This is a genomic window from Exiguobacterium oxidotolerans JCM 12280 (genome assembly GCF_000702625.1).
Taxonomy (GTDB): domain Bacteria; phylum Bacillota; class Bacilli; order Exiguobacteriales; family Exiguobacteriaceae; genus Exiguobacterium_A; species Exiguobacterium_A oxidotolerans.
On sequence record NZ_JNIS01000001.1, the window covers coordinates 1,034,037 to 1,149,379 of the forward strand.

Here is a 115,343-nt window from a genome sequence, read left to right on the forward strand (position 1 = left end):
TGACGCCGACACCGAGTGGGATGTAATCGTAACGGTTGTATTCACCCGGACGACTCTCGACTTTTTTGCCGTCTTTTAAGACGAGCATCTGACGTGCATAATATTCAAGGAAATCGATTGCTTCTGCTGTATCCGCATCTGCTTCGTTCCATGGTTTCCCAGCTTCTTTGACGAGGTACGCCGAGAATTCATGTTTGCGTTTCCGGATGATGTTCGCTGCTTTGAACAGGACGTCCGCACGAACACTCGGATTGACGAATTTCCACGTTTCGAATGCTGTGACAGCTGCCTGCATCGCATCCTCTGCGTGTGCTTGTGTCGCTTTTGAGACACGTCCGACGATCTCTTCTTTGTTTGCCGGATTGACCGAAACGATTTTGTCTTCCGTCGTCACATGTTTGCCCCCGATGACGAGCGGATAATCTTTTCCTAGCTCTTGCGATACGAGTGCAAGTGCCTCCTCGAACGCTTTCTTGTTCGCTTCTTGTGAGAAGTCCGTGAATGGTTCGTGTTTGTACGGAATCATCTCTATTCCCCCTTTATACATACTTTTAATCGCTTACATTCTCCATTGTACAGAAGCATGACGCCGCTTACAATTATTCTAGTCAAAAAAAATGAGCAGGCTACGTTCTCCCGCTCACGTTTTGCTCGAATTATTCAGTTGCTTGGGAAAAGACGATCTCTTCGTTTTGGATTGAGACCTTGACGTCTTGCCCTTGGAACAACCAATCATCTTGATCGGAGACGACGAAATGAATCCCGTCAACGACTTCTTCGACAGCTACCCGTTCGACTTCTTCCATGTGGACGCCGACCGAAAAGCCTTGTGTCAAATCCGTCGATCCGCCGTATTTCGCGAAAAAGCGAATCGTGTCGCCTTCCTTCGCTTCCATCTCATCTTTAAAATATTGTAATGCTTCATCCGTTACGTGAATTTTCATGTTTTATCCACTCTCCTTTAGACTAGTGTACCTATTCCCTACTCAAAAAAGCGAATATCCTGTATGGTGAAGACAGTAAACACTTCACTCCATCATTTCTATTGATTCTGATTTAGGAGGTCCTATATGAAACGATTAATCACAGTTCTACTATCAACGAGCATGCTGTTAGTCGGATGTGGGAACGACTCCACTTCCTCTACAGATACTGAATCCCCGAAGACGACAGAAACGAAACAAGTCGCGCAAGCCGACCAAGCCGTTCTTGATGTCTATCAAACCTATCAAGATACGTTAGGGAAAACGGGATCAGCTGATGCGAAAGCACTCGCTAAGATTGAGTACACGGGTGAAGATGAACCGTTACGCGCAGCAGCGATTGGTGCTAAAAACCTGAACGTTACGCCTGGTAAGGTCGTTAAAAGCTTCCAACAAGGCGACGTCGCCTACATCATCCATGAGTTCAATGATGCGGACGGGTCCCCGCTCCCAAACCGTGCGTCGAAGTTATTCCTGAAAAAAGATGGGGAATGGAAAGCTGTCATCGCACCAACGACCTTTGAACCAACAGTCTTCACGACGCTCGCTGAGATGTTTGATTCATTTAATGCAGACGAATATGGCGTCAATGCCAAAGCAGCAGAAGCCGTCGGGAACACACCGGAAGATGAACAGGATAAAGTCTTCACACGCGTCAACGCCCAGACGGACTATATGGCACTCGAAATGAACAGTAACATCTTAATGATTTACGGTATGGCACTCGGCAACGAAGGCAATCCCGAAGTGTTGGTCGATTACTACTCCGATTATGCGGACTGGTACACCGATGAACAGGATTTGTTACGCAAAACGGCGAAGGCCGGAACAGACTACGAAAAATATTTGATCGCACTTGACCCATTAAAGGAAAGCTTACAAAAGAAACTCGGAAAATACGCTGATCAACTGAATATGGAATTAGGTTAAAGGGGGACTCTTAATGAACGCACCGACATTTACGTTACCGAACGCCCATGGCGAAAACATTTCACTCGCCGATTATCGTGGTAAGAAAGTCATTCTCTACTTCTATCCGAAAGACTCGACACCGGGTTGTACGACGGAAGCCTGTGACTTCCGTGACGCGACGGACGCCTTCGCGGCTGAAAATACCGTCATCCTCGGCATCTCCGCTGACAGTCAAAAACGGCATCAAAACTTTATCTCAAAATATGAACTTCCGTTTCAACTTCTCTCCGATGTCGATCATACGGTCTGCGAACAATATGGGGTCTGGCAACTCAAAAAGAACTACGGCAAGGAATATTATGGGATCGTCCGTTCAACGTTTTTAGTTGATGAGGCGGGTGAATTAATCCAAGAATGGCGGAGCGTTAAAGTTAAAGATCATGTTTCTGAAGCCTTAAACTACGTAAAATCACTTGATTAAAAAGAAAAACACGTTACTGATGTAGCCTGTTTCAATGTAGACAAACTCTTATGAAGAGTGAATATGCTATAACGAGAGGCAAAGTTCGCGCTTCCCTGTCTCGCCTCGTCTTCAAAGCGGCAATCGGTCGCGGTTCTAAACGATTCGAGACGGATTGCGCTCTAAAACGTCTCCATGCCCGGCTTTCCGTCACGGTATTAGCTAAAAAGCGTCATGTTTCGTTGACTCCTACGGGAAAAATTGCGTTTTTAACGCACGTTCTGATATGCTCCCCAAAAAGTAGACAGTTGAAATAAGAAAAACTGTTTACTTTTGAAAGGAGCTTTTTTCTATGTCCAAATTCAAGCGTTCCGCTAGTGAAAAACTATATGCCATCCAAACTTATGAAGAAGGAGTGTCCACGTTGTGGGAAGTCGCAAGACTCTTCGGGGTCACACAATCGACCCTACTCAGATGGAGACAGATGTATCGTCAAGGCGGTATCTCAGCTTTGGAGAAACGGTCGGTATGCACGAAGTATTCCAATGAGTTTAAAGAGCGAGCCGTACGCGACGTGCTAGAAAAAGGTGAGCCCGTCATGGACGTCATCATAAAATTAAACATCTCCAGTGCAAGCGTACTCAGACGTTGGATTTCAAACTATAATGGTCGTAGTGAAGACACACTACTAAAGGAGCGATTCGCTATGACCAGAGGAAGAATCACGACATTCGAAGAACGCGTTAGTATAGTCAGCGACTGTCTTAAAAATGGAAAGAAGTATAAAGAAACTGCGAAGACCCACCGGGTCTCCTACCAACAAATCTACAAGTGGGTTCAAAAGTATGAAAAGAATGGGATTGACGGACTGATGGATAGCCGTGGACGTACGAAACCGTTTGAGGAACTGACGGACGTGGAACGCCTCTCCATCGAGATGAAAAAGATTGAGCAAGAGAACGAGCTTCTTCGAATGGAAAATGAGTTCTTAAAAAAGCTAGAGGAGTTCGAAAGGGGGAGAGGTTAGACCAAGTCCGAAATTTGGATAAGTACAAGGCTATACAATCGTTGGCGGACCAGTTCGGCTATTCGATTGTCGCCCTCTGTCGTTTTGCGGACGTATCCCGTGCTGCCTATTATAAATGGTTAAATCGTGTACCGACGGTACGCGAAGAAGAGAACATCATGATCATTGAAGAGCTGACATCTATTCATGAGTCGGTAGATGGAGTCTATGGATGTGAACGAATGGTCTTGAATCTAGATCGCCAATTTAACAGAACGGTTAATCATAAACGGGTTCGTCGCTTGATGCGAATCGCCGGCATTCGTTGCGTCATTCGTCGAACACGACCGAAATATATGAGAACCATACCCGGACAAACGGCAGAAAATCTTCTGAATCGTGAATTCCATGCGGAAAAACCGAATCAGAAATGGTTAACAGATATCACGGAATTCAAATACGGCACCTCAAAAAAGGCTTATTTAAGTGCAATTCTCGATTTGTATGATGGATCAATTCGTTCATTTGTGCTAAGTCGTTCGAATAACAGTCAGCTCGTCTTCGATACGCTAAAACTCGCCTTGGATGATGATCCTGGTAGCTTCCCTCTTCTTCATAGTGACCGTGGGTTTCAATATACGTCAAATGCCTTTCATCATATGACTCAACAAGCTGGGATCACACAAAGCATGTCCCGTGCCGGTAAATGCATCGATAATGGTCCAATCGAATCTTTTTGGGGAGCGCTAAAGTGTGAAAGCTACTATCTTCATACATTCGAGGAGTTCGATGAACTCCACGATGCAATCCGACGCTACATTCGATTTTATAATGAGCTGCGGTATCAAAAACGATTAAACGGCTTAAGTCCGCTGGAATTCAGGGCTCAAGCCGTTTAAAAAATTTATATTATTTGACCTGTCTACTTGACGGGGAGCAGTTCATTCAGAGGCAGGCAAGACCCTGCTCCTTGTCCGTTAGGATCAAGGAGCAACGGCTTGCGCCTCGCCCGAGGAAAGCAACGAAAAAAGACGCTTTCATCTTCCGATATCACTTTGTCTACACGCTGACCACGTTACGGATGTAGCGTGTTTTTTAATTTTACAATCATTTTATCGCTACCAATTTTATCCTTTCATAAATTTTTTTCACACAAAAAACCTTGGTATTGCTCATATTTTTAATAATTTTGAAATAATCTGAAAATATTCTATTGATTTTTCTGAATATTGTATTTATTATTAGAAACAAGTTGATCCGGTGCTTTCCTTCAACAAAAGTAAAAGGCGATGACCCCTCTTATTTTTTTCATAGGACACCGGATCGCTCTAACTATCGGGTACTCATTTTATCATCATATATATTTATTCTTGGGAGGGAACTTATTATTATGAAAAAGAAAAAAACACTTGCACTCGTTGGTGCGCTAACAATCGCAGGATCGAGTTTGGCAGCTTGTTCATCAACAGATGACTCGAAAGACACATCAGGCTCGAAAGACACTGCAAAATCAGATGACAAGCAAGTCCTGAATTTAACAAGCGGATCAGACATCCCGGCACTTAGCCCGACAGTCGCGACAGACTCTGTTTCTTTCACAGTTTTAAACAACGTTCAAGAAGGTCTTTTCCGTCTTGATGAAAACCAAGAGCCGACACCAGGTGTTGCAGAAAGTGTTGACGTCTCGGAAGATGGACTTACATACACATTCAAATTACGCGATTCAAAATGGTCTGACGGCAGCGATGTCACAGCAAAAGACTTCGAATATGCTTGGAAACGTGTCCTCGACCCTGATAGCGGTTCGCAATATGCTTATATCATGTATGTCATCGATGGAGCGGAAGGCTACAACACTGGTAAAGGGAAAGCGGAAGATGTCGGTGTCAAAGCAGTCGATGACAAGACACTCGAAGTTAAGTTGACACAACCTGCAGACTACTTCAAAGCCTTGACTGGATTCGGTTCATTCATGCCGCTTAAGCAGGAATTCGTTGAAGAAAAAGGTAAAGATTTCGCGAAAGATCCTGAGAACTTCCTTTACAACGGTCCATTCCAACTAACAGACTGGAAAACAGAAGTCGGTTGGTCGTACAAAAAGAACGACCAGTATTGGGATGCTGACTCAGTTAAACTTGAAGAAGTTAACTACAAAGTCGTTAAAGAAGTTTCAACGGCTGTCAATTTGTATGAAAAAGGTGACATCGATACAGTTGGTTTGACAAGCGAATTCGTCGATCAATATAAAGATGATGAAGATTTCCAAACACGTCTCGATGCATCGATGTACTATATCCAAATGAACTTCAAAAACGAATTGCTCAAAAATAAAGATATCCGTAAAGCGATCGACTCAGGATATGACAAAGAACAGATGGCGAAAGTCCTCTTAAACAACGGCTCAATCCCGGCATACTACTATGTCCCGCAAGAATTCGCAAAAGGACCGGACGGAAAAGACTTCCGCGACGGCAACGAAGGCTTCGGTTCATTCGATGCTTCATCTGCAAAAGCATCATTCGAAAAAGGTCTAAAAGCAGAAGGCAAAGACAAAGTTAAACTCGAGCTTCTCTCATATGATGATGATAACTCGAAAAAAATCTCTGAATACCTCAAAGGGGAATGGGAGAAAAACCTTCCTGGTCTTGAAGTAACAATCAAGCAGCAGCCGTTCAAAAACAAATTAGATCTTGAATCGAAAGGTGAATTCGAACTTTCATTCGCTGGTTGGGGACCTGACTACCAGGATCCAATGACGTTCCTCGACATGTGGATGACTGGTGGACCGTATAACCGTGGTAAGTACTCAAGCGACAAGTACGATTCACTTATCAAATCTGCAATGAAAGACGCCAATGCCGAAACACGTTGGCAGTCATTGAAAGATGCTGAAAAAGTCTTACTCGAAGACGATCAAGCCATCTCTGTTATGTACCAACGTGGAGCTTCCCTCTTACGTAAACCTTACGTTAAAGGAATCGTCAACCACAAAGTCGGAGCGGATACTTCGTTCAAATGGACATACATCGAAGGAAGATAAGGATACACGATCTTTAAAGGCCAGCCTCGCTTTACGCGGGTCTGGTCTTTTTTTCCATATGGGGCGAATGTACTGTTTTTTAGATATTGATTAAAAAGTGGTAACATTCTGTTTTCATTTGTATTACTTCCATTTATACTTATCCAGAAGAAACTAAATTCACTTTTTTTTACAATAATTCGCGGTAATTCTTCAGATTTAATGAAAAAGTGCCGATACATTCTATATAGAGGACTTTTGCCTCAACACTACAGTCATTTAGGAAGGAGGACTCATCTTTGAAACAACGTGTACTGACGAGTCAACAAACATTCACAGAAGAACAAATCGAGATGATTGAAGCCATCCGTGCAGTCGGCGAACTGATTCAAGACCGGCCACGCCGGACGATCTACCGCCGCTACGCCGTTGTCCATGGTTGGCCATTGCCTGAAAACATCATCCGTCAATTTGGTTCGTGGCCGGAAGCTTTATCTGCCGCAGGTTTTGAATGGCACATCGATCAGCAACCGGAAGAGCTGGAGCGGGCACCGAAATATACGAAAGATGAAATTCTAAAATCTTTCCACCGCTATGCAAAAGATGTCGGTTCGACGATTACCTTGAAGAAGTACCAAATTTGGCGGAAATCGGTCCACCATGCACCGAGCCACTATCATATCGTGAAGATGTTTGGTTCTTGGCATGATGCCTGCACAGCAGCAGGACTCGAAGCAAGCGTCACGTATTCAAAAGCAGAGCTTGCTGCATCACTTCGACAAGCAATTGAAGAAGTCGGCTTCTCATTGTCTTTCGAAGCTTATCGTGAGTGGGCGAAGCGAAACAACAAACCGTCTACAAAAGCTTTACTTCATCGTTACGGCTCATGGTCGGCAGCCATCCATGCCATTGAAAGTGAAATTCGTTCGAGCAAACAACAAGCCCAGTAATTAAGATTATGCATTCATTCACTTCTATTTCTTTTACAATCAGGCACGCCGGTCGGTCTTCGACTTGTGTGTTTTTTTGTTTCGTTCATCGAAAATCATCTCAAAAAAATACTTTTTCTAAGAAGTGAATGTCAGACTGTAGACAACATCCTATCGGGAGATCAAGCGTCTTTTTTCGTTGCTTTCCTCGGGCGAGGCGCAAGCCATTGCTCCTTGATCCTCACGGACAACGAACAGGGTCTTGCCCGCCTCTGAAAGTGTGTTAAAAGCGCACTTTTCCCCGTAGGAGTCAACGAAACGTGACGCTTTTTAGGGAATACCGTGACTAAAAAGTCGGGCATGCAGACGGTTTAGAGCGCAAGTCGTCTCGAATCGCCTTACAACCGCGAAAAGCAATCGATCGCACCCCTGTAGCCTTGCTGTAGCGGCGCGGAAGATTGCTGCTTTGAAAACGAGGAACAGAAAGACACTTCTCTTGCCGAACACTCGGTTGTCTGCCCACTAAAAAACCGCCACCTGAACAGGTAGCGGTTTTACTTCAAATGACTTTTTCTTTCCATTCTTGATAAGACGCAACACGATCACGCCCCTGGAATTTAGCCCCTACGTACATCGCACGGTCCGCATTTCGAATCAGGCTCGCCAGATCGCCTAACTCTTTCAACGTATCGACTCCGATACTAGCCGTGATCTCTAACGAATGGCCGGATACTTCGATTGGATTGGTGTGTAGCGTCTCCCGGATGCGCTCCGCAACGATTCGTGCCGATTCGATGTCCGTATTCGGTAATAACACGACGAACTCTTCCCCACCGTACCGCGCGACAAGGTCTGTGATGCGTGTCGCCTGCATCAAGAGTTTAGCGACCTCGAACAATACAACATCTCCGATTTCGTGACCATGGGTATCATTGATTTGCTTAAAGTGATCCAAGTCGATCATCAATGCTGAGAATGGATATAAATCCTTTTGCTTGATTCGTCGATCGCCCCACTCTTGCAAGGCACGGTAGTTCGGTAATTTTGTCATGGCATCCGTTCGACTATCGGTTAAGAGATGTTGCCGTTCTTGAGCCCGTTCAACGGCCCAGGACAACACACGTAATGCACGATACAGCTCATAACCAAGGTCTTTTGTGAATTCGCCACTTGCTTCAGATGCTAGGAATAATGAACAATTGATGGTTTCTGTTGCCTCCGGCTTGATGAACAGGATTGATTGTGTATCTTCAGGAAGGCAATCATAAAGACGAATGTCCCATTCCTGTTGCATGCCATAAAGAAGGACTTCCTCTTTTTCAATCAATTCTTCGATGATAATGCCTTCGACGTCATCCGCTTTTAATTTCCGACCATCTTTCAATGAATAATAGACCGTCTTTCCTTCTCCAAAATCAAACTTTATCCAGGCGATATCCGGTTTAACGAATTGATTGAGTTGTTTTAAGTAGCGTTCGATGATGAACTGGGCATCCCCGTCTTGCCATGCTGCTTCTTTTAGACGCTCAATCTGTTCCCAGTGTTCAATCCGGTCACTCGCATGAACGGAACTGCCGAGCGCACGTTTGATGATGAATAATGCAAATGCCGTCATGACCAACGCACTGATTCCATTGTTTTGGGCCATCAAGGTACTAAAGACTCCAAATAACAGTTCTGCCGTAATGACGACTGCTTCAAAACGTAACAACGGTATCATGACGCTGCTCGGGATATTCTCTCCGAGTAAGAAATTCGACAATGTGTATTGGAACAAGAGGACGACCCACATGATGCCGACCATCGTCACGAGCGGTACGATATTCCCGATGAGTGAAAATTCTGGACCGTGTGTTCCACCGAGCGCATTGTAGGCTAAACCTGCCGGCAAAATCAATAAAAGTTCAAGCGTGACGTTGAACGGATAGTTGTGCAACATACGCCGCCGTCCGATTGCTGTATGAAAAGATCGGAGTTGGTAAATCAGCATCGTCAATTGTCCGACACAAATCGCTGATAACAATCCGTAAGTTAAAAAGGTATACAGGACAAAACCAAAGTGGAACGTAAAACTCATATGTCTTCGACGAACTGGGTCGACGACAAAAATCGTCGATAACGCTACTACCAAAAAGAATGTAAAGTAATCGATGCTGAGGCTGTATCCGTCTGCTCTCGCGATAACATCAAGAACAATCACGACGATAAAGAATACGACCCAACTTCGAAGGAGATATTGTTGAAAACGACGCACGTTGAGTTCCCCTTCCTAAAAAATTTTTATTTTTTAAGTTTACTGCATTGCACCTAAGAAAATCTTCAAACGCTCTTTTTCCTAGACGGGTTTGTTACAATGTAAACAGAGGTGATGAATACATGAGTACTCAATTTACAAAGGAAGCCTTCGAAGCGTTTGAAATCGAAGGGTTAGAAAACCGGATGGAAGCGATCCGGGAACGGATACAACCTGTTTTCCGGCAAATCGGCGCTGAAGTCTCACCCGATTTGACAGTCAATCTCGCAGAGGATATGTATGTGCACATTGCACAACATGCAAGACGCAAGGTAAACCCGCCTAATGATACGTGGATGGCGTTTTCTCCAAACAAACGTGGTTATAAAAAACATCCGCATTTCCAAGTCGGACTCTTCGATGATCATTTGTTCATTTGGCTCGCTTATATTTACGAGCTCCCAAATAAACAACAATACGCGACGCAACTTCTTGAGCAACAAAATTTGTTACAGGACTTACCGGAGGACTTCGTCATTTCCTACGATCATATGAAAAAAGAAGCCGTTCGTGTGACTGATGCAAACCTTGAACAAGGATTAGTTCGTTTTCGTGATGTAAAAAAAGCTGAATTTTTAATCGGACGGCATGTTTCCGCCCAAAAAGTCAGCACAATGTCCCATGATGCATTACTTGAATTGATTCGAAATACCTATGACCATCTCGTGCCGGTCTATAAAAAGGTTAAATAAAAAGGATGGCCTATAAGGTCATCCTTTTTCTCATTAGTTATATTTTACTAGAATTGACATGACTTGTGTACGGTCAGAATTTAAATTTAGATAAATGTTGACCTTTTTCGCTGAAACGGTCATCGTGTTGAACATTGGATCAAGTTTAGCGGTTGGATACGCTTTTTTTACTTCCTTGACAGAAATCGTACGTTTGACCATTTTCGGATCATAAACGATGGCTGAAACTTTTGCTTTACTATCTTTTACGCCGTACGTCGAACAATAATGAACGGAACGATCGGGTGTCATAAGCCCGTTACCACTTTGGCACCAGTTCGAATTTTTTTCACCTTTATATGCACTATGTACCTGTGCGAGTGTCGTTCGGTTAAGTTTAACGTTTTTGTCGAGTGACTTAGCATAACCAGCATTTTTCTTAATATGTTGAAGCCAATTGACATCCGTTGGTTTCGTTGCTTCTGCTGATTGATTATATGAAGTGCCTGACACGACGCTGACGGCAAGAGCTGCTGTTAAGATAAGTCCTAAGATTCGTTTCATGGTGTTACCTCCTAAAAATCCTTTGTTAAATAACTCATTCCCCCATTTCTCAAAAAATACTCATCTTCCATACATTTTTTAGAAAAATATTTTAAAAAAGGCTGGTATCCGTGGGATACCAGTCCTTTGTTATTTTTTATGCATTTTAAACTCTAGGAATAATTCATTGTAATGGGCAAGCATCTTTTTCCCCAAGTTTTTGTAGACTTCAAGTGTATCCGTCACAGCTTTATCCGGATAGAACCGTTCGTCTTCCCGTACCTCTGCGTCGAGGAGCTTTAAAGCATCTTTGTTCGGTGTCGAGTAGCCGACATAATCCGTATTCTTCGCAGCGATGTCCGGGCGCAACATGAAGTTGATGAACGCATGTGCCCCTTCGACGTTTTCCGCCGTTTTTGGAATGACGACATTATCAAACCAAACGTTCGACCCTTCTGACGGAATGACGTAGTTCAAGTCTTCATTTTCACTCATGATTTCATTCGCATCACCGGACCAGACGACGCCAATCCCGGCTTCTTCGTTTGCGAGCAGTAGCTTGATTTCATCTCCGACAATCGCTTTGACGTTCGGCGTCAAGTCCATCAAGTTCGCTTTCGCTTCCTGCAGCTTATCTTCGTCCGTTTCGTTCAAGGAATAGCCGAGACTGTTTAGACTCATCCCCATCACTTCACGGGCTCCGTCCGCTAATAAGATTTGATTTTTAAAGGCTGGGTCCCATAAATCTTCCCAACTCGTCGGTTCTTTTCCGTTAAGCAGTTTTTGATTGTAGACAATGCCGACCGTTCCCCAAAAATACGGAATCGAATACTGATTGCCCGGGTCGAACGGCAAATCAAGGAAACGATCATCGATATGCTTGAGATTCGGAATTTTCGACTTGTCGATTGGGATGACGAGATCTTCTTCAATCATCTTCGCAATCGCATAATCTGAAGGAACGGCAATATCATATGTCGTCCCTCCCTGCTCAACTTTCGTCAACATCGCTTCGTTCGAGTCGAATGTCTGATAGACGACTTTGATACCGGTCTCTTGTTCAAATTGATCAATCAAATCAGGATCGATGTAATCCCCCCAGTTATAAATGTTCAAAACATTTTCGCCGGAATAGCCTTGTGTCGCATTTAGGCGGTTCAAAGCAAACAGGATGACACCCGAGATTAGAAAAATCGTTACGAACAATTGGATTAATTTTTTCAACGGTCATTTCACCTCCGGTCGTGACAACTTCGCTACAGAACGTTGGTTCAAGAAATAGTAGCCGATGACAAGTAAGAACGTAAACAAGAAGATGACGGTCGACAAGGCATTGATTTTCATCGAAATCCCTTGGCGTGCCAATGAATAGATTTCGACGGATAAGGTCGTAAACCCATTCCCCGTCACGAAAAATGTCACGGCAAAATCATCGAGTGAGTACGTCAGTGCCGTAAAGAATCCGGCAAAGATTCCCGGTGTGATGTACGGCAAGATGACTTTCGTCAGGACGTCCAAGCGACTCGCCCCTAAATCACGTGCCGCATCGACGAGCGTCGGACTCATCTCTTGCAGTTTCGGCAAGACAAGGATGACGACGATCGGGACAGAAAAGGCGATGTGCGACAGTAAGACGGACGTAAAGCCAAGTTGAGTCCCAAGCATCGTAAAGAAAATTAAGAACGATGCCCCGATGATGACGTCCGGACTGACGATCAAAATACTGTTAAGTGTCAGGAGCGACGTTTCAATCCGCTTTTTGCGGACTGCTTGAATCCCGATTGCACCGAACACGCCGACAATCGTCGAGATTGCGGCTGACAGCAAGGCGATGACGAGTGTATTCAAGACGATGATCAAAAGGCGTGAATCTTGGAAAACTTCCTTATACCAATCCCACGTGAAGGAATCAAAGTTCGTCATGTTATCTGCACTGTTGAACGAATAGAATGCGAGATAGAAGATTGGAGCATACAAGACGATGAAGACACCAATCAAATAGATATTTGCTAGTTTAAACCGTTTCCGTTTCATCATGTCGTCGCTCCTTTCTTCCGTTTTGTACTCGTCAAGGCGAGAATGATGGCCATCGCGATGATCAAGAAGACGGCGATCGTCGCCCCCATCCCCCAGTTTTGGGTGACAAGAAATTGTTGTTCAATCGCTGTACCGAGCGTGATGACCCGGTTTCCGGCGATCAGTCGCGTGATCATGAAGAGCGATAACGCCGGAATGAAGACGAGCTGACAGCCTGACTTCACACCATCAATCGTCAATGGGAATACGACACGGCGAAACGTCGTAACATTCGATGCCCCTAAGTCACGTGCCGCAAAGACGAGCGACGGACTTAACTTTTCGATGGCATTAAAAATCGGTAAAATCATGAACGGGATGAAGATATAGACCGACACGAAGACGAAGCTGAAATCCGTGAACAGGATTTGCTTCCGTCCGATGCCGATTGCTTCGAGTGTTTGGTTCGCAAGCCCATACGTGCTGAACAGTCCGATGAAGGCATAGGCTTTCAGCAATAAATTGATCCAGGTCGGCAAGATGATCAAGAGCAACCAAAGTTGTTTATGTTTTGTTTTCGTCAATAAATAGGCTGTCGGATAACCAATTGCAAGCGAAAACAACGTGATTAAAAAAGCATACCAAAATGAACTGAGCGTCATCGTCAAATACGTCGAGGTAAAGAAATTCTGATAGTTGACGAATGAGAAATTCCCATCCAAATCAAGGAACGAATAGTAGACGACAAGTACGATTGGGGCGATGACGAATAAGGCAATCCAAAATGTATAGGGAATGAGATACCAGTTACGTGTTTTTTGCATCATAACACCCCATCGTACGATTCAAGCCGTTTATCAAAGTCTTCTTCCGTCTCATTCAGACGCATGACGTGAATCGCTTCCGGATCAAATGTCAGACCGATATGCTCACCGACCGTTGCTTTTTTCGTACTGTGGACGAGCCACTCATTTCCGACTTCATCGATACAGGCGATTTCATAATGAACACCGCGGAAGAGTTGTGAATCGACCGTTACCCGTAGCTTCCCTTGGACGACATTCGTGATTTCTAAGTCTTCCGGACGGATGACGATTTCGACCGGTTCATTCACTTCAAGTCCACGGTCGACACATTCGAATTCTTTTTCGGCGAACGAGACGAGGTAGTCGTTTAACATCCGTCCCGGAATGATGTTCGATTCACCGATGAAGTCGGCGACGAAACGGTTGATCGGTTCATCATAAATGTCAGTCGGTGTCCCCGATTGTTGGATTGAACCATGATTTAAGACAAAGATTTCATCCGACATCGCCAGTGCTTCTTCTTGATCATGCGTGACGAAGATGAAGGTAATACCAAGACGACGCTGTAAGTCGCGTAACTCGTATTGCATCTCTGTCCGTAACTTCAAGTCGAGCGCTGACAAGGGTTCATCGAGCAAAATTACTTCCGGTTCATTAACGATTGCCCGGGCAATCGCGACCCGCTGCCGTTGTCCCCCCGACATCTCAGTGATTTCACGTTTTTCGTAGCCTGATAAGTTAACGAACTTCAACGCATCCAGGACACGTTGCTTAATGTCTGCCTCTTTGACTTTCTTGATCCGCAGACCAAAGGCGATGTTCTCGAAGACGTTTAAGTGCGGGAACAAGGCATAATCCTGGAAAACCGTATTGACTTGACGTTTGTTCGCCGGAACATCGTTAATCCGTTTTCCGTTGAAGATGATTTCACCCGCTGTCGCTTCCGTAAAACCGGCAATTAAGCGCAGGACTGTCGTTTTACCGCAACCGGATGGGCCGAGCAATGTGTAGAACTTCCCCCGCTCGATTTCGAAGCTGACACCGTCGAGGACGGTTTGGTCGTCAAACTGTTTTGATACTTCTTTGAATTGAATGATCGTATTCGTTGTCACTTTAGTTCCTCCTTAAAGATACGAGTCGGTTGCTGTGACGAGAAGTTTCGCCTCCGTCGCTGACTCGTTTCGTAGTTGATGGATTTCTGACGCTTTATAGTAGAACGTCTCACCTTGTTTCGCCCGGAATAGTTGTCGACCGAGTGCGAGTGTGACGTTACCTTGGAGGACATAAACGAAGGTTTCCGATCCGGACGGTTCATAAGCTTTAAATGAACTGTTCGCAGCAAGCGTCAACAGGACCGGCTCCATCTCTTTTTCATTTGATTCCGGAATCAACCAAGTGACGTGATACCCTCGTTCCTCATCGGCATAACTCGTGACATCGTCTCGTGTATAAACGACTTTCTGATTCAGCGCCTCCTCATCGAAAAAGTCTCTTGCTGAGATGCCTAACACTTCAAGGAGGCTAAATAGTGTCTCAATCGAGGGGGAACTGATCTCTCGCTCGATTTGCGAGATGTACCCTTTGCTTAAATCGGTTCTTTCCCCGAGCTCTTCTTGTGTCAATCCTTTTTGAAGACGCAAGTTTTTAATTTTATTGCCAATCGTACGCACTTTACGCCCTCCTCTCCCATACTGCCCTTGAGTTTAGTATAAGACGACTGAAAGTTTACTAATCACGTACCGATTATAGCGTACTGACTTTTTTTAGCAAGGGAAATTACTCACTTTTTTCAGGAAGGTTTGACACCGATAACGCTTACACCTACAATTAATATCAGGTACTAAAACAAGGAGGAATTCACGATGCGCATTGCTTGGATTACAGACAGTACGACGATTGTCCCGAACTCAATCGTCGACCATCAAGACTTAACAATCGTCCCGTTACTTGTCATGAAGGATGGTGAAAGTTTTATCGACGGTGTCGATGTCAATGCCGAGACTGTCTATAGCTGGATCGATGCCGGTCATAAGGTCACGACGAGTCAACCCTCAATCGGGACGTTTACGGAACACTACGAAAAACTAAAAGCAGACTATGACTTCGGATTTGCCGTTCATTTATCGAGCGAACTGAGCGGTACGTATAATGCTTCCATCCAAGGAGCAGAAATTGCCGGTTTTCGTCTGATTGCGATTGATTCCCGTTGCGGCATCTATCCAGCAGGACAATTACTTGCGGAAGCAATCCAGTTAGCAGAACAAGGGGTTGCGATTGAACAAATCGAACAGACGATTCTAAAGCGACGGTTCGACCATCACATCGAATTTACCGTCGAAAACTTAAAGCAGTTGCAAGCTGGCGGTCGCATTTCATCGACGAAAGCTTTCGTCGGTAATTTACTTCAATTACGCCCGCTCTTCCACTTCGAGGAGGGCAAAATCGTTCCTTACCAGACAGTTCGGACTTTCAAGAAAGCCCACTCCAAAATTTACGATCATCTCGTCGAAATCCTTGAACGTGGTGATGTAACGGATATTTCACTATTTCATGCCACGGCGTACGACTTAGCACAGGAATGGAAAGTAAAACTCGAGGCGCGCTTCGATGTCTCGATTCGAATCGATGACCTGACGCCTGTCCTCGGTTCACACACGGGTAATCCGGCGATTGGCATGTCATTCTTGAATCCGACGAGCCGACACTAATGTCTAAAACTGAAAGATTCAGGGTAAACCTTCTTTAGAGATTAAAGGAGGTTTTTCTATTGAAAAATAAATGGATTTGGTTGAACTGGCTTGGCTTCATCTTTGCTGTAACGATTAACGCTCTCGACGGTGGGAAAACGGGCCGCATTTCAGACTCGATTCCGACGCTGTTCAAACCTGCCGGGTATGCGTTCTCGATTTGGGGACTCATTTATGGTATTTTACTTGTTTGGTTGATTTTACAAACCATCCCGAAATTCAAAGAACATGAAATCGCAAAAAAAATCGGTCCTTGGTTTTTGATTAGTTGTATTTTTAATGCAGCTTGGATCATCACGTTCTCTTATGAACTTTTCCCATTGACGCTCGTCGTCATGATTGGTCTACTCGCTTCTTTGATGGTCATCTACTCGAAGGTCGATCGCGAAACAAAAGCCCTTCGCTTTAAAGTCCCGTTCTCCCTTTACATCGGCTGGGTCTCGGTTGCGACCATCGTGAACGTCTTCATCGTCATGCAGACGCAAGGCATCACGAAGTTGCTCGGCATCGGTGACGCCGGTTGGACGATGATCATGCTTCCGGTAGGTGTCCTTGTCGCACTCGTCTTTATGTTTGCGAACCGCGATCCGATTTATCCGCTCGTCTTCGTTTGGGCCTATATCGCAATCAACTTTAAATCAGATGACGGGCTTGTTGATACGGTCGTCCTCGGTAGCGTCGTCGTCCTCCTTGCAGGATACGTCTTCTTGCTCGTCCGGATGCGTCGGCAAATCCATGTGAGCAAGTAACGTTATTTCTGTTTGAAACACGCGTATACTGAAGACAAAGGAGTGATTGTCATGAACATCACATTTACACGTCCCGCACTTGATCGAATTGAACAATTGCGTGGTGACATCAAAGGACAGCTTCATCTTTATTACGACACAGAAGGATGCGGTTGTGGAAACTCCGGTATCTTCAGTATCCGTTTCGTCGAATCGGCGACTGACGGAGATATGACGATCGATTCAAACGTCGGTCCCGTCCTCGTCAAACGGTGGTCGAGTCATTTTCTCGATCAAGAGATGACACTTGATTACAAAGAAGAATCAAAATCACTGATTTTAAAAAGCGACGGACAATACTTCAATACGAATGTTCTTGTGACCGATCATACCGGCTGTCAGTTGACACCGAATCGGTAAGTACAAAAAAGGCAGCCTCCCTTGTGGAAGCTGCCTTTTGTAATAGTTGGACAGACAGAGGCTGCGTTGATTACAGAGTCACGGTCATCTATAAAATGTACTAGAGTTCTGTCTGCATCGTACACGAGTCGAGTAGGTTTTTCCGCCCGATCAACCTACTACCAATACGTTTTGCGTCCCCCATATCTTCGCACGCATCGTTCTGGCGTGCTTATCTAGCTTACGTAACCAATTCGCGATTGGATTTAAAAAACAGCATTTTTTTAGCCGACATCACGTACTGTTCGCTCAATCGTCTGCTGATCCAAGTCCTTGACGTTCATCGGACGGCTATAATAATACCCTTGTCCATAATCACAGCCGAGGCGTTTTAAAAATTCGTGCTGTTCGAGTGTTTCAACACCTTCCGCGACGACCGCTATCCCGAGACTTTTCGCTAATTGAATGATCATTTCTGTGATGGCCGTGCCCCGCTCGTCATGCGGAACCTCATCGATAAACGATTTATCGATTTTTAGGATATCGATTGGCAAGTGCTTCAAGTGAGTCAATGAAGACAACCCTGTCCCGAAGTCATCCAAAGCAATCGTCAGACTCAATTGTTTCAGTTCACCAAGCATCATCAACGCCCGTTCCAAGTTCTCCATGACGGAAGTTTCCGTAATTTCAAGTTGAAGATGAAGCTCTCCCCCGCGTTCGAGTGAGTGATGAACAATCTCTTTAATCATTGAATTATGAGACTCGGACCGGAAGTGCATCGCTGATAAGTTGACCGACACTTGACGAATGAAATGATCCTCCTTTTTCCACAACTCCATCTGGTGGACCGTCTCTTTCAAGACCCATTCCGTCAGTCGATGAATCAGACTGTACTTTTCAGCAATCGGTATGAACTCGGCCGGTGAGATGAAGCCGAGTTTCGGATGGTTCCACCGAATCAGGACCTCTGCTTGTTCGACCTTCCCTGTCGCTAGTGCAATCTTCGGTTGATAGACGAGATTAAATTCTTTGTAATCGGTCATCGCCTTTCGGAGTGAACCGACAATCAACTGTTCCCGTCGATCCGAGTGAATCAATTCATCATATAAAACAAACCGATCGCGCCCTTCATTTTTTCCAGCCCGTAAGGCACTCTCCATCTGACCAATCCGCATCTCTAACGTTTCTTCCGGATTCGGCAAGATGACACCAATCGTCGCAGTTAAATGAATCTCTTGATTTTCAAGGAGCATCGGTTGACGGATTTGCTCGAGCACTTGGTTAAATGCCGTTTCGAGGTGTTCCGTATCGACTTGTTTAATCAAGAAAAATTGTGTTCCGTTGTAGCGGATACAGGCTTCCTCTTCACCGAGGATTTCTTTAATCCGATCTGCGAACTGACGAATGATTGTATCCCCTTGATCAAAACCGAATGTGTCGTTGATCCACTTATAGCCGTCTAAATCAATCAACGCCATCGCCATCGTTTGTTTTGAGCGGTTGTATTGTCCATCCACCTTCATCATATGATGGTCAAGCCAGCGTCGATTGTGCAACCCCGTCAGATGGTCCGTATAGGCCATCATTTGAAGTGCGCGTCGCTCCAAGTGGATATAGAGTCCCGTAATCAAGATGATTAAAATAAAGATTGGAATCGCCACTTCACTCAAGATGTTCGACGTGATTGGATCGTTTGATAAAACGGTAGTAGCGTCAGCCGGGATACAAAATGTCGTTCCGAGCATGCCTACGTAATGCATCGCTGATACAGCTAATCCCATCAATGTCGCGACCGGGATTAAAATACGTTTTCTATCGACATGGCGTGTTTTATAAAGTAATAACAGTGCCACATAGGCAACCGTCACAGCAATCAACACTGAAAGAATGAAGATGCCGGTGTCATAACGGATATCTCCCCCAAACTGCATCGCGGCCATCCCCAGATAATGCATCATCGTGATTCCAATCCCGATGAGTGTACCTGCAAGCACGACCTTTTTACGCGTGATTGTAGAATAATATAATAAATAAAAGGCAATCCATGCAGCCGTGATTGCGGGTACGACCGAGAGCAACATCAGGACCCAGTCATAATTGACCGCGACCGATAATTCGAATGCACCCATTCCAATAAAGTGCATGCCCCAAATCGATAACCCCATCGTCAATGATGAAAGAAGTAGTGTTCGTTTTCTTAAAGATGTCGCTTTAGCTAAGCGTCGATTGAGTTCAAGCGAGGCGTAGGATCCGACAATGGCGACAATAATCGATAGGATGACCAGTGCCTCTTCATAGTGTTTCGGTAGTATGATCCATTCATTCATTGTGTAAGTGCCTCTCTTTTTGACTGACATTCCTATTAGTATCGTCTTAATTCATCGTTTCTTTCAGTATTGTTTCGAGTTTTTATACATTTTGATGTGTTTCCCGACTATTTTGTACGAAATATACAAAAAGAGACCCACATTTGTGGATCCTAGACTATAGATAAACGCACACGAAGATTTTTTTACGCGTATCATCTTATCGCGCTTCTCCGTTTTGACTCGTCTTCCAGGCGGCAACCTTCCGCGCCGCTTCGCTTCGCTGCAGGGTCGCAAAAGGTTGCTTTTCGCTTGGAAGCGATTCAAGACGGAACGCTCTTTGAAACACCTGCATGACTTTTCTTTCCTAGCGATACTGCCTAAAAAGCTTCTCTTTTCGTTGACTCCTACGAAAAAAAAGCACTTGACCGCGTGCAGGCAAGACGCTGCTTGTTGTCCTCAAAGATTAAGGAACAGCGGCTTGCACCTCACACAAGGAATACAACAACAAAGAAAGAAACTTTTATTGTCTAAGGCGGCTTTTTCTGCAAACTAAAAAAGAGACCCACATTTGTGGATCCCTCGACATTTCTTCTCTTATAGTGTAGCGGATGCAATGACTGCTCCGATTGGTTGTTCTAAATCTGGTTCAGGTTCGACCGTAATTGCGACGGCATCAATCTTGCCACTTCCTTTCAGTGCAAAGACTGCTGCTGCTTGACCATCTTGTTCGATGACTCCGTTCGCCTGCACTTGATCGCCTTGAATCGTCCACATCTGATACAACTCGCCTTCTTTAAGCGGTGGCAAGTCTTTCAATTGAACGAGCATGTATTCTTTATCGTCTTTCGTAAAGATCATGCTCGACCCTTGAATTGAAGCCGTACTCTCGAAGTTTCCCATGCCGTTCACTTCATCCAGCGCTAACGCTTCAGTTTGTTCTGGTTCATCTTGCGCTAAGAAATAGGCGTTCGCTCCAAGCGATAACAAGAGAACCGCTGCAATGCTCATTAACCAACCGAGTGGGACTTTTCGTCTCGTTTGCTTTTTCGCACGTTTTGTCTCGAGTTCCGAGGCCTGTTCCGGTGTCGGCTGTTCTGTTTTTGCCATGTTAGGAGCTTCTTGATCCGTCTCGTTTGACGAAGCAAGGACTTCTCCTAAGATTCTTGATTTCATCCCAGCCGGTACCGGTCGTTCTGGAAGTGATTCCGCGATGGGAAGCATCAATTCTTCCATCTCTTGTAACGCCTGCTTGCAGTCGTCACAAGTCGCAAGATGTGCTTCGAACGCGTCTCGATCGGCTGCAGATAACGTTCCATTAAAGTAATCAATTAAATCATGACAACGTTCTTCCATCAACGTTCCCTCCCTTCCAATAATTTTCGTAACGCTTGAATCGCACTCCTTATCCTCGTCTTCACCGTTCCGAGGGGCAATTCGAGCTGATCTGAGATTTGTTGTTGCGTTAACCCTTTAAAATAGACGAGTTCAATTAATTCTTGTTGTTCCGGCTTCAATGCTTGGACGGCTTCACGTACTTCAGAAGCCGTCTCTCGTTGAACGACCGTTCGTTCGACCGGTTCATCAAATCCACCGTCTCGTTCTTCAATTTCAATAGTCGGTTGTCGCTTCTCACGCCGTAAACAATCAAGCGCAGCATTTCGGGTAATCGTCAACACCCACGAAGAGAACTTTCCTTTCTCCGTATTGAAGTCCACACGTCCATTCCATATCTTCATCCAAACTTCTTGAATAACTTCTTCAGATAATCGATCGTTGTTCGTAAAGCGATGTGCGAATGAAAACAACAGCCTCTCATATTTATCATATAACGTTTCAAGAGCCTGTTCATCTCCTCCACGCATCTGATGATAAAGCGATTCATCGGATTGAGTATGCATCCTTCTCCCCCTTGTGATTAGTCAGCCTTATCATATAGTATACGCAAGCTGACGCAAAATCGTTTTAGTTTTCTTTCGTTATTTTGATTATTTTTCTCCACCACATCCATATTCCCTGTTCTATCAAAAAATATAGCTGAAAAATCGATTGAATTGACAGAAATACCTTGATGGGCATAGCATGAAGGTATCGAGAATGCGTGTTGCACCTTAGAATGGAGGAAAACGAATGGATTACGATCAAAAGATGAAAAATCGGGTCAGTCGGATTGAAGGACAACTCCGCGGTATCTTACGGATGATGGAAGAAGGTCAAGATTGTCGTGACGTCATCACTCAATTATCCGCTGCACGGTCAGCAATGGACCGGACGATTGGTGTCGTCGTTAGCTCAAACTTGATTGAATGTGTTAAAGAAGCTGAAGCAAGTGGTGATGGACAAACAGAAGACTTAGTTAAGGAAGCTGTCAGTCTTCTTGTCAAAAGCCGTTAATTTAAAGAATGGTCTTCATTTCGGTAAACTTCCGAGCTGAAGACCTTTTTTTATAGATTCGATTGAATTTTCGAACGGACGTTTTAGATTAAAGTAAAACAGGTACATTTACTGTGGATACTATGATTCATTTTAGATCGCGACACAAACGACTCATATTGCGCTCTTCATGAGATAGCAATGGTAATTTATCTTTACTTGATCGATTCAAGCAAGACCATACGTAGGAGGAACAGATATGACAGTCTCACTTTTTATTGATGTAGCATGTAAAACAGGCGAATCGCCTGTCTATGACGCCAAAACGAAACGCTTTTATTTCGTTGACATTCCAAACAAGCTGTTCTTTTCATATGATTTGACGACCGAGGCTTTAAAGCCGTTCCAGGTGCCGAGCGCGATCACTTCGATCGCTTTAACTGATGCCCCTGATTTTCTCCGGGTGACTTCAGAACATGGTTTTGGAACATTCGACCTGAAAGAAGGTCATCTCTCACTCGAAACAAAGTTGACGATGCCCGAATCGGACCGGATGAACGACGGTAAACTCGATCCATCTGGGCAGTATGTAGCCGGTAGCATCAATGAAGAGGACGGAGAAACGGCCAGTCTCTATCGACTGCGTCACGATGGCTCGATCGATGTCCTGCATGATGGACTCACGAATTCAAATGGTCTCGTCTGGTCAGAGGACGGAACGACGCTGTACCATATCGACACACCGACTAAAAAAGTCTACGCCTTTGACTACGCACCCGATCAACCCTTGACGAATCGTCGCGTAGCAATCGATTTAGAAGAAGAAGATGGTTTTCCGGACGGCATGACGAAAGACCGGGATGGACATGTTTTCATCGCGCATTACGCCGGTTCTTGCATTACTCGTTGGAATCTTGAAACGGGCGAGAAGCTCGCACACATCGATTTCCCGGTTGCAAACCCGACGTGCCCAATCGCTTATGAAGATCGTCTACTCGTCACGACAGCGGCAGATGGAGACGATTCTGCGCATGCTGGTGCCGTCTTCGAAGTCACATATTAATTTTTGTTTACTCCTCGGTCCATTCGAGGAGTTTTTTTGTAGACGCCTGTACTAAAACAGGTGATACTAAAGTATCGACGATTATTTTAACGAGGGAGTGAAACGCTATGCGGATCTCAACGATTGAACGACTCCATCAATTACAGACGACACCATCTTTTTTCCCGGTCAACTGCTATCTTTTTGAAGAAGCCGATAGCCTGACCTTGATCGATACCGGAATTTCACTGAACGCCAAAGCAATCTATCACGCTATCAAGTCCCATCATAAACCGTTACGTTCCATCATCTTGACGCATGCCCACGCTGACCATGTCGGTTCACTCGACTTCTTGGCGAATGCATTCCCACTCGCCGAAGTGGCGATTAGTTACCGCGACGCAGCGCTTCTTAGCGGTGATGAATCGCTTCGTGAAGGAGAGACGACACCTTTAAAAGGGGGCATCCCGAAAAACATCAAGACACGACCAGACCGTTTGCTTGAAAGCGGCCAACAAGTCGGAAGCCTAAGCGTCATTACGTCTCCCGGACACACTCCTGGCTCGATTTCCTTATGGCATGAAGGCAGTCGGACGTTGATTGCCGGAGATGCCTTCCAAACACAAGGCGGAATCGCTGTTTCCGGCGATACGCGCTGGCAGTTCCCGTTCCCTGCTCTCGCGACTTGGGATAAAGACGTCGCCTTGAAGTCCGCCCATCAATTGACGGAACTGACGCCCGACATCCTTGCGACTGGACATGGTCCTCTCGTTCTCGCACCGAGCTATGAAATGCGTGAAGCTGTCGATCGGTTTGAACAATTGTTAAAACGCTGATCCCACAACAATCTACCGAACCCTTTGCCCTGCTTAAAAAGCAGGAAGTGCGGGAGATCAAAGCGTCTTTTTTCGTTGCTTTCCTCGGGCGACCTCTGAAAGTGCGTTAAAAACGCACTTTTCCCCGTAGGAGTCAACGAAACGTGCCGCTTATTAGGCCGTAGCGTAAGTATAGACAAGTCATGTAGCCGATTTAGAGGGCAATCCGTCTTGAATCGCATTAAACCAAAAAAGCAATCGGTCGTGCCCCTGTCGCTTTGAAGACGAGACGAGGAACTGATCGCATCTAGACATAGCGTATTCACTTCTCGCACAAGTTTTTCTACACGCCCAAAGGGTCTGATTCAAAAGCGGGAACCACTCTCGATTAAAGGAATCAGGACTTTTCCATACGTATCTCAGTCAAATACTCAACTATCTTGAACAAAAAAAATTGTATAGATATGGCCGATGATCCCGTCAAAAGTGGGGTCATCGGCCATTTACTTAATCGAGGACGGGAATGTTCATCCTCGACTCGTTTGGTACAGACGTGCCTCATAGGGCTGTAAGATCTCACTTGCACTCTCTTCATAGTTCGAGAGAAGTAACTGTTCATTCGGTAAGGCGAATGTCGTTTCGACCTGTTCATCGTGGACGTTCAAGACGATTCGCCACGTCACTCCTTCGAATTCCCGTTCATATACGTAAAGATAAGGATCCTGAATCGCCAAATCACGATACACGCCATACACCATGACAGGATGTTCTTTTCGTAATTGAATCAACTCCCGGTAGAACGCTAGAACCGATTGCGGATCCTGTTCAGCTGCCTGCACGTTGATTGTTTTATAGTTCGGATTGACCGTCATCCACGGTGTCCCTGTCGTAAATCCGCTTGCCTGGCTATCATCCCATTGCATCGGTGTCCGCGAATTGTCCCGTGCCCGTAGCTGCATCGATGACAAGACAGTGCCACTTGGCTCTCCTGCTGCGATGCGTTCCTCGTAACGATTACGAAAGGCAACGTCTTGGTACAAAGAAGCATCCGAGAAGCGAATACCCGTCATCCCGATTTCTTCCCCTTGATAGACATACGGGATACCAGGAAGCGTATGTAACATCAAGCCGAGTAACTTGGCGCTCTCGACACGATAGTGCTCGCTACCGAATCGTGTGACTTGTCTTGTGTGATCATGATTATTTAAAAATTGTGAAGCAATGCCTTTCGGATAGAGCGCATCGTACCACCGTTTTTGAATTTGCTTAAATCGTGGTAAGTCCATATCTTCCATGTCATCAGCGACTTCGAAATGAAACAACGTCTGTAACTCCTGACGTTCTTCGCTGACATATAACAGCCCGTCTTCGGGACCGACAAACGGAATCTCCCCGACCGTAAACAACTTTTTTCCCGCAAGAACTTCTTGATGCATCTCCTGTAAAAATTCATGGACTCCCGGTTGATTGCCTAAGTAGGACAAGTCAAACGGATCCTCCACATCGTCAAACGTCGCTCGTTTTTTAATCAAATTGATGACGTCCATCCGGAAACCGTCGATGCCTCGGTCGATCCACCATCGCATCATCGCGTAGATAGCTTGACGGACGCCAGGCTGTTCCCAGTTCAAATCAGGTTGTTCTGACGCAAACGAATGAAAATAGTACTGTTGCCGTCCTTCATCCCACGTCCAGGGACTCGGCGCGAAATACGACCGCCAATTGTTTGGTGGTGTTCCTTTTTCCCCGTCATGCCAAATGTACCAATCTGACTTACCATTCGTTTGATCACGGCGCGACTCCTCAAACCAGTGATGTTGATTACTTGTATGATTGACGACAAGATCGAAGATGACTTTCAGACCACGTGCGTGAGAAGCTCGAATTAAATCATCCACGTCCTCCATCGTTCCGGCCTTTTCCATGATGCCGTAATAGTCAGCGATGTCGTAGCCATTGTCGACATCAGGTGATGTATAACAGGGGTTGAGCCAAATGACATCGACGCCAAGAGAAGCAATGTAGTCGAGCTTTTCGATCACGCCCCGCAAGTCCCCCATTCCGTCTCCATTCGAGTCGTTAAAACTCCGCCAGTACACTTGATAAACGACGGCTTCTTTCCACCAGGTCCGATTCATCTTTTCCATCTCCCGTCTAGTAGTCGATTGATTACTTGTCTAGTGTATCAAGAACGTCGTCTGAAATTGGCACGTTCTTCTAATTTTTAAGGAATTTAAAAAAACCTCTTTCATTTTGACTGAAAATTCGCTATTCTTGACGACAATACCTGAAGGAGGAACAGAGATGAAACATTTCGCCCCATCGATCGCCATCGATCGCTTGCCCGATCCCGTCTTCGCAGAACTGGCCCAGCGGATCGGTTCCGTCAAAGCCGCAGGACACGACGTCATCACGCTCGGTCAAGGAACGCCGGACCAGACGACACCCGTACATATTCTCGATGCTTTAAGACAAGCCATCGATGATGCAAGTAATCTCCAGTACCCTCCGTTTCGCGGACACGATTTCTTAAAGCAGGCCGTCGCTAATTTTTATGAATCAGAATTTGGCGTGTCGATTGATCCGGCGACAGAAGTCGCGATTTTGCTCGGAAGTAAGGCCGGCATCGTCGCCCTTCCGCAGACGATCGTCAATCCCGGTGAAGGGGTCATCGTCCCGGATCCCGGTTACCCGGATTACTTATCGGGCGCAGCACTTGCCGGTGCGTATCCGATCACGCTGCCACTTCTCGCTGAAAATAGCTTTTTGCCTGACTATAACTTACTCGATTCGCTTGACGTCGAACGAGCCCGGATGTTGTTCCTCAACTACCCAAGCAATCCGACCGGTGCGACAGCGACAGCGGAAGCCTTTGAACAGACGGTCGCGTTCGCTGATGCACATGACATTTGCGTCGTCCATGACTTAGCGTACGGCGGGATCAGTTTCGATGGTCCGACGCGGAGTTTCCTCCAAACGGAAGGCGCTAAGAATGTCGGGATTGAGTTATTTTCACTCTCTAAACGGTTCAACATGTCCGGCTTCCGGATTGCCTTTGCAATCGGTAATCCGTCCGTCATCGCGAGCATCGAAACATACCAGGAACACCTTTACGTCAGTGCCTTCACACCGATCCAGCATGCAGCGACGGTCGCACTTTCAAGCGATCAGACATGTGTCCGTGAACTGAGCGCCTTGTATGAGACGCGACGTGATGCGTTGTTCGGTGCATTAAACGAAATCGGCTGGGCAGGACCGGTTCCGGGTGGTTCGTTTTTCGTCTGGCTGCCGGTCCCGTCCGGCTTCACGTCCCAAAGCTTCACCGATCACCTGCTCGACGAAGCGCACGTCGCCGTGACACCGGGTCACTTCTTCGGTACGTATGGTGAAGGTTACGTCCGGATCAGTTTGATTGCCGATGTCGACCGGCTCGTCGAGGCTGTCAAACGAATCGGGACCCTACAGCTCTTCCAAACCGCCGTTGCCGAATAATTCTGAAAAAACGTTTGACAGATGGGAATCATTTCCGTTAAAGTAAATCCCAACAGCATAGCTACTTATCGAGAGCGACCGAGGGATTAGGCCCAACGACGTCCGGCAACCACCAGTAATGGAACGGTGCCACATCCTACAGAACTTCTTTTGTTCTGAGAGATAAGTTACGAAACTCTACACTTCGTCGCTTTTTTCTGGTTGCTCTCTAACTGGAAAAAAGCGATTTTTTTGTATAGGGAGGGAAACATCATGATTGAGTTCGCGCAGATCACAAAACAATTTGTCCGTGACCGCACACCGATTTTTGCGTTAAACGATGTCAACTTAACGATCGAACAAGGTGAAATCTTCGGCATCATCGGTGAATCCGGGGCTGGAAAAAGTACACTCTTACGGTTGATTAACGGACTTGAGACACCGACGAGCGGTACGGTCATCGTAGACGGAACGAACCTATCACGTGTCTCGAAAACATCTCTCCGGAAGCTCCGCCTCCGGGTCGGCATGATCTTTCAACATTTCCAACTGATCCAGTCCCGCACCGTTGCTGATAATATCGCGTTCGCCTTAAAGGCAGCCGGTGTCAAGAGAGCGGAGTTCCCGAAACGGATCCAGGAATTGACGGCACTCGTCGGACTCGAAGGATTCGAGACGAACTATCCGAGCCAACTCAGTGGTGGACAAAAACAACGCGTCGGCATCGCACGAGCGCTCGCCAACAATCCGAGCGTCTTACTCTGTGACGAAGCGACATCAGCGCTCGATCCCGTGACGACACTCCAGATTCTCGATTTACTGAAAGATTTAAACGCCCGACTCGGTTTGACGATCATCCTCATCACCCACGAAATCGACGTCGTTAAACAAATTTGTCACCGCGTTGCCGTCATGGCGCACGGGGAAGTCGTCGAAGTTGCTTCGACTTACGCTATATTTAGTCAAGCCGAGCATCCGGTCACAAAACATTACGTCGATACGGCACTTCAAATCGAGTTACCGGAACGGATTTTACGGGCGGCCCCCGGCAAAATCATTCGACTTCAGTTCACGGGTGAAAAAACAGGTGAGAGTACCTTATCTGAAGCCATCAAACAATTCGATATCGCAGTCAGCATCCTGCATGGGAAGGTCGACTACATCCAGGACGTTGCGTTTGGCGTCTTAATCGTCAGTTTGACGGGACCGACGCTGCACGTGAATCGTGCCTTAACCTGGCTCGAGGGACAGTTACATGCAATCGAGGTGATTCAAGATGTCGCTTGACCGGTTTACGACAATGCTCCCTGACTTAACGAAAGCGCTCGGAGAGACGGCCTTCATGGTCGGTATTTCACTCACATTCGCCATTATCATCGGGATTCCGCTCGGGATCTTATTATTCATTACCGACCGCGGTCTCTTTTTCCAAAACATCATCATTCGCAGCACATTAGATTTTGCCATCAATATCGTCCGCTCGTTACCATTCATCATCTTACTCGTTGCCTTGATTCCATTGACGCAACTCATCACGAAGACGACGATTGGCCCTGCCGCCGCCTCGGTCAGTTTGAGCGTCGCCGCGATTCCGTTTCTCGCCCGACTCGTCGAAACCTCACTCCGTGAGATTCCACCCGGCTTGATTGAAGCAGCAGAAGCGTGCGGGGCGAAACCGCTTCGTATCATCATCAGTGTCCTCTTACCGGAAGCCTTGCCCGGAATCATTCAAGGCTTAACGTTGACATTGATCAGCCTGATCGGATTCTCAGCGATGGCCGGGATCGTCGGTGGTGGCGGAATTGGTGACCTCGCGATCCGGTTCGGTTATTACCGCTACGATAACGTCGTCATGATCATGACGATCGTCGTGCTCGTCGTCATCATTCAAGTCATTCAAGCACTCGGCAACCGGTTCGCCCGCGTCGCCGATAAACGATAACTAACAAATAGAGAACGCAAGGGAGAGAGTACGATGAAAAAACGCTATGCCTTTCTAGCAACAGGATTATTAGGAGCAAGCATCTTAGCCGGATGCGGTGACAGCAGTGCAAATGAAGAAACGAAGTCCATCAAAATCGGAGCGACGAGTGGTCCCTATAGCGATATGGTCAAAGAAGCGATTCAACCGGGACTCGAAAAGAAAGGCTACAACGTCGAAATCGTCGAATTCAGTGATTACATTCAACCGAACCTCGCCCTCGCAAGCGGCGACCTCGATGCCAACCTGTTCCAGCACTCGATTTATTTAAAAACCTTTGCAAAGGAAAAAAATCTCGATCTCACAGGGCTGATCACCGTTCCGACAGCACCGATGGGTTTATACAGCAAGTCCTATAAAACGCTAGACGATGTCAAAGAAGGCGCTGAAGTCGCGACACCGAACGATCCGACGAACCAGGCGCGTGCTTTAAACCTGTTAGCGGATCAAGGTTGGATTGAACTAAAAGCAGATACCGATCCACTGACCGTCTCAGAAAAGGACATCATCAAAAATCCAAAGAAACTCGTCATCAAACCGCTTGAAGCCGCTCAGCTCCCACGCGCTGTCGAAAGTGTCGATATCTCAGCCGTTCCCGGAAATTTCGCACTTGCTGCGAAATTTGACTTACTGGATGCACTCGCACTCGAGACGATGGACGAACAGTACCGGAATCTGGTCGCTGTCAAAACAAGTGATCAAGATAAACAACTCGCAAAAAACTTGACGGCCGTCGTCCAATCGGATGCTTTTAATGATGTGATTGAAAAATCATTCAAAGGATTCAGTAAACCGGACTGGGCGAATTGAGCGGCAGCGTCTGTCTGACTTTTACTCGTCGCTCCCACTTTTCAAATCGTCCGTTCCACGTCGCTCCTTCCCTTCCCGAATCGTCTCCGAGCGGCAAGCTTTCGCGCCGCTTCGTTTCACTGCAGGGTCGCGCTTGCTTGCTCTTTCGCTCGAAAGCGATTCGTGTCAGGAAACGCGACGAATTACAGCATTTCTCAGGTCCTCTTCTATTAGAAAGCCTAAAAAGATTCGCTTCCACGTGACTCCTACGGGAAAAAGCGCAAGGCTCGCTTGCGCTGTCAGAGGCAGGCGAGACCCTGGACCTTGACCTGTAAGGGAAAGGGGCAACGGCTTGCGCCTCGCCCGAGGAAAGCACGGGAAGCAGGAATCTTTTCGCCTCCTAACATTCATTTCCACCGACTGACACCACATATCTTCTGATTCGTAGAATGCGTCGCCCTCCCTTCCCAAATCGTCTCCGAGCGGCAAGCCTTCGCGCCGCTTCGTTTCACTGCAGGGTCGCGCTTGCTTGCTCTTTCGCTCGAAAGCGATTCGTGTCAGGAAACGCGACGAATTACAGCCTTTCTCAGGTCCTCTTCTATTAGAAAGCCTAAAAAGATTCGCTTCCACGTGACTCCTACGGGAAAAAGCGCAAGGCTCGCTTGCGCTGTCAGAGGCAGGCGAGACCCTGCCCCTTGACCTGTAAGGGAAGGGGCAACGGCTTGCGCCTCGCCCGAGGAAAGCACGGGAAGCAGGAATCTTTTCGACTCTTAACATTCATTTCCACCGACTGACACCACATATCTTCTGATTCGTAGAATGCGTCGCCCTCCCTTCCCAAATCGTCTCCGAGCGGCAAGCCTTCGCGCCGCTTCGTTTCACTGCAGGGTCGCGCTTGCTTGCTCTTTCGCTCGAAAACGATTCGTGTCAGGAAACGCGACGAATTACAGCCTTTCTCAGGTCCTCTTCTATTAGAAAGCCTAAAAAGATTCGCTTCCACGTGACTCCTACGGGAAAAAGCGCAAGGTTCGCTTGCGCTGTCAGAGGCAGGCGAGACCCTGGACCTTGACCTGTAAGGGAAAGGGGCAACGGCTTGCGCCTCGCCCGAGGAAAGCACGAGAAGCAGGAATCTTTTCGACTCTTAAACTCCTTCCAAGACAAACAAAAAGCCCAGATTCTCATTAACGAGAACCTAGGCTTTACTTTAGTTTGTGCTATTTTCACGGTGTTCTAAAGTTAATCGTAAAGTACGGTGCATCTTTTCTAAACGCCACTCCGACATCCGCTTGTTTGAAACCACTTTGCATGATATTCTCACGATGCCCTTTTGAGTTCATCAATCCACAGTGGGCAGCGAAGACATTCGGATACCCCATCGATAAGTTTTCACCCGCCATCGAGAAGCGAATGCCTTCTGCCTTCATCCGGTCGAACGGGTCGCGGCCTTCAGGATCCGTATGCGAAAAGAAATTGTTTTTCGCCATGTTTTCACTGTGTCCGCGCGTGACCGGTTTTAATGCTGTATACGGTGACAATGCTGGTTTCTTGTACTCGGCACGTTCCCAGTTCATCAGACGTAACATCAACTTCTCATCCGTCGTCCGCAACGCTTTTGAAGCAGCACCGTAGAACCCTTCTTTTTTCGCTTCGACGTCCTTCGGAATCGCCAGTGTTGCTTTGACGCGATTTTTATCATATTGATCAAAGAAATACGTCACGTAGTTATCATTCTTTTCATAGACGGCTGCGTGATCAAGGTTCAACATATAGTTCGTATTTCCCTTTCGATAGGACTTAACGACCTTCCAGCCTTTTTTCGCAAGCGTCGCTTCCGTATCTTTATTTAACGTCGCGCCTTGCGTTGTCACGCCGTCTCGGAAACGATACTTCCCGTAATCCTTCCCGTCTTTCGTCAGTGCGACAAACTCCTCTGTCGCTGTCCGTCTGACTTCCCACGTGTATCCCGGGTACTCACTTGTATATTCGTCAATCAGCTTTCCCCCACTTTTCGGGTACTCCGCCTCCGCTTGTTCGATTGGAACGCTTTCGCAACCAAAGAAAGCAAATGCCATTACCCCGAGGACTAATACTTTTTTCATCCTGCTGGTCCGCCTCCTTCTTTCTTGCATTACCCTTATTTTAAAAGAAATTGAACCGTTCGAACAGTCAGAGTGTCCATTCTAAGAAAATCACACGATTCATTCGACCTGTTCACAATACAGACACATTTTAGCAACATCGCCTCTAAAGGTCTGACAACTTAGTTTGAAGCCATTCTCATTTCATTATCATACAGAAAATGAACTATTTTCCCCTCTTGTTGAAATGTGTGAACATTCTTTTATTTTCATTCTTTGCAAATCTTATTGCCGTTCTTTCATCAGCTAGCTAATATTAGGAATCGTAAGGAAAAAAATACGTGTTTGTCCATATAATATCCATCAAAAGGAGTATGCCATGATTCTTCTCTATTTTATCTATGAATCGATTACGTTTCTCGCGATTCAGCAGTACTTGTTTTCAGGTTGGATGATTCTCGTTGTGTTGACGGTCTCCTTTAGTCTCGCGAACGCACATGAAGAAGTTCACTATAGCCAACGTTTCGGATTCGAACTGCTCGTCCCCGGTGTCGGAAACTTATTACGTAAAAATTTTATTGTCGGTCTCGCCACGATTATTATCTTAATCATCATTCACTTCATGTATATGTTCCGGATCCTTCCTCTTGAAACTGCCCTGCTCCTCACCTTTTCAATCAGTACCCTTTCTTTCCTATCTCTTTTTATCCGAACACAGAAAAAAGCGGACCGCTAAGTCCGCTTTTAAGCCTCTTTACTTAATACTTATCTGTTTCTTTCAATTTATACCCATTCGATAATTCTAACCAAACCGTATTTCCTTTTTTCGTTTTCACCTTGATGTAAGGACGGTCTTTAGAAACACGTAGCTCAAGAAGTTCACCTTGCTGATCAGCGTGTGTCTCACTTGCTTTATCCCAGTTTCCTGCAAGTTTACGCTCGATGAAGATATGTTTTCCTTTTTGAACAGCACGCCATTTCCCGATTTCTGCTTTACCATTAACTGCTTTTGCGCTTTCCATCCCCTGAATCGAAATGATTGCCGGATCGTGGTCGCTCGCGCTTCCGTCTGCTTCCATGTAATCCGAGTTGATGTTGACGATGTCAGAAGACGTATACGATTTTAAGTTCTTCGAGATTAAGATGTGATCGAGTACTTGTGCGTTACCATTATAGACGTACGAGTAACGTTCTGATTTCGGAAGATCATCGACCGTGTTCCAAAGATTTTTCCCTTTGAGAATATCGAGTGTTTTCGAGAACTGGAAGTCATTCAAGTCACCAAGAACAACGACATTCGAGTCTTTGACTTCTGTTTCGAGTTCATTGACGAAATCTTGGACGATTGTCGCAATCGCATGACGCTGTACTTCGCTCTTACGGACGACCGGTTGATTTTTACCGAAGTCTGCTCCGTCGCCACCTTTAGAGTTAAAGTGGTTGACGATGACATGGTACGACTCGCCTTTAAAGAGGAATTCCCCGACGAGTGGCTTCCGTGAACTTGCGAAGTTCGGGTCTAGCGGTTGAATCCGTCCTGGGTTACTCGTCAACTTGCCGTTTTCGACCGAGACCGCTTCCGTTGCCGTACCTTTTTTACCTGGTGCAAGTGAGACGCGCTCCGGGTTATACAAGAAACCGACACGGATGTTTCCGCCTGGCTGCCCGCCATCTTTTTTATCTTCTGGTGCGATGTCTGTATACGCATATTTGACGCCGGTTTTCGCTTCGATTGCTGCAATCAATGTTTCAAATGATTTGGATGCATCGACTGTTCCGCTATCCACTGCACCATCGTTATCTTGCATTTCTGTCAAACCGACGATGTCCGGTGTTTTGAGGAACGTCGCGATCCCTTCCGAGACACGATCGACTTTTCCGGCATCTGCTGTCGAAGCAAAGTTTTCGACGTTATACGATGCGACCGTCAAACGTGACTCTCCTGTTTCGATGTTCGTCGGTTGACGATCAATTTCACTCGTGACGAGTTTCGGAAGATCAGCTGCTTTTGACAAGACTTTATAAGCAGAGTAGTTGTAGCTCATGACCCCTTCAATCGTTCCTTCAAAACGGTCACCTGATTTCGCACGGTATGACGAACTGCCCATCTCGACGAAGAGACGTTCCGGGTTGACGTTGTCTGCTGTCAAGATTGGTGTACCGCGTTTCGTGTAGACTTTGTCTGCTGTTTGCGTCCGGACAGGGATCGTCCGGTTTGCTTGCGGTCCTGTGACGATGGCGTTCGGAAGTGCGACACGCATCCCTTCGACACTTTCATACAGGTCAATTGCATCTTCTTCCGGATCAAAGTTCGCGAACGCATCGTTATCGACGACATCCGTCGGAATCAAGACCCCGTCTCCGCCGAGGACGATGCTTGCAGGCAATCCTTCGTTAAGTGCTCCTTTGACGAGGTTGACAGCACTGATTTCTGTTACCGGGAGATCGGTATCGAATTTATCGCTGTATCCGCCTAAAATCCATTCCTTGACGTAACCCGTCGTCGCGACCTTTTGTCCGACTGCTGCTCCGTGGTTTTTCGAATAGACTAAGATCCCCTCAGATGTCTTACTGTTATTATCCGGATTCGGATCCTGCATGTAGAAGTTGTTTGCATCGACGACATACGTGACGACACCTGTCGTCCGGACGAGATCATCTGCATAAGGAGATGTATGTGAAATCCCTTGGATACTACTGATTTTCGTGACGGGTGGTGCGATGTAATATTTGAACGTCGAAACGGCTGACGTTTTACCATTCTTGACGACGACTGCTTGAATCGTCATTTCCTCATTAATTGTGATCGGCTCTGAGTAAACCGGACTTTCAACTGTCGGTGTTGATCCATCGACTGTATAGTGAATCGTCCCTTCCCCTGTAAGCGTTACTTTATCACCACGTTCGACTTCACCGACCGGGTCAGCCGTTGGTGCAACGAGAATGTCGCCTGCTTCTGCTTTATGTGATCCTAAATCTGTTAATGTATCAACCGGGAAGCTTGTCCATTGTGACGGTTCATATGTTTTTGAACCAGTCGTCACGTTCGTGTTACGGACGAGCGTCGTATCTTTCGCGAAATCTGTACTTGAACCGACTGGTCCGATGATGTCGAGGACGACATCTCCTTTTTTCAGGGCAACGGGATCATTACCATTGAAGTTCAGTGAGCCTGTCGTTTGTTGTGCTTTTGCTTTAATGTCAGCATTTGCACTTGAGTTTGCAATGACAAATGTTTTCCCCGGGTCAATCGTTCCGGAAAGTGTGATTTTTGATTCAGACGGTCCACCATTCGTATACTGGACGAGTGTATAGTCAGCGAGATTGATGATTTGTCCTGAGCCGTTGTAGATTTCAATCGCTTTGTTATTGCTCGATCCTTCTATGTACTCTGACAGGATGACGCCTTCGCCCTCTGCCCCTACGATGATGCCTGCCTGCGGAAGAATACCTGCTGTTAATGCTCCGACCAATGCCCACTTACCAAACGTACTTCCGTATTTCATGATGTTGACCCCCTATTGAATTTTCTGACACTTCTTTATAATATCAGAAACAATTTGGAAAAGTGTATATTTTTCGTAAAAAAAGATGCTATCCTTCGTAAATGATAATAATGGTATCGCTTACAAATTTTTATCGTTCGCTTTTTTAGAATTATCTTTTGGAGTCACTCTCGTCAACGGATGTCTTCCCACCGTGAGCAGGTTAAAAAAGGGCATAAAAAAAACGCCTTCTCAGCGTGTTCGTTTTTTTACATTAGTTGTCAGTGGAATCGAGGACACAGGTGATCAAAACACCTGAAACGACGAAAGCCCTACCTCTCTTTCGTTGTTACGGCTCCTTGGCCGCGCCAGCTGAATCAAGCGTTTTAGCAAGAATCAAGTTGCGTATTAGGTTACGCATTTACTGGGATTTTTAGAGTTTCGCTCGGATGAGCTGAAAAGTATCGAATGGAAGGTTTATCTTGCTGGGTCAACTCCTTCCCTAAAGAAGAAGGACAAAATAAAAGCGATGACTTATGTCTGACTCGATTGTCAGTTAAGGTCTAAAAATCCTGACCTGATTATTAAATTGTGTATTGTGGGTTAAAGATTCTCACATGAGTGATCATCCCCGATTCATGACATTTCTTAATATAACACAAAATATTTTACAAAGTCAATCTTTTTTTATCTCTAGATTTCTTTGACTAAATCAAGTTGATACGAATCTTAGAAATCGCTATCGTAAAGGTACAAATAATATAGAAGAAACGAGGTACACATTATGCCGACAAACCGGTTGATTCACGAAACAAGCCCTTACCTGCAACAACACGCTTCCAATCCGGTTGATTGGTATCCGTGGGGGGAAGAAGCCTTCACTGCCGCCCGGATAGCAAATAAACCGATTTTTTTATCGATTGGGTATTCGACCTGTCACTGGTGCCACGTCCTTGCCCACGAAAGTTTCGAGGATGACGAAACAGCGACGATGCTCAACGATCGTTTCATCTCGATTAAAGTCGACCGGGAGGAACGGCCGGATATCGACCAAATCTACATGACGGCAGCCCAAATCATGACCGGTCAAGGAGGGTGGCCGCTCAGCGTCTTCATGTCGCCGGAACAAGTTCCGTTTTATATCGGGACGTATTTTCCGAAGACACCCCAGTTCAACCGTCCGAGTTTCCGACAAGTCCTGCTTCAGCTGAGCGAACACTATCAAACGGATCCACAAAAAATTAAGCGGGTCGGTACACAGATCGAACAGGCGTTGCTCGATGTCAGCACGGTCAAGCAGCACGGCACGCTGGATGAGGAACTGTTACACACAACATTTGATCAAGCGATGCGTCAATTCGATGTCACGCATGGCGGATTTGGCGGTGCACCGAAATTTCCGTCTCCGTCCCTGTTGACGTTCCTGCTCGATTATTACCAGTACGCGGAAGACGAGACGGCACTCCAGATGGTCATGCGGACGCTGACTGCGATGCGTGACGGCGGCATCACCGATCAAGTCGGCTTCGGCCTCTATCGTTATACCGTGGATGCCGGCTGGATGATTCCCCATTTTGAAAAGATGCTCTACGATAATGCCTTGTTCGCGACCCTTTGCCTCGAGACGTATCAAGCTTCCGGAAATGACCGCTTCAAACAGTATGCGGAAGAAATCTTCACGTATGTCGAACGTGACCTGTTATCGAACGAAGGTGCTTTCTACTCAGCAGAAGATGCGGATAGTGACGGTCACGAAGGACTTTTTTATAGTTTCTCCCATGATGAGCTGATACAACTGCTAGGTGAAGAAGCCTTCTTTCCGCGGTATTACGGTGCAGCACCAAACGGGAACTTCGAAGGACGGAATGTGTTACATCGTTCAAATCAAGATCTCCACGCATTCGCTGCTGAAGTAGCACGCCCCGTCGCAGATGTCGTGCGTCAACTTGAACACGAACGGCAACAACTCTTTGCACACCGCGCGCATCGAACCCGACCGTTTCGGGATGATAAGATTTTGACGTCATGGAACGCGTTAATGATTTCCGCTTTTGCAAAAGCAGGACGGATTTTAGGAAACGTGCATTATACGACCGTTGCCAAACGCGCGCTCACCTTCATCGAGCACCACTTATTCGATGGTAGTGGCTTACGCGTCAGCTATCGAGAAGGACGCGCTCAAGGCAGAGGATTTCTCGACGACTACAGTTTCCTCACGGAAGCTTATCTCGAGCTTCATCTTACGACGCAAGAAGTACCGTACCTTAAACAGGCTCGTCACCTGACGGATGTCATGCTTTCAGCGTTCGGTGATCCGTCCGGCAGCTTCTTCTTCACGGCGTCAGGAGCAGAACGCCTGTTGATTCGACCAAAGGAAGTCTATGACGGTGTGACACCGGCTGGTAATAGTACGGCGACCTCGAACTTATTCCGCCTCTCCCAATTGACGGGAGACTCACGTTACCTCGAGACGGCACACCGTGTCCTTCAATCGGTCGCAGAAGAGATCAAGCAACAACCGACCGGTTATGCTTCATTGATGAGCGTCTATTGTCGAATCATGATGAAACCTCAAGAATTGATTGTGTTAGCAGACGATATGACGAAGGTCGAACCATATCTCCGGCGCCTCTTCAAACACCGTCACCCGGAGTTATCCCTTCTCGTCGGCCAAAAAGCAGAACTACTGGAAATCGCTCCATTTATCGAAGGCTATCAGTTAATCGCGGGTCAGCCGACAGCCTATCTGTGCCACGACTTTACGTGTGATCAACCGACGACAAACCTCGACGAACTCTTCGCTCAATTGGACCTCTAACAATCATTCCCTTCTGTTTTCTACAAACAGAAGGGTTTTTCAAAAATCTAAACCCCTATTTTCAAAAAAATTCTAAATTTACTTTAGATAAATGTTTTATTGTCGATAGTAGAGATAGGAACACTTATCTTACACCTTAGAATCGACACCCTAGAGACTGAAACGTCTTCGGACGAATTTTAATATAGGAGGAATTATTCTTTGAACACGACACTATTCACGAAAACCTTGAAGATGATTGTTAGCTTCATTATGGTCCTCGGCGTATTATTTACGTACATACCTGCGCCTGAAGCTGCCACAACGAAAGTAACAACTTATCGTCTGTCTACCGATAGTTATCTGTATGACAAGACGACATCTTCCCGGAAACGCTTGTTGACGATCAAGACCGGAACAATCGTTTCATCTACGTATGTTTCTACTTCTGGTGATTTCAGAAGAATATCATATAGTGGAAAAACGGGATATGTTGCGGCAAGCTCTCTAACCCCCTACTATCAAAAACAATCAATTAGCGGGCAACGCTTTATCACTTCTAAAGAAATGACCATTTACCAATCTGCTGTGACTACATCAAAAAAAATCGCATCGCTGGACGCGAACGATGTTTACTATACTTCTCAAAAAGTCACTAATCCCTATGGTGAAGTGTGGTATCGTGTCGTCTATGACGGAAAAACTGGTTACATCCAAGCCTTGAATGTAAATCCAATTAGTTACAAAAGCGTGACTGGGACGACGTATAAAACAACCGATGCTTATAGCCTCCGCCATTATGCTGGAACGGGCTATCCACGACATTCTGTTATCCCAGCCGGAACTTCTCTGAAACCAACAGGACGCATTGGCGATTGGTATCGAATTTCTTACGCTGGAAAAACAGGCTATATGTATAAAGAAGCTTTTGCCGGTGCTTCAAAGCAAAATGTTGTTACGATTCCGGAAACGACTTTCAAGACAAGGTTAACAACGTCTCTTTATGACTCAACAGGCCTCTCTAAAAGATCACTTTTAATAATTCCGAGTAACACTATCCTTAAATCATCTGCTGAATCTGGACTATATCACCGCGTGACTTACAAAGAGAAAACCGGATATATTTTAACAACAGCACTAATTAAACAGACGAATACTTTTAAAAAACAATCAATTAGCGGGCAACGCTTTATCACTTCTAAAGAAATGACCATTTACCAATCTGCTGTGACTACATCAAAAAAAATCGCATCGCTGGACGCGAACGATATTTACTATACTTCTCAAAAAGTCACTAATCCCTACGGTGAAGTGTGGTATCGTGTCGTCTATGATGGAAAAACTGGTTACATCCAAGCCTTGAATGTAAATCCAATTAGTTACAAAAGCGTGACTGGGACGACGTATAAAACAACAGTTCCTTCTAGTCTCTATCACTATGCTGGAACGGGCTATCCACGACATTCTGTTATCCCAGCCGGAACTTCTCTGAAACCAACAGGACGCATTGGCGATTGGTATCGAATTTCTTATGCTGGAAAAACAGGATATATGTATATTGCTACAGCAGAAAATATAAAAGGTTCGAGATACAAATTATCCACTTCAGTTGACATAAAAGAAACACCTGAGGAATCTTCAAGAACTCTCGATACTTTAGATAAAGAAAATGTCTTTTACACGTCGCAACGCGTGAAAATTGATTCTTCATCATGGTACAGAGTTACAAAAGATGGTAAAACAGGTTATATTTTATTTAAAGAAGGAACATCAGCATCGTACCTATCTAAAAAAGTATCAATGAGAACTACAAACACAACCTTATTACGATCCTACGCCGGATCATCTTACTCAATTAAGAAAACCATTCCTAGCGGAGTAAATATCCAAGTCACAGGAACAATCAATGAGTGGTATAGAATCACTTATGGCGGTGTTACAGGTTATGCTCATTCATCAACTATATCAAACACAATAAAAAGTCAAGATTTATCCCCAAAAAGGTATATTTTATCCAAATCAGTAAACATTAAAGAACAACCATATTCTACGGCTAAGACATTAAAAGTATTATCGCCTGGCAATGTTTATTACACTAAAACATTGTTTACTGATGGGTATAATGAAAATTGGCATAGAGTCTCTATTGATGGTCAATTAGGATATTTACCTATTAATCAAGGATCACCGATTTCTTATAAATCTTTACCTTCACATCAATATATTACTAAATCTACAACTTTATTACGATCATATGCCGGAATATCTTATTCTGCTATTAAAACAATTCCAAATGACACAGTTCTCTCAGTCAGTGGTCAAATTGGTGATTGGTTGAGAATTAGTTTTGATGGAAAAACTGGATATGCTTCTATCGAAACTCTTGAAGCATACACTAAAACCCAAACAATCAATGGGTCACGCTTCTTACTAAATAATTCACTTGCAGTTAAAGTGTCACCCGATGACACAGCAGCTACAATAACAGCTTTAGGTTCAGGAAACGTATATTATACTTCAAAACTCGTCACGACATTCACGAACAGCCAGTGGCATAAAATCACGGTCGATGGGAAGACGGGGTACGTCAAACTCGGTCAAGCGACGTCACCAATCAGCTATAAGGGAAAAGACAAGCTTTATGTAAGAGCAACTTCCCCTACTGCGCTTCGCTCGTACGTCGGTGATTCTTACAACATCTTAACGACGATCCCAGCAAACGTCGTCCTGACCGTCACTGGTCAAATCGGGAACTGGTATAAAGTCAGCTACGATGGAAAAACAGGCTATGCGTATAATGGCACACTCGTCACGACATCATCGAAATTGAATGTCTACAACTCGGTTTCGACACCGTACTCGTTCGACAGTTTCATCAGTGCACAAATGAAATTGTACCCATCACCGCAAACTGATCTGTACAAAAATAAGATCATGTATGTCAGTGCTGGTTACGTCCGACTCGGCGGTAGACTCGACCCCGTTTACGGAACGCTTGCAAGCGTCACAGCGACGACCCCACTCAACATTCGTTCAGGCGCGACGACAGCGAGTCACATCTATGGTCAGTTCAAGCCAAACAACTTGATTAAAGTCTACCAAAACGTCAGCGGTTTCTATACGACGTATCCGCGTGTCTACAGTCCATCTTCGAACTACTCGACAATCCAGTGGTTAAATGCACTCGAGTCAGACGTCCGTGATATCGCTGATCCCTTGAAGGTCGATCGTAACTCACAATCATTCTATCAATTCCTTGATTTATCGAAGTCGACGGGCGCCTCTGCCGCGACGCTCGATAAAGTCATCGGTTCAAAAGGCATCTTCGCAAAATGTACGACAGGAAGTTGCGGACAAGCTTTCATCGACGCAGGTGCAAAATATGCAGTCAATGAAGCATACCTCATCTCGCATGCGATGCTTGAGACAGGCAACGGCACGTCGACACTCGCGATGGGTGTGACATGGAACGGACGTAAAGTCTACAACATGTACGGAATCGGTGCATATGACTATGATGCGATCAATACTGGCGCAGCTTACGCATACAGCCAAGGCTGGTTCACACCAGAATCGGCCATCATTGGTGGTGCAGAGTTCATTAGCACAAAGTACATCCATAATGCCTACGACCAAAACACGCTTTACAAAATGCGCTGGAGTCCGACACGCCCTGGTTCCCATCAATATGCAACAGACATGGGCTGGGCTGTAAAACAGACGTACCAACTCTATAACCTCTATCAACAGATGGACAGTTATACGGCCGTCTTCGATATTCCCGTCTTTGCCCGATGATCCAGTTTACTAGCGAAAAGCCCCGAATCGAGTCGACCGACTTGATTCGGGGCTTTTTTATCAAAATCATGCGAGAATACGCCCACTTCTAAACGACCCGGGTGAAGCCCTAGTGAAAGTGGGCGATGAATCGCCACCCTCTCTTTCGGGTATATCCTCTAAAAAGGTGAACATCATATTGACACACATAGCCTACAAATTCAGAATATACCCGACAAAAGAGCAGGAAGTCCTGATTGCGAAGACCATTGGTTGTTCGCGCTTCGTCTTCAACCGGATGTTCTTCTTCATTTTTTAATAGAAGACGTACCCTGCATTTACGCGGAAGATATGTCCTGATCACTTAGTTTCATCCGAAACGATTTGAATATCGACGCCGCTCACCTGTCGCATAATTTCGTTGACGATCGATCCCCGGCGGATTTCCTGCCAACGCGTACGCGCCGATTGTCCTAACACGATTTGTGTAATCCGGTAGTGCTTCGACACTGCTGTAATCGCTTGACTAATCGAACGTTCCCCTTTGATACGGATTAAGACTTCAGCATCGAATAAGGACCCACTCTCCCGAAGCATCGCCAAGACATCTTTTTGATGCGAATACAACTGGTTTTCCGGAGCAGGTAAAATCGTTAAGATATAAAGATCCGCCTTCATCCGACTCGCCATCCGAAAGCCACGATAAATGAGCTTCTGTGCATTTTCATTTAATTGAATACAGACGAGAATCCGCTCTTGGAGCAATGTCGGGTCTTTTTCAATCAATAGTCGTGCTTGATAAACTTGATCGTCGACTTCGTCCGCGACTTGCCGGAGCGACAGTTCACGGAGACTCGACAGATTCTGTAAGGAGAAAAACGAATTTAAGCTCTGTTCAATCTTCTCTTTTTTGTAGATTTTTCCGTGTTCCAACCGTTCACGTAGCGTTTGCGGCGTGACGTCGACGAGCAAGATTTCATCTGCTTGACCAAGAAATGGGTCTGGAATCCGCTCCCTGACTTCGACTCCTGTCATTTCCTTCACCTTAAACAGCAGACTCTCAAAGTGTTGAATATTGACGGCCGAGTAGACATGGATGCCGGCGTCAAGCAGCGCCGAAACATCTTGATACCGTTTTTTACGGACGGATCCCGGCGCATTCGTATGCGCCAGTTCATCAATTAGGACGATATCCGGTTGCCGGGCAATGATTGCATCCACATCCACTTCGAGAAATACTCTTTCCTTATAATGAACATCGAGTAACGGAACCTGCTCCAACCGACCAATCATCTCTGCCGTGTCACGTCGACCGTGCGTCTCAATCAAACCGATGACGACATCCTTGCCTTCCCGAACTAAGGCATGGGCATCGGCAAGCATCTTATACGTCTTTCCGACACCGGGTGCTGAGCCGATATAAAGCTTCAGCTTACCGCGTGTCATGACTCGCTCCGATCAAGCGCCAAATTCAGCAACAGCACATTTACATACGCATCATTTCCTGCTTCCCGGTCAATCAACTGTCGGACTTCATCAGACGGGAGATCGCGTTCGGTTGCAATACGCTTCACTTGTGCCCGTGCATAATCGAGCGAGATGTGCGGATCGAAGCCAGAACCGGATGTCACGCGGGCATCGTCCGGAAGCGAAGCGCCGTCCACTTGACGCTGTTTCTCGAACTCCGCCATCTGCGTGCCAAGCTCCGGGTTCGATGCTGCCAGGTTATCCCCAGCAGATGCGCCCGCTAATTGGTCGACTGCCGATGGACGTCCATGGAAATATTGCTTCGACGTGAACGGTTGGGCAATCAATTCCGATCCAATGAATTTTCCGTTTTCCTGTATCAACGAACCTTCTGCTTTATCCGGTACGAGCAACTGACCAAACAGGGTCAGTAACGCGGGAAAGACGATCCCGCATAACGCTGTGATGAAGACCGTCACACGTATGGCTTGTTTCATTGTCCTTTTTCTCCTTATAGGATGCTTGCAAGCAAGACATCGATGATTTTAATACCGATGAACGGCACGATGACCCCACCAAGACCGTACATCAATATGTTTCGTCCGAGCAGCTGGTCCGCCGTCATCGGCTTGTAGGAAACGCCTTTCATCGCAAGCGGAATCAGCAGCGGGATGATGATGGCGTTAAAGATTAGCGCCGACAGGATCGCGGTCGTCGGTGAATCGAGTCGCATGACATTGAGCAGTTCCATCTCCGGAATCGCGACCATGAACATCGCCGGAATGATCGCAAAATATTTGGCGACATCATTAGCAATCGAAAACGTCGTCAAGGCGCCACGTGTCATCAATAGCTGTTTCCCGATTTCGACGACCTCGATGATTTTGGTCGGATTCGAATCGAGATCAATCATGTTCGCTGCTTCTTTCGCCGCTTGGGTCCCACTGTTCATCGCAAGACCGACGTCTGCTTGGGCCAGAGCCGGTGCGTCATTCGTACCGTCACCGGTCATCGCGACGAGGTGCCCTGCCGCCTGCTCCTGTTTGATGACACGGATTTTATCTTCCGGTGTACATTCGGCGACGAAGTCATCGACTCCGGCTTCCCGGGCAATCGTCGCTGCCGTCAACGGATTGTCGCCGGTACACATGACCGTCTTGATTCCCATCTCACGCAGACGGTCGAACCGTTCCCGCATCCCCGGTTTGACCGTATCTTTCAAATAGATGACACCTAAAATCGTTGAATCGATCGCGACGACGAGCGGTGTACCGCCGAGACGGGCAATCTGGTCGACCGTCGTTTGAAGGTCATCCGGAATCACACCACCTTGTTTCGTAACCCATTGTTGAATCGCTTGCCCCGCGCCTTTACGGACGTGACGACCATCTGTTAAATCAAGTCCCGACATCCGGGTTTCAGCCCGGAACGGAATGATGTCCGCTCCTTGTAACTTATCCTGATCAACCGGCATGTTCCGCAGTCCTGCCAGTTCAAGGACCGAACGTCCTTCCGGTGTCTCATCCGCGAGCGAGGAGAGGATCGCACCTTCAAAAGCCGCTTCCGTCGTCGCGTCGCCGACCGGCGTGATATCGGATGCCATCCGGTTTCCGAACGTGATCGTCCCGGTCTTATCAAGGATGATCGTTTGAATGTCCCCTGCTGCTTCAACGGCTTTCCCACTCATCGCGATGACGTTGAATCGGGTCACCCGGTCCATCCCGGCAATCCCGATCGCGGATAACAATCCGCCAATCGTCGTCGGAATCAAACAGACGAGCAAGGCAATCAAAATCGGACCGGACAATTCAAATCCGAGATAGTTCGTAAAGACGGGTAAGGTCATGACGACCAGTAAAAAAATCAGCGTCAAGCTCGTCAGCAATGTCGACAACGCCAACTCGTTCGGTGTTTTTTGACGACTCGCGCCTTCAACCAAGGCAATCATCTGATCGAGGAACGACTCGCCGGGATTGCTTGTGATCCGGACTTCGATTTCGTCACTGACGACGAGCGTTCCACCGATGACGGACGAGAAATCGCCACCCGCTTCTTTAATGACCGGTGCGGACTCGCCGGTAATGGCTGATTCATCAATCGATGCCAGCCCTTTGATGATTTCCCCGTCCCCCGGCACATATTCACCGGTCCGGACGAAGACGATGTCCCCTTTGCGCAATGTCGCGGACGAGACGTTCTCAATCATCTGACCAACCCGTTTGCGCGCCATGACATCGGCTTTTGATGCCTTCAACGAATCCGCCTGCGCTTTTCCGCGCCCTTCCGCAATCGACTCTGCGAAATTCGCGAACAGCACCGTCAAGAAAAGGATGATGCTGACGGCTAGATTAAAGCCACGCATCTCATCGATGAAAATCGTATACCCGATCGCCAGCAGGCAACCGATCCAGACGACGAACATGATCGGTTGCTTCACCATATGCACCGGATTTAACTTTTTAAAAGCATCGCGTGTCGCCTGTTTTACAATCGATGGATTGACGGCAGATTTAGATTCTCTTTCCGGAATGTTTGACTCCTGCTCAGTTGGTTGATAGTTTGCTTGTTCCATCATGTCTCATTCGCTCCTGTTCACATCGTCAGCCAATCCGCGACCGGTCCAAGTACGAGCACTGGCAAGAATGTCAGCGCACCGATGAGTACGACCGTCCCGAGGAAAACTGTGCCGAAAAGTGGGGTATCTGTTTTAAACGAAAATTCATCTTGCGGAACGGCCGGTTTCGCCTTGAGTGATCCGGCAATCGCCAGCATCAAAATCAGCGGAATGTAGCGGCCGAAGAATAAGGCGAACGACGTCGCGACATTCCAGTAGACGTTCGCATCGCCGAGCCCTTCAAAACCGGAGCCGTTGTTGGCCGTCGCGGATGTAAATTCGTACAAGACTTGCGACAAGCCGTGATACCCCGGATTCGAAATCCCGGCGACTCCCGGTGCGACGTACATCGAGACCGCTGTCCCGACAAGAATGAGGAATGGTGGGACGAGCAAGGTGATCGCCATCAGTTTGACTTCAAATGTTTCCAGTTTCTTGCCGAGGAAAGTCGGTGTCCGACCAATCAACAGCCCCGTTAAGAAGACGGCAATGAACGCATACAACAGGACATTCAAGAAACCGGCACCCGTTCCGCCGTAAACGACGTTCAGCATCATGTTCCCGAGCTGGATCAGTCCGGCGAGCGGATGGAGCGAATCCTGCATCGCATTGACGGCACCGGTTTCAGCGGCCGTCGTAATCGAACTGTACAAGGCCGTTCCAATCTGTCCGAACCGGAGCTCCTGACCGTGTGCGGTCGGGTTTGCGAAGAGACTGCCGGCCATGCCGACCGTCATCATGACGAACAAGATCGTCATCACGCCGAGGAACAGGCGGCCCTGCTTAGCCGAACCGATGATTTTTCCGTAAGCGATCGGCAGCGACATCGGAATCAGCAACATCAAGAACATCTGGATGAAGTTGACGTATTGGTTCGGGTTCTCAAACGGATGCGATCCGTTGACACCGAAGAAACCGCCACCGTTATTCCCGAGCTGTTTGATGACTTCAAACGCAGCGACCGGTCCCCGGTAAATCAGTTGCTTTGCTCCTTCGAGCGTCGTGACGTTGACAGCGCCGCCGAACGTCTGTGGAACACCGAGTACGATCATCGCCATTCCGAACAATAGAGAAATCGGCAACAGGATCCGGACGATGAAACGGACGAAGTCGGCATAGAAATTACCGAGCGGTTGATTCGCAAGCCCACGGATGACCGCGATACAGACGGTAAACCCCATCGTTGGGGCGACAAACAACATCGTTCCGAGGACGAACGTTTGTGACAGATACGAAAGTGCCTCTCCTGAGTAGTGTTGCTGATCGGTGTTCGTCATGAAACTGATCGTCGTATGCAGGGCCGTCGACCAGTCGAGATTAACCGCACCGTTCGGATTTAAGGGTAGACTGCCTTGGAAACGAAGTAACAAATAACCGCCGATGAAGAAGAAGACATTTACGAGCAACAAACTTTTCGAATAGCCGACCCACGATTGATCGTGTTTCTTTTCATCGACACCGAGTAACAACAAGAGTCGTCGTTCGACTTTACCGATTTTATCAATCTGACGATCAGCGATCGGTGCGAAGTGCGTACCGATATAGCGACCGAGCAAGACCGCCGCACAGAGTGCGATGACGAGTAGGATCCAAAATTGGATCATGAATTGAGTCCACATGTTTTTCTTTTCTCCCTATGCGATTAGAATTTTTCTGGATAGAGCAGACAATAGCCGAGATATAAAAAGACAAGACAACCGGTCACAAGTAAAAACCATGTCATCTCCGGTCACCTGCTTGCCACTGGACCTGTTCAATCAATCGAATCATCAAAAACGAACTTCCAAAAAACAGTCCGAGTAATCCAATAACACAAAGTTCTCCCATGTTGAAATAACCTCCATATTATTCAATATTTTTACAATTAAACACGACAAAAAGACGATGTGAGGCAGTAACGGCCCCAGCATCGCCTTTAAAAATTGGCATCACTGAATAAGAGTCGTTCCCTCCTAAAACGCCTGCGAGGTTAGCTGTCGGATTCGGGCATACCTAGGATTTCGCCCTACTTCTCTAATCGAGAAGATTCACCCCGTGTCACGTGTCGTGACGGTTGGGTCCCCCGCTTCAATCATGAACTCGGCGTACTTTGAGATCGAAGCATTAACATGTTAGTGTTCGTTGATGAGATGGATATTACTCCGATTATTTGAGGTTGTAAAGCGAATTTCCTAAAAAAATATAGTCAGACTTTTTGATGACTTCTTTTACAAAAATAGTGTTTTCGACATATGGTTATAGAAGAAAAAAAACCGTAGAAATCGGTTCCTTCATCTGAATGAGAACATCCCTTCAGTGAGAAAACAATCTACGGTTTTTTTGAAAAAAGCACTTCTTATGATTGCTCATTCAATTTAGCTTGGACCGTCAAAGGAGCTAGCATTGTCACCCACAGGGCAACCACTCCAGAAACAAGAATCACAATATCGCGTTCGAATCCGAGGGTCAACAACGTAATACAACTTGCGACCAGTACGAGACAGAGCGTCGCGATCATGACATGACGCGATTGTTTCAACATTTTTCTCATGTGGCATCTCTCCTTTCCTTCCAGACTCGCTTACTATTTTAACAAAGATCGGGTCGCTTGTGGGGCGGTGACACGGGATTGACGATGCTTTGTGACGGAACTGTCATCTGAAAGTTTACGTTTTCGGCGCTTCAGACATTCATTTGGTACACTGTTAGGTAAGACAGGTTAAGGGGGAATTTTTTTGTTACACGAACACTCATTCACACGCGTCGACGGTACGACAGCGACGTTAGACGACTACAAAGGACAAGCTTGGCTGATCGTCAACACCGCCAGTAAATGCGGCTTGACGCCACAATTCGAGGGACTCGAACACCTGCATCAAACGTATCGCGATCAGGGTCTCGTCGTTCTCGGTTTCCCGTGTAATCAATTTGCTGAACAGGATCCGGGCACGGATGAAGAAATCCAAGAATTTTGCCAAATCAACTACGGTGTCACGTTTCCCGTCTTCTCAAAAGTCGAAGTCAATGGTGAACAGGCCCATCCCTTATTCGCTGAATTAAAAGCAGCCGCACCAAACGCAGACGGTGCGGACGACGTCGAATGGAACTTCACGAAGTTCCTCGTCACGCGAGATGGTGAAGTGACACGTTTTTCACCGAAGACGAACCCAACGGATTTGACCGCTGCAATCGAACGCTTACTCGTACGTGTTTGATAAAAAAACGAGGCTCAGGCCTAACGGAACAGCCAGCAAAAAGCTTCAGTCAGTTTACACATACGAAGAAAAATAGCGACTTCGTCGAACTTACGCAAAGAAGGGATTGCACATCTTATCGAGATGGCAATCCCTTCTGTTTAATCATTGCTTTCAAAAGTAACTCATTATGCCCCAGCCTGATTTTTTCTTTTTAAGGAGTCCCCGGTTCGAGGTGTCCTTTAATCATCTCTTCCGCGAGACGTGTCACGTCCTCGATATCACGCATTTCTGTAAACGAATGTCCCCAGACGTCAAGCTGCTCGATTTCTTCAATCGGTTGTGTGCTGAAGCGTTCGCCCGTCGGTTCAAATGAACTGGCGATCGTCGACTCAAACGCGGCATACTTTAATAACCACGGTTTGTCCGTCAACAACTTCACGACTTGCTTCGGTTGTTTGAACGCGACGTCGCCGACCAGTACGACGGGGTCAAATCGCTCATGAAGTGGGTGTGTATATTGGACAGACACGACGAGCGCATGCTGGACATGCTTGTCATTTTGTCGGATATACGACCGCGTCAAAAAATGCGGGACAAGTGACTCGGCACTATCTTTTGTCTGATGGATGCTTAAGCCATGCTCGGTCTGTACAAGATCAGGAAGAATCGGTTCGTACCCTCGATTCGCCAACTGCTGGTCCAGCTCTTTAAATAATAATAGTGTATGTTCGACGAGTGCCCGCACTTGACGAAATGACAGTTGAATCGATTGATTGATCATGAATGTGACCTGCCTTCCAAATGATATGGTAATATATAGTCTTTTACCCAGCTTAGACTGGCTTCATTCCTATTCTTTGAAAATCGTGCTAAGATTTCGAATTCACGTAGTTAATCGACGGGTGATTTGTTCAGCACGACGGGCGAGACGCAAACGGGATAATTCGCTGTCTAACGTGACGCATTCATCAGCATCATGAATCGATTCACAAATTAAAGCTAGCGCGTATCGACGTTCGACATGACCAGCAAGTATCACGCATGGTACTAAAGCTTCATTCGCCCGCTCGGCGACGATTGCGGGTAACTTCCCTAGTGCCGTTTGTGCATCCACTTTCCCTTCCCCTGTCCAAACGTAATCTGCCGCTTCAAGGCGTTGATCAAACTTAATCTGATTCAACAAAAAGAGTGCTCCGGAAAAGATATCCGCCCCTAATGCCGCAGCAGCTCCACCTAACCCGCCTGCAGCACCAGCACCTGCGACTTCGTTGACACCGAGTATGTTACCGATTCGTTCGAGATGAACATCGAGCACATCAATCTCTCGCGCCGTCAACCCCTTTTGTGGTCCGAATACTTTCGCTGCCCCATGCTTTCCGGCATAAGCAGCTGTTACATCTGCCAATACGTGAAGTTTGACGGCAAGCTTTGGCAAGATGATGTGTTCCGTCTCGAGTAAAGGGTTGTCCGTCCAAGTAATCGGTTGACTTCGTCCGTCAAGCAACACTGCACCGAGTTCATACAAAAATCCAAGCCCTCCATCCGTCGTCCCTGTCCCACCGAGTGCCAAAAAAATTTCTGTTGCCCCTGCATCCATCGCGCGGAGCACGAGTCGTCCGACGCCTCTCGTATGAAGAGTGATCGGTGAATCGGTTGCTCTGACCTGCCCAAGACCACAAACTCTCGCCACCTCGATGATGGCTTGTTCATTTTTTCTGGCATATTGTGCCCGAATCGGACGACCTGCTAAATCGATTGTTTCTGCTTCTGCTTGAACAAAGTCGTTCGCAAACAGCATCTCAAGTGTTCCTTCTCCTCCATCTGCTCCCGGGCTCCAGTCAATCGTCGCCTCTCGATCCCCTTGTAAAATCCCGTTTTGGACGGCCAATGCTACTTCCTCCGATGTCAAACTGCCTTTGAAACTATCGCTGATGATAAAATGATGCATCCGTTATCCCTCCTGACGTTTTTGATTCAATCGGACATCGTTTTTTGATTCCGCTTCCAGTTAATGTTATTATGGACTTAATTTTCATAATATTTTTTTGTTTGAAGAAATTATTTTCTTACAGGAGGTCTGTCGCATGGAACGCTGTTCGCTTTGTGGAACACTTTTAAAATCACAGGATACAGCTTGCTCCCATTGCCAGCATCCTGTGACTGAAAAAAAACGATTACATATGTCATCCACTTCATCGTCACACGTATCAAAGAAACGACATCCTCTGCTTTGGACGATTGCTGTCATGACGGTTTTAGTTCTCTCTTTTGGTGCCTGGTCTTGGTTCGGTCCGACGACGGCAACGAAGATCGACAATCCGTCGAACGTCCAACCAATCGCCTTATCTGAATGGACAGATGAGGACAGTGCTTATAATCAAACGTATTCAAAAGAGAATCCACCGACTTCATATGAAGTCCTAAAATTCGTTCGCCAATATACACAAACAATTCCGGAGCACGTGACGTACTCCTCTACAACCGATTCGCTTGAAACGTTTGCTGCGATTCAGTTCACGACGCTTGAGGCATTCCAGTCAGAGTTCGATGCCCTTCAAGCAATTGTCGCCGTAAGCGATCACCCGATCACGCCGCTCCCGCATACGATTGATTTCGATCAGTTCTACTCAAAAGGAACGACGTTCGAAGTCGAGACGACAGAAACGTATAAAATCGCTACCGTTCCGGAAAATCAGTTCGTGACGTATGACGTTCACTATACGGTTCGCCTGCATACCGACCACCTTCAAATCACAAACATTACGCGAAAGGAGGTCAACGCATGAAACGATTACTCTTATTGATGCCCTTCTTTTTGATTGGCTGTACATCAGATCCAACACAGATTCAAGATGAGCTGGAACACTATCAATATACAAAAGCTGTCGATTTATCGACCGATCAAGACGAGATGAACGAGCCCGCCCGTTTGATGGTGCAGCTCGAACAGGCCTTAGCGAGCTATCGTTTGCAGGATGTCGTGACGATTTCAAAAAAATTGAACAGCTTAATCTTCCGGATGATCACACTGTTCGTGAACGGGCCGTCTCAATCCGTCTTGGTGTCGATGCGTTGTTACAGGACCTGTCGCGCCTCGAAGCGACCTACCGAGTCGATCGCAGTCTGTTGGATACAGGAGTGTCCGAAGAAAAATTTGACGGACAAGGCGACATCGAAATTCGATTCGATGACGAACACTCCCTGATTGCGACCTTCTTCTATGATGACTTCGGCATGAAAGAAGCACCACGGCAAGGAACAGACGAAATCCGTTTCGAACCAGATTTGACGGCCCGCGTCCCTTTATCAGAAGGTGTCATCTCTTACCGCTTCATCCGCACGACCTTAAAAATCACATATGAAGGCCCCGGCGGAAAACGGATTTATTACTTGAAGCAACTAAAAGATGATGCGTAAACAGACAGATGACAAAATGGGACTATTCCGATAGCTGGAATAGTCCCATTCGTCTGCCCACATCACGCGAACAAGAAATGTCGTGTGATTTTTTATAACTTGGCGACGATTTCCGCACATAATTCATGGGTCGCCAAGCTGTCTTCCGCTGTAACGGACGATGACGGTTCACCATTAACGCTCGCAATAAATGCATCGACCATCTCGACGAATCCGCGCCGCTTGAGTGTCGCTTCCCAGTTGTCAAGCGGACGACGGAGCGTGCCTGCTTTCGTTAATTGATCGACCGACGTCACGTCCGTCGCAATCCGTTTTTCATGTGGTCCCATGACTTCGACACGTTCTTCTGTCACACCATTATTCCGGTTCATGATTCCGATTGCCGTGATCCCGTTCGCTTCGAACTGGATCGTCACGTGATGCAGTAAGTCGTCGACCTTTTTCCCGCGGACACTCAAGTTTTCGATTTCACCGCACCCTGTTAAAAAACGTAACGTATCGACGACATGGACAAAGTCGTCAAAAATGAATGGTTTCGCATCTTCGATGAACGAAATCCGATTTTTTTGCATGACGATTAGATTCGGTTGTTCGACTTCTAATAACGTCCGGTGTGCCGACGCAAAACGTCGATTGAATCCTGTGATGAAGTGCAAGTCTTTCTCCCCTGCTAATCGTGTCAGCTCACGAATTTCCTCGATTTCCATCGAAACGGGCTTATCGATGTAGACATGTACACCTGCTTCGAGCAGTTGTTTCGCTTGCATCGCATGCACTTTCGTCGCCGAATGAATCATCGCCACGCCAATGCCTGCTTCCGTTAACTGATCGATCGATGTCAGCGTCCCAGCAAAACGATACGCATCACACAGTTGCTTCGCCTTGTCTTGATTTTCCGAAACAAGATAAATGTTTAAGTCGGACCGCTCCGCGTAGACCGGTAAGTACGCTTTTTGTGCAATATCCCCAAGACCAATGACTGCAATTTTCATGAATAAATCCCCCTCAGTTCTTTCTGTTCTACTCATTCCCTATGATACGTAGTTTCATACCTGACGTGTAGGAAATTCTAGTTTTTTGAAAAAAAAGAGAATTTCCTTTTTTTGTTTTATGCTAGAGACATATTTGAACAAGGAGGGAATGAGATTTTTATGAAAGTATCGCTCAGAATTGGACTGACACTGTTACTGCTTGTCGCCCTATGTCTTCCGGCATTACCCGCACAAGCTGCCAGTTACCAGGTCGTCGTCACTTCGACGATCGGGGCGAACGTCCGAACGAAGCCGAGCACGAGTTCATCAGCGACCATCACACGTCGCGCTCCGTACAAAGCGAAGTTCACAGCAGTCTCGTACTCAAACGGTTGGTACAAAATCAAAGATGGGAGTGCGTACCGTTACCTGTCGAATCAAGTCGCGAAAAAAGTCACGGCAAGTTCGACGAAAACGTATAAAATCATCGTCTACTCGAAGTATGGTGCGAACGTCCGTACATCACCAAGTACCGCATCCTCTAAAAATATTAAACGGCTCGCTACATACAACTCGAAGTTTAATGCCGTTTCCTATTCGAATGGTTGGTACAAAGTAAAAGAGAAAGTGAACTATTATTACGTCTCGAGTCAGGTCGCGAAAAAAGTCACGACAAGTGCGCCTGCGACTTCAAGTAATTATCCTGTCGCCTCGATGCGTTATTTCAAACTCGGCTCCTCGAGCTATGAACTGTCAAAAGCCAGTACGACGCGCCGTTATCCGGCAAGCACGACAAAACTGTTGACGGCCCTCGTCGCGTATGACGCCGCTGCCAAAAAAGGAACACTCGATCAAACGTTCACTTTGACCTACTCTATGCTCGCCGTTCCTGCTGGAAGCAGCACGGCTGGATTCCGTTCGGGTGACAAAGTCACACTCCGTCAACTGTTGAACGGGATGTTGATTCGCTCCGGCAACGACGCAGCAAAAGCCATCGCGATCCGGACAGCAGGCTCTGAATCGAAGTTCGTCTCGTTGATGAACAGTCGCGCAAAAACAATCGGTATGGCGTCAAGTCACTTCATGAATCCGCACGGTTTCTATCACGCGAGTCACTATACGACAGCAGCAGACATGCAAAAACTCGCTAACACGTATGCTAAGTACCATTACTTGATGGACGTCAGTGGTCGAAAATCATACAAAACGACCGTCAAAGGACCATACGCCCGGACGTTGACGTGGTACCATACGAACACGTCGCTTCCGAACGAATCGCGCGTCTATGCGAGTAAGACGGGGTATACACCAGAATCTGCCTATACACGTGTCTTCTTCATTAAAAAAGGTTCGACGCGCTATGGCCTCGTTACGTTGAAAGGAACACTTCCACAAACTGAAACGACATTACGCGCTGTCTTAAACCGTTAATCGCCCGTCCCCTTAGGAGACTTTCTTCGGAAACACTTCTAGGGGATTTTTTTGTTCTGATTTCCTTTAAAATTTCACTTGCATTGGAAGCGAATTCATCATATGGTTAAAGCACAATCAGACGTCTGACGTCTCAATGGAGGTATGACCGTGGGAAATGTAAGTTTATTATTTGGGGGCGTTGCGCTCTTTTTAAATAGTTTGTCCTTGTTTGGAAAAGTTGATTTAAAGAGTGCCGGTGTCTTCAGTTTGTTGACAGGATTACTACAAACGTTCGTTGCGACGTTGCTCGTCATCGGTGCAGCAGGTGATCCGATCTTGACGTTCGGCTATGCGAGCATTTATTTGTTTGCCTTTACGTATCTGTATGTCGGCATCACGTTCATCTTCGGACTCGACGGGAGCGGCGTCGGCTGGTTTTCCCTGTTCGTCGCCATCGCCGCATTTTTCTATGCCGGCGTCAGCTTTAGCTCAGGCGACTGGATGAGCGGAACGACGTGGTTGTTCTGGACACTCTTATGGTCGATGTTCTTCATCGGAATGGGACTGAACCGCAATGTCGATGCATTGACGGCGCGCGTCGCACTCGTCCTCAGCTGGTTGACGTTGATCGTACCTGCACTCGTCGGACTCCGTTTCGGTACGGCAGGAAGCAGCTACCAACTGTTATGGAGCGCAGCTGCCATCGTGACCGTTCTCTACTTCGTTTACTCGGCCTTGAAATTGTGGCCGCTTCGCCGACCCGTCCAATCATGATGTCCGATACATGCTACTACAAAACGCGCTGTTCCCTTGACGCTTACAGGGAATAGCGCGTTTTTTGATTCGCAAGGTATCCGCGTTTTTTGTCGCGCATCCCCTTCCCGAATCGTCTCTGAGCGGCAAGCTTTCTATTCAGATAGCTAAAAAGATTCGCTTCATCGTGACTCCTACGGGAAAAAGCGCAAGGTGACTTGCGCTGTCAGAGGCAGGCGAGACCCTGCCCCTTGACCTGTAAGGGAAAGAGGCAACGGCTTGCGCCTCGCCCGAGGAAAGTACGGGAAGCAAGAATCTTTCGCACCACTTCCATTGATCAGATACGTTTTTTTTGTTCGTAAGGTATCCGCGTTTTTTGTCGCGTATTCTCTTCCCAAATCGCGATGCGTCACAGGTTTCCTAAGGTCTCCTTTTATTCGGATAGCTAAAAAGATTCGCTTCATCGTGACTCCTACGGGAAAAAGCGCAAGGTGACTTGCGCTGTCAGAGGCAGGCGAGACCCTGCCCCTTGACCTGTAAGGGCAAGAGGCAACGGCTTGCGCCTCACCCGAGGAAAGCACGGGAAGCAAGAATCTTTCGCACCACTTCCATTGATCAGATACGTTTTTTTGTTCGTAAGGTATCCGCGTTTTTTGTCGCGTATTCTCTTCCCAAATCGCGATGCGTCACAGGTTTCCTAAGGTCTCCTTTTATTCGGATAGCTAAAAAGATTCGCTTCATCGTGACTCCTACGGGAAAAAGCGCAAGGTGACTTGCGCTGTCAGAGGCAGGCAAGACCCTGCCCCTTGACCTGTAAGGGAAAGAGGCAACGGCTTGCGCCTCGCCCGAGGAAAGTACGGGAAGCAAGAATCTTTCGCACCACTTACATCGATCAACTACGTTTTTGATGTATAAGACATTCCATTTCGCATCACTCAATCCTTGGGTTTCCTTCTATCAGAAAAGCTAAAAAGATTCGCTTCATCGTGACTCCTACGGGAAAAAGCACAAGATGACTTGTGCTGTCAGAGGCAGGCGAGACCCTGCCCCTTGACCTGTAAGGGAAAGGAGCAACGGCTTGCGCCTCACCCGAGGAAAGCACGGGAAGCAAGGATCTTTTGTACCACTTACATCGATCTACTACGATTTCTCCCGCCACTTAACTCCACTTTCCGATTCGGAAGACGTCTTGATCCCAAGCAAAAACCCAGACACCGTTCACTTTAAACCCCCGCTCTATCTCAACGATTGTTGCAAACTCGTTTGCACCTCTTTCAGTGACTCCGCCGTCGGATGCCAGTAATAAATCTGATCCGACTCGATTCCACCACTTCCCTCGAGCGATAACGTCTCGACGTTCTTCAAAGCATCACGGTAGTCTAACGCAATTTTCCGAACGACCGGAAACGGAACGTTCGTCTTGACGTTTTCACCGAGTACGCTGAGTACGTCGTTAAAGCGACTGAGCGAAAAATCTGCCGTCAATTTGTCTGCGACAGCCTGAACGACTTGACGTTGACGGATTTGACGACCGAAGTCTCCGCGAGGATCGTCATAGCGCATCCGTGCATAGGCCAGCGCTTCTTTTCCGTTCAAGTCGAGCTGCCCTACCGGAAACTGCATCTCGTAATACGAAAAATCGATGTCATTCGTAACACGGACACCGTCAACTGCGTCAACAAGATCCGTAAAACCCTCGAGATTGATTTCAGCAAAGTAATCGATTCGGATATCGAGTAGGTTCTCGACCGTATCGATTGCCATTTCAGGTCCTCCAAAAGCATAGGCATGATTGATTTTATCGCGTGAGCCATTTCCGATGATTTCTGTTTTCAAATCACGAGGTATGCTGAGCATCTTACTTTCCCCGCTCGCAGGATCAATCGTTGCGACGATGATCGTATCGCTCCGTCCCGCCTCATCTCCATGCTGGTCGACCCCGAGCAAAAGAAAGGAAATCGTTCGTTCTTGTTCGACCGCTTCAATCGCTGCGACACTTGCCTCGACCGGCAACTGGACGTCTTCGAGCGTCTGACTCGCTTGATGGTAGACATACCCACCTGATCCGAAGAGAACGAGCAGTCCGATGCCAATGACCGTCAAGACAATCCACTTCCACTTTTTCATATCTCCATCCCCTTCGAATCAAGTCGATTTACGAATCTTGTTGGTTCATAAGCACCATGATTGCATTGCTCCAACTCCCGAACAGGGATGTGATAACACCGATACTCGGTACGTCCTGTCCTTCGCTAAAACGTTGGTAGCTCGCAATCGTCAAATGCTCCGTCTCGTGTCTGGCTCGCGCTAACACGAGCAATACTTCCTCTTCCGTCCACCGTTTTCGTGGAAGTTCGATGCCGATGATTTCTAGCGCATTCGTCCATGACCCGTACCGTCGTGCAATTGTCGCTACCGTCGGCCGATTTTTTCCGACCGCCCATTTCGTATAGGCTTGACTCGTTAATGTAGGTAATGCTTCCTGCGCTTCCAGCAAGGATTCGATGATCCGACGCTCCATCTCCTGGACCCGTTCCTTCAAAATGTCTGCTTCTGATAATGCCTGCTGCCACGAGTTGAATTGATGGACGATGTCGGTCAAGCTCGGCGCCTGATGCCGTTGCGCCCACTCACGATATGTCGCACTCGTGAATGGTTCGAGTTCCGCTTTCGCCGCTCGTAATGCCTCGATGATGTCGGATTTTGTATAAACCACTCGGATTTGCCCGATTTCAGCGCGTTCCAATGCGATTTGCCAAGACCCAAATAACATCAGGATTTCCGCGACGGTCGGATACTGGGTATTCAGTTGCCAACGAAAATAGGTATTGGCCGTCAGTTCATTCTTCCCGTTTGCAGCGAGACGGAGTGCTTCGATCGCTTCCTCCATATCGCTCATCACGATGTCTCCCTCCCACACATTCATAGCCGAACGTTGCGTCGAACATCCTCAACGATACCTTGACGAACGGAGCGAATCACGAGTGCTTGTTCCGTGAACGTCATCTGTGAGGCAGACGGTAGACAGAGTCCTTCAGCAAACAAGCGACCGCTGACATCAATCCCGTCACTTGTAATGAACGGGACATCCCGGTAGACCGGTTGCAAGTGCATCGGTTTCCAGACCGGTCGTGACTCGATGTGATCCTGTTGTAAGCGGATGATCAATTGATCCCGTTGTTCCATTCCTCCCGGTAATGTCAAAGCCGTCAACCAGCGATTGGCGCGACTCCCTTCAATCTCTGCTTGGTACTGTGTGGCGTCGAGCATGTCGAAGGCCCGCGTATATCGCTGAAAGATTTTCCGACGTGCCGCGACGCGGTCTTCGATGACTTCGAGCTGTCCGCGTCCGATGCCGGCTGAGACATTACTCATCCGGTAATTAAATCCGACTTCTGTATGTTCATAATGAAGGACCGGTTGCCGAGCTTGCGTCGAGAGATAAAACGCCCGTTCAATCAAATGCGGATCGTTTGCGACAAGCATTCCGCCACTTGATGTCGTGATGATTTTGTTGCCGTTGAACGAATAGATTCCGAACGTCCCGAATGTTCCCGTCATTCGACCGTTAATCGTCGAACCGAGTGATTCGGCTGCGTCCTCAATCAACGGAACGTCATACTCGGCGCAAATCGCACTCAACTCTTCAATCTTTGCGACGACCCCGTATAAATGGACGACGATGACGGCTTTCGGCAGGCGTCCGCGTGTCGCGGCTTGAATCATGGCTCGCCGGAGTGCCGCGGGTGACATGTTCCACGTCTCCTCTTCCGAATCAATCAGGACAGGACGGGCACCGACGTAACGAATCGGATTGACGGAGGCGACGAACGTCAACGACTGACAGAAGACGTCATCTCCCGTCGTCACACCGAGCGTCGCGAGGGCGAGATGGATTGCTGCCGTGCCGCTACTCGTCGCGAGGGCGGCTTCTGCTTTGGTATAGGAGCGCATGCCGGCTTCAAAGGCTTCGACGTTCGGTCCGAGTGGTGCGACCCAGTTCGTTTCGAGTGCTTCCGTGACGTAACGTGCTTCTTGACCACTGAGGTGTGGGATGGATAATGGAATTTGCTTCATGATGTTTCCTCCCCTCGTTGCGACAAGTGACGGATCGGTGTGCGGTAAGTCGGAAACCAGTTCGACGCTGCGGCTGACGGATTGTTTTTTAAGAAACTTCGGTTCACTTGTTCGTACGCGATGTCGTCCAGGACCGAGCTTCCGATTGAGAAGAACGTTCTGCTCCCTTCGTTAAACGAGCTTTTATATACGAGCAGGCTGTCTGTTTCATCTGGTGTGGTTCCGCCCCCGAGATGAATCGCAACCATCCCTTTCTGTTTCGCACGTCGAATCATTTCAGCAAACAAAAGATGATTCGGACGGACTTGCAATTGCTCTGGATCCGACGCCCCGAGGTGATAGTGGGCGAATCGGTCACCGTATAAGACGAGGCACCCGCCGATGATGTTCCCACCTCGTTCAGCGACGAGGAGTTCTGCGTCTAACTCCCCTCTCGTAAACTGTTCGAAGTAGGTGTGCGAAAAGTAATAGCGGGGTGCGGCATCATGCTTGTCCATCGTCAACCGATAGAGTCGTTCGAATGTCTCATAGTCCGCCTCACTGGCGTCCCGGACCGTCACGCCCTCTTTCCGTGCTTTGCGAATATTTCGTCGTGTCATTTTTGAACATCCGCCTTCAATCGTTTCGAAAGTATCCGTCAGCTCGATTGTCACCGTCCGTTGAAGTTCCTTCGTCGAACGACACCAGTATTGACCGAGTTCAACGTTTTGTAGGAGCGGATGAAAACGGATCGTTTCCGTGATGATTTGTTCCGTTTGACAGTATTCAAGAAAGTGTTGGCGAACCTCTCGGATTTGGTCGAGCGACCATAAACCGACGAAGACCGGTCCACCGTAACCGTATGGTGTCGTGATGTCGTGATATGGCGTCCCATCAATCGGTCGTTTCAAGTAGGGGTAGATCAATGTTCCGAATTCCGTCGGACAGAAGAACATCTCCGGGATGCCTACTTCTTCAAGTGCGAAGTAGGCATGTTCGTAATAACAATCGAGGCGATACTGACTGACGAGTGCGTCCCATTCGGTCGGATCATGGATGAGTCGTTCATCGCTTAATGACATCATGGGGAACACCTCCGTCAAGTCCTTTGAACTCGCCCATCCCCGTCTGATGTTCTGTCGAGTTCCCTTCGGAGGAGACGACGATTTTTACTGTCTTCATGAGAATGTAGAGATCGAGACGAAACGTTTGATGCGCCGCATACCACTGATCTTGTTCGAGCCGTTCCTGCCACGTCGTCGCGTTCCGTCCATGGATTTGTGCCCAACCGGTTAGTCCAGGCAACACGTCATGCCGCGTCATCTGCTCTTTCGAATAGTGGTTCAAGTAACTGACGAGGAGCGGGCGTGGCCCGACGAAACTCATCTGACCGCGGACGATATTGAAGAATTGTGGGATTTCATCCAAGCTGAGCCGCCGAATCCATTCCATCGCGTGCGGGATCCGTTGTTCGTCTGGGAGTAAGAGGCCCTCCGCATCCGTCTCGTTCGACATCGTCCGGAATTTATAAATTTTAAATAACTGTCCTTTATAACCAGGGCGAACTTGATTGAAGAAAATCGGTCGACCGAGCTTCGTATAAATGAACAAGGCGACGAACAGGTAAACGGGGAGTAAGATGAGAATCGCGACTAGGCTGATTGTGAAATCGAATGTCCGTTTCATGATGACTTCCTCCTTTTACATAGTCGAAAAGAGATCGAGTTGTCGTTTGATGACATCAGCTTCGTTAAAATGTTTCATCGCTCGTTCGAATCCGGCCCGGCCCATCTCCGTTGCTTGATCAGGATTGTTCACAAGATCGGTCATTCTTGCTGCCAACTGCGTTTCATCATGGACGTCGACCAAATAACCGGTCGTCCCGTCGATGACTTCTTCCCGACATCCTCGGATGTTCGTTGCGATGACCGGTTTCGCCGTCGCCATCGCCTCGATGATTGAGCGCGGGACCCCTTCTCGGTGCGATGGCAGGACGAAGGCATCGACTTGTTGTAAAAGTCGTGGCACATCTTCAACGAACCCTCGATACTCGATATTCGGAATCTCGCGTAGACGTTCGAGGAAACGATGTTTCGTCGTTTGATCCCGTTCGCTCTCCATCATTTCACCGGCGATGATCAAGCGGACGTCCGGTTCTTGCGACACGACGTTTTCAAAAGCATTCAGGAGTTCGAGCACTCCTTTTTCCTCGACGATTCGTCCGATGAACAGGAAGGTGAAAGCTTCGTTTCCTTGTCGCGCCTGTGGATAGAATCGGGTCAAATCGATGCCATTCCCTAAATGCATCAATCGTTTCGTCGCCTTAAAACGTTTTCGGTTCGCCAGTTCATAATCTTCTCCGCTTTGGAGCAGGAGGTAGTCCGTCGCGAAACGGGCGAGCCATTTTTCGACGGAATAGGTCAATTGATACGTCACCCGTCCCATCTTTTCATGAAAGTAAAAGCCGTGTGCCGTGTAGACGATATGCTTCGTCCCCGCTCGTTTCGCTGCGACCCGTCCGAGCGCTGCCGCGACAGGGGTATGGACATGGACGGCGTCATAGCGACCCGTCTTCAAAATGTGAACGATCGAGCGGATCGTTTTCCAATTACTCGTCCAGTCAATTTTCCGTTCAATCGGAATGTCATGCATCGTAAACCCTTGTGCTGCCAGCTTGTCGGAGGCGCCCGTGTCGGCACAAGCAATCCCGACATCGTGCCCTGCGTCGCGGAGCGCGAGCAGTAACGGTTGCAGCATCGTTTCCGCCGTCGTATCGAGCGCGCAGACTTGGAGAATTCTTAAAGACGCCATAAGTGCACCCCTTCCGGTTTTTCAGCTGGTGCGAGCATCCCTTTGATGTCGACGACGACACCACGCCCGACTTTGAGTAAGTGTTTGGCGAGTAGCCAGTTTCCTTCGACGTACTCTTCATGACTGACGGCGAAGATGACGACGTCGGCTGGTTTCAGTTCTGTCATGTCGAGCAGGTCGATCCCGTATTCGCGTTTCGCTTCATCCTTTTCGACAAGGCGATCGGTGACTTGGACTTCGATTCCGAACTCTTCGATCTCCTTGATTAAGTTCGCGACTTTCGAATTCCGGATGTCACTGACGTTTTCCTTAAATGAAAGACCGAGGACAGTGACGCGTGCGCCGAGGACGGGCATGTTTTGTTTGATTAGATTTTTGACGAGTGACGTCGCGATGAAGCGCCCCATCGTATCGTTGATGCGTCGTCCGGCAAGGATGACTTCCGGATGATATCCGAGCGATTCGGCCTTCATCGTCAAGTAGAAGGGATCGACGCCGATGCAGTGTCCGCCGACGAGACCTGGTCGAAACGGAAGGAAGTTCCACTTCGTCCCGGCTGCTTCGAGGACCTCGAGCGTATCGATGTCCATCCGGTCGAAGATGATGGCGAGTTCGTTCATCAAGGCGATGTTTAAGTCACGCTGTGTATTTTCGATGATTTTTGCTGCTTCCGCGACTTTGATCGATGATGCCCGGTGGACCCCCGCCTCGACGACGGCTTCGTACACTTCTGCGACGATATCGAGCGTTTTTTTATCCTGTGCCGAAACGATTTTTTTAATCGTCTTGAACGTATGTTCATGGTCACCCGGATTGATCCGTTCCGGTGAGTAACCGACGAAGAAGTCGACGCCTGCTTGAAGACCCGAAGATTCCTCAAGGACCGGAATACAATCTTCTTCTGTCGCACCCGGATAGACCGTCGACTCGTAGACGACGATGTCGCCTTTATTCAGCTGGCGCCCGACAAGTTGGGACGCCCGTAAGAGCGGCGTCAAGTCCGGTTGATTTTGTGCATTGATTGGTGTCGGTACGGCGACGATGATGAAGTCACTCGCTTGAAGTGCTGCTGCATCCGTTACATAATTGACGTCGGCATTTTTTAACGTGAACGGTGTCAGCTCGAGCGTCGCATCGACCCCTTCACGTAATTCATTGATCCGTTGTTCTTTGATGTCAAAACCGACGACACCAGTTTTTTCACCGAAAGCGATGGCGACCGGGAGACCGACGTAGCCGAGGCCGACGACGGCAATGGAACGGTTGGCGATGGGAAGTGATCGTGTTTCGGCTGTTGTCGTATCCGTGATGTGTTTGACTGCCTTATTCATGATGGATTCCTCCTATTTCATCGACTGTTTGACGATCAATGTTTTTCCATTCGGTTCTTGTTTGACTTGTTCGACGGGCTCGAGCGTAATCAACATCTCCGCTCCAAGCAGCTTTCGCATCTCGTTCAACAAAATCTTCTCGTGTTTCGGTTGGAAACGCTGATTGTCCGGGATGTAACGCAGTGTGACACGATTGAGTGCGTATTGTTCGACTTGAAGTCGTAAGACCGAGTTCGGTAATTCGCGGGCAATCGTCGTGATATCACCTTCAAACACCTTGCCCCGCTTCTCACTGACGATGAAACTCGTCCCCCGTCCGTCGATTGAAGCGACGACCGGTCCGTTCAGTCCACAGCGGCACGTCTCTTCACTGAGGGTCATCCGGTCACCAATCCGGTAACGGATCAGCGGGGTCCCGCGGGTCGTAAAACACGTCACGACAACTTCACCGTCTGTCCCGTATGGTTCGATAATGCCGGTCTCATGGTGCAGGTGCAGCTTCCGGTTTCGACACTCCGAAATGATGGGTGCTCCTTCGGATGAGCCATACTGGTCAAACACAGGTGCTGAAAAGGCTTCTTCGAGCACGGAGCGCATTTCTTCCGTCACCGTTTCCGACGTCGGGAAGATGGCGATCATCCGAAAGTCGAGCTGTTTGTTGTGTTTTAATAAATAGCGGGCGATTTCGACCATCGCTGTCGGTGTTCCGTCGAGTACAGCCGGTCGAAAACGATTCAGTTCCTCGATGTAGGCAGGAAAGTTCTCCTCTTTCATATGAAAGATTGAGAGCAACAATTGATTGAGCGGTCGGTTCTTCCGCCAAAAGATCGGTTTTTTTTGATCGACTGCCGTCAACGTCCGTCCTGTAAAACTCGCCCGCGGCATCCCGGAAAAGAACCCATGTGTTTCCTTGAAGTAATCGAGATGCGCCATTCGTTCTTGAATATCCTCGCGCATGAAAGCAACCTGGAGGGACTTCCCACTCGTCCCGCCCGTCCGTCCTCGGACCGGCGCATCGACTTCTGACATGAAGGCGTCGTTTCGCTGCCGTAACGTTTCTTTTTCAAGGATCGGAATCGTTGCGAGCTGATCAAGCGACGTAAAAGGAAGTTTGATGTCGTGCTGTCGAAAGAGTTCTCGGTAATACGGCGTATGTGCTTCGACGAACAGCAGGAACTGATTTAACCGGTCGAGTTGTTCGATCCGGTAATCCTGCGTCCGGTCTTTCTCGCGTAACTCCCGCAACATTTTTTCGTAACCCGCACCGTACCGTTCACCCATCAGTTTTTTACCATACAAAGATGTCAAAATATTCTGAATAAATATTGGAGACTTATAATAGAACTCTTCCTTAAGCGCCATCTTGGACCTCCTCCTTCAGCTGGTAATGGCCTTCATACCAATCGATGAATGCATTGACACCCGCTTCGACCGTCGTCTGCGGCCGGTAACCGATCGTCTCGAACAACGACGTGACGTCAGCGAAGCTTTCCGGGACGTCTCCTGCCTGGAGCGGCATCCCGTGTTTGATCGCCGTCTTGCCGAGCCGCCGTTCGATCAAAGCGACGAATTCGTTCAGGCGGATCGGACTGTGGCTGCCGATGTTGAAGACCCGGTACGGAACGAAGCTTCGGTCCGGTTGAGGCTGCGCCTTATCAAAGGACGGGTCCGCGACGGGTTCTGTCTGCATCAGCCGGTAAATACTTTCGACGATGTCGTCGACATAGGTGAAGTCGCGTCCCATCTCACCGTAGTTGTATAAATCAATCGGTTGACCGTTCGCGATCGCTTCCGTGAATTTGAACAACGCCATATCTGGTCGTCCCCACGGACCATAGACGCTGAAGAATCGAAGCCCCGTCGTTTTGATGCCGTATAGACTGCTGTAGGTGTGGGCCATCAACTCGTTCGCTTTTTTGGAAGCGGCATAGAGACTGAGCGGATGGTCGACCGCGTCCGTCACGGCGAAAGGCATCTTCGTGTTCGAGCCGTAAACGGAACTGGAAGAGGCATAGACGAGTTGTTCGACCGGATGATGGCGACAGGCTTCGAGAATCGATAGGAAGCCGACAATGTTCGATGTGATATAGACGTCCGGGCGATCGATGCTGTAGCGAACGCCTGCTTGTGCTGCGAGATGAAGCACGAGATCAATCTGTTCCTTCGCGAAGATGGCGTCGACGGCTGCTGTATCCTCGAGCGATACACGATAAAAGGTATAGCGTCTCGGATCGAGTTCGACTAAGCGCGCCTCTTTCAACGCCGGGTCGTAGTAATCGTTGACTTCGTCAAGTCCGATGACACGGTACCCTTCCGCTAAAAATCGCCGAGCGGCATGAAACCCGATAAACCCTGCGATACCGGTGATTAAAATCGTTTTATTCTGCACGTTGTTCGACCTCCTCAAAGTGGTGAAGCGCCTGGTAGCGAATATAATGAATCGATGTGTAGACGATCAGGAGCATCGGAAACAATTTGTAGCGGTGACGGATCGCCGTTCCGACGTTTCCTGTCCCAAGACCAAAGATGAGTGCATTGACGATGAAGAGGAGCAACATGAACAATAAGACAGCAGCGTAAGGATGGTGTTTCAAATAGCGGAAGTGCCGGATCGTCAGTGCGAACAGCAGAAGATAAACGGCAGCGTCGAAGAAGAAGATGGCGATGTTCGTCACACTGGACCATTGCCATGGGAACGGTGAGAAGAGGAAATAGATCATCCGAAGCGGTGAATAGAGAATCATGTCAAGTGGTCCCGTGACAGTCAACCCGTTCAAGTAAGCCGATCCACCACGGTCGTAACTCATCCCGCTAAAGAGTTGACCGTTTTCTGAGACGTGTGTGAATTTCGCGAACAAGACATCCTGAAAACTGTAGACGATGAAGCCGACGATCAGGACTTGCATGACCAACCGCTGTACTTTGGAAGCTTCGAAATCCATCCGACCGGTCGTATGATTATAAAAGGAGAAATAAACCAATAAGACGACGATTCCAATCGCGAGACCGGAATGGAAAATCGTACTGACGAAGTAAGCGAAGTAGGCCAGTGCCAAGGAAACGCCCGATTTATCAATCGTCCAGCGCACCATGTAATAAAGCGTATAAACAATACCGAGTGCGACGAGTTGATCACGTAACAGAATCGGCGAAAGCAACAATCCTTGAGCGAAGAAAGCGAATAACAGCGTCGACAGGAACACGACTCGCATCGGCAAACCGAGCAGCCGGAGCGTTTTCGCGAGAATGACGACGGCGACGACGCCGAGGATGACGTTAAAGTATTGCGCCAAGATCCGTTCAGGTCCGAATGCCAGATAGAAGATGCCGAGAAACTTCGAGTAACTCCCGCGAACGACTTCGTTGAACATCGATGGATCGAGATAGATTTGCAGACCTTCGAGATGGAATGCCTCCGTATCATCTCCACTGTGTGGCGGGAGCCGAAACAGCTCAAGATCGACGAACATCAATCCGAGACGTACGATGAAGGCGGTGACGAAGACGAGAAATAATGGCGTCGTCTCCGAGTTTTTGAGCAAATACCAAAGCATCAAGATGGAGTTGCCGACGAGCATCAACGTGATATAACTTTCCGGTGTCGAAAAGAGCGGCCGCAACAGTTGACTGAGCAATGCTTCGATGATCAGTAGAATGAGGATTGGCCGCATCTTTTTCCCTCCTTTAGCTACTTTGTTCAATCGCAAGCGGCAAGTTCCGCGGATAGAGCGCCCGGTAGAGCGCTGGCACCAACAAGACGATTTGCGTGACGGCACATAACGCGTAAGCCGTCGTCGCACCGTATAACCCATACAGTGGAATCAAGAAACTGCAGGCAATCAGATTGACGGCGACACTTCCGAAAATCGCAAGCGTTTGGATGCGAAATTGCTGGAATCCCGTTAGTAACGCTTGGATGACGGTCGAATTATAGAAAAAGAGCGAGGCGATCATCATCAAGACGAAAATCGTATGGTACTGCACGAATGAAGCATTGTAGAAAATCGTCAATCCCCATTTTCCGAAGAAGATGGCCCCGATGATCAACAAGACGCCGACTGCGTTTGTCATCAGCAGCATCGAGCGTGTCAGCTTTCGGAGTGCCGGGAGACTTTGTCGTTCGCCCGTCTCTGACGAAAAATTTGGTAAGAGCACGGCGACGAGCGAGTGGATGAACAAGCTACCTAAAACGAGTAAGTAAGCGATACTCGCGTAGTAACCGAGTTCTTCCGTCCCGATTGTTTGACCGACGAAGAGACGCGGGATGTTGGCATTCAAGGCAACGAGTAAGGCAACAAATCCGAGCGGGACGGCCTTGAAAAACAATTGCCGGCCCGTTTGGTAGCGATCGCTCATCGTGATATTTTCAAACCCTTGTCCAATCCGGCGGACGGTCGGTAAATCGTAGATGATCAGCATGATTAAGTTCCCAGCAATCATCGCGAGGACGAATCCGTGAATCGAATGGGTCGTAAAGAGGATCAAGGCTGCACCCGAGACGTTGATCAGACTTCTGAAAATCTTCGATAACGCGACTTCTTTGAACGCCATGTGCCCTTGGAGGAAGCCGTACGAAAGATCGGCGAACGATTCCATGTATTTATTGAGATAAACGAGTAACGTCAACAGTAAGATATCCGCTTCACCGAAGAAATAATAGACGATCAGTAAGACGAACACGCCGAGCGTCAAGAGGAAGAACCGTGTTTTGATGAAGAGCGTAAAGTTCTTCAGCCCAGCCCGTTCCGCCGTCAAAATCGTACTGGCGTTGAGCCAACAAAACATGACGATCGGTGCCGTCAAGGCGAGCGCGTAATTGAAATAACCGATGTTGAGTGGCGTGCTCCATTTGATTAAGAGCGTCAAAATCATCCATTGGTGTAAGGAATAGGCCGTATCGGCTATGAAAATCAAGTTAAAGCGTGATAACTGCCGGGGTGCTTTCATTTATCTCACCTCTCATTCTCGCGCGATCCGGACGACTTCTGGCATCGCGACCGGGCGACTGTCATTCGTCGCACCGAGCAGGTACGTCCGAAGCGCCTCTTCATCGTCGAGGCAACGATTGATTTCCCGAAGATACGGTTCGACGGAGCCGAAGGGCCGGGTCTTCCCAACTAGAATTTTCTCGAAAACCCGTTCCTCATGGACTTCTTCTTCTGCGAGCAACTCCTCATAAAGCTTCTCGCCTTTTCGAATGCCGCTGTAGACGATTGGAATCTGTTCTTCCGTAAAACCGCTCAAGTGAATCAAATTTTTCGCAAGCGTCGTGATGTTGACCGGTTTTCCCATGTCGAGGACGAACACCTCTCCTCCGCTTGCGAGGACGCTTGCCTGAATGACGAGCCGACTCGCTTCCGGAATCGTCATGAAGTACCGCGTCATCGCCGGGTCCGTCACGGTGATCGGTCCGCCTTTTGCGATTTGCTCCTTGAAGAGCGGGATGACGGAACCCCGGCTGCCGAGGACATTTCCGAACCGGACGACGGCGAACGTCGTTTCACTGTTGCGGGCGATTTGCTGGATGACCATCTCGGCAATCCGTTTCGTCGCCCCCATCACGCTCGTCGGATTGACGGCTTTATCGGTCGAAATCATGACGAATCGTTTGACGTGTGCTGCTTCCGCTGCGAGCGCGACGTTGCGTGTCCCGTAAATATTATTTTTGACGGCTTCGCGTGGATTATCTTCCATCAACGGGACGTGCTTATGGGCTGCCGCATGATAGACGAGATCCGGTTCGAACCGTCCCATGACTTCATTCAGCCGTTCCAAATCCTGAACGTCCGCGATGATGGAATGAAGGATCGTACCATCGGTCATACATTCGAGCTCCCGGCGAATCAAGTAGATGCTGTTCTCGCCATGTCCGAGGAGGATGAGCCGGTCGGGCTTAAATTTAATCAACTGGCGACAAATCTCTGAGCCAATCGATCCACCGGCTCCCGTCACGAGGACGGTCGCCCCACTGACGCTTCGTTCGATTTCCGTGATGTCGAGTTCGACCGGTTCACGACCGAGCAAGTCAGCGATCGAGACTTCGCGGATTTGATTGATTGATACTTTTCCTGACGCCAGTTCGACGAGCATCGGTAACGTATGGGCTTCGACCTTCGTCTGTTTGATGCGATTGAGTAAAGCGACCCGCTCCGTATAGGATAAGGAAGGAATCGCCAGCACGACTGCTTCGATTTTCTGTTCTTCGATGATGCATTCGAGTTGCTCGATCGTTCCGATGACGGGGACGCCGTGGATGCGCATCCCTTTGAGTTCTGCGAGATCGTCGAGTAAACCAACGACGTTCAAGATGTGCGCTTTTTTCTGCTTTAACTCTTTCGTAATCATCTGTCCGGAAGCTCCAGCCCCGATGATTAGCGTGCGTTTACCGAGCGTCCGGTCCCGTTTCAGTTGAAGCGTCCGTCCACGAATCGCTAAGCGGACAAATAAGATACCGTTCAGGACAAGTCCCGTTTGCAGGAAGACGGCGCGTTCGACGGCGAAGTCGAACAAGGCATACTCGAGTCCGAGTAAGACAAAGCTGCTGGCGACGACGACAAACAGGAGGACACCTAACTCCCTTAGACTCGCATAACGCCAAACGATTTGATAAAAGCGCATCCAGTGGGCGACGAGTGTTAGGGCGACCCATTGAATCAATGCGATTTCAATCGCATTCCGTAAATCGAACTGAACGGTCAGGTGAAGGGGATTGAAGAAGTAGAAGGTGACGACGGTTGCGGCGGCGATAATCAGTGCGTCGACCCCGCGTAAAAGTCCGATTTTCATATGGCGACGATACTGATGCAATGGTGGTGCTTGCATGACTGCTCCTCCTTCCCCGAATCATGAGTGTGGACGGCTGACGGCTTGTGGATAGGATGCATCATCTTTCGTTGATTCAGTTGCTGACTTCTTTCCTAGTACACGGGAATAGACGATTAGTAAGCCGAACATCAACCCGAGTACACCGCCGATCGCCGTGTTCATCAAGATGTTCGGAGACATCGGTTTCGTCGGAATCCGTGCCGTCGAGAAAACTTCCGTACTGCTCGTATTGATTAACTGAGGCAGGTAATCTTGGAACACTTCTGTCATCGTGTTCGCTTGGATGGCAGCTTGTTCAGCTGATCCATCTGTAATGGATAAGGCGATGACTTGAGAATCAAGGTTACTCGACACCGTCAAGCGATCGGTTAAATCGAATAGACGCTTATCGGTCACACCCATCTTTTGGGCGACTTGATCGACGACTTCCGGACTCCGAAGAATATCTTGATAGGTACTGACGAGTGACGTCGAGGAAGTCGTGTCACTACTCTTTTGCGGTACGACGAGGATGTAAGCTGTTGCTTCATACGTAGGTTTAATGACGTACGTGCTGATCAGGTAACCGGCACCCGCAAACAAGATGGCACAGACGATGAGGATCCACCAGCCCTTTTTCAATGTCATCAAGTGGTCTGCGAATGTTCTTTTTTGATGCATGGTATTCACATGGTTCACCTCTTTCTTACCTTGAACGTCGGAGGGTCATTGGTTATGACTTCACCTTATTTCCAAACGACTACCAAAACAATTAGAGCTTGGTGGAAATGATTAGTTTTTTTTCAGTAGTCGTTGTGCATGCGTATCATTACATCATCGAAAAATATCGTTTCACGAAAAAAAGACGATTCACAGAAAAATAATCGTCGTTTCTTCAAAAACATTCATCTTATCCGCATAAATATCGTTTATTTACGGGTAAATACCAATTTGATGATTAAAAAGTCGCATAATCGGTAATAAGTCCTATATGAAGGGTGGATAGACTTTAGAAATGATGTTAAAATCCGTCAATATACCTGAATCAATTGTCTTATTCATCCTATTGCTATTTGTGACGATTGATTTGTGGACGCGTCCGTTACGCTTTACGGATGAAGTCTTACCGGAGCATTGGAACGTCGTGACCGTCTTTTTGTACCCGTTACTCTTTCTCATTTTTTATATCGTGTCCCGTCCGTTATACTTTCCGTTCCGGTCTCGTTCGCATCGACTCATCCTCGTCTTTTTGAGTTATTTGACATTACACACTGTCTTTTTTTTCTCTCGTCCCGCGACGGATGCACCTTTTTCACTCTTCTTTCTTTTGACGACATGGATGTTTCTGATCATCGTCCTATCACTCTCTTCTCCGCTTTTCACTCACTGGCACCGGTTCTTATTTCTCATTCTCTTTTATCAGGCACTATTCTTAGCGAGTTACGCCCTGCTCGTCTCGTTTGGACAATCCTACATCCCAATCGACAACTTGCAGTGGTTACGGATTGGTCCGATTGCGCTTCCACAACTCTATGTCGGGGAGCAAGGTAGCTTTCTACGCTTAGCCAGCTTGACGAACAATCCGAACGCATTTGCTGCTTGGCTTGTTCCTGGTGGATTGATTGCTTGGATTGCGGTCCTCCGTTCCATCACGACGAGTGCCTGGCGCCGTCTCTTCTTCTCCGGCGTTTCGCTGGCATTGATATTCGGAGGGCTGTTAACAAGTGCTTCGCAAACGGGCATCTATTCTTTTTTTCTACTCATTTTGTTGACGACCGTTCTATTGTTACCTTCGCGGCGACTACGTCTTCAGGTCAGCGCCTGTTACATCACCGGAATCGCAATTGTGTTTGGCGCCCTGGCGCTAAAGCCGGGACTCCTCCTCCGTTTAGTCAGTTTGAATGGTCGCCTTGATCTTTGGCAGGCGGGACTCGCAGCTTCAGCAGATCGTTTTTGGGTCGGTCATGGTTTTGGCGCCGCAACGACCGGCTTATCTGAGCAATTGGGAGAAGAGACCCTTTACACGTTTCACAGTACGCCGATCGTTTTCCTCTATGAGTTCGGCATCATCGGGTTACTCCTCTACGTGTTATGTTTTAGTTTCATCTTATTTCGTTTAATTCGGAATTATCGTTTTGACGACGTCGAGTCGCTCACACTTCTACTGCTCATCTTCTGGTTGTTGTTACTTCAGTTTACAGAAAGCATCCTGATTCGACCGGGCGGCTTTTATTTCATCTGGCTCAGTCTACTCGCATACGCGACATTCCGTCGCGATACACCAACAGACAGTACCCACACCTAGACGAACACCTACACGAAAGGGGTATGACATCATGAAGAAATGGACAGAACAACAAGTGATCGATAGTTTGGTCGAGGCAAGTCTTGCCTCACCTGCGTTAGACGCTAAAACATATGCCCGCTGGTCCAGTACTAAAGAAGTACCTTCGATCACGACGATCATCAACGTCTTCGGTTCATGGCGCGAAGCATTGCATGCAGCAGGACTTTCATCGATTCGTCCCTACTTTTCCGATGAAGAAATCTTGACGTTCATCAAAGAAGCCTCGAACCGCCTTCATCCGTTTCATAGCAACAGTTATCGTGAATGGGCGAAAGCGAAACAGGGTCCTTCCTTAACGTTAATCAACCTTCGTTTCGGGTCATGGTCACGGGCCCTTGAGGAAGCACATATCGAGATGACACGCTCCGTCTGCATGACGGAAGAACGCATCATCAATGCGCTCCTCGAAGCATCGGACGTCCTCCCGCGTCTGACGACCCAAACCTATTCGATTTGGGCGCAAGAAAATGGGCATCCGACGGTCGCGACGATTGCCCGAAAATACGGCTCGTGGGTCGATGCCCTCGCGTGCCTCGATATCGCGCCTCCCCGCCGGAAATGGGTCGAAGAAGATGTTCTCAACGCCTTAAAACAAGCGCAAGCTGAACTTCCTTCCTTCAGCATCATCCATTACCGGAAGTGGGCTGAAGGAAAATCTGTCCCGAGCACTTCAACGATCAATGCCCTCTTCGGAAGCTGGACGTCTGCTGTTCAGTGCCTCAAGCGTTCCCGTGTCTCGCTCTCATAATTCCATTTAAAAACGGGTCTGGCTCAATAGAGATCAAAGCTTTCGTATGTATAACGTAGAGACGCATCAAGACATCAGGAACGAGAAAAAGACGAATCGAAAACGCCGATGGCTCCGTAGAAAAAACGGAAACATCGGCGTTTTATTTTATATGCGGGACGGAACACGCGTTTACATATCTGCATGAATTTTCTTCCCTACGGCACAGCTCAAAGCTTCGCTTTCAGCATGTTCACGCTTATGACGCGTGAACATGCGATATCGAGATACAATTAGTTCGCGCTTCCATCACTAAGATTTCGGAACGACGTAGGAGCCATCCTCCGTCTTTTTAGTATTTCGTTTGTTCAAACTGTGCCGCCGATACGAGTGTCAGCGTATCGTGCTTCATCATATAGAGGTTTTCCTGATAGTGACCGATATCCGGTTGATTGACGAGCCCGCATAAATTGCGCCAGACTTGAGCGGGGAAGTTGACACCACATGCATAGGCATGGGGATACCCGCCGCCGAAGCGGGGATTGATTTCCGATAAGTAGAGCGTCCCGTCGACATCGAAAATATCGAAATCGAGCGGACCGACCAGTCCAGAACCGGCGAGGACGCGCTCGACGAGTTCGAATACATCGGTCCGGAGGACGGAGCGACTTTTATCCGTCTCTCCGGCTCGCATCGCCAATTTTTCTTTGATGAAGATGGACGTGACTTCATGAGACAGTAGATCGACGTAGACATCGACGCCGAGTTCAGGCCCGTCAAGAAATTCCTGCACGATCAAGCCGGGGCTCTGTTCAAATAATCGTTCGACTTCTTCTAATGTCTCGACGCGTCTTACGGCGATACTCGCACTCCCGTTGCGTGGCTTGACAAAGACCGGAAAACCAACTTCCTTGAGTGCGACCGCTTCACGAAACGACGTGAGGGCATGATACGTTTTCGCATGCGGGATGCCTTGCAAGGTACAGTGCTCGAACATCGCGTACTTATCAAAACAAAGCAGACACGACGATGGCGGAGAAACGATGACCGTGACACCGATTGCTGCAAACCGTTCCGTCGCTGTCGCGAGCAACTCGAGTTCAGGGTCGATTAACGACAACAGGGCCGTCACCTGCTCGCGTTGACACAGTTCCAATAAATGATCGATGTAATCCGGCTGATCAATCTTCGGGACGATATGGTGGTTCGGTGCCATATAGAGTGCCGGTGCAAGTGGATTACAGTCTGCGACGCTGACCGCCCCCTCCCGAAACTCCTGAACGAAGTATTCGACCAGCTTCGCACGACGACCGGCACTCGTAATCAACAGATGAGGTCTCTTCATGTTGTCCGCTCCTTTTTATATGATGTTCCTAAAGGATTCGCTTTTGCTAGACAAGACTCCTTCTAAAAAAAACGTTGAACTGCGACAAAAGTCTCAAGACAGTCTGATCAGTTGCTCCGCTCGACGTTTTCTCCGAATGAATCGATACAATACAATACCAATTAACGCACCTGTACCATCTAATAAGACATCCTGAATCAACCCGGTTCGTCCGCCTGTTACAATTTGATGGAATTCATCAAAGACAGCAATCGTGATTGCCAACGTATAGGCGAATAAACCCACCAATACATAGGGACGCAACAAGCGAACGGTCAAGTCGACCAAGGCAAACCCGAGTACAATGAAAATCGATAAGTGTGCTGCTTTTCGAATAAAGAATTCGACAAAACCGGATGCACCAAGCGCTTCAACACTGACTTCTCCGTGATAATCAAATGAGATGAAGCGAAACGCCTCCACAAAATCCAAATTAAAATAACGGGACAGCCCGGGCTTTAACGATTGCTCTTCATACGGCATCGAACTCGAAATAAATAAAATAATTAGAATAGCCAAGGTGATGTAACCGGACCAAGGAATTTTACGCATATAACTCGTCCTCCTTATTCAATACGCTTCTAGAATACCATGAGTTCTTCTTGAATTTCTCAGTTAATCGATGGAACAATTACTGTTTAGAGACCCTTTTAGTTACATAATTATGTAATTTGAATTACTAAAAAACTTTTTTTTACATTTGATAGGTTTGCGATATACTAGAAGTGGTTATTTAGTACTATAGAAGTGCTATGAGAAGTAGGAATTGTGATTCACAGATAAACATATATAATTCCTACCCACTTCCTAGCTACTCGATCGATAAATCGATTACATCCTAAAAAAAGGAGGTGAAGGATGTCCCTCTCCTGACTAACGTCTTGAGCGTCTGACAACCTATAACATGAACCGAGCTCTCGGGAAAAAAATCATGCAACTACGAAAACAGCACAAGTATACACAAAAGTATCTCGCTGAGCGATGCGGTGAATCGACGACCTCGATTTCTGCCTATGAACGCGGACAACGGATGCCAAGCACGCAATCACTTGAACGGCTCGCCATCGCCCTCAACACGACTGTGATTGATTTGGTTGATCCAGAGCACGTCCAGCATCCGACCCTTAGTGATTTTATGAGCCAATCGCTCGAACCATCGAAACCAATCGACTTTAAGTTTGTCCTCGAAGATATACTCGTCCACCTCACACTCTCGAACGAAGTTTACTTTAACGGTCGGTTACTATCACATGAAGTCCGTGAAGAGATGGCTGCCTCTGTCAATCAAGCTCTACAGCAAGGTCTCGAATCAATCGAAGTCTAAAAAACACGATGAGAAGTAGACAGGAGCCATTCCCGTGCACTTCTCATCGTGTTTTTTTAGTTCAATCCGGCTTGACGATATGATGAATGTACAACGTTCCCTCTTCATATGTGGCTTCTAGCAACCGACTAAAAAAAGAAGACTCGTTACTCTTTTCCGCAAGAAAAACCCGCTCGAACTTTTGGTGGGCTTGTTCAACGAAGCTAAATTTTAATTCCCGCTTCTTCGATTTAAACGTCAGATATGTGCCGATTTGACCGAATGCATCCGGAAAGGTTTGCTCTTCCATGAATTGAAACGTTTCTTCCGGAAATAAGGTAGAGATGAATTCAAAACAGCTGGCTTGCATAGTCCGTGATTGTGCCATTTTTTTATCCATGACGTATTGATCCTCCGAATTTCATGATGGCTGCCCTTAGGTGATGAACTAATTTAAATAATACCCTGACTTTAGACCCATTCAAACTAATATTTAAAATATTTTTTTAATCATTCTTTACTAAAAAGTCTAATCTGTACTTTAATCCTTAAACAAAAACAAGGGAGCAGATTATTAATCTGCCCCCTGTTGAAATTCATCCTAATTTATCAAATTCTAAGATGTGTACGGTTTTCCCAGCATAGAGTGTACGTCCTGCATATTTCGACAGTTTCGCGAATTCAAAGAGAGTGGTTGGTTCATAGAGATGCTCGACGGCATAACTGACTTTCTCATCCTGATCAGATTTCAGGTAAAGATTTAGTATCAACCGCTCCCCCTCCACCTTCTGTCCATAGAATAGAGCACAGTCCTTTACACGTTTTGAAGCGATCGGTTGCGTCTGTTGCTTTAAATGCTTGGCATTATGAACATTCACTAACAGTTGACCATCTGTCGTCAGAAGCTGGCGGATGTTTCGGAAAAATAACAGTAATTCGCCGCGTGAATACCGGGCAACCGTCGTCCCAGGCAAAATCAGCTTCTCAAATGCTTCATACCCGACAGCGTCGATTAAATCATAACTAAGACCGTATACCTTATGCATAAACCGTGAAGAAATCCCGTTCAATCGGCTGGCTTCCGGTTCGACGAGATACAAATCATATCCTTCCTCAGATAACGTGTTGAACAAGCTCGGGTCAAACGTTCCATAAACGAGGACACGATCATTCCGATTTAAATACCGGCGATAAAATGTCAATTCATCGATTTCTGCCAGTTGCATCGTTTCCTGATGCAGACGCATGAAACGGTTATCTGCGTTGAAATCATCGAGCACGGTCACTCTCGAATAACTTCCTTTTCGTGAAAATGGTCCAAAGAGTGGAGCGTCACCCATGATACATCAACTCCTTATAGGCTTGAATGGCTGTTTCATAATCAGAACCGAGGCGTTCCGGCAATACATCGAACCGGTCTTTTTGATCGGCTTCTAAAATCCATAAAAAGACTTCATCTGTTTCAAACAGCTGGTTCGTCGTCAGTTCGAACACGAATGCCCCTTCTCGGTTTTGAATGCCAATCATCGTCAAGGGACCGAGCTTTCCAGCCGTCCGAGGTAAATCCAACTGGGTGTACGGAGTAACAAACTGACTTTCGGTCAAGAAGGCTGAGGCCAGCTGATACAGTAAAGGATACAACGCGAGTTGAAGGTTCGGCGCGATTGGTGCGAACGCTTCCCGTTGACGATGACGCAACTGACAAATATCAATCTCTTCAAGTCCGCTCAAGCAGATTTGTTTTCCGTAATCTGCACAGACGCCGTCTTTAAAAATAAACAGTCGATGGGACACGATCATCCCGGTGAGTGTCGCATAATCGAGAACCCCCATATAGTGCCCCGGGTTCGGGACACGGCTCGTCGTCTGCCACGTTTCGAAGGCAGCTTCCATATCCGTTCGACTGACGACGGCAAGGTGTGCCTTGATGTCGAACGACAGGGTATCCGAGAAGGCGACCAAGACCGGAACACGGCTCATCAGTTCGATGACCGGTAAATCGTGCCGTGTCGTTTGGTCGATGTACAGTAGGCTGTTGATCGTCATCTGATCGAATAGTGCTGGATTGATGGAACTCAGTAAACTCGTCTCTTCTGCGTAAATATGCCGGAGTGGTTGCGGATGACGAGACGTCGCATCCGGATAGACACCTGTGAATAACGACATCAACGCATCTTGTAAGGCAATCGGTTGTGAGTCAGCGAGCGGTTCTTCGAACGGTACCGTGATGCCTTCTAAAAAATACGGATCCCCAAACAAAACGTCCCCCCGGTCATTCATCAAATGAAACTGGACATGCAGCATCCGTTGTTGAAGATAGGCGACGAGTCGCATCGTCCGTTCGCCGGTCCCCCGAAGAATGAACAAATAGTGTTCAAATTCTTGAAAATCCATATAATCCAGTAAATCAAGAAACGTGTGCACATTGTAATCGTAATGATCGAACGAAAAACGATGCGACTGACAAAAAGCGATGAAGTCCGCTGTCGGTTCAAGCTGGTGGAGCCAGCCTTCACTCTCAGCGAGTACAGTAAGTCCAATCATGTTCATTCTCCTTTCATCTGAGTGTGTAAAAAAATGGCTTCAAACCGTAACGAACGGAATGAAGCCACGCCGTTAATGGACGTTTCTTAAGATGTTTTAGTGCGACGTTTCGTCACCGGTTTGACGCGTTCCATCTCCCGACTAGCCAAGGGTGCGACCGTAACCGTAGAAGCGTTTAAACACCAGCCACAAGATGAAATCGTACGTCGCGATTCTTTAAAAATGAGATTCATAGGAAATACCCCTTTCTTCCGTTTAGAATGGATAATCAAAATCGTTGACGAATTATCACAGTAAAAAGTTGGTTTTGTCCGGGCATCACTTCTATAATAAGGAGATAGACACGTAGTCGAATCCACTTGATAGAAAGGACCGAACCCATGGATCAATTCACGTCACCCCAGATTGGCCTCGCCCTTCGCCGTCTTCGCAAGAAGCATAACTTGACGCAGAAAGATCTAGCGAACGGGATTTGTAGCCAAGCGGAGATCAGTAAGATTGAGAGCGGCACACATTCACCGACGGTTGATTTGTTGTTTGCGTTATCTCGGAGATTACAAGTTCCTATTACAGTATTTTTGAATCAAAATCAGTATATAGACTCTATTGGAATCACAGATGAGAGGTTACTAATACTTTTTCAAAATCAAGAATACGAATTAATATATAAAGAAGCTAAAGAGATAATTAAAAGCTTAAAAAACGATGAAGAGTTAACTTCTCTTTATTCATATTATTTTCAGATTTGCGCATATAGAATGAATAAAATTGACTTCAGAACTTGTATAGTAGAACTTCAACTTTTAACAGATAAATATACGAAGCTTTATTATTCACCTAAGATGGTACTTCGATTAAAATCCGCTATAGCCACACTCTATTACGAAAAGAAACACTATTTACACGGATTAAAAGTATACGAAGAATTAATAGATCTTAACTTCGAAAGTGAAGAATTTATCGTAGAAAAAATAAGAATTTTATACAATACTTCGAAAGTACTTTTAGATTTAAAACGACCATCCGATGCTTTAAAGTATATTGAAAATGGTATAGTGGAATGCTTGAGGTTCAAAGATATGTCTCTTTTAGGACAACTTTATTATCAAAAGGCTTATACATTAGAATTGCTTAAATCTAGTGCTTCCGATATATCAGATTCATATAAAAAAGCGTATTTATTATTTGATATCTTAAAAATGAACGAGTATAAGCAAATACTATTGGATAAGAAGAAAAGCTTCTTAATATAATTAACCTAAAGAATTATTTGAAAGAACTACAAACTCGGCTGGTAGATCATTCTTCGCCACGTTCTTCACTGAGAATTCAGCTGGTAGATCATTCTTCGCCACGTTCTTCACTGAGAATTCGGCTGGTAGATCATTCTTCGCCACGTTCTTCACTGAGAATTCGGCTGGTAGATCATTCTTCGCCACGTTCTTCACTGAGAATTCGGCTGGTAGATCATTCTTCGCCACGTTCTTCACTGAGAATTCGGCTGGTAGATCATTCTTCGCCACGTTCTTCACTGAGAATTCGGCTGGTAGATCATTCCGAGCAGTGTTTGAAAAATCGGGAAAATTCCCTGTATTCCCCAAAACTAGAATTAGAGCCGTCGACCCTAAAAAAACACCTAATTTATTTTTCAAGTTCATGATTAATGACCTCCTAATATTTTTATATGGCTTATTGATATCATCATATAACCTTAGACCCCTTCCGAATATTCGAATACGAATATTATGCGTATTTTTCACACTTTTTACACTCCTCATTACTTTAGTCGCGGGTCATACGTCCTGAAAGTTGTGCAATTTTGACATTTAATCCACCTTTGTGTCGGAAATATGTATAAAAATAGATTTTTTAGAATATTCCTTCATACCTATTGCGTTCTTGGTCCATCAAAAAAAGCAATCTTCCTGACTAAAACATCCAGCCAGGAAAATCGCTTGTTCATTTAGAAGATCGACGCAGTGTAATGAAATAACCTACCCCTAATAGTAGAATCACTCCTAATAAAATCGTACTGATCGTCGTCCGTGTCGGTGATTCCGGTATGAAAATACCAAGCAGTAAATTAATTGCGGCAATGATGAGTACAAGCCAGACAATTGTTTTAGGTCTCACTGGTGTCCCCTCCATTCTAATGGCGTCATCAATGTAAAGTCCCTGCTAAGAAGACGAGGTCACTTTTCAATTTCCCGCGGCGATATGGTATGTTGAGAAAAGACCAGTCTTGAAGGAGGAACGATTGTCATGAAAAAACTCGCTGTGTTTTGTGGCTCAAAAGATGGAGCATCACCGCTTTTCAAGGAAGCCGCTGCGACGCTCGGCACGGTGCTTGCGCAACAGGATTACGGACTCGTGTATGGTGGTTCGCGTGTCGGAACGATGGGTGCCGTCGCCGATGCCATTTTAGCCGCGAACGGACAAGCCATCGGTGTGTTACCACACTTTCTACAGGAAAAAGAAATCGCTCATCCGAACCTGACAGAACTCCACCTCGTCGAATCGATGCATGACCGAAAAGCAAAGATGGCGGAACTCGCGGACGGGTTCATCATCTTACCAGGTGGTCCCGGGACGATGGAAGAATTTTTCGAAGTCTTCACGTGAGCTCAGCTCGGTCTCCATGAAAAACCATGCGGCATCTTGAACATCGACGGGTACTACGATCCCCTCATCGCCTTGTTCAAGCAGATGGAAACCCAAGGATTCATCATCCCCGAGCATGCAGCGATGCTGCTCGTCGAGTCGACACCTGAAGCGTTACTCGAGCGTTTTCGTCAATACGAAGCCCCTCACGTCAAGTCCTACTTGAATACAAATCAAACGTAAACAATCTTAATCACTGTTTAAAAGAGGGGGTTCCCCCTCTTTTTTTTAAGTTTCCCACTCCGCGACGTACTTCTTCAGTAATGCTTTGACATCCTCTTGAATCTCTTCGTCCTTCAGCGCGAAGGCAAGCGTCGTCTCGACGTACCCCATCTTTTCGCCGACATCAAACCGTTCTCCTTTGATGTCATACGCGTAGACGTCCTCGATTCCATTCAAGCGTTCAATCGCATCCGTCAATTGAATCTCGCCCCCTGAACCCACCTGTTGCGTCTCCAAGTACGTAAAGATTGCCGGTGTCAAAATATATCGTCCGATGATCGCCATGTTCGACGGCGCTGTCCCTTGCGGCGGTTTTTCGACGAATTGCCGGACGTGGTACCGATTCCCGATTTGTTCAATCGGGTCAATGATCCCGTAGCGATGTGTATGCTCCGGTGCGACTTGTTGGACGCCGATGACGGAGGACGCTGTTGTCTCATACTGATCCATCAACTGTTTGAGACCGGGACGTTCTGCGACGATCAAATCATCACCGAGTAAGACGGCGAATGGTTCATTGCCGATGAAGTGACGGGCACTCCAAATCGCGTGCCCGAGACCCTTTGGTTCCTTTTGCCGGATATAATGGATTTCTGCCATCGTCGTCGAGGCGTCGACTTCTTTCAATAGCTCGAGCTTCCCTTTTTGCCGTAATATGTTTTCGAGTTCCGGTGCATGATCGAAGTGGTCTTCGATTGCCCGTTTGTTTCGTCCCGAGACGATGATGATTTGTTCGATTCCGGAAGCAACGGCCTCCTCGACGATGTATTGAATCGTCGGCTTCGTCAAAATCGGAAGCATTTCTTTTGGCATCGCTTTCGTCGCCGGCAGGAAACGTGTTCCGAGTCCCGCTGCCGGAATGATGGCTTTTCGAATCTTCTGCATCCCGCGCCCTCCTTTATACTGAATCGCCTAACTCTGTACTGTCCGTTGTATTACTTCTTTTTTTGATTCGTGTTTCCCTGTTTCCTCGACAAAAAAGACCAGTGACACAAAACGTATCACTGGTCATCGGTGTTTAAAATAAGTTGGCGATTGCATCAGTCAGTGAGGCAAACGATGGCGTTTCATCGATGACCATCACACTGCCGGCTGCGAGTACGAGCAGTCCGAGTCCGGACAAGATCCAGCCTGGATGTTTGACCGTATCTTCAGCATCGACGTTCTGCTTCCGCGGTGTCGCGTTTTCTGCTTGTTCCTTTAAGCGATCTTTGCGGTACTGGTGTTGCTCGTCTTTCGACAGTTTCTTGTATGACGTCAAGAACTGCTTATACTGCGGTACGACTTCTTTCGTCGTCCCGTCGAGTTTGACTTGACCGTACTCGAGCCAGACGACGCGCTCACAGAAATTACCGATTTGCGACAACGAGTGACTGACGAAGATGATTGTCTTTCCTTCATCCTTAAATTCATTCATCTTATCGATACAACGGTTGTAGAACGTTTGGTCCCCGACCGATAACGCTTCATCGACGATCAAAATATCGGCATCGACGTTGACCGCGATTGCGAAGCCGAGACGCGACTTCATCCCGCTCGAATATTTCTTAATCGGTTGATCGATGAAGTCTCCGATGTCCGCGAAATCGATGATGCCGGGCATCCGGCGGTCGATTTCCGCGTCGTCCATCCCGAGCATCAAACATTTGAGTCGGATGTTCTCGCGCCCCGTCAAGACACCCTTCAGTCCTTGCGAGACGGCAATGATCGCGACGTCACCATTGATTTCGACGTCTCCTTCGTTCGCATAGATGATACCGGAAATCAAGTTCGATAATGTCGACTTACCGGAACCATTGATGCCGACGAGACCGACGACTTCTCCTGATCCGATGTCGAGCGTGACGTCACGGAGTGCCGTGAACGTTTTCACACTCTTGCTTTTACTTTTGAATAACAACTTAAATTTTTCTTTCGTCGTCGTAACCATGTCAAACCGTTTCGTGACATGTTCGAGTTTTATCATAGACATAGCGATTTCCTTCCTTTAAACAAGCTCGGTGAATGATTTTCGGAACTTGATGTGTAAGTACGTTCCGGCTGTGAACAATAGAAGCGTTACGCTCCAAAAATAAAGTCCTGTTGCCCATTCCTGCCAGACCCAGTTGCCACCGAGTAAACTTGCTCGATAACCCTCAACAAGATAAAAAATTGGATTAAGACGTAGTACACCGTGTAAGACATCTGGAAAACGATCGATATTCCATAAAATTGGTGTCACATAAAAGAACATTCGCATTACTGATTGTAAGAAAAGCTGAATGTCTTTAACGAGTGTAACCAACGTTGAGAAAAGAAGTGAGAATGCATAGACAAATATATAGGTTGCTACCATATAGTAAGGTAGTTGAAATAGCTTCCACGTCATCGGGATGCCATTGAGTAGGATAACAATCAAAACTATCAATAACATTGCGAAATGTTGATACATCCTTGAGAGGATTACATAGGATGGAATGGCACTCATCGGGAACTTCATCTTCGTCACCATCGCAAGTCGAGCGTTTATTGAATTCGATCCGCGTAATAGCGCATCGTTGATGAAAAACCAAACTACAATTCCACAGAGAAGCCAAACTATAAATGGAATATTGCCATCGACGTTCTTATTCCCACGAAGTCCTACACCAAAAACAAACCAATAAATCAGGATTTGAAGACCAGGGTTAAGTAGTTCCCATAAAAGACCAAGACGTTGCTCCGCATGCGCTGACTTAATTTCATATCGTGCCAGGCGCCGAATCAATGGAAAATTCTCTATTTGTTCGCGGATGATGTTTTTCATTTCTTTCAACATAATTAAGTTCCTTCCGATCCATAAAGGTACATGTATTTTAGTTGCGTTACTTCTAGTTTAAAAATGACGACCTCAAATTCGCGATGTTATCAAACGAATCTACTTTCGTTCACAGTTTATCATAACTGCCTAATCACACCATTCCTCCTTCGTATTTAATAAATCTCTTCATATTAAAAATAGGTGATATTTATTATACACTTTATCAATTCTAGCCATCGTTAAAAATCATGTCAATCTATTGAATAAATCGACACTAAACTGTAGCTTTCAAAACAACAAAAAAACTGCCTTCATCGATGTCCTGAGACAAGTAACGGAGACAGCTCAAAATTAATTATATTCATACTACCAATCGTCGTCGGAGGTGAAGATAATCCCCATCCGAGTAAGACAATCATCAAACAGAGGATCAAGACGACTAAACTCCCTCGAATTGCTTCATTCATTTTTAGTTGATCATCCTTTCATACGTCAGTCCATTACTTTATATTATACAAAAGAGGATAACTAAAAACTACAAGAAAATTATCAAAAAATGGGAATTCACCATAAACTTCTCATAGTTTTTTATTCCCTTTTGAACTAATCCGACATACAATGAGAGCGTTACCTTTTATTTTTTCACTTTTTTAGTATCTGCAGTCTAACAAGCAAACCTCTCAAATTGGTTGTCCCGTCGTCTGACCTAAGAATTTATGTTTTTTACTAAACATTATCCGCACAGTGCTTTCCAAAACACTTATAGTAGAAGAAGAGGTCAACGATCGCATTTTGACCTTGCATTCATATACCCACTTTGAAGGAGGATTTCTACGTATGTACAAATCAAAACCGCTTTACGCGGCAGCTGTCGCTGTCGCCTTGACGACATCGGCAATTGTGCCGGTTGCGCAAACTAATGTTTCTGCTGCAACACCTGTCAAAGTCAAAACGGTCAAACTAAAGACACTCGTCTTCAAAAATGGAGAAGTTGTCAAATTACCAGCTACATATCTTGGTGATAAAATCACGTGGGAATCGTACGACACAAAAAAAATCAACCGTCTCCAAACAGTTAAAGGTGTCTATGGTAAAAAACAAGCTCCAATTGAAGTCAAATTAATTATTGTTCATAATTCTAAAAAAGAAGATTTCTCAATCGGTTTACTCCACACGAACGACACACACGCGAACCTTGACAAAGCAGCAAAACGTGCGACTGTCATCAAAAATCTTCGTGCAAGCTATGAAACAGCTGGTCAACCATCCCTCTTACTTGATGCAGGGGATGTCTTCTCAGGCTCACTCTATTTCAATAAATTCCGTGGTCAGGCTGACCTCGAGTTGATGAACTACATGAACTACGATTTGATGACGTTCGGTAACCATGAGTTCGATCTCGGTGACCAAGACAACCATCAATCTCTAAAAGACTTTATTACGAATGCACAATTCCCATTCATTTCGGCGAATGTCGACTTCAGTAAAAATGAACTTCTTGCGGGTCTTCAATCGAACAAAACTACATTTAAACCTTATGATGGGCGAATTTACCAAAGTGTAATTAAAGAATACAAAGGACAAAAAATCGGCTTCTTTGGGTTAACGACAGAAGAGACAGCGGAAATTTCAAGTCCGGGTACGGTCGCTTTCGCGAACTACATTGAGAGCGCAAAAATAGCCGTCAAGAAACTCGAAGACCGTGGCGTCAATAAAATCGTCGCGTTGACACACATCGGTTTCGATGACAATGCTGCAGTCGATAATGATCAATTGCTCGCGCGTAACGTTGACGGCATCGACGTCATCGTCGGAGGACACTCGCACTCGAAACTTGAAGCGCCAGTCGTCGTCGACGGAAAAGACGTTCCAGGTAAAACAGAACCGACAATCATCGCACAAGCGTATCAATACGGTGATTTCCTCGGAAATCTCGATTTGACGTTCGACTACAAAGGGAAATTAACAGAGTACAGCGGTTCGCTGATCGACGTCTCTAAAGCAGCAGAAGACGCGAAAGCTGCCGAAATCCTCAAACCATATGCGGATCAAATCGCTGAACTGAAAAACGAAGAAGTCGGGGCGAACATCGTCAACGAACTCGTCAACCCGCGTGGCGAAGTCAGTGTGCGTAACAGCGAGACGGCACTCGGTAATTTGATCACAGACGGCATGCTCAAAAAAGCTAAAGAATACAACAAAGATGCTGTCATCGCGATGCAAAACGGTGGTGGTATCCGGGCAGCAATCAATGCCGGACCACTCACAGTCGGTGAAGTCTTAACGACGCTCCCGTTCGGTAACACACTCGCGACTGCCAAAATGACAGGCGCAGAAATCAAGGACCTCCTTGAAATCAGCGTCGGCGTCGCTCCAATCGAAAACGGTGGATTCCTCCATGTATCCGGTATGAAGTTCGAGTACAACAGCAAAAATGTTAAGGGCGAACGTGTCACGAAGATGGAAGTCGATAACAACGGGACACTTGAAGCAATCGACCCTGCGAAGACGTATGTCATCGCGACGAACGCTTTCACTGCAAAAGGCGGCGACGGTCTCACACCATTCGCAACTGCTTATGCAGAAGGACGTGTCACGGATCTCGGTCTCTCCGACTGGGAGAACCTCCGCGACTTCACAGCATCGCTTAAAGAAGTCAATTACAAAATTGAAGGACGCATCGTCGATACAGCAACGATGCCAAACTAAGACATGACGAAAAGACGCTTTCCCTTCAACGGGAGAGCGTCTTTTTTCATAACGTTTGCGGTACATTTTGTTTCAGTAAAAGAATGATGTCGTCGAGTTCATATTCTTCCGCAAGCATTAACGGTGTATAGCCTTCATCATTTTTAATCGTCGGGTCGGCCCCTTTCTCAAGCAACAGCTTGACGGTCTGCTTGCCTTCACCTTCGACGGCATGGTGAAGTGGGGTATAGCCGTCATCGTCTTGCTGATCCATTTTCTCACCTTGCTTCAAGTATAAGGCGACCAGTTCCTTGTTATTGCTGTAGACGGCTGTGATGAACGGTCGCTCCCCGAAGTCGTTGATCGCATCGACGTCGCTGCCTGCTTCAATCAAGGCGTCAAATACACCTTCAAGCCCCTTACTCGACTTTCGGTATCCGAGATAATGCAGGGCCGTATCACCGTCCGCATCGACGGCCTGCATATCACTCGTCGGTAACAGCTGTTCGATTTCCTCGAGCGTCCCCTTTTGGATTGCCGCCATCAGTTCCGTTTCACCTAAGTCCTGCTCAATTCCAGCTTCTTGTTCGACGAATGTCGTCAAGTCAGCGAACAGTTGCGGGACGTGTCGACCGACGACAGCAAGCCCGAAGAGCGCGACCAGCGTTCCGCTCATGACGAGCCCTCGGACGACCCAACGCATCGTCTGCCGACGTGCAGCATCGATTCCGGTCGCTTGCAGACGCCGTAAGACGTCCGGTTGCTTCCGAAACAGTTGCACGATCTCTGTCGCGAGTGATGCGCCTGCTTGTTTTTCTGTTATGTAGGCGTTCATATCAAGATTTTCCACAATCGCCCGACCGACCGTCAAACTGAGGATGCCACGTACGGCAACGTCACGCGGGACCCGCCGAAGCGCCATCCGGTCAACCGTTTCCTCACAGGCACGTACATAGGCCGCGCGTAAAAACGGCACCCAGCTTCCGAGCAGGAGGACAAGACGTTTTTCATGATGATTCCGTTTGACGTGCGCGAGTTCTCGGATGATCAAAAATTCATCGGTATCGTCAAGCGAATGGTACGATGCCGGAAGCAACAGCGTATACTTTTGCAAAAAATAGACAACTCGTGGTGTCGTCAGCTGTGGATGGTCAATCAAATAGGTCTCCGGCATCCGCCAAAGTCCAAGTTCTTTCGCTTGATGCGCGACTCGGGATTGAAGATCGTAAAACAAGACGTCACTTACACGAATTTGTTCACTCCGTAACGTCGTCAGCTGGATCCACTTTCTCATCACAACCAGTCCAAGTACTAAAACCACTCCACTTACTATCATCAGTCCAACCATCGGAAATTCGATGACGAGAACGAGTATGCCGCATGCTGTCACGATTGACGTCAGGAGCAGCAACCAAAAATACACATGCTCGCGTCTTACAACCGGTTCCTTTTGACGGATTGATTGATTCGTTTCATTGATGTCGTGCATGGTCAATCTTCGACCCCTTTCTTCACGAATGGCCTCTTCACCATTCTTCCCTATCATACCGATAATCCCAAACAGATTCCAAGTTAATTATTGTTAATCTTCAAATAAACTATCTAAATATATCTTCCACGTAGATTATAAAACTTTCCGAATGGGTCAAATGATTCAGCAATTCATTTCAAAAAAATATTCAAAAATAATAATTTTCAGAACAATCTTGTATTTCACCACGCTTTATCGTCATTCTAATCAAAAAAACCAATAAATTATTCGATTCATATACTATTTATTATAGAGAGAGACGAAAGCCACTATTTTAGATTTCCACTCCTTTTTAAATACCATATAATAACCATCGAAATGAATAATATGGTATTTAATTCCATGGGATTACTGAATCTGTTCAACAAAGAATATACCATCCAATACCATGTCATCGAACACGAAGAAATCGTCGAGACCGATCGCCTGATCATCCGGGCGAGTGACCACACGGCCGCCCGCAAAAAAGCGGACAACATGCTTCGTAAAGAGTACGGCCGGACACAATACAAAATCGAGTGGGTTCAACGCTTTTAACTGAACCAAAACATCCCCCGTCTTTTCAACTACTGTTGAGAGAACGGGGGATGTTTTGGTTAGCTCGTTCGTTGATAGTCCGTTTTGACGATCCGGTCCGCCTTCAGGAAAAGTCGGAGTCCCGTGTAAAGCAAAATCCCGACGAATGCCCCGCTCCCGTCAATCAAGACGTCACCGACGAGTGGCGTCCGTCCACCGGTCAAGAGTTGATGGAACTCATCGAGCACGCCGACGGTCATTGCTGTCGTAAAAGCAAAAAAGGCAGCGGGGACCGGGCGATAACGTCGCATCCGCAACAAGTGGACTAGACTGACACCGAGGACAAAAAACAGACCCGCATGCATCCCTTTACGGATGAAGAACTCGACGAATGCCGCCGGTCCGAGGGCTGCGACACTGATTGGGACTTCATAATGAAACGAGACGAACGAAAACGCAGCGACCCAGCCGAGCGGGACATGGTTCGTCAAAAATGGAATCAAGGATTGTTGTTCATACGTCATCGAGCTAAACCCAAACAACGCTAACAGGATGGCGCCTCCTGTGATATAGGCAATCGGTATCCGGCGCATGTAGCATCCCTCCTTCTACTATCGGAATAGCTTACCATGAAAAGCGATGCGCTACCTACGCCTAAAGGCGGAGACAAAAAAGCGCCCACCCGTTTCCAAGTGAGCGTCTTGCTTAAGATACAGATGTTTTCGGTTCACGCAACAGATGTTTGACTTCGCGGAACGTCACGAACGTTTTATTTTTAGCATCATATAGTTTATAACGAAGCGACTTCAGACTCGAGAATAAGCCGATCGTCGTTGCTTTTTGAAGGGGTGGTGTCGCCGTATGGGCTTTTTCTAGATGATAGTTCGGAACACGGGGACTTAAGTGATGGACGTGATGGAAGCCGATGTTTCCTGTCACCCACTGTAAGACTTTCGGCAACTCGTAGTACGAGCTTCCTTCGATCGCCGCTTTGACGTAGTCCCATTCGCTTTCATCCTCGAAATACGAATCTTCGAACGTATGCTGGACGTAGAATAACCAAATCCCGAGCACGCCCGCTGTGAACATCGTTGTTCCTTGAATGATCAAGAAGGCCTGCCAGCCGACGATATAAATCATGACGGCATACAACACAACGAGTGACGCATTGATGACGTGTGTGTTGATGCGTTCTTTTTTTCGTGCGTCCTTACGATTGAAGCGGCTGACGACGAGAATCAACAGCAATGGTCCGAGACCGAACATGACGAGCGGGTTCCGGTAGAGACGATACTTCAACCGTGTCCATTTCGATGCTTCGACATACTCTTCGATCGTCATGACCCAAATGTCACCGACGCCACGTTTGTCGAGATTTCCACTCGACGCATGGTGGATCGAATGCTCGCGTTTCCATTTTTCGTATGGGAACAACGTCAAGATTCCTGTAATCGTCCCGACGATCGCATTTGCTTTCTTGTTTTTGAAGAATGACCCGTGCGTACAGTCATGGAAGATGATGAATGTCCGGACGACGAACCCGGCTGCGATGATCGCAAGCGGAACCGCAAGCCAGACTGAGATTTTGAGTGCTTGGTAGGCGAGAAACCAAGCGACGAGCAACGGCAGGATCGTGTTGATCATCTGCCTGACACTCGCTTTAATGTCTGCCTTTTCAAACGGCGAGACATGTTTACGAAGCTGGGCGATTTTTTCTTTACTCATGTGTTGCTTCCTCCTCGAATTCGGTTACAGCGTTCACGACGCTAATGAGATGATGTGCTTGAATGAAACCAGGAAACGGCGTTCGTGACGGTGAATTCGTAACATCCACATGATACTCGACCCGACCGATATAGTTATACGCTTAAATATTTTTTATACCAGGTAATTATAGCACATGTTATAAAAAATAAAGCAGGAATTCTCGAATTGATAACGATACCAGCCAAAAGCCCACGACGCATCGTGAGCCTTTTGGCTGTCGTTACATTCTTTTCAGTGGCTTAACGGCTGGCCCTTCGAGCACATTTCCTTCGTAATCGAACCGTGAGCCATGACACGGACAATCCCATGACCGTTCCCCGTCATTCCATTTGACGTCGCAGCCGAGGTGCGTACAGGTCGTCTTGACGAGATGCAGTTCGCCTGACGCGTCCCGGTACCCGCCGACCGTTTTCCCGTCATGGCGGACGAGTCCACCTTCGTCGCGTGCTAACGCCTCCGCCTCTTTCTCGCCACGTGCGACTTTCCCTTTGACGAGTTCAAGCGCGACATCGGCATTGTTTTTGACGAACTGTTTCGCGTCCTGCTTGCTCAACTTCGACCGGTTCGGATCGAACAAGGACCGGTAGCGGTTTGATTTCCCGGTCAATAGATCGGCTAAGAGACGACCTGCCGCGATCCCGTTCGTCATCCCCCACTTGGCGAATCCTGTTGCGACGAACAGATTCGAATCGTCACTCGTCATTTGACCGACATAGGGGACTTTATCGAGCGAAATCAAATCTTGCGCCGACCAAAACTGTTCGATTGCTTCGACCCCGAACTCGGTTTCCGCGAACTGCGCCAACGTTTGGTAATTGGCTCTCGTATGCGTCTCGTGTCCCGACAAATGGTTTTCCCCACCGAAGAAACCGAGCGTTCGTCCATCGGCCGTCTTTGCATGCCGGAGGGAGCGACTCGGTTGATCGGCACTCATGAACATGCCGTCCGGGAACGTTGCATCGACGAAGCCGGAGACGATGTACGACCGGTGAACTTCGAGTTTTGAAAAATAGAGCCCTTTTAAATCATTGAACGGGAAATGCGAAGCGACGATGATTTTTTGCGCTTCGATTTTACGTCCGTTCTCAACGATGACGGTCGGCGTCCGTTTTGTCTCGACCGACATGGCCCGTGTCCGTTCGTATAGCTTACCACCGTTTGCGGTGAAGTAGCGGGCGAGTCCTTGTAAGTACTTGACGGGGTGGAACTGGGCTTGATGACGTAAGACGACTGCTTTTTCAACCGGATAGGGCAACTTCGCTTGCACTTCCACCGTCGCCTCTCCCCCGTCCATTCCGAGTCGGGCATAGGCTTCGATTTCTTTTTCGAGTTGACTGACCTTTTCTTTTGAGGACGCGACGTACAGGTACGCATCCTGCGTCTCAAGCTCGCAGTCGATGCCGAGTCGTTCGACCTGCTCACGTAAAAACCCAATCGCCTCTTCATTCGCTTGAAAATAGAGGCGCGCTTTCTCTTGACCGATCGTCTGAATCAATTGATCATAAATCAATCCGTGTTGCGATGAGACTTTTGCTGTCGTATATCCGGTCGTCCCGCTCGCGACTTGATCCGCTTCAAGCAGCGTCACGGCGTATCCGGAATCAATCAACTGGACCGCTGCGACGAGTCCTGCGATGCCGGCACCGATGATGACGATGTCTGTCGTACTGTCTGTTTCTAGTTTCGGATACGTTTCATGTTCAATCGAAGTGCGCCAGTATGATGTTGGAAATCCGTCAAGTCGCTTCATTTTTCCCGCCTCCGTAAGTGTTGGTTTCTTTTCATATAACTAACATTTACTTTTACCCTCCCCTCACAAAATCATTCACAATCTGTATTTTCCAAAGAAAATGAACTATTTAGAACAGTGCTATCTTCTTTCGCGTTATATACGATTATTTGTTTTCACTCGCCGATTTCATATTATATCTTCTTGATAAATAATTATTTTTAAAAACAAAATTTGTAATCTATTTTTAAATTTTGGTTAATGGAGCATATTTATATAGAAAAATAAGTAAATTACGATTATGATGATTAAAGTAAAAAAATATAAATATAGTTTTTAAGCATAAGGAAAGGCGAGACACGGATTGTCTATGAAAGTGCAGTCCCATTAGAAATCCGGCAAAAAGTCCGAACATATAAGACCGACGTCACGATGGAAGCATGTCAAATCGAGATGTTAAATCTTTAAGATCCAACCTATTTGAGACCTACTGGGTTCAAGTAGGTTTTCTAGTCCAAGGAGGAATTACTTTATGGCATTTATTAAACAAGCCTTTCGTATTACCGGTCAAATTACCGGAACGGTCATTGGAACTCCCGTCAAACTGATCGGCAAACAAATCGGGAGTGAATTCATCGAAGATATCGGAAAAACCGTTAAATCAGCTTCTGTTAACACAGGTACTCTTCTAGGCGGCGCTGCGGAAGGGACCTGGAATACCGTGTCTGGTTTAGCTAAAAAAGACGACGATCAACTCCAAGAGGGGCTAGGAGAACTAAAACGAACGGGATCACAAGGGGCTCGCGGCATCTCTCAAGCTGTCACTTCTACAGTACAAAATAGTCGTGATGTGATTGGCGGGATTCGTGACGAAGATAAGGAACGTATCGTCCGTGGTGCAAAGGGACTCGGTAAAACGGTTGCAGTAGCGACACTTACTGTCGGCGTACTGGATTTAGTCGACATCATCGATCCTCTGGACGCGGAAGCTGCGTCTCCCGACACGGTACCTGACGAAACAGCGCACTACATCGAAACACGCAATGATGAGTTACTCGACAGCTCACATCCTGTGACAGGCGTCGAGTTCCACGAACAGTCGATTGAATTACCTTCCGGCGAACATTTGATAGGTGTGTTCCCTTCATTCGATGCTGTCTCTGAAGTCCAATTGAACGAAGGCATGTACCTAGAGTCAGACTATGTTCAGTTTTCGTATGCAAATGCGGAGCTCGCACATCAAATTGATGCTCAAACAGGACTTGAAAATCAATTCACCGATGCCCAAATTGAACAAATCTACTTAAATCAGACACCGGACGGATATACATGGCATCACAGCGAAACGCCAGGCAGTCTACAACTTGTTGAAGAAGAAGCACATGCTCATACGGGTCATACAGGTGGTCGTGAACTGTGGGGCGGCGGAGAAACGTTCCGATAATATATTTTCATATCAACAAAGAACGGTCAGCGCCTATGATGTAATGGCTCAGACCGTTCTTTAGTTTTATCTTATGGACCTCAACGACCTTTTCTATCAAACGCAACTTGAAGGGGTGAACGAGTCGTCCTACTCACCCATCGGCATATACGTCACGGTACAAACCTTTCCGTCGTCTTCCGTGTCGACGAACAGATTAATCAGGATGGCGACGCGCTCATTCTCCATGAACGCGACCGGTTCACGGATATTTTTTCGGTAAAAACCAATCCCGTCCCCGTATTCATCAATCCGGTCGATGTTCATGATCGTTCCACCAACGATAACGGTATCGATTTTCCGATTGAACTTGAGCGTAGGGCATCCCGGCAGCAATTCATCATTGATCACGACCATCGGGATTGGCACGCGGCGTCCGTCCGTATCAAGCAGCCGTTCGAGCAGTGGTCGCTCGTAATCCGTCCATTCCTCGGCATGCTCACGGTCGACCGAAATCGTTTGGTCTCCTTTGGTGTACTGGACGACGACGTGGTCGAAAAACATGTAGCTATACTCAACCGAACGCGCATGGTGAACGAGCGCCGATTTTCCGACTGCCCCAATATGGATGCCATGTTCACTCAACCACTGAAGAAGAGATTCTTTTTCGTATGACATTTTGTCGAAGATCAGGCTCACCAATTGCAGTTCATCGTCTTGCAGGAAACATTGAATCGACACTTCTTCTACCGGGAACGTATGAAGCCGCTCCCCGACGTAGACTGTTTCGTAATCCGGTACGATACAAAATTCAAAGAAATGCTCTTCTTCCCGTAGTCGTTTTTCCAGTTGCCGCTTCTCGAATGCGTCCACCTTCACCACTCCCTCGTTTAAACGACGTCTGACTGTCTAATCCTTTTCCCTATTTCTCTTTTAAAGTCCTGTTTTCACAAGGGTTATTCTGTAAATTTCTCGATTGACTTTTGGGTGGTTCAACGAATTGTATTACGAAGTACAAAGCTTAGAAGCAAACACAAAAACATAATGACCTCGTGTAGAATAAACTCAACACTCACTTGAATTAATGATAGATCAAAAAAATGCCTCAATTAAAAACCTGTATACGCGATTTTCTCGAAAGGGTCTCGTATTTATAAGACAAGCCCTTATTTCACCTCTGAAATAAGGGGTTGTCTACAAAAGCTCAAAGGTCCCAATACAGTTGAACAAGGACCTGTTTTATTCGTATCACCAGTAAATCTATACATTATGGATTTTATATATACTATATTTATTTTTTTAAAAATGACGAAGCCCAAATGCTCTTACATATCCGTTGTAATCGTAGTCTGCCCAAAATGTCGTTTTACCCGTAGGCTTGTATTCGATTGTACCTGCCAGTTCATAACTCATTGTGACTTTCCGATTTATAGCGTACACCATATCGTACCATTCATTTTTTGAAGTCTTTCGATGTACTTTCGGTTTCCCAAGTGCATCAATGAATTCCGTCCACTTAATTTTTCGTTGGTCAAACGAAGGGATAGTCATGATATCGCCTACATGATTTGGATATTTTTCGTCATAACCAATCGTTCCGTATATAAAATCATCTTTAACTTTCCCGAATACACAGCATCCCGTACTGTCGATTCCATACACGGCATCCTTCCCATTAATTTTCATTCGGTCATATAACTTCGCTTCCGCCTTATACATCGTGCCTTTTTTCGCAGCAGTATAATGCTCTTTCAAATAGGTTGCATTGCTTTTTTTAAAGACACTAACCGTAATAGATTTTGTTTTACTTTTATTTTTTGCACGATCTACAGCATACAGTGATAATTTTGTTCCATTCGATTGGGCTTTAAAGATAAGTTTATACATACCTTTAGCATTTGCTGTTGTACTGGCAAGTTTTGTTTTGCCTTTATAGAGATACACGACTGCCCTAGGTTCCGTTTTCCCATTCAAGCTTGTCGTCTTCGTCGTTATAGCCCCTACTTTCGGAACAGGTGGAGCTGTTTTATCTGCTACTTTTAGTTGGACCGACTGACTCTTATTTTTAGCAGCATCTAGTGCATAAATAGTCAATGTGGTTCCCGCTTTTTGTGCTGCAAGTTTCACTGAAAATTTTCCTGCTTTGCTTGTTGCTTGGCCGATTTTCTTGTTTTTATTCATAATGATGACCGTACTCTTATTTTCCGCTGAACCAGTCAACGTTGTCATCGCATCGGAAAATGGGGCAACTTTTGGTACAGAAGGAGGTGTCGCATCCTTAACGACTGCTTGGTACGACTTACTTTTATTACCTGACGGATCTGTAATGATGATGGACAGAACTGTTCCTGCCTTTTGTTTCTCAATCGTGAAATAATAAGCATCTTGGTCCCGCGAAGCGCTCGTTTTAGTAAAAGCAATACGCTTGCCTTCTTTAAATACTTCAATCAATGAGTTTCCACCTTCAGCAATCACATAAAACATTCGTTGCTTGTCGTCAATCGGACTGATTGAACTGATAATAGGCGCCGTAACATCTTTCAGTGTAATGGTCACTTGATGTTGCGTCCCATTTTCATCCGTCGAAATAGCGGAGATTTTATTTCCTTCTGGTCGTTTAAATGGAATTTTAAACGTACCATCGCTTTTTACTTTCCCTTCACCTAAAAATCGATCTTCGTTCTCAAAATCAGAGATGGAGATAGTCGCTCCGACTTCTGATTGTCCTGTTAATATCAAAACATTATCCGGTATTTCGAGCGGAACAATAAACTTCGGTGGTGTATCGTCCCAGACCTGCACTTGATGCCGGTCGTGTATGTAACCATCGATTTCGGCAACAATCGTCAGCACAGTATTAACGGGTTGACGCTCAAACTCGATTTTGAATTTGCCGGTTTGACCGATAATTGTTTGACCAATCGACTCACCATGTTTATTCACTGTGATTTTCATACCCGGTACACCAAATCCAACCATCGTTTCTTCATTCTCTATTTTTTCATCAACAGAATACGTGTAATATTCTTCTTCGACCACCTCAGACTTATTGCCCGATTCATCCATTGCGAAGAAGCGAAGATTCACTCTACCGTTTAATCCGATAGGTTTGGAATAAATATTACTTTTTATCGTAGGTACGGTCCCATCCGTTGTGTAATAAACTTTAGCATTGTTCGTTGCTCTTAATTCGACTTCTTCCCCAGCGTATTCAATACCACTTCCACGTGATGCATAGACTTCTGGTAATATTTCCTCGTTTTCCAAGACTCTATTCTCTAGAAGAGATACTTGATTTGCCGAGGGTAAAATTACATCATTCATAGATGCACTTACTGAAGTAGATGAAACGACTAATCCATAAATCATCGGAAGGATTAATAATAAATAACGTTCTCGCATAGTGATTCCTCTTTTCTTTTTAGATAGATATAGACTTTCTGGGCTTGAACGATGAGTAAGACTTTTTAACTCATACATTCTAAATTTCCGAACCTATATTTAATTATAAATATTTTCCATTAATGTGATTTAATGATTTTGGTGCTTTTAGCAAATGGTTTTTTAAAAAACTAGTTACATTCCCCTTTCCATTCTTTGTTCATGTATAACAGCATGCATTATCCGTTTGTTTTTTTCCGAACACCCCCGAGGATAAGTAGAGTTATCCTGAGGTGACTCGCGACAAGACTAGGCTTTTCCTCGGTTAATCGTCGATATTTAGTTGGAAAACGAGACGAACGGCTTTTGAAAGCTCAGAAAACCGTTGGCATGATTCAAAAAAGACGGTTTGAAAAGAGAGGATAACTCTACTTATACTAAAACTACCGCGGAATACCCTTCGATATGCATATCCGAAAGACTGGATTCTCTCCATGAATGAAGCCTTACACCACTGGCTCCCTCTGATCAATTCACTCCTGCACCGCCTCTCGATCCATCCGAACGAACACGATGAATGCCGGCAAGCAGCATTGCTCCGTCTCTGGACATCCATCGAATCTGGTAAGGAATTATCCATCACGTTCGTCCGCATTCGAGCGCGCGGCGCGATGCTCGACTATCTCGCCAAACGGACTCGCACGCTGACGACCGAAGTCGCTGTCGAAACCTTGCCGGAACTGCCCCGTCAACAAACTGTTTCCTTCCCTTACTTGCTGAACGAACTCGAACACGCCCTCTCCCCGAAAGAATTCACCTTCCTTCAGGCAATGATCGCTGGTACAGAAGGAACACTCGGCTACTCCGACGCCCGTCTGCGCTCCCTCAAGTCAGACTTGAAGCGGAAAGTCGAAGGCATCCTCCTATGATGACGTTCTACCTCGACCGCTTACTCGCCTTGATTGAGGCTTCCCCCACCTACAGCCGTCTGACGAAAAAAGCCTATCGCTCGGACGTTCGCCACCTCTGTCGCCATGCGACGGCCCTCGATCTTCCATCACTCCGAAGATACATCACACTGCTCCACACGACCTATGCCCCGACAACCGTCGCCCGGCGGATCCATGCTTTAGCGACCTTGTTCGATGCCCTCGTCGCGGAGCGGTCACTTGCGAAAAATCCCCTCAAGCAGATTAAGAAACCGGCTCGTCCGAGTCCGAAACTGCGGACGGCCTTCAGCTATCCGGATGCCCGTCGTGTCATCGACACGTTGACCGATGAAGCGACGTATGCGTTTTACTTTTTACTACTCCATACGGGACTCCGGTTCAGTGAAGCCCACCAATTGACGTGTGCCGATCTCGATTTTACGGAGCGCCAACTGTTCGTCAGCCACGGTAAAGGCGACAAATCCCGTTTCGTCCCGTTGAACGACGAATTGACGGACGTCCTGTTGCGGTACATCGAGACGGAACGACCGGACGGGGAATATTTATTCCTGACCGATCAAGGGCGACGGTTACGTCCCGACACGACACGGAAACAATTGCGGCAGGCGAGCGAAGTCTTACTCGGCCGGATGTTACGTCCGCACGACCTCCGGGTGACGTTCGCGACGACCCTTTACCGGGAACACCAGACCGACTTACTGACGGTCATGCGGTTGCTTGGTCACAGTGACGCGAAGACGACGCAACAGTACATCTTGCCGTCGGCTGAAGTCGCCCGTTCGTCGATCAACCGTCTTACGCCGACAAGGCATCGACGACTCGTCTGAGTCTTGTCTCCTCACTCAAGATATAGCCTTCCGTCGTCTCCGACCGGGCATGTCCGAGCAGGCGTTGAATCTCGAGTAACTTACAGCCCGCCGTCTGGTACAGGTAGGTCGCGTAGCCGACACGTAAATCATGCGGACGGAGCATCCGTCCCGACTGGTCAAGTGATTGGTTGCGTAACGCGTCCCGCGCTCCTTGTTCATGGATCGCCTTGCCGCGGACAGAACGAAAGACATGCCCCGTCATACGTTCCCCGATGAACGTTTTTAACTTTGCGACTAAACGGTGCCCGAGCGGTACGGTCCGCAAGCGTCGTCCTTTTCCGTGCCGGACGAGTAACGTCGCTGTCGCAAACTGAATGTCCTCGATCGACAACAAACGGGCCTCCATGAAGCGGAGGCCCGTTTGGCTGATGAGTTCGAAAAAGAGACGGTACGTCGGATGCTTGATTTGCCGGATGACATCGATTGCTTCGAGTAACGGATAACCGTCCCGTTGCCGGACGTGTTGATGGACGATCGGTCGGACTTGTTTCATTGGATTGACCTTAAGTCGTTTCACCCGGACAAGTTCATTTCCGAGTGCCATCAACGCATGATACCGCCGCAGTGCCGTCGCCGGTTTATACTGTCCGAGGACGTGATCAAAATACGTTTGGAGGGACTTGACCGACCACTCGACACATGCCTTCTCCAACTGGCGTAAATCACTGCGATAAGCTTTAATCGTCAGCGCCGAATACGTCGCGTGTGTGCTAAGGTACTGCTCGAGATAGTCGAAGTGGGTCATGGTTGGTCCTCCTCATAATTAGTCTAGTAAAAGGATTCCCTTTCCAAGAGCTTTCAAGCATGGAACAGACAATCATTTCATGCTATGATTATCCCCATAAATGTAACAAAAATAAATGTAACAAAAAGGAGAATCTTTATGGAAATCTTAGTAACAGGAGGCGCCGGTTATATCGGTAGCCACACGTGTCTCGAACTGCTCCAAGCAGGATATGACGTCGTCGTCATCGACAACTTGAGCAACAGTCAAAAAATCGCCCTCGACCGAATCGAGCAGCTCGCCGGAAAACCGGTCACGTTTTATGAAAACGACGTGATGGACATGAACGCACTCGAACAGATTTTTACGGAGCATGACATCGAAGCCGTCATCCATTTCGCTGGTTTGAAAGCCGTCGGTGAGTCCGTCGCCTTACCGCTGTCCTACTATAAGAACAATCTCGTCAGTTCACTCGTCTTGTTCGAAGTCATGGCGCGACACAACGTCAAAAAACTCGTCTTCAGTTCATCTGCGACCGTCTATGGTGTGCCGGAAACGACACCAATCGACGAGTCGGCGCCACGCTCGACGACAAATCCGTACGGCGCGACGAAGCTGATGATTGAACAGATGCTTGAAGACGTCGCGGCGTCCGATCCAGACTGGGAGATTTCCTTGTTACGGTACTTCAATCCGATTGGTGCCAACATCAGTGGATTGATCGGGGAAGACCCGAACGGCATCCCGAACAACTTGATGCCGTACGTCACGCAAGTCGCAGCCGGACGTTTGGATGAACTCAGTGTCTACGGACAGGATTACGAGACGCCGGACGGGACAGGGATTCGGGATTATATCCACGTCGTCGATCTTGCAAAAGGACACCTCAAAGCACTCGAGTATAAGCACCAAGGCATTGAAGCCTTTAACCTCGGGACAGGGACCGGCTCAAGCGTCCTCGACTTAGTGACGACGTTCGAGTCAGCGACCGGCATCGACGTCAAACGCAAGTTCGTCGACCGTCGCCCGGGTGACGTCGCCGCCTGTTATGCGGATGCGTCAAAAGCCGAACGCCTCCTCGGCTGGACAGCTGAAAAAACGTTGTATGACATGTGCCAGGACGCTTGGCGCTGGCAGTCACAAAACCCGGAAGGCTATCCGCGTGAAATGAACCGCCGTTGATGACCGTCCACAAAAAAAGCCTGAACCGAAGTAGCATCTCGCTACTTCGGTTCAGGCTTTTTATATTAGGCCGAGCGCCGGTTCAACCGTTCCCCGAAGCGGGTGAAGCGGGTTGACCGCTGGCGCGGCTCATAGCGGCAAAACGTATGGTAATCGATCTCATTGACGTACTGAATCAAGCGAATCAAGGCGTAGGCGAACGTCACCGTCGACCCTAACGCGAAGCTCAGACCGTATCCGTCATATCCGAACGGTGCTAACGCAACCGCGAAGACGCCGTTGATGGCGAAGAACAGCAGTGACGTGATGCACGCCCCGCGCTGATCTTCGAAATAGAGCAACAGTAGCGTCAGGACGAGGACCATCGCGTTCGAGAAGGCACCGATCGTCGTCATCTGGAAGATGCTGATCGTCTCCTTCGACAAGGCGAGACTACTGAGCAAGGTCGAGGCAAAAATCAGCATGAACAGCGTGAACAGTCCCTGGTTGCGGACGAGCCGCTGGAGCTCTTGCCGTAAAATCAGCAACATTGCCGCCTTCGCCTTGTTGATTTGCTGGAGCGTCCCGCCCTCATTGACGTAACCGTAAAAGACACGGTAGCGCTCATAAAAACGGGTCTCGACGGAGATGACGAAAATCGTCATCGTCGGGATGACCGTCAAGTACGACAGGAAGATCGCCGTATCGTAGACGGGGTGATACCGGAACGTCCCGAGATGGACGGCTCCGCCTTCCGAGAACCAAATCACCCAGTTGCTGACCCAGACGCCGATGTTGTAGAGGAAGCTCGTCCAAAACAAGGCCGGATGCCGGTCGAAGTAACTGAGGTAACTAAACGGATCTTTCGTCTCGCGGTTCGGGAATGTCAACAACATCGCTGTGAACAGACCGAACAACGTCACGAGCATCCCGAGCGTAAAGCCTGCCGTCAACGCCATGCTCGTCGCGAACGGTGCCGTCAAGTACGGCATCAGGAAGCGGTCGATCAAGAGGACGGAGATGATCGATACTGCCGCTCCCCCTAAAAAGCTATAGGCGACGGCTTGATAAAACTTCGCCGCACTCAAGAATAAGAACTGCACCCAAATCAAGTTGATCGTCAAAAAGAGAATCAAAATCAACAAGTTCGACAGGAACGGCAACTCGGAGAACGTCAGGAAAATCACGTAGAAGACGGCGGCGATCGCAATCGTCATCTTCGTCATCCCGATGAACGTCGGGAAGATTTCCTTGTAGCGCTTCTCATAAAAACAATCGGCGAGATACCGCGTGACGACGAGCTGCTGAATCCCGAGGATGACTTGTGAAAAGATGAAGCAGTAAGAAATCGTCAAGTTGAACGTCGTCCGTTCCTCGAACGAAGCGATCGACAAGTACGTCGTCAACCACTGCGTCAAGGCGATCGTGACGATGACGATCAACCAGGGGCCGGACGTGACGAGCCCTGCGAAGGCATACGCCTTCAGACGTGCTGAAAAATAATCTTCCTGGAACAGCTTTTGGAGCTTAAACCCGATGCCCGCCATATGCCAGCCCCCTTTCTTCATAAAGTGCTACGTACTCGGCGATGAACTGATGTGTTTGATAGTATTTCAAAGCCCGTTTCTTGCCGTTCTCCCCGAGTTTTTTCGCATCCGCGCGATGCGTAGCGAACCAGGCACAGCGCTCGGCGATCCGTCCGGGATTGACCGGCGGGACGACGAACCCGGCTGGTCCGTAAGGGTCGTCTTCGCGTCCGTTAATCAATTCCGAGCAAGCCCCGACATCGGTCACGATCCACGGGACACCGGCTGCCATGCCTTCGAGTACGGCGAGCGGTTGTCCTTCCGAGATGCTCGTCAACAAGCAGACGTCAAACGTCGGCAAGTAGGCGGCGATGTCGACCTTGCCGGCGAGCGTCACGTACGGATCAAGTTCGAACTGTTCAATCAACTGTTGGCACTCGGTCGCATATTCCTCGTCCTCGTCGAGCGGTCCCATGATCGTCAGCTCGAACGCGACGTCCATCTCTTGCAGGACCTTCGCCGCATGAATCATCGTCTTGATGTCTTTGATCGGGACGACGCGGACGATGGCACCAATCTTCAGGATCGGTCCTTTTTCGACGACTGGTAAACTCGACAGGCGGACGGCATCGATACCGTTCGGGATGATCCGCAGCTTCGCCGGCGGTGCCCCGAGTTCCTGTTGCAGTTCACCGTTGCGGTCGAACAGCGTGATGACGTCATTTGCTTCCTGATAGGCTTCCGCCGACAAGTGGTGGAAGAAGCGAATCCAGTGCGCCCGGTATTCGACCGGGATCCACGTCGCTTGCAACAGCTCCTCTTCCCGCTCCCGCGAGTAGATGCCGTGTTCCGTCAAGATGTATGGCACGCCTTGGCGTTGTTTGATCGCACTCGCGACGAGTCCGGCGTACCCGGTCGACGCCGAGTGAATCAAGTCGACTTGCGGTAACTCCGCCTGCAATAACTCGAGGACCGGCGTATACATGCTCCGCCACATCCAGAGGTAGTCGATGAAGGAACCGGATTGTTTTTCCGTCTCGTAACTCGTCTTGACGAGCTCGAAGAAGAGACGGCTCGCGAAGAAGTGCTCCGACGTCCCGACTGCTTGTTCGAAGATCGGGAAGACCGGTGCTTCGACGTGTTGGAACGTCATCCATTGTTGAATCAACCGCCCTTGTTCTGCCGACAGGACGTGTTTCGGTTTCGGACGGTCGTATTTGAGATCGAGTGAGAGGTTCGTCACGCCCGTCACGTTGTCCGGTAAGTTGTATTTATAATCCGCTTCCGTCAGTTGCGTCGGTGTGATGGCGATGATTTCAAACTGATGCATCGGCATCTGCTGGATCACCATGTGGACCCAGCTCGCGACACCGCCGCTGACGTAGGGATAGCTCCCTTCGACGACTAGACCAATCTTCATTCTGTCCCCTCCTCAATCGGTAGCGTGACCGTTGCTTTCGTCAACGTGACTTGATACAACGTCTCGCCTGCAAGCGCGCGGACCGTTCCGAAATCGAACGTCCCCGTCTTGAGGTGGTGCCCTGGAGCGATACGGACGAGCATGACCGATGGATTCAACATGTTCGTTCCGTTGATTTCGATCGTCTTGTCCGTGTAGGTGACTTGGATGTCCGACCGCTGGTACTGGACGTATTTTTCATACGCTTCGTACTGGGTCAGGCTCTCGAGGTATGGATACATCGTCTTGACGTCACGGAACATCGCTTCGATCGTCTTCTCCATTTCTGCCCAGCCCTTTCCTTTCGACCGGTCTTCATCGAGCACGTCATCCGGGTGGATGAAGTGACTGAACATCCCGAAGTTCGCGACGGCGTCCGCCATGACGAACGTATCTTCTGCCGTCTCGTTATAGCCGCTTGAAATCCGTGGGAAGTTGTAGAGATTTTGATGGACCGGGTCCGGACCGAACTCTTGGATGTAGCTGCCCATCGAGGGATCTCCTGAGTAGAGTGAGGCGACGATCAACTTGTCTTTAAAGACATCATTGAGTGCCGTCAAACCCGTCTCGTTGATGATGTTCGATGGTGGAACATAACTTTGAATCGACTCGTTCGGGAAGTAATAATCGTGCGTCCCGACGACTTTCTTTAACGCACTTTCCATCTCGTCCTGACTCTTCCACGGGATATAACCGAGGTTCGGATCAAGCGTTTCGCTGGCGACGACGAGTGGTTGATGATTGAAGCCGTGCAGTCCGATTTCGCCGCCCATCTTCAGCAGACCCCGCCCATAGTTGAGCATCGGGGTGCGGATTTTTTCCGACAAGTCTTCTGTCGTTTCTTCCGTCGTATTCTTATAGCTGCCGATGATGAACCCAGTATAGGTGACATCTTGTTCGTCGGCGATTCGTTTCATGTCACGCCACCAGATTTCTTTGAAGAACTCCTTGATCGTCCGGTTATAAGTCTTCTCGATTGCGGCGTTCGTATTCCCGGGGACCGGTGACGGGAAGTCATCGAGATGCGTCACTTTGATCGCCGCCTGTTGACTGACGAACGACGGGAACATCAATGCTAAGGTCTGGAGCATCAGTCCGCGTGAGTTTTTCTCGGCAAGCGACGTCGTGTTCCAGAACAGGACTATTCCCTTGCCGTACGATGAAGTCCAAAGAATCGGTTCACCGGACGCCGTGATTTTGACGTCAGCCTTTGGTAGCAGCTCGACGTCGGCGATACTGTGGGCGAACAAGTTCGACGAGTCAGGCAGATCGACGAAACCGGGGAAGATTTCTTCTTTGAAGGTCAACCCGTTGATGCCGTCTTTGAAATCACCGAACTGTTTCACCCCGACGAGCTCCGCCCAGTCCTGATTGATGAAGCGTCCTGCAATGTAGAGCCGTCCGCCGTCTTTGACGAATTGACGAATCGTCTCGTACGGCCAGTCCTGCGAATGTTCGCCGGACAGGACGAGCACGGTTCGCTCAGACGGCTTCAGTTGTTCGATTTCTTTAATTGAGATTTTCGAGTACGGAACTTTCGCGTATTTCAAGGCGTACTTGAAGTTCGTCAAGACACTTTCTGAGAGCTCACCTTTATCTTGATGGATATAAACTTCTAACGGTTGTCCGTCCATCTGTCCCTCCTTGCCCGACATCGTCTGAAACGTCTTTTGTTGCGTCTCCTCGGTCGGAATCAAGCGATGCCCATAATCAAGACGTAACAACTGGACGACACCGATCGTGACGAGCAGAATCGCGAAGACGGCGACGACGTAGGTCGTGATCGATTTTTTCATAGTTCCACTCCTTCCAGCCGGTCCAAAATGTAGCGTTTGTCGTCCGGAATGTTGACCGGTGCGACGTGTCTTTTCAGTTGTGTCACGAGCGGGGCCAGCTTCGTCCAGTCCCCTCTTGTGAAGTGGTATTCGATTGCCAGCAGGTAGCCGTCCGCTTGCTCCGGGTAATGCATGATCAAGCGTTCGTAGTAGCCGAGTCCGTCCGCGACGTCGCCTTTTGCGAGTGCGAGCTTGCCGCACGCCTTCAAGCACGTCGCGTCCGTCGGATACTGAATCCGCATGTCTTGTAAATACGATCCGAACCGATCAAAGATCCGTTTTTGCATGCTCTCGTCGAGCAGCCCACTGTCGATGAAGGCTTCGAAGGCGTCAATCAATTGATAGTACGTCGTGACATGACCTGGATTAAGTTGTTCCTCGCGACTTTTAATCGTCGCTTCGTAGCGGTCATACAACGTATTGCGGACCGTCGCCGCGTAGTGGACCGTCTCCGAGTCGGCATGGTCGAGCCCGAACTGGAGATACTTCCCGGAGTCGGCAATCGATGTCGTCGTCAAGCGGACGATCGATTGTTTCCGCTCCTTCGCGTCCAGCTCCATCGCTTCGCCCATCGGCACTAAGTCGATGTTGTCGGCCGCCTGTTGTTGCAGCCCTTCGAGATTGACGACGTCGAACTCGATGTAGTCATCGTAGTCGAGCAACGTCTTGTCTGACGCGTAGCGTCTCGCGATCAGCCAACTGACGAGACCGAATAATTCACCGAGCAGCGGGACGAAATAACAAATCAGCGCGATCCATTTGACGAGACCGCGTTGTGCCGGATCCATCCGTAGCGTGATCAGTTTCGTGACGAGAAAGACGATGACGGCATGAATCAGGAAAAATAACAGGACGAAGAAGATCATCCAAGATTCCCTCCTTTTCGTGCGAACAGCTCTTCAATCCGTCGCTTAAATCCTTCAGCGTTCTCTTGCGGTGTTCCCGGTAAGAGGAAGTGGAGCACTTGACTTGCGTCGTCATAGCCGATGATGTCGATTTCCCGCATCGACTGGCGTAGGATTAATTCCATTTCAATCAACGACAGCCGGACCTGTTCGACCGGCAAGGCGACCGTGCTGTACGGCTGATCGTACTGTTCAGCCCGGTGTTGTTGGAGTGCAACCTTTTTATTGAATGGCTCGATTTGATAAATCTGTGTTCCTTCAATCAAATCACCACGCGACGCATTCCATTCCATCGTCAACGCTTTTTCGATTCGTGTCCCGGTCCAGTCGAGAATCAACTGCATGATGTTCATCTCGTAACTCGTCAGGCGGTTGAAGTCGATCGCCTGGATGACGACGACCTCTTGAATCTTCCCGTCGTAGCGGATCGGTGCGATCAGTAACGGGACGTCCGTCTCGTCCATCGTCCGGATCGAGATCGCGTTCGTCTTGAACATCCGTTGATAGATGCCGGTCGACGGATCGATGAATAACGTTTGCGGTAAGACATCTTTCTCACCGAACCGGACGTGGAGTCGTAACGTCCGTTTGGATGCATCGACGTGATAGATGGCAAGATTTTCTGCCTTGAACGAACGTTTCAAGACAGCGACGAGACGGTCACGGACGATGTCGGCCGCCGTTTGATCAAGCTCGAGTCCGACTTGGTAGATTTTCGTTAACGTATGATCCGAGTCGAGGACTTTCTTTTGCATCGTCGATTGTGAGATGCGGAGTTTTTCGACCGTCTCGAGCAAGTGGTTATTTTCTTCGACGGCTTCTTCGTGGCGGAGCCGTAAAGACAAGTACCGTTCCTGGAACGAAGTACTGAAAATCCCGCAGACCATCGCGACGAGGAAGTGGAAGATGATCCAGCTCAGTTCCGTCCGGTCGTAGAGGAATAAAAGAATGTCCGATCCTTCGACCGACAGGAAAAACAGGTGGTACAGCATCGTCATCGTGAAACTGACGAATGCCCCGAGCAGCCCGTAGCGGAGGGCGAACAATAAAATATAAAAGATTAATGGATCAATCGCCCAATTCGAGACCGAAAGGCTAAACATATAGTCAAAGAAACCGATAAGTAAAATACTAGCTAGCATTTCTATCCATTTGACTGTATTTCTATGCTGTGTGTAAATCATGGCACACTCTCCTTAAAATAGTTATTTACATTTTTGTTAGCAATGGTAAGATTTAGTCAAACAGACAATTACAACTAAATATCGAGAAGGGCAAACTTACTGAAAAGTAAGGGCGCAAAGACATGGGTCGTCGATCTTCGGATACCGATCGCCAGTCTGCAATGCCGCAGCCGCTCTCTGATAAAAAATCAGGAGGCTACTAACCATGGGTATTATCTCACTCAAACGCGTGACGTCTTTTTTGTGCATTCTTTTTTTAGGAGTGTTACTAATGACACCAATCACGGGCAAAGCTCAGTCAACGAATCCACTCGATTCCGTCAGCTCGTATAAGGTCTACTACGATGCACCGACGAAATCGAAAATCAAGAAGATGCAAAAGTACGATGTCATGATCATCGAGCCGGTCTTCTACTCGGCGCAACAAATCAAAGAGATTCAAAAGTACGGTACGAAAGTCTACGGTTACATCAACACGATGGAAGCCGACAACTGGAACACGGACTTGATGGCACAATTAAAGGAATCGGATTTCTTTCACCGCGACGGACAACGTGTCCACTACGCAGAATGGGATTCGTACTTAATCGACATCAACTCGAAGCATTACCAAGCGGTCCTCATGCAAGAAGTCGAAAAGCAGGTCGTCAATAAAGGACTCGACGGTGTCTTCTTGGATACAGTCGGCGACATCGACAACGAACATGCCGACCAACCAAAGATTCTTGAGCAGCAGCAAGTCGCGATGACGAACTTCCTGAAGAGCGTCAAGACGAAACATGCGGATCTCTCATTGATTCAAAACTGGGGCTTCGGGACATTAAAATACCATACGTACCCGTACATCGATGGCATCATGTGGGAAAGCTTCAACTACTCGACGGTCGCAAAAGACCAATGGTCAAAAGACCGGATGGCAGATCTTCAGGAGTTGAACGAAGAAGAAGACATCAAGACATTAACGATTTCTTCTAAGCAAGGTGCGAAAAGTGCGAAGTACGCGAAAAAGAATGGCTTCATTCACTTAAAATCAAACAAGACACTCAATTACAATAAATTCTAATCCACTTGAATATAATCTCATAACCGATTACTCAATTCCAATTCTGAGTGCTCCTGCATGAGACAATTATACAGGATGCACCAACCAAAACGTGTCACTTTTCAGAGGCAGGTCAACGAATTGAAACAGCGAACGCAAAAAGAGGCCCAGGCGATGCTTATCGCTTGGACCTCTTTTGATGCTTGTAAACCTTCACTTTTGTTCTCTTTAGTCACGACTATACAAATCTCGTGTATAGACTTTATCTTCAACATCACTCAACTCAGGATGCATCCGGTTCGAAAGAATCACGTCTGATTCCTGTTTAAACGCTTCAAGATCGCGGATGACGCGTGAATTGTAGAATGTATCTTCCGTCAAGACGGGTTCGAAGACCGTTACTTCAATCCCCTTCGCCTTGATGCGTTTCATGATCCCTTGAATCGATGAGGCGCGGAAGTTATCTGAGTCTGTCTTCATCGTCAGACGATAGACGCCGACGACTTTCGGATTTTGCTTGATGATCGTATCGGCAATGTAGTCTTTCCGGGTCCGGTTCGCTTCAACGATCGCTCCGATGATATTATTGGGTACTTCGTCGTAGTTCGCAAGGAGTTGCTTTGTATCTTTCGGTAAACAGTAACCGCCGTAGCCAAATGATGGATTATTGTAATGATTACCGATACGGCTATCGAGCCCAACACCTTCAATGATTTGTTTCGTGTCTAAGCTACGCACTTCTGCATATGTATCCAGTTCATTGAAGAAGGCAACCCGCATCGCGAGATACGTATTCGAGAACAACTTGATCGCTTCTGCTTCTGTTGAATCTGTCAAAAGAATCGGCACATCTTTATTGATCGCTCCTTCAAGTAGCAGATCCGCGAACTGTTGCGCGCGCTCTGACTGCTCTCCTACAACGATTCGTGACGGATAGAGGTTGTCATGTAACGCTTGTCCTTCACGCAAGAACTCCGGTGAGAAGACGATGTTCGGCGTATCGAACTTCTCTTTTAATTCTTGTGTATAGCCGACTGGCACCGTCGATTTGATAACCATCGTCGCATCCGGATTGATCGCAAGGACTGTCGCGATGACACTTTCGACTGTCCGTGTATTAAAATAGTTGCGTGTTGGATCGTAATCTGTCGGTGTTGCGATGATAACGAACTCAGCATCTTTGTACGCTTCATAATTATCTGTCGTCGCATGTAAGTTCAATTCTTTATTTTGTAAGAAATTTTCGATTTCCGCATCAACGATTGGTGACTTGCGATCATTGACGAGCTCGACACGTTCTTTAATGATATCAATCGATGTGACTTCATTATGTTGTGCGAGTAAAACGGCCATTGAAAGACCGACGTAACCTGTTCCTGCTACTGTGATTTTCATATGTCTCATCCTTTTCATAACTTTACGTTGTAGTATTCTTTGTACCAATCAACAAACTTTCCAAGTCCATCTTCGATGCTCGTACTTGGTTTAAAATCAATATCACGTTCGAGTTCAGAAACATCAGCGTAAGTACGCATGACATCACCCGGTTGCATTTCCATGTACTGTTTGTTTGCTTCCTTACCGATTTTTTCTTCCAATACATTGATAAATTTCATGAGTTGAACCGGTTGGTTATTTCCGATGTTGTAAACACGATACGGAGCAAAGCTTGATCCGAGTTCATCTTTACTTTCATCCCAATCCGGATTTTTTTCTGGGGCGCGTGGAATCAATTTGACGATGCCTTCGACGATATCATCAATATACGTAAAATCACGTTCCATTTTCCCATGATTAAATACTTTAATCGGATTTCCTTCAATGATATCCTTCGTGAACGAGAAGTAGGCCATATCAGGACGTCCCCATGGACCGTAAACAGTGAAGAAACGTAGTCCTGTTGTAGGAATATCATATAAGTGACTATATGTATGAGCCATTAATTCATTCGATTTTTTTGTAGCTGCATAAAGACTGACAGGATGATCGACATTATGATTTGTTGAGAATGGCGCTACTTTGTTTCCACCATAAACAGAACTAGATGACGCATAAAGGAGATGTTTTACAGGATACGCACGGCATGCTTCTAGTATGTTCAAAAAACCAGTAAGATTTGAATCTAAATAAGCATAAGGATTTTCGATAGAATAACGAACTCCAGCTTGGGCTGCTAAGTTAACCACAACATCAAAATCATACTTCTCAAATAAATTTTTAACATCACTCATATTTTTTAAATCTATATTTTCAAAAATAAAATTATTAGACTTAATTAAATTATTTAATCTAGTTTTTTTCAAATTTAATTCATAATAGTTATTCATATTATCTAATCCAATTACTTTGTAGTTTAATTTGATTAATTTATTACTAAGATGATAACCTATAAATCCAGAAGAACCTGTGATTAAAACTGTACTACTTCCTTTCAACTTCTCCACCTCACCTTTGATTTAATTATAAAGAATGCTAATAATAGTATATAAACAAAATATCGTTGTAAAGTTTGTCTAATCTCCCCTGCTACGAAAATGTCTAACCATACAAACATACTGGAAACATACAGAGGTTTCGAAATAACATTATTAATACCCATAAAATAATCGTTTAATTTTTTTCCAAGTAGACCAAACCCGACAGAAAAGATTACTACACCTATTGAACTTAGAGAATAATAGCCAAATGCAATAGCCCCTGGTGGAATAGACGATTCATATATTCCAGTTATATAATAAGTGTTATGAAAAATAATAGAATCTGGCTTTTCAAAAAACAAAAATTTAGAAGGTATTAAACTTAAGATAGCAATTCCAAACTCACTGAAGAAGTTTAATATATGTCTTCCAGAGTCGACAGATTTAATGGCTACTTCAAGTGATACATATTTATGCTCCAAATAGTATGAGAATGTGTAAATCACATCCTTAAACCCTTCAATAGAATATCTTCCACTAGTAGAGGTAATAATAAATTGCTTTTTAAAAACATCTACTCCATCTTTTAAATACATTAAGCTGTTAAAGAATGGTCTTAAATAGTTTATTCCAACAAAGAAAATAAATCCTATAAAACTTGTTTTAAGAATATTAATTTTTTTATTTTTGACTAGTGCATATATTAAAAATAAAATTAATATATATTGTAAGATAGCTCCCCTTCCAGCATTTATAAAAAACCAAAGAAACGAAATCACAATGCTAAAAATCAGCAATAGAAGTAGTTTTTGATTTTTTAAAAAATATGCAAATAAAAAATAAGATGGGTATATTAAAGCAACTATAAATCTTCTGATAAATTCTAATGATCCATCTCCAGAACTGACATAGTTTCCATCTCGGATATGGCCTGAATTTAAAATTAAATTTACTATGCCTCCGAATGAACGACTGTAAACAAATAAAGATAATAATCCAATTATCCATAAAACAATAGATGTTATTATGATAACTTTCCCAGAAAAATCATAGTGCTTTTTTTCTGTATTATTATTATTATTATTATTATTATTATTTATTCGCTTCAGTTTAATTTTTTTAGCGAGATATTGATATCCTAATAAAACAAATACGTATGACATGAAAATCAATATAAATGCCTTGAAAGATCCGCTTAATTCTCCAAGATATTTTTCATATCTTCCATGATACTCAATAAAAGAAGCATTATAAATAAACGCTGGAAACAAATAATATCCAATAAAATATAAATTAAAGAAACTTAAGAAATCAAAAAAAAACTCTTTTTTTCTATATACTTCAATAACTATAATTATTATTGCTAATAGTAAATATAATAACCACAAATTTTACACCTCATTTAAATTTCTTTGAAAACTTTTTTCCATTGCAAATATATTGCATCATCATTGTAATTTTTAATATATTCAGTTGCATTTTTTTCAATATTAGAAACTAACTCATTATCATTTAAAAGTAATTCAATAGATTTTTGAATATAAAATGCTTCCTCTCGACCTTTTTTAGAAGTTCTTGGAAATAAAACACCTCTATCGGTAAGCATTATGTCATTTATTTCTTTCTCATAATCATCTAATCCGGCTAAAATTTCACGAGGTCCTGATAAACAATCAACAGAAATTACAGCTGTTTTACAAACCATGGATTCAATAATTACATTTGCAAATCCTTCTCTTTCTGAATTCAAAATAAACACCTTTGCCTTAGATATGTATTTAAAAGGGTTATTATCGAAAGGTAGAATCTTTATTACACTATCTAAATCTAAGTCATTAATTTTTTTTTGTAACTCCAAGCGTAAAGGTCCGTCACCTAAGATTAAAAGTTTTGTATTTGGATTATTTAAGTGAACTTGGCTGAATCCTTCGATTATGCTAGCCTGTTTTTTAGCAGTAATTAATCTTCCTACATTAATAATCACTTCACTCTTATGGAAAAAAATTTCCATTTCATCATTTAATTTATCTTCTTTTAGTTTTTTAATTTGATCGAAGTCATAAAAATTATATATGGTTTGAATTAAATTTCTATTTATATGAAAGTGATTTACCAAATCTGTTTTAACTCCTTCAGAAATAGAAATAATTTTATCGGCATTTTTATATAGAAATTTGATGAAAATGTTTTCGATTCTACTAATTATTTTTTCAGTTTGTAAGGATCTAGTACTACGAACTGAAACAATTTTTTTGTCACCGGTCTTAGTAAGTAAATTTATTATATTAGGTGTTTCAAGGAAGCTTATTGTCAAATCAATTTCTAATTCTTTTTTTATTTTCTCTAATTTTTTTATTTTTTTGTATTTTTTCGAAAAAAATAAAAGTTTATTTTTAAAATTACTTTTTTTAAAGTTCTCCTCTGATTCTAAATAAACAATTTCTCCGGAATAATCATAAACAATTTCTTTACTGTCTAATAATATTAAAAATACGTTAAAATCTTTAGTAAGATACTTCGACAATAAACCAGCTGCTCTTTCTGCTCCACCTTTAGCTAAACATGGAATAAGAATTGCTATATTTTTTATATTATCCACTTAATAACACCTCATCGTTTACTATAATTCTTTTTACTACTTTTTTCTTCATATTCACAATAAATATAACTTCCAAAAGATATGCAATAACAATTCCATAAATTCCAATAGTTTGACTTAAAACTAATGTAGCAAGTACATAAAAAATGTTTGCACACAATACAATTTGGAAATTTTTCTTTACTTGACCTATTGATACAAAATAAGGATGTAATGCTGCATATGATAATGAGTATATTCTACTAAATATTAATAGGATCATAACCATAGAATTTTGGAAATATATATTCCCAAAATAAAATTTCAAAATAAACGGCGCTACCAAAGAAAAGATAATCCCGAGAGGGATCATAAAAAGTAAAGTTACTTTTTTTAATTTAAGTACTACTTCATATCCTCTATTGTTTTCTTTTTTAGCTGCTAACATAGAA

104 protein-coding genes, 2 pseudogenes and 3 riboswitches (2 of these 109 cut by a window edge) are annotated in these 115,343 nt (G+C 46.7%); of the genes and pseudogenes, 39 read left to right on the plus strand and 67 right to left on the minus strand.

Annotation, left to right across the window (positions count from 1 at the left end):
* Window positions 1-526: the start of an L-glutamate gamma-semialdehyde dehydrogenase gene (gene pruA / locus P403_RS0105285; RefSeq protein WP_029331525.1), read on the minus strand. It extends 1,019 nt beyond the left edge of the window; only the first 526 of its 1,545 coding nucleotides appear in the window; it begins with the start codon at window positions 524-526; its stop codon lies off the left edge, out of view.
* 130 nt (window positions 527-656) lie between these two features.
* On the minus strand, window positions 657-944 hold the full coding sequence (locus P403_RS0105290) for a HesB/YadR/YfhF family protein (RefSeq protein ID WP_029331526.1): 288 nt from the start codon (window positions 942-944) through the stop codon (window positions 657-659).
* 126 nt (window positions 945-1,070) lie between these two features.
* On the opposite strand from P403_RS0105290, the gene P403_RS0105295 reads away from it, so the two are divergent.
* The 6 genes from P403_RS0105295 to P403_RS0105320 all read left to right on the plus strand — a co-directional run bounded on the left by P403_RS0105295 (window position 1,071) and on the right by P403_RS0105320 (window position 7,330).
* Window positions 1,071-1,913, plus strand: coding sequence for a hypothetical protein (locus P403_RS0105295; RefSeq protein WP_029331527.1), 843 nt, complete (start codon window positions 1,071-1,073; stop codon window positions 1,911-1,913).
* A gap of 13 nt (window positions 1,914-1,926) precedes the next feature.
* Window positions 1,927-2,376, plus strand: a complete 450-nt coding sequence (gene bcp, locus P403_RS0105300; RefSeq protein WP_029331528.1) for a thioredoxin-dependent thiol peroxidase — start codon at window positions 1,927-1,929, stop codon at window positions 2,374-2,376.
* Between the two features lie 331 nt (window positions 2,377-2,707).
* The gene (locus tag P403_RS16785; RefSeq protein WP_029330182.1) at window positions 2,708-3,382 is read left to right on the plus strand and encodes a helix-turn-helix domain-containing protein; all 675 of its coding nucleotides are present in this window, start codon (window positions 2,708-2,710) and stop codon (window positions 3,380-3,382) included.
* A 14-nt stretch (window positions 3,383-3,396) separates the two neighbouring features.
* Window positions 3,397-4,260: an IS3 family transposase gene (locus tag P403_RS16790; protein ID WP_235195150.1), complete on the plus strand. Its 864-nt coding sequence runs from the start codon at window positions 3,397-3,399 to the stop codon at window positions 4,258-4,260.
* Between the two features lie 491 nt (window positions 4,261-4,751).
* Window positions 4,752-6,401, plus strand: a complete 1,650-nt coding sequence (locus tag P403_RS0105315; protein ID WP_029331529.1) for a peptide ABC transporter substrate-binding protein — start codon at window positions 4,752-4,754, stop codon at window positions 6,399-6,401.
* 278 nt (window positions 6,402-6,679) lie between these two features.
* The gene (locus tag P403_RS0105320; protein ID WP_029331530.1) at window positions 6,680-7,330 is read left to right on the plus strand and encodes a homing endonuclease associated repeat-containing protein; all 651 of its coding nucleotides are present in this window, start codon (window positions 6,680-6,682) and stop codon (window positions 7,328-7,330) included.
* Window positions 7,331-7,868: 538 nt separating this feature from the next.
* Here the strand turns inward: P403_RS0105320 and P403_RS0105325 are convergent.
* The gene (locus P403_RS0105325) at window positions 7,869-9,563 is read right to left on the minus strand and encodes a GGDEF domain-containing protein (protein WP_029331531.1); all 1,695 of its coding nucleotides are present in this window, start codon (window positions 9,561-9,563) and stop codon (window positions 7,869-7,871) included.
* A 122-nt stretch (window positions 9,564-9,685) separates the two neighbouring features.
* Here P403_RS0105325 and P403_RS0105330 point away from each other — a divergent pair, with 122 nt between their 5' ends.
* Window positions 9,686-10,294, plus strand: a complete 609-nt coding sequence (locus P403_RS0105330) for a YktB family protein (protein WP_029331532.1) — start codon at window positions 9,686-9,688, stop codon at window positions 10,292-10,294.
* Between the two features lie 33 nt (window positions 10,295-10,327).
* Here the strand turns inward: P403_RS0105330 and P403_RS0105335 are convergent, their stop codons facing one another.
* The 6 genes from P403_RS0105335 to P403_RS0105360 form a co-directional block, all read right to left on the minus strand.
* Window positions 10,328-10,837 carry a hypothetical protein gene (locus P403_RS0105335; protein WP_029331533.1) on the minus strand — a complete coding sequence of 170 codons (510 nt, stop codon included), beginning with the start codon at window positions 10,835-10,837 and terminating at the stop codon, window positions 10,328-10,330.
* A 129-nt stretch (window positions 10,838-10,966) separates the two neighbouring features.
* Window positions 10,967-12,028, minus strand: a complete 1,062-nt coding sequence (locus P403_RS0105340; protein ID WP_420805697.1) for an ABC transporter substrate-binding protein — start codon at window positions 12,026-12,028, stop codon at window positions 10,967-10,969.
* 15 nt (window positions 12,029-12,043) lie between these two features.
* Window positions 12,044-12,853 carry an ABC transporter permease gene (locus P403_RS0105345; protein WP_029331537.1) on the minus strand — a complete coding sequence of 270 codons (810 nt, stop codon included), beginning with the start codon at window positions 12,851-12,853 and terminating at the stop codon, window positions 12,044-12,046.
* Complete coding sequence (locus P403_RS0105350) at window positions 12,850-13,659, minus strand: ABC transporter permease (RefSeq protein WP_029331539.1); 810 nt, start codon at window positions 13,657-13,659, stop codon at window positions 12,850-12,852. Before P403_RS0105350 ends, P403_RS0105345 begins: the two co-directional genes overlap by 4 nt.
* Complete coding sequence (locus P403_RS0105355) at window positions 13,656-14,750, minus strand: ABC transporter ATP-binding protein (protein WP_029331540.1); 1,095 nt, start codon at window positions 14,748-14,750, stop codon at window positions 13,656-13,658. The genes P403_RS0105350 and P403_RS0105355 overlap by 4 nt, the downstream gene beginning before the upstream one ends.
* A 12-nt stretch (window positions 14,751-14,762) precedes the next feature.
* Window positions 14,763-15,308, minus strand: a complete 546-nt coding sequence (locus P403_RS0105360; protein ID WP_029331542.1) for a helix-turn-helix domain-containing protein — start codon at window positions 15,306-15,308, stop codon at window positions 14,763-14,765.
* 192 nt (window positions 15,309-15,500) lie between these two features.
* Here P403_RS0105360 and P403_RS0105365 point away from each other — a divergent pair, with 192 nt between their 5' ends.
* Genes P403_RS0105365 through P403_RS0105375 form a run of 3 tightly spaced genes read left to right on the plus strand, consistent with a single transcriptional unit; the run spans window position 15,501 to window position 17,533 of the window.
* Complete coding sequence (locus tag P403_RS0105365) at window positions 15,501-16,346, plus strand: DegV family protein (protein ID WP_029331544.1); 846 nt, start codon at window positions 15,501-15,503, stop codon at window positions 16,344-16,346.
* Between the two features lie 59 nt (window positions 16,347-16,405).
* Window positions 16,406-17,134 (plus strand): tryptophan-rich sensory protein, encoded by a 729-nt coding sequence (locus P403_RS0105370; protein ID WP_029331545.1) that lies wholly within the window; start codon window positions 16,406-16,408, stop codon window positions 17,132-17,134.
* A gap of 51 nt (window positions 17,135-17,185) precedes the next feature.
* A complete protein-coding gene (locus tag P403_RS0105375; RefSeq protein ID WP_029331547.1) occupies window positions 17,186-17,533 on the plus strand; it encodes an iron-sulfur cluster biosynthesis family protein in 348 nt (115 codons plus the stop codon).
* 263 nt (window positions 17,534-17,796) lie between these two features.
* Here P403_RS0105375 and P403_RS0105380 read toward each other — a convergent pair whose 3' ends face one another.
* The 4 genes from P403_RS0105380 to P403_RS0105395 form a co-directional block, all read right to left on the minus strand.
* The gene (locus tag P403_RS0105380; RefSeq protein WP_029331549.1) at window positions 17,797-19,839 is read right to left on the minus strand and encodes a putative bifunctional diguanylate cyclase/phosphodiesterase; all 2,043 of its coding nucleotides are present in this window, start codon (window positions 19,837-19,839) and stop codon (window positions 17,797-17,799) included.
* Window positions 19,840-20,038: 199 nt separating this feature from the next.
* Window positions 20,039-20,173, minus strand: coding sequence for a hypothetical protein (locus P403_RS16920; RefSeq protein WP_268748759.1), 135 nt, complete (start codon window positions 20,171-20,173; stop codon window positions 20,039-20,041).
* Window positions 20,174-20,415: 242 nt separating this feature from the next.
* Window positions 20,416-21,174 carry an anti-sigma factor gene (locus P403_RS0105390; RefSeq protein ID WP_029331551.1) on the minus strand — a complete coding sequence of 253 codons (759 nt, stop codon included), beginning with the start codon at window positions 21,172-21,174 and terminating at the stop codon, window positions 20,416-20,418.
* Entirely contained in the window at window positions 21,174-21,719 is a 546-nt protein-coding gene (locus P403_RS0105395; protein ID WP_029331553.1) for an RNA polymerase sigma factor, read from the minus strand. The genes P403_RS0105390 and P403_RS0105395 overlap by 1 nt, the downstream gene beginning before the upstream one ends.
* Before the next feature lie 229 nt (window positions 21,720-21,948).
* Between P403_RS0105395 and P403_RS0105400 the strand changes: the two genes are divergently transcribed.
* From P403_RS0105400 to P403_RS0105410, 3 genes are all read left to right on the plus strand, one after another.
* Window positions 21,949-22,212, plus strand: a complete 264-nt coding sequence (locus P403_RS0105400) for a metal-sensitive transcriptional regulator (protein ID WP_029331554.1) — start codon at window positions 21,949-21,951, stop codon at window positions 22,210-22,212.
* 238 nt (window positions 22,213-22,450) lie between these two features.
* Entirely contained in the window at window positions 22,451-23,254 is an 804-nt protein-coding gene (locus P403_RS0105405; protein WP_029331557.1) for an SMP-30/gluconolactonase/LRE family protein, read from the plus strand.
* 107 nt (window positions 23,255-23,361) lie between these two features.
* Window positions 23,362-24,069 carry an MBL fold metallo-hydrolase gene (locus P403_RS0105410; RefSeq protein WP_029331558.1) on the plus strand — a complete coding sequence of 236 codons (708 nt, stop codon included), beginning with the start codon at window positions 23,362-23,364 and terminating at the stop codon, window positions 24,067-24,069.
* A gap of 506 nt (window positions 24,070-24,575) precedes the next feature.
* Here P403_RS0105410 and P403_RS0105415 read toward each other — a convergent pair.
* The gene (locus P403_RS0105415) at window positions 24,576-26,186 is read right to left on the minus strand and encodes an alpha-glucosidase (RefSeq protein WP_029331560.1); all 1,611 of its coding nucleotides are present in this window, start codon (window positions 26,184-26,186) and stop codon (window positions 24,576-24,578) included.
* 166 nt (window positions 26,187-26,352) lie between these two features.
* On the opposite strand from P403_RS0105415, the gene P403_RS0105420 reads away from it, so the two are divergent.
* The 4 genes from P403_RS0105420 (at window position 26,353) to P403_RS0105435 (ending at window position 30,310) form a co-directional block, all read left to right on the plus strand.
* Window positions 26,353-27,540, plus strand: coding sequence for an aminotransferase class I/II-fold pyridoxal phosphate-dependent enzyme (locus P403_RS0105420; protein ID WP_029331562.1), 1,188 nt, complete (start codon window positions 26,353-26,355; stop codon window positions 27,538-27,540).
* 62 nt (window positions 27,541-27,602) lie between these two features.
* Window positions 27,603-27,709, plus strand: a riboswitch (SAM riboswitch).
* A gap of 83 nt (window positions 27,710-27,792) precedes the next feature.
* Window positions 27,793-28,806 carry a methionine ABC transporter ATP-binding protein gene (locus P403_RS0105425; RefSeq protein ID WP_029331563.1) on the plus strand — a complete coding sequence of 338 codons (1,014 nt, stop codon included), beginning with the start codon at window positions 27,793-27,795 and terminating at the stop codon, window positions 28,804-28,806.
* The gene (locus tag P403_RS0105430; RefSeq protein ID WP_029331564.1) at window positions 28,796-29,461 is read left to right on the plus strand and encodes a methionine ABC transporter permease; all 666 of its coding nucleotides are present in this window, start codon (window positions 28,796-28,798) and stop codon (window positions 29,459-29,461) included. The genes P403_RS0105425 and P403_RS0105430 overlap by 11 nt, the downstream gene beginning before the upstream one ends.
* 33 nt (window positions 29,462-29,494) lie before the next feature.
* Window positions 29,495-30,310 (plus strand): MetQ/NlpA family ABC transporter substrate-binding protein, encoded by an 816-nt coding sequence (locus tag P403_RS0105435; protein ID WP_029331565.1) that lies wholly within the window; start codon window positions 29,495-29,497, stop codon window positions 30,308-30,310.
* Window positions 30,311-31,509: 1,199 nt separating this feature from the next.
* Here the strand turns inward: P403_RS0105435 and P403_RS0105445 are convergent.
* Complete coding sequence (locus tag P403_RS0105445; RefSeq protein WP_029331566.1) at window positions 31,510-32,388, minus strand: CAP domain-containing protein; 879 nt, start codon at window positions 32,386-32,388, stop codon at window positions 31,510-31,512.
* A gap of 358 nt (window positions 32,389-32,746) precedes the next feature.
* Between P403_RS0105445 and P403_RS0105450 the strand changes: the two genes are divergently transcribed.
* Window positions 32,747-33,103 (plus strand): hypothetical protein, encoded by a 357-nt coding sequence (locus P403_RS0105450; protein WP_029331568.1) that lies wholly within the window; start codon window positions 32,747-32,749, stop codon window positions 33,101-33,103.
* A gap of 22 nt (window positions 33,104-33,125) precedes the next feature.
* Here P403_RS0105450 and P403_RS0105455 read toward each other — a convergent pair whose 3' ends face one another.
* Window positions 33,126-35,873, minus strand: coding sequence for a chitobiase/beta-hexosaminidase C-terminal domain-containing protein (locus P403_RS0105455; RefSeq protein ID WP_029331570.1), 2,748 nt, complete (start codon window positions 35,871-35,873; stop codon window positions 33,126-33,128).
* 763 nt (window positions 35,874-36,636) lie between these two features.
* Here P403_RS0105455 and P403_RS0105460 point away from each other — a divergent pair.
* The 3 genes and pseudogenes from P403_RS0105460 to P403_RS16395 all read left to right on the plus strand — a co-directional run.
* The gene (locus tag P403_RS0105460; protein ID WP_029331576.1) at window positions 36,637-38,670 is read left to right on the plus strand and encodes a thioredoxin domain-containing protein; all 2,034 of its coding nucleotides are present in this window, start codon (window positions 36,637-36,639) and stop codon (window positions 38,668-38,670) included.
* Between the two features lie 546 nt (window positions 38,671-39,216).
* The gene (locus P403_RS16980; protein ID WP_338042117.1) at window positions 39,217-42,447 is read left to right on the plus strand and encodes an SH3 domain-containing protein; all 3,231 of its coding nucleotides are present in this window, start codon (window positions 39,217-39,219) and stop codon (window positions 42,445-42,447) included.
* 175 nt (window positions 42,448-42,622) lie between these two features.
* Window positions 42,623-42,721: pseudogene (locus tag P403_RS16395) on the plus strand (helix-turn-helix domain-containing protein); the annotation flags it as partial.
* Window positions 42,722-42,786: 65 nt separating this feature from the next.
* On the opposite strand, the gene P403_RS0105470 reads toward P403_RS16395, so the two are convergent.
* The 6 genes from P403_RS0105470 to P403_RS0105495 form a co-directional block, all read right to left on the minus strand.
* Complete coding sequence (locus tag P403_RS0105470; protein ID WP_029331579.1) at window positions 42,787-43,872, minus strand: universal stress protein; 1,086 nt, start codon at window positions 43,870-43,872, stop codon at window positions 42,787-42,789.
* Entirely contained in the window at window positions 43,869-44,390 is a 522-nt protein-coding gene (locus P403_RS0105475) for a potassium-transporting ATPase subunit C (protein WP_029331580.1), read from the minus strand. The genes P403_RS0105470 and P403_RS0105475 overlap by 4 nt, the downstream gene beginning before the upstream one ends.
* Window positions 44,391-44,404: 14 nt before the next feature.
* Window positions 44,405-46,468 (minus strand): potassium-transporting ATPase subunit KdpB, encoded by a 2,064-nt coding sequence (gene kdpB, locus P403_RS0105480; RefSeq protein WP_029331581.1) that lies wholly within the window; start codon window positions 46,466-46,468, stop codon window positions 44,405-44,407.
* A 17-nt stretch (window positions 46,469-46,485) separates the two neighbouring features.
* Window positions 46,486-48,126 (minus strand): potassium-transporting ATPase subunit KdpA, encoded by a 1,641-nt coding sequence (kdpA, locus tag P403_RS0105485; RefSeq protein ID WP_034800945.1) that lies wholly within the window; start codon window positions 48,124-48,126, stop codon window positions 46,486-46,488.
* 23 nt (window positions 48,127-48,149) lie between these two features.
* The gene (locus P403_RS17010) at window positions 48,150-48,230 is read right to left on the minus strand and encodes a potassium-transporting ATPase subunit F (protein WP_084157636.1); all 81 of its coding nucleotides are present in this window, start codon (window positions 48,228-48,230) and stop codon (window positions 48,150-48,152) included.
* A gap of 220 nt (window positions 48,231-48,450) precedes the next feature.
* Window positions 48,451-48,602: riboswitch (cyclic di-AMP (ydaO/yuaA leader) on the minus strand.
* A gap of 240 nt (window positions 48,603-48,842) precedes the next feature.
* The gene (locus P403_RS0105495; RefSeq protein WP_029331583.1) at window positions 48,843-49,037 is read right to left on the minus strand and encodes a hypothetical protein; all 195 of its coding nucleotides are present in this window, start codon (window positions 49,035-49,037) and stop codon (window positions 48,843-48,845) included.
* A 184-nt stretch (window positions 49,038-49,221) separates the two neighbouring features.
* On the opposite strand from P403_RS0105495, the gene P403_RS0105500 reads away from it, so the two are divergent.
* Window positions 49,222-49,701, plus strand: coding sequence for a glutathione peroxidase (locus tag P403_RS0105500; RefSeq protein WP_029331584.1), 480 nt, complete (start codon window positions 49,222-49,224; stop codon window positions 49,699-49,701).
* Between the two features lie 193 nt (window positions 49,702-49,894).
* Here P403_RS0105500 and P403_RS0105505 read toward each other — a convergent pair whose 3' ends face one another.
* On the minus strand, window positions 49,895-50,464 hold the full coding sequence (locus P403_RS0105505) for a hypothetical protein (RefSeq protein ID WP_029331585.1): 570 nt from the start codon (window positions 50,462-50,464) through the stop codon (window positions 49,895-49,897).
* A 102-nt stretch (window positions 50,465-50,566) separates the two neighbouring features.
* Window positions 50,567-51,631, minus strand: a complete 1,065-nt coding sequence (locus tag P403_RS0105510; protein ID WP_029331587.1) for a glycerate kinase — start codon at window positions 51,629-51,631, stop codon at window positions 50,567-50,569.
* Window positions 51,632-51,767: 136 nt separating this feature from the next.
* Here P403_RS0105510 and P403_RS0105515 point away from each other — a divergent pair, with 136 nt between their 5' ends.
* From P403_RS0105515 to P403_RS0105525, 3 genes are read left to right on the plus strand one after another with little or no spacing between them, the layout of a single operon-like run.
* Entirely contained in the window at window positions 51,768-52,469 is a 702-nt protein-coding gene (locus P403_RS0105515; protein ID WP_029331588.1) for a zinc ribbon domain-containing protein, read from the plus strand.
* Window positions 52,466-52,888, plus strand: coding sequence for a hypothetical protein (locus P403_RS0105520; protein ID WP_029331589.1), 423 nt, complete (start codon window positions 52,466-52,468; stop codon window positions 52,886-52,888). Before P403_RS0105515 ends, P403_RS0105520 begins: the two co-directional genes overlap by 4 nt.
* A gap of 29 nt (window positions 52,889-52,917) precedes the next feature.
* Window positions 52,918-53,100: a hypothetical protein gene (locus P403_RS0105525; protein ID WP_029331590.1), complete on the plus strand. Its 183-nt coding sequence runs from the start codon at window positions 52,918-52,920 to the stop codon at window positions 53,098-53,100.
* 92 nt (window positions 53,101-53,192) lie between these two features.
* Here the strand turns inward: P403_RS0105525 and P403_RS0105530 are convergent, their stop codons facing one another.
* Window positions 53,193-54,092 carry a Gfo/Idh/MocA family protein gene (locus P403_RS0105530; RefSeq protein ID WP_029331591.1) on the minus strand — a complete coding sequence of 300 codons (900 nt, stop codon included), beginning with the start codon at window positions 54,090-54,092 and terminating at the stop codon, window positions 53,193-53,195.
* Between the two features lie 159 nt (window positions 54,093-54,251).
* Here P403_RS0105530 and P403_RS0105535 point away from each other — a divergent pair, with 159 nt between their 5' ends.
* Complete coding sequence (locus P403_RS0105535; protein ID WP_029331593.1) at window positions 54,252-55,502, plus strand: SH3 domain-containing protein; 1,251 nt, start codon at window positions 54,252-54,254, stop codon at window positions 55,500-55,502.
* A 144-nt stretch (window positions 55,503-55,646) separates the two neighbouring features.
* Entirely contained in the window at window positions 55,647-56,258 is a 612-nt protein-coding gene (locus P403_RS0105540) for an AmiS/UreI family transporter (RefSeq protein WP_420805683.1), read from the plus strand.
* 1,215 nt (window positions 56,259-57,473) lie between these two features.
* On the opposite strand, the gene P403_RS0105550 is transcribed toward P403_RS0105540, so the two are convergent.
* The 13 genes from P403_RS0105550 to P403_RS0105610 are packed head-to-tail and all read right to left on the minus strand — an operon-like array spanning window position 57,474 to window position 71,920.
* Complete coding sequence (locus P403_RS0105550) at window positions 57,474-58,364, minus strand: LCP family glycopolymer transferase (protein WP_029331601.1); 891 nt, start codon at window positions 58,362-58,364, stop codon at window positions 57,474-57,476.
* Window positions 58,365-58,392: 28 nt separating this feature from the next.
* Entirely contained in the window at window positions 58,393-59,136 is a 744-nt protein-coding gene (locus P403_RS0105555; protein ID WP_029331603.1) for a hypothetical protein, read from the minus strand.
* Between the two features lie 23 nt (window positions 59,137-59,159).
* Entirely contained in the window at window positions 59,160-60,314 is a 1,155-nt protein-coding gene (locus P403_RS0105560) for an aminotransferase class I/II-fold pyridoxal phosphate-dependent enzyme (protein WP_029331604.1), read from the minus strand.
* Window positions 60,311-61,378, minus strand: a complete 1,068-nt coding sequence (locus P403_RS0105565; RefSeq protein ID WP_029331605.1) for a lipid II:glycine glycyltransferase FemX — start codon at window positions 61,376-61,378, stop codon at window positions 60,311-60,313. Before P403_RS0105565 ends, P403_RS0105560 begins: the two co-directional genes overlap by 4 nt.
* On the minus strand, window positions 61,359-61,979 hold the full coding sequence (locus tag P403_RS0105570; protein ID WP_029331606.1) for a sugar transferase: 621 nt from the start codon (window positions 61,977-61,979) through the stop codon (window positions 61,359-61,361). Before P403_RS0105570 ends, P403_RS0105565 begins: the two co-directional genes overlap by 20 nt.
* 15 nt (window positions 61,980-61,994) lie before the next feature.
* Entirely contained in the window at window positions 61,995-63,104 is a 1,110-nt protein-coding gene (locus tag P403_RS0105575; RefSeq protein WP_029331611.1) for a glycosyltransferase family 4 protein, read from the minus strand.
* Entirely contained in the window at window positions 63,092-64,435 is a 1,344-nt protein-coding gene (locus tag P403_RS0105580) for a nucleotide sugar dehydrogenase (protein ID WP_034800950.1), read from the minus strand. The genes P403_RS0105575 and P403_RS0105580 overlap by 13 nt, the downstream gene beginning before the upstream one ends.
* A gap of 12 nt (window positions 64,436-64,447) precedes the next feature.
* Complete coding sequence (locus P403_RS0105585; RefSeq protein ID WP_029331615.1) at window positions 64,448-65,797, minus strand: phenylacetate--CoA ligase family protein; 1,350 nt, start codon at window positions 65,795-65,797, stop codon at window positions 64,448-64,450.
* Complete coding sequence (locus P403_RS0105590; RefSeq protein WP_029331617.1) at window positions 65,787-66,824, minus strand: NAD-dependent epimerase; 1,038 nt, start codon at window positions 66,822-66,824, stop codon at window positions 65,787-65,789. The genes P403_RS0105585 and P403_RS0105590 overlap by 11 nt, the downstream gene beginning before the upstream one ends.
* Window positions 66,814-68,106 carry a hypothetical protein gene (locus tag P403_RS0105595; RefSeq protein WP_029331619.1) on the minus strand — a complete coding sequence of 431 codons (1,293 nt, stop codon included), beginning with the start codon at window positions 68,104-68,106 and terminating at the stop codon, window positions 66,814-66,816. The genes P403_RS0105590 and P403_RS0105595 overlap by 11 nt, the downstream gene beginning before the upstream one ends.
* Before the next feature lie 13 nt (window positions 68,107-68,119).
* A complete protein-coding gene (locus P403_RS0105600) occupies window positions 68,120-69,382 on the minus strand; it encodes an oligosaccharide flippase family protein (protein WP_029331620.1) in 1,263 nt (420 codons plus the stop codon).
* 12 nt (window positions 69,383-69,394) lie between these two features.
* Window positions 69,395-71,257: a polysaccharide biosynthesis protein gene (locus tag P403_RS0105605; protein ID WP_029331621.1), complete on the minus strand. Its 1,863-nt coding sequence runs from the start codon at window positions 71,255-71,257 to the stop codon at window positions 69,395-69,397.
* A 21-nt stretch (window positions 71,258-71,278) separates the two neighbouring features.
* On the minus strand, window positions 71,279-71,920 hold the full coding sequence (locus tag P403_RS0105610) for a YveK family protein (RefSeq protein ID WP_235195247.1): 642 nt from the start codon (window positions 71,918-71,920) through the stop codon (window positions 71,279-71,281).
* A gap of 334 nt (window positions 71,921-72,254) precedes the next feature.
* Between P403_RS0105610 and P403_RS0105615 the strand changes: the two genes are divergently transcribed.
* Window positions 72,255-73,544, plus strand: coding sequence for an O-antigen ligase family protein (locus tag P403_RS0105615; protein WP_029331623.1), 1,290 nt, complete (start codon window positions 72,255-72,257; stop codon window positions 73,542-73,544).
* 31 nt (window positions 73,545-73,575) lie between these two features.
* Window positions 73,576-74,334: a homing endonuclease associated repeat-containing protein gene (locus P403_RS0105620; RefSeq protein ID WP_029331624.1), complete on the plus strand. Its 759-nt coding sequence runs from the start codon at window positions 73,576-73,578 to the stop codon at window positions 74,332-74,334.
* Between the two features lie 331 nt (window positions 74,335-74,665).
* Here the strand turns inward: P403_RS0105620 and P403_RS0105625 are convergent, their stop codons facing one another.
* Both P403_RS0105625 and P403_RS0105630 read right to left on the minus strand, forming a co-directional pair.
* Window positions 74,666-75,658, minus strand: a complete 993-nt coding sequence (locus P403_RS0105625; protein WP_029331625.1) for an ATP-grasp domain-containing protein — start codon at window positions 75,656-75,658, stop codon at window positions 74,666-74,668.
* Window positions 75,659-75,751: 93 nt separating this feature from the next.
* Window positions 75,752-76,249, minus strand: a complete 498-nt coding sequence (locus P403_RS0105630) for a VanZ family protein (protein WP_029331626.1) — start codon at window positions 76,247-76,249, stop codon at window positions 75,752-75,754.
* 352 nt (window positions 76,250-76,601) lie between these two features.
* Here P403_RS0105630 and P403_RS0105635 point away from each other — a divergent pair, with 352 nt between their 5' ends.
* Window positions 76,602-77,021 (plus strand): helix-turn-helix domain-containing protein, encoded by a 420-nt coding sequence (locus P403_RS0105635; RefSeq protein ID WP_029331628.1) that lies wholly within the window; start codon window positions 76,602-76,604, stop codon window positions 77,019-77,021.
* A gap of 61 nt (window positions 77,022-77,082) precedes the next feature.
* Here the strand turns inward: P403_RS0105635 and P403_RS0105640 are convergent, their stop codons facing one another.
* The 4 genes from P403_RS0105640 to P403_RS16585 form a co-directional block, all read right to left on the minus strand.
* Window positions 77,083-77,400 carry a hypothetical protein gene (locus P403_RS0105640; protein WP_029331630.1) on the minus strand — a complete coding sequence of 106 codons (318 nt, stop codon included), beginning with the start codon at window positions 77,398-77,400 and terminating at the stop codon, window positions 77,083-77,085.
* A gap of 196 nt (window positions 77,401-77,596) precedes the next feature.
* On the minus strand, window positions 77,597-78,340 hold the full coding sequence (locus tag P403_RS0105645; protein ID WP_029331632.1) for a hypothetical protein: 744 nt from the start codon (window positions 78,338-78,340) through the stop codon (window positions 77,597-77,599).
* Entirely contained in the window at window positions 78,333-79,544 is a 1,212-nt protein-coding gene (locus P403_RS0105650) for a hypothetical protein (RefSeq protein ID WP_029331633.1), read from the minus strand. The genes P403_RS0105645 and P403_RS0105650 overlap by 8 nt, the downstream gene beginning before the upstream one ends.
* 86 nt (window positions 79,545-79,630) lie before the next feature.
* Window positions 79,631-79,777: a hypothetical protein gene (locus P403_RS16585; RefSeq protein WP_157898498.1), complete on the minus strand. Its 147-nt coding sequence runs from the start codon at window positions 79,775-79,777 to the stop codon at window positions 79,631-79,633.
* Between the two features lie 147 nt (window positions 79,778-79,924).
* Between P403_RS16585 and P403_RS0105655 the strand changes: the two genes are divergently transcribed.
* Window positions 79,925-80,797: a helix-turn-helix domain-containing protein gene (locus tag P403_RS0105655; protein ID WP_029331635.1), complete on the plus strand. Its 873-nt coding sequence runs from the start codon at window positions 79,925-79,927 to the stop codon at window positions 80,795-80,797.
* Here P403_RS0105655 and P403_RS0105660 read toward each other — a convergent pair whose 3' ends face one another.
* Both P403_RS0105660 and P403_RS16650 read right to left on the minus strand, forming a co-directional pair.
* Window positions 80,798-81,202, minus strand: coding sequence for a hypothetical protein (locus P403_RS0105660; RefSeq protein ID WP_029331637.1), 405 nt, complete (start codon window positions 81,200-81,202; stop codon window positions 80,798-80,800).
* A 301-nt stretch (window positions 81,203-81,503) separates the two neighbouring features.
* Entirely contained in the window at window positions 81,504-81,677 is a 174-nt protein-coding gene (locus tag P403_RS16650; RefSeq protein WP_167331091.1) for a hypothetical protein, read from the minus strand.
* A gap of 129 nt (window positions 81,678-81,806) precedes the next feature.
* On the opposite strand from P403_RS16650, the pseudogene P403_RS16005 reads away from it, so the two are divergent.
* Window positions 81,807-82,388 (plus strand): annotated as a pseudogene (locus tag P403_RS16005) (LOG family protein).
* A 45-nt stretch (window positions 82,389-82,433) separates the two neighbouring features.
* Here P403_RS16005 and galU read toward each other — a convergent pair.
* The 4 genes from galU to P403_RS16590 all read right to left on the minus strand — a co-directional run bounded on the left by galU (window position 82,434) and on the right by P403_RS16590 (window position 85,673).
* Complete coding sequence (gene galU, locus P403_RS0105675; protein WP_029331638.1) at window positions 82,434-83,312, minus strand: UTP--glucose-1-phosphate uridylyltransferase GalU; 879 nt, start codon at window positions 83,310-83,312, stop codon at window positions 82,434-82,436.
* Window positions 83,313-83,445: 133 nt separating this feature from the next.
* A complete protein-coding gene (locus P403_RS0105680) occupies window positions 83,446-84,399 on the minus strand; it encodes an ABC transporter ATP-binding protein (RefSeq protein WP_029331639.1) in 954 nt (317 codons plus the stop codon).
* A gap of 15 nt (window positions 84,400-84,414) precedes the next feature.
* Entirely contained in the window at window positions 84,415-85,224 is an 810-nt protein-coding gene (locus tag P403_RS0105685; RefSeq protein ID WP_029331641.1) for an ABC transporter permease, read from the minus strand.
* Window positions 85,225-85,517: 293 nt separating this feature from the next.
* Complete coding sequence (locus P403_RS16590; protein WP_160167774.1) at window positions 85,518-85,673, minus strand: hypothetical protein; 156 nt, start codon at window positions 85,671-85,673, stop codon at window positions 85,518-85,520.
* A 370-nt stretch (window positions 85,674-86,043) separates the two neighbouring features.
* On the opposite strand from P403_RS16590, the gene P403_RS0105695 reads away from it, so the two are divergent.
* Entirely contained in the window at window positions 86,044-87,915 is a 1,872-nt protein-coding gene (locus P403_RS0105695; RefSeq protein WP_029331643.1) for a bifunctional metallophosphatase/5'-nucleotidase, read from the plus strand.
* Window positions 87,916-87,961: 46 nt separating this feature from the next.
* On the opposite strand, the gene P403_RS0105700 is transcribed toward P403_RS0105695, so the two are convergent.
* Window positions 87,962-89,383 carry an ankyrin repeat domain-containing protein gene (locus tag P403_RS0105700; RefSeq protein ID WP_235195177.1) on the minus strand — a complete coding sequence of 474 codons (1,422 nt, stop codon included), beginning with the start codon at window positions 89,381-89,383 and terminating at the stop codon, window positions 87,962-87,964.
* A gap of 384 nt (window positions 89,384-89,767) precedes the next feature.
* On the opposite strand from P403_RS0105700, the gene P403_RS0105705 reads away from it, so the two are divergent.
* Window positions 89,768-89,962 (plus strand): hypothetical protein, encoded by a 195-nt coding sequence (locus P403_RS0105705; RefSeq protein ID WP_029331646.1) that lies wholly within the window; start codon window positions 89,768-89,770, stop codon window positions 89,960-89,962.
* A 59-nt stretch (window positions 89,963-90,021) separates the two neighbouring features.
* Here P403_RS0105705 and P403_RS0105710 read toward each other — a convergent pair whose 3' ends face one another.
* The 3 genes from P403_RS0105710 to P403_RS0105720 all read right to left on the minus strand — a co-directional run bounded on the left by P403_RS0105710 (window position 90,022) and on the right by P403_RS0105720 (window position 93,458).
* On the minus strand, window positions 90,022-90,534 hold the full coding sequence (locus tag P403_RS0105710; RefSeq protein WP_029331648.1) for a VanZ family protein: 513 nt from the start codon (window positions 90,532-90,534) through the stop codon (window positions 90,022-90,024).
* A 112-nt stretch (window positions 90,535-90,646) separates the two neighbouring features.
* Window positions 90,647-91,666 carry a Delta(5) desaturase DesA gene (desA, locus tag P403_RS0105715; protein WP_029331651.1) on the minus strand — a complete coding sequence of 340 codons (1,020 nt, stop codon included), beginning with the start codon at window positions 91,664-91,666 and terminating at the stop codon, window positions 90,647-90,649.
* Window positions 91,667-91,928: 262 nt separating this feature from the next.
* Window positions 91,929-93,458, minus strand: a complete 1,530-nt coding sequence (locus P403_RS0105720; protein WP_029331652.1) for an FAD-dependent oxidoreductase — start codon at window positions 93,456-93,458, stop codon at window positions 91,929-91,931.
* A 511-nt stretch (window positions 93,459-93,969) separates the two neighbouring features.
* Between P403_RS0105720 and P403_RS16270 the strand changes: the two genes are divergently transcribed.
* On the plus strand, window positions 93,970-94,881 hold the full coding sequence (locus P403_RS16270) for an HNH endonuclease (protein WP_051667317.1): 912 nt from the start codon (window positions 93,970-93,972) through the stop codon (window positions 94,879-94,881).
* 129 nt (window positions 94,882-95,010) lie between these two features.
* Here the strand turns inward: P403_RS16270 and P403_RS0105730 are convergent, their stop codons facing one another.
* A complete protein-coding gene (locus tag P403_RS0105730; protein WP_029331654.1) occupies window positions 95,011-95,733 on the minus strand; it encodes a hypothetical protein in 723 nt (240 codons plus the stop codon).
* 426 nt (window positions 95,734-96,159) lie between these two features.
* The gene (locus P403_RS0105735) at window positions 96,160-98,262 is read right to left on the minus strand and encodes an Ig-like domain-containing protein (RefSeq protein WP_029331655.1); all 2,103 of its coding nucleotides are present in this window, start codon (window positions 98,260-98,262) and stop codon (window positions 96,160-96,162) included.
* 473 nt (window positions 98,263-98,735) lie between these two features.
* On the opposite strand from P403_RS0105735, the gene P403_RS0105740 reads away from it, so the two are divergent.
* Window positions 98,736-99,170 (plus strand): sigma factor, encoded by a 435-nt coding sequence (locus P403_RS0105740; RefSeq protein WP_029331656.1) that lies wholly within the window; start codon window positions 98,736-98,738, stop codon window positions 99,168-99,170.
* Entirely contained in the window at window positions 99,167-100,018 is an 852-nt protein-coding gene (locus P403_RS0105745) for a tyrosine-type recombinase/integrase (RefSeq protein ID WP_029331657.1), read from the plus strand. Before P403_RS0105740 ends, P403_RS0105745 begins: the two co-directional genes overlap by 4 nt.
* Here P403_RS0105745 and P403_RS0105750 read toward each other — a convergent pair.
* Window positions 99,987-100,805, minus strand: a complete 819-nt coding sequence (locus P403_RS0105750; protein ID WP_029331659.1) for a tyrosine-type recombinase/integrase — start codon at window positions 100,803-100,805, stop codon at window positions 99,987-99,989. The genes P403_RS0105745 and P403_RS0105750 overlap by 32 nt on opposite strands.
* Before the next feature lie 138 nt (window positions 100,806-100,943).
* Between P403_RS0105750 and galE the strand changes: the two genes are divergently transcribed.
* Window positions 100,944-101,966: a UDP-glucose 4-epimerase GalE gene (gene galE / locus P403_RS0105755; RefSeq protein ID WP_029331660.1), complete on the plus strand. Its 1,023-nt coding sequence runs from the start codon at window positions 100,944-100,946 to the stop codon at window positions 101,964-101,966.
* Between the two features lie 65 nt (window positions 101,967-102,031).
* On the opposite strand, the gene pelG is transcribed toward galE, so the two are convergent.
* From pelG to P403_RS0105780, 5 genes are read right to left on the minus strand one after another with little or no spacing between them, the layout of a single operon-like run.
* A complete protein-coding gene (gene pelG, locus P403_RS0105760) occupies window positions 102,032-103,492 on the minus strand; it encodes an exopolysaccharide Pel transporter PelG (protein ID WP_029331661.1) in 1,461 nt (486 codons plus the stop codon).
* Entirely contained in the window at window positions 103,473-104,891 is a 1,419-nt protein-coding gene (gene pelF / locus P403_RS0105765) for a GT4 family glycosyltransferase PelF (protein ID WP_029331662.1), read from the minus strand. Before pelF ends, pelG begins: the two co-directional genes overlap by 20 nt.
* Window positions 104,888-106,726, minus strand: coding sequence for a DUF2194 domain-containing protein (locus P403_RS0105770; RefSeq protein WP_029331665.1), 1,839 nt, complete (start codon window positions 106,724-106,726; stop codon window positions 104,888-104,890). Before P403_RS0105770 ends, pelF begins: the two co-directional genes overlap by 4 nt.
* Window positions 106,723-107,631, minus strand: a complete 909-nt coding sequence (locus P403_RS0105775; RefSeq protein WP_029331667.1) for a hypothetical protein — start codon at window positions 107,629-107,631, stop codon at window positions 106,723-106,725. The genes P403_RS0105770 and P403_RS0105775 overlap by 4 nt, the downstream gene beginning before the upstream one ends.
* On the minus strand, window positions 107,628-108,854 hold the full coding sequence (locus tag P403_RS0105780) for a hypothetical protein (RefSeq protein WP_029331668.1): 1,227 nt from the start codon (window positions 108,852-108,854) through the stop codon (window positions 107,628-107,630). Before P403_RS0105780 ends, P403_RS0105775 begins: the two co-directional genes overlap by 4 nt.
* A gap of 79 nt (window positions 108,855-108,933) precedes the next feature.
* A riboswitch (cyclic di-GMP riboswitch) is annotated at window positions 108,934-109,018 on the plus strand.
* Between the two features lie 107 nt (window positions 109,019-109,125).
* Here P403_RS0105780 and P403_RS0105785 point away from each other — a divergent pair.
* Entirely contained in the window at window positions 109,126-109,917 is a 792-nt protein-coding gene (locus tag P403_RS0105785) for a glycoside hydrolase family 191 protein (protein ID WP_235195178.1), read from the plus strand.
* 207 nt (window positions 109,918-110,124) lie between these two features.
* Here P403_RS0105785 and P403_RS0105790 read toward each other — a convergent pair whose 3' ends face one another.
* The 5 genes in view from P403_RS0105790 to P403_RS0105810 are tightly spaced (at most 14 nt apart) and all read right to left on the minus strand, a layout consistent with a single transcriptional unit that may run on beyond the window.
* A complete protein-coding gene (locus P403_RS0105790; protein WP_029331672.1) occupies window positions 110,125-111,291 on the minus strand; it encodes a nucleotide sugar dehydrogenase in 1,167 nt (388 codons plus the stop codon).
* 14 nt (window positions 111,292-111,305) lie between these two features.
* Complete coding sequence (locus P403_RS0105795; RefSeq protein WP_276525022.1) at window positions 111,306-112,340, minus strand: NAD-dependent epimerase; 1,035 nt, start codon at window positions 112,338-112,340, stop codon at window positions 111,306-111,308.
* Window positions 112,328-113,701 (minus strand): O-antigen polymerase, encoded by a 1,374-nt coding sequence (locus tag P403_RS0105800; protein WP_029331674.1) that lies wholly within the window; start codon window positions 113,699-113,701, stop codon window positions 112,328-112,330. The genes P403_RS0105795 and P403_RS0105800 overlap by 13 nt, the downstream gene beginning before the upstream one ends.
* Window positions 113,702-113,715: 14 nt before the next feature.
* Window positions 113,716-114,912, minus strand: coding sequence for a glycosyltransferase (locus P403_RS0105805; RefSeq protein ID WP_029331675.1), 1,197 nt, complete (start codon window positions 114,910-114,912; stop codon window positions 113,716-113,718).
* Window positions 114,905-115,343 carry the 3' portion of a lipopolysaccharide biosynthesis protein gene (locus P403_RS0105810; protein ID WP_029331677.1) on the minus strand. Its footprint extends 890 nt past the window's final position, so the window shows 439 of its 1,329 coding nt (coding positions 891-1,329); the start codon falls outside the window, past its right edge; the stop codon is at window positions 114,905-114,907. The genes P403_RS0105805 and P403_RS0105810 overlap by 8 nt, the downstream gene beginning before the upstream one ends.

What these genes read in the sequence shown, in the direction of transcription:
- P403_RS0105290 (WP_029331526.1), bottom strand. Translation starts at nt 944, where the DNA reads ATGAAAATTCACGTAACGGATGAAGCATTACAATATTTTAAAGATGAG.
- P403_RS0105295 (WP_029331527.1), top strand. Translation starts at nt 1,071, where the DNA reads ATGAAACGATTAATCACAGTTCTACTATCAACGAGCATGCTGTTAGTC.
- bcp (WP_029331528.1), top strand. Translation starts at nt 1,927, where the DNA reads ATGAACGCACCGACATTTACGTTACCGAACGCCCATGGCGAAAACATT.
- P403_RS16785 (WP_029330182.1), top strand. Translation starts at nt 2,708, where the DNA reads ATGTCCAAATTCAAGCGTTCCGCTAGTGAAAAACTATATGCCATCCAA.
- P403_RS0105315 (WP_029331529.1), top strand. Translation starts at nt 4,752, where the DNA reads ATGAAAAAGAAAAAAACACTTGCACTCGTTGGTGCGCTAACAATCGCA.
- P403_RS0105330 (WP_029331532.1), top strand. Translation starts at nt 9,686, where the DNA reads ATGAGTACTCAATTTACAAAGGAAGCCTTCGAAGCGTTTGAAATCGAA.
- P403_RS0105335 (WP_029331533.1), bottom strand. Translation starts at nt 10,837, where the DNA reads ATGAAACGAATCTTAGGACTTATCTTAACAGCAGCTCTTGCCGTCAGC.
- P403_RS0105345 (WP_029331537.1), bottom strand. Translation starts at nt 12,853, where the DNA reads ATGATGAAACGGAAACGGTTTAAACTAGCAAATATCTATTTGATTGGT.
- P403_RS0105350 (WP_029331539.1), bottom strand. Translation starts at nt 13,659, where the DNA reads ATGATGCAAAAAACACGTAACTGGTATCTCATTCCCTATACATTTTGG.
- P403_RS0105365 (WP_029331544.1), top strand. Translation starts at nt 15,501, where the DNA reads ATGCGCATTGCTTGGATTACAGACAGTACGACGATTGTCCCGAACTCA.
- P403_RS0105375 (WP_029331547.1), top strand. Translation starts at nt 17,186, where the DNA reads ATGAACATCACATTTACACGTCCCGCACTTGATCGAATTGAACAATTG.
- P403_RS0105380 (WP_029331549.1), bottom strand. Translation starts at nt 19,839, where the DNA reads ATGAATGAATGGATCATACTACCGAAACACTATGAAGAGGCACTGGTC.
- P403_RS16920 (WP_268748759.1), bottom strand. Translation starts at nt 20,173, where the DNA reads ATGCAGGTGTTTCAAAGAGCGTTCCGTCTTGAATCGCTTCCAAGCGAA.
- P403_RS0105390 (WP_029331551.1), bottom strand. Translation starts at nt 21,174, where the DNA reads ATGGAAGAACGTTGTCATGATTTAATTGATTACTTTAATGGAACGTTA.
- P403_RS0105395 (WP_029331553.1), bottom strand. Translation starts at nt 21,719, where the DNA reads ATGCATACTCAATCCGATGAATCGCTTTATCATCAGATGCGTGGAGGA.
- P403_RS0105400 (WP_029331554.1), top strand. Translation starts at nt 21,949, where the DNA reads ATGGATTACGATCAAAAGATGAAAAATCGGGTCAGTCGGATTGAAGGA.
- P403_RS0105405 (WP_029331557.1), top strand. Translation starts at nt 22,451, where the DNA reads ATGACAGTCTCACTTTTTATTGATGTAGCATGTAAAACAGGCGAATCG.
- P403_RS0105410 (WP_029331558.1), top strand. Translation starts at nt 23,362, where the DNA reads ATGCGGATCTCAACGATTGAACGACTCCATCAATTACAGACGACACCA.
- P403_RS0105415 (WP_029331560.1), bottom strand. Translation starts at nt 26,186, where the DNA reads ATGAATCGGACCTGGTGGAAAGAAGCCGTCGTTTATCAAGTGTACTGG.
- P403_RS0105420 (WP_029331562.1), top strand. Translation starts at nt 26,353, where the DNA reads ATGAAACATTTCGCCCCATCGATCGCCATCGATCGCTTGCCCGATCCC.
- P403_RS0105425 (WP_029331563.1), top strand. Translation starts at nt 27,793, where the DNA reads ATGATTGAGTTCGCGCAGATCACAAAACAATTTGTCCGTGACCGCACA.
- P403_RS0105430 (WP_029331564.1), top strand. Translation starts at nt 28,796, where the DNA reads ATGTCGCTTGACCGGTTTACGACAATGCTCCCTGACTTAACGAAAGCG.
- P403_RS0105435 (WP_029331565.1), top strand. Translation starts at nt 29,495, where the DNA reads ATGAAAAAACGCTATGCCTTTCTAGCAACAGGATTATTAGGAGCAAGC.
- P403_RS0105445 (WP_029331566.1), bottom strand. Translation starts at nt 32,388, where the DNA reads ATGAAAAAAGTATTAGTCCTCGGGGTAATGGCATTTGCTTTCTTTGGT.
- P403_RS0105450 (WP_029331568.1), top strand. Translation starts at nt 32,747, where the DNA reads ATGATTCTTCTCTATTTTATCTATGAATCGATTACGTTTCTCGCGATT.
- P403_RS0105455 (WP_029331570.1), bottom strand. Translation starts at nt 35,873, where the DNA reads ATGAAATACGGAAGTACGTTTGGTAAGTGGGCATTGGTCGGAGCATTA.
- P403_RS0105460 (WP_029331576.1), top strand. Translation starts at nt 36,637, where the DNA reads ATGCCGACAAACCGGTTGATTCACGAAACAAGCCCTTACCTGCAACAA.
- P403_RS16980 (WP_338042117.1), top strand. Translation starts at nt 39,217, where the DNA reads ATGACCATTTACCAATCTGCTGTGACTACATCAAAAAAAATCGCATCG.
- P403_RS0105470 (WP_029331579.1), bottom strand. Translation starts at nt 43,872, where the DNA reads ATGACACGCGGTAAGCTGAAGCTTTATATCGGCTCAGCACCCGGTGTC.
- P403_RS0105475 (WP_029331580.1), bottom strand. Translation starts at nt 44,390, where the DNA reads ATGAAACAAGCCATACGTGTGACGGTCTTCATCACAGCGTTATGCGGG.
- kdpB (WP_029331581.1), bottom strand. Translation starts at nt 46,468, where the DNA reads ATGATGGAACAAGCAAACTATCAACCAACTGAGCAGGAGTCAAACATT.
- kdpA (WP_034800945.1), bottom strand. Translation starts at nt 48,126, where the DNA reads ATGTGGACTCAATTCATGATCCAATTTTGGATCCTACTCGTCATCGCA.
- P403_RS17010 (WP_084157636.1), bottom strand. Translation starts at nt 48,230, where the DNA reads ATGACATGGTTTTTACTTGTGACCGGTTGTCTTGTCTTTTTATATCTC.
- P403_RS0105495 (WP_029331583.1), bottom strand. Translation starts at nt 49,037, where the DNA reads ATGAGAAAAATGTTGAAACAATCGCGTCATGTCATGATCGCGACGCTC.
- P403_RS0105505 (WP_029331585.1), bottom strand. Translation starts at nt 50,464, where the DNA reads ATGATCAATCAATCGATTCAACTGTCATTTCGTCAAGTGCGGGCACTC.
- P403_RS0105510 (WP_029331587.1), bottom strand. Translation starts at nt 51,631, where the DNA reads ATGCATCATTTTATCATCAGCGATAGTTTCAAAGGCAGTTTGACATCG.
- P403_RS0105515 (WP_029331588.1), top strand. Translation starts at nt 51,768, where the DNA reads ATGGAACGCTGTTCGCTTTGTGGAACACTTTTAAAATCACAGGATACA.
- P403_RS0105520 (WP_029331589.1), top strand. Translation starts at nt 52,466, where the DNA reads ATGAAACGATTACTCTTATTGATGCCCTTCTTTTTGATTGGCTGTACA.
- P403_RS0105525 (WP_029331590.1), top strand. Translation starts at nt 52,918, where the DNA reads ATGAAAGAAGCACCACGGCAAGGAACAGACGAAATCCGTTTCGAACCA.
- P403_RS0105530 (WP_029331591.1), bottom strand. Translation starts at nt 54,092, where the DNA reads ATGAAAATTGCAGTCATTGGTCTTGGGGATATTGCACAAAAAGCGTAC.
- P403_RS0105535 (WP_029331593.1), top strand. Translation starts at nt 54,252, where the DNA reads ATGAAAGTATCGCTCAGAATTGGACTGACACTGTTACTGCTTGTCGCC.
- P403_RS0105540 (WP_420805683.1), top strand. Translation starts at nt 55,647, where the DNA reads ATGACCGTGGGAAATGTAAGTTTATTATTTGGGGGCGTTGCGCTCTTT.
- P403_RS0105550 (WP_029331601.1), bottom strand. Translation starts at nt 58,364, where the DNA reads ATGAAAAAGTGGAAGTGGATTGTCTTGACGGTCATTGGCATCGGACTG.
- P403_RS0105555 (WP_029331603.1), bottom strand. Translation starts at nt 59,136, where the DNA reads ATGAGCGATATGGAGGAAGCGATCGAAGCACTCCGTCTCGCTGCAAAC.
- P403_RS0105560 (WP_029331604.1), bottom strand. Translation starts at nt 60,314, where the DNA reads ATGAAGCAAATTCCATTATCCATCCCACACCTCAGTGGTCAAGAAGCA.
- P403_RS0105565 (WP_029331605.1), bottom strand. Translation starts at nt 61,378, where the DNA reads ATGATGTCATTAAGCGATGAACGACTCATCCATGATCCGACCGAATGG.
- P403_RS0105570 (WP_029331606.1), bottom strand. Translation starts at nt 61,979, where the DNA reads ATGAAACGGACATTCGATTTCACAATCAGCCTAGTCGCGATTCTCATC.
- P403_RS0105575 (WP_029331611.1), bottom strand. Translation starts at nt 63,104, where the DNA reads ATGGCGTCTTTAAGAATTCTCCAAGTCTGCGCGCTCGATACGACGGCG.
- P403_RS0105580 (WP_034800950.1), bottom strand. Translation starts at nt 64,435, where the DNA reads ATGAATAAGGCAGTCAAACACATCACGGATACGACAACAGCCGAAACA.
- P403_RS0105585 (WP_029331615.1), bottom strand. Translation starts at nt 65,797, where the DNA reads ATGGCGCTTAAGGAAGAGTTCTATTATAAGTCTCCAATATTTATTCAG.
- P403_RS0105595 (WP_029331619.1), bottom strand. Translation starts at nt 68,106, where the DNA reads ATGCGGCCAATCCTCATTCTACTGATCATCGAAGCATTGCTCAGTCAA.
- P403_RS0105600 (WP_029331620.1), bottom strand. Translation starts at nt 69,382, where the DNA reads ATGAAAGCACCCCGGCAGTTATCACGCTTTAACTTGATTTTCATAGCC.
- P403_RS0105605 (WP_029331621.1), bottom strand. Translation starts at nt 71,257, where the DNA reads ATGCAAGCACCACCATTGCATCAGTATCGTCGCCATATGAAAATCGGA.
- P403_RS0105610 (WP_235195247.1), bottom strand. Translation starts at nt 71,920, where the DNA reads ATGCATCAAAAAAGAACATTCGCAGACCACTTGATGACATTGAAAAAG.
- P403_RS0105615 (WP_029331623.1), top strand. Translation starts at nt 72,255, where the DNA reads ATGATGTTAAAATCCGTCAATATACCTGAATCAATTGTCTTATTCATC.
- P403_RS0105620 (WP_029331624.1), top strand. Translation starts at nt 73,576, where the DNA reads ATGAAGAAATGGACAGAACAACAAGTGATCGATAGTTTGGTCGAGGCA.
- P403_RS0105625 (WP_029331625.1), bottom strand. Translation starts at nt 75,658, where the DNA reads ATGAAGAGACCTCATCTGTTGATTACGAGTGCCGGTCGTCGTGCGAAG.
- P403_RS0105630 (WP_029331626.1), bottom strand. Translation starts at nt 76,249, where the DNA reads ATGCGTAAAATTCCTTGGTCCGGTTACATCACCTTGGCTATTCTAATT.
- P403_RS0105635 (WP_029331628.1), top strand. Translation starts at nt 76,602, where the DNA reads ATGAACCGAGCTCTCGGGAAAAAAATCATGCAACTACGAAAACAGCAC.
- P403_RS0105640 (WP_029331630.1), bottom strand. Translation starts at nt 77,400, where the DNA reads ATGGATAAAAAAATGGCACAATCACGGACTATGCAAGCCAGCTGTTTT.
- P403_RS0105645 (WP_029331632.1), bottom strand. Translation starts at nt 78,340, where the DNA reads ATGGGTGACGCTCCACTCTTTGGACCATTTTCACGAAAAGGAAGTTAT.
- P403_RS0105650 (WP_029331633.1), bottom strand. Translation starts at nt 79,544, where the DNA reads ATGATTGGACTTACTGTACTCGCTGAGAGTGAAGGCTGGCTCCACCAG.
- P403_RS16585 (WP_157898498.1), bottom strand. Translation starts at nt 79,777, where the DNA reads ATGAATCTCATTTTTAAAGAATCGCGACGTACGATTTCATCTTGTGGC.
- P403_RS0105655 (WP_029331635.1), top strand. Translation starts at nt 79,925, where the DNA reads ATGGATCAATTCACGTCACCCCAGATTGGCCTCGCCCTTCGCCGTCTT.
- P403_RS0105660 (WP_029331637.1), bottom strand. Translation starts at nt 81,202, where the DNA reads ATGAACTTGAAAAATAAATTAGGTGTTTTTTTAGGGTCGACGGCTCTA.
- galU (WP_029331638.1), bottom strand. Translation starts at nt 83,312, where the DNA reads ATGCAGAAGATTCGAAAAGCCATCATTCCGGCAGCGGGACTCGGAACA.
- P403_RS0105680 (WP_029331639.1), bottom strand. Translation starts at nt 84,399, where the DNA reads ATGTCTATGATAAAACTCGAACATGTCACGAAACGGTTTGACATGGTT.
- P403_RS0105685 (WP_029331641.1), bottom strand. Translation starts at nt 85,224, where the DNA reads ATGTTGAAAGAAATGAAAAACATCATCCGCGAACAAATAGAGAATTTT.
- P403_RS16590 (WP_160167774.1), bottom strand. Translation starts at nt 85,673, where the DNA reads ATGAATGAAGCAATTCGAGGGAGTTTAGTCGTCTTGATCCTCTGTTTG.
- P403_RS0105695 (WP_029331643.1), top strand. Translation starts at nt 86,044, where the DNA reads ATGTACAAATCAAAACCGCTTTACGCGGCAGCTGTCGCTGTCGCCTTG.
- P403_RS0105700 (WP_235195177.1), bottom strand. Translation starts at nt 89,383, where the DNA reads ATGCACGACATCAATGAAACGAATCAATCAATCCGTCAAAAGGAACCG.
- P403_RS0105705 (WP_029331646.1), top strand. Translation starts at nt 89,768, where the DNA reads ATGGGATTACTGAATCTGTTCAACAAAGAATATACCATCCAATACCAT.
- P403_RS0105710 (WP_029331648.1), bottom strand. Translation starts at nt 90,534, where the DNA reads ATGCGCCGGATACCGATTGCCTATATCACAGGAGGCGCCATCCTGTTA.
- desA (WP_029331651.1), bottom strand. Translation starts at nt 91,666, where the DNA reads ATGAGTAAAGAAAAAATCGCCCAGCTTCGTAAACATGTCTCGCCGTTT.
- P403_RS0105720 (WP_029331652.1), bottom strand. Translation starts at nt 93,458, where the DNA reads ATGAAGCGACTTGACGGATTTCCAACATCATACTGGCGCACTTCGATT.
- P403_RS16270 (WP_051667317.1), top strand. Translation starts at nt 93,970, where the DNA reads ATGGCATTTATTAAACAAGCCTTTCGTATTACCGGTCAAATTACCGGA.
- P403_RS0105735 (WP_029331655.1), bottom strand. Translation starts at nt 98,262, where the DNA reads ATGCGAGAACGTTATTTATTATTAATCCTTCCGATGATTTATGGATTA.
- P403_RS0105740 (WP_029331656.1), top strand. Translation starts at nt 98,736, where the DNA reads ATGAATGAAGCCTTACACCACTGGCTCCCTCTGATCAATTCACTCCTG.
- P403_RS0105745 (WP_029331657.1), top strand. Translation starts at nt 99,167, where the DNA reads ATGATGACGTTCTACCTCGACCGCTTACTCGCCTTGATTGAGGCTTCC.
- P403_RS0105750 (WP_029331659.1), bottom strand. Translation starts at nt 100,805, where the DNA reads ATGACCCACTTCGACTATCTCGAGCAGTACCTTAGCACACACGCGACG.
- galE (WP_029331660.1), top strand. Translation starts at nt 100,944, where the DNA reads ATGGAAATCTTAGTAACAGGAGGCGCCGGTTATATCGGTAGCCACACG.
- pelG (WP_029331661.1), bottom strand. Translation starts at nt 103,492, where the DNA reads ATGGCGGGCATCGGGTTTAAGCTCCAAAAGCTGTTCCAGGAAGATTAT.
- pelF (WP_029331662.1), bottom strand. Translation starts at nt 104,891, where the DNA reads ATGAAGATTGGTCTAGTCGTCGAAGGGAGCTATCCCTACGTCAGCGGC.
- P403_RS0105770 (WP_029331665.1), bottom strand. Translation starts at nt 106,726, where the DNA reads ATGAAAAAATCGATCACGACCTACGTCGTCGCCGTCTTCGCGATTCTG.
- P403_RS0105775 (WP_029331667.1), bottom strand. Translation starts at nt 107,631, where the DNA reads ATGATCTTCTTCGTCCTGTTATTTTTCCTGATTCATGCCGTCATCGTC.
- P403_RS0105780 (WP_029331668.1), bottom strand. Translation starts at nt 108,854, where the DNA reads ATGATTTACACACAGCATAGAAATACAGTCAAATGGATAGAAATGCTA.
- P403_RS0105785 (WP_235195178.1), top strand. Translation starts at nt 109,126, where the DNA reads ATGACACCAATCACGGGCAAAGCTCAGTCAACGAATCCACTCGATTCC.
- P403_RS0105790 (WP_029331672.1), bottom strand. Translation starts at nt 111,291, where the DNA reads ATGAAAATCACAGTAGCAGGAACAGGTTACGTCGGTCTTTCAATGGCC.